Annotated in this window: 100 protein-coding genes, 1 tRNA gene, 1 pseudogene and 1 riboswitch; of the genes and pseudogenes, 44 read left to right on the forward strand and 58 right to left on the reverse strand. The window is 64.0% G+C overall.

What is annotated here, in order from left to right; all coding sequences use genetic code 11:
• The first annotated feature begins 951 nt into the window (after nt 1–951).
• Complete coding sequence (locus tag ACTXGA_RS19240; protein ID WP_443396236.1) at nt 952–1,401, forward strand: site-specific integrase; 450 nt, start codon at nt 952–954, stop codon at nt 1,399–1,401.
• 552 nt (nt 1,402–1,953) lie between these two features.
• Here ACTXGA_RS19240 and ACTXGA_RS19245 read toward each other — a convergent pair.
• The 5 genes from ACTXGA_RS19245 to ACTXGA_RS19265 all read right to left on the reverse strand — a co-directional run bounded on the left by ACTXGA_RS19245 (nt 1,954) and on the right by ACTXGA_RS19265 (nt 5,692).
• Nucleotides 1,954–2,030: transfer RNA gene (locus ACTXGA_RS19245), tRNA-Pro, on the reverse strand.
• A gap of 44 nt (nt 2,031–2,074) precedes the next feature.
• The gene (locus tag ACTXGA_RS19250) at nt 2,075–3,049 is read right to left on the reverse strand and encodes a DMT family transporter (protein ID WP_443396237.1); all 975 of its coding nucleotides are present in this window, start codon (nt 3,047–3,049) and stop codon (nt 2,075–2,077) included.
• 116 nt (nt 3,050–3,165) lie between these two features.
• Nucleotides 3,166–3,447: a hypothetical protein gene (locus ACTXGA_RS19255; protein ID WP_443396238.1), complete on the reverse strand. Its 282-nt coding sequence runs from the start codon at nt 3,445–3,447 to the stop codon at nt 3,166–3,168.
• Nucleotides 3,448–3,613: 166 nt separating this feature from the next.
• A complete protein-coding gene (gene leuB, locus ACTXGA_RS19260) occupies nt 3,614–4,717 on the reverse strand; it encodes a 3-isopropylmalate dehydrogenase (RefSeq protein ID WP_443396239.1) in 1,104 nt (367 codons plus the stop codon).
• 78 nt (nt 4,718–4,795) lie between these two features.
• The gene (locus tag ACTXGA_RS19265; RefSeq protein WP_443396240.1) at nt 4,796–5,692 is read right to left on the reverse strand and encodes a LysR family transcriptional regulator; all 897 of its coding nucleotides are present in this window, start codon (nt 5,690–5,692) and stop codon (nt 4,796–4,798) included.
• A 94-nt stretch (nt 5,693–5,786) separates the two neighbouring features.
• On the opposite strand from ACTXGA_RS19265, the gene ACTXGA_RS19270 reads away from it, so the two are divergent.
• A complete protein-coding gene (locus ACTXGA_RS19270; protein ID WP_443396241.1) occupies nt 5,787–6,710 on the forward strand; it encodes a Rossmann-fold NAD(P)-binding domain-containing protein in 924 nt (307 codons plus the stop codon).
• Here the strand turns inward: ACTXGA_RS19270 and ACTXGA_RS19275 are convergent.
• The 3 genes from ACTXGA_RS19275 to leuD all read right to left on the reverse strand — a co-directional run bounded on the left by ACTXGA_RS19275 (nt 6,646) and on the right by leuD (nt 9,400).
• Nucleotides 6,646–7,563 (reverse strand): endonuclease/exonuclease/phosphatase family protein, encoded by a 918-nt coding sequence (locus ACTXGA_RS19275; protein ID WP_443396335.1) that lies wholly within the window; start codon nt 7,561–7,563, stop codon nt 6,646–6,648. The genes ACTXGA_RS19270 and ACTXGA_RS19275 overlap by 65 nt on opposite strands.
• A gap of 26 nt (nt 7,564–7,589) precedes the next feature.
• Nucleotides 7,590–8,396 (reverse strand): hypothetical protein, encoded by an 807-nt coding sequence (locus ACTXGA_RS19280; protein WP_443396242.1) that lies wholly within the window; start codon nt 8,394–8,396, stop codon nt 7,590–7,592.
• Between the two features lie 398 nt (nt 8,397–8,794).
• Nucleotides 8,795–9,400, reverse strand: a complete 606-nt coding sequence (leuD, locus tag ACTXGA_RS19285) for a 3-isopropylmalate dehydratase small subunit (RefSeq protein WP_443396243.1) — start codon at nt 9,398–9,400, stop codon at nt 8,795–8,797.
• An 83-nt stretch (nt 9,401–9,483) separates the two neighbouring features.
• On the opposite strand from leuD, the gene ACTXGA_RS19290 reads away from it, so the two are divergent.
• Nucleotides 9,484–10,098 (forward strand): isopropylmalate isomerase, encoded by a 615-nt coding sequence (locus tag ACTXGA_RS19290; protein WP_443396244.1) that lies wholly within the window; start codon nt 9,484–9,486, stop codon nt 10,096–10,098.
• Nucleotides 10,099–10,151: 53 nt separating this feature from the next.
• On the opposite strand, the gene leuC is transcribed toward ACTXGA_RS19290, so the two are convergent.
• Complete coding sequence (gene leuC / locus ACTXGA_RS19295; RefSeq protein WP_443396245.1) at nt 10,152–11,558, reverse strand: 3-isopropylmalate dehydratase large subunit; 1,407 nt, start codon at nt 11,556–11,558, stop codon at nt 10,152–10,154.
• A 382-nt stretch (nt 11,559–11,940) separates the two neighbouring features.
• Here leuC and ACTXGA_RS19300 point away from each other — a divergent pair, with 382 nt between their 5' ends.
• On the forward strand, nt 11,941–12,063 hold the full coding sequence (locus tag ACTXGA_RS19300; protein WP_443396246.1) for a hypothetical protein: 123 nt from the start codon (nt 11,941–11,943) through the stop codon (nt 12,061–12,063).
• 138 nt (nt 12,064–12,201) lie between these two features.
• Here ACTXGA_RS19300 and ACTXGA_RS19305 read toward each other — a convergent pair whose 3' ends face one another.
• Nucleotides 12,202–13,167 carry a PLP-dependent cysteine synthase family protein gene (locus tag ACTXGA_RS19305; protein WP_443396247.1) on the reverse strand — a complete coding sequence of 322 codons (966 nt, stop codon included), beginning with the start codon at nt 13,165–13,167 and terminating at the stop codon, nt 12,202–12,204.
• Nucleotides 13,168–13,320: 153 nt separating this feature from the next.
• On the opposite strand from ACTXGA_RS19305, the gene ACTXGA_RS19310 reads away from it, so the two are divergent.
• Nucleotides 13,321–14,673: a mechanosensitive ion channel family protein gene (locus ACTXGA_RS19310; RefSeq protein ID WP_443396248.1), complete on the forward strand. Its 1,353-nt coding sequence runs from the start codon at nt 13,321–13,323 to the stop codon at nt 14,671–14,673.
• A 24-nt stretch (nt 14,674–14,697) separates the two neighbouring features.
• Here ACTXGA_RS19310 and ACTXGA_RS19315 read toward each other — a convergent pair whose 3' ends face one another.
• Nucleotides 14,698–15,006 carry an EthD family reductase gene (locus tag ACTXGA_RS19315; RefSeq protein ID WP_443396249.1) on the reverse strand — a complete coding sequence of 103 codons (309 nt, stop codon included), beginning with the start codon at nt 15,004–15,006 and terminating at the stop codon, nt 14,698–14,700.
• Nucleotides 15,007–15,141: 135 nt separating this feature from the next.
• Between ACTXGA_RS19315 and ACTXGA_RS19320 the strand changes: the two genes are divergently transcribed.
• The gene (locus ACTXGA_RS19320; RefSeq protein WP_443396250.1) at nt 15,142–16,320 is read left to right on the forward strand and encodes an acetyl-CoA C-acyltransferase family protein; all 1,179 of its coding nucleotides are present in this window, start codon (nt 15,142–15,144) and stop codon (nt 16,318–16,320) included.
• A gap of 69 nt (nt 16,321–16,389) precedes the next feature.
• Here the strand turns inward: ACTXGA_RS19320 and hemA are convergent, their stop codons facing one another.
• Complete coding sequence (gene hemA, locus ACTXGA_RS19325) at nt 16,390–17,604, reverse strand: 5-aminolevulinate synthase (RefSeq protein WP_443396251.1); 1,215 nt, start codon at nt 17,602–17,604, stop codon at nt 16,390–16,392.
• Nucleotides 17,594–17,815, reverse strand: coding sequence for a hypothetical protein (locus ACTXGA_RS19330; RefSeq protein ID WP_443396252.1), 222 nt, complete (start codon nt 17,813–17,815; stop codon nt 17,594–17,596). Before ACTXGA_RS19330 ends, hemA begins: the two co-directional genes overlap by 11 nt.
• A 207-nt stretch (nt 17,816–18,022) precedes the next feature.
• Here ACTXGA_RS19330 and idi point away from each other — a divergent pair, with 207 nt between their 5' ends.
• Complete coding sequence (gene idi, locus ACTXGA_RS19335) at nt 18,023–18,553, forward strand: isopentenyl-diphosphate Delta-isomerase (protein ID WP_443396253.1); 531 nt, start codon at nt 18,023–18,025, stop codon at nt 18,551–18,553.
• A 90-nt stretch (nt 18,554–18,643) separates the two neighbouring features.
• Here the strand turns inward: idi and ACTXGA_RS19340 are convergent, their stop codons facing one another.
• The 7 genes from ACTXGA_RS19340 to ACTXGA_RS19370 form a co-directional block, all read right to left on the reverse strand.
• Nucleotides 18,644–19,480: a hypothetical protein gene (locus ACTXGA_RS19340; protein ID WP_443396254.1), complete on the reverse strand. Its 837-nt coding sequence runs from the start codon at nt 19,478–19,480 to the stop codon at nt 18,644–18,646.
• 203 nt (nt 19,481–19,683) lie between these two features.
• Nucleotides 19,684–20,334 (reverse strand): M15 family metallopeptidase, encoded by a 651-nt coding sequence (locus ACTXGA_RS19345; RefSeq protein WP_443396255.1) that lies wholly within the window; start codon nt 20,332–20,334, stop codon nt 19,684–19,686.
• A 79-nt stretch (nt 20,335–20,413) separates the two neighbouring features.
• Complete coding sequence (locus tag ACTXGA_RS19350) at nt 20,414–21,844, reverse strand: SH3 domain-containing protein (RefSeq protein WP_443396256.1); 1,431 nt, start codon at nt 21,842–21,844, stop codon at nt 20,414–20,416.
• Nucleotides 21,845–22,018: 174 nt separating this feature from the next.
• Entirely contained in the window at nt 22,019–23,449 is a 1,431-nt protein-coding gene (locus tag ACTXGA_RS19355) for a hypothetical protein (protein WP_443396257.1), read from the reverse strand.
• 113 nt (nt 23,450–23,562) lie between these two features.
• Nucleotides 23,563–25,587, reverse strand: coding sequence for a penicillin-binding protein 1C (gene pbpC, locus ACTXGA_RS19360; protein WP_443396258.1), 2,025 nt, complete (start codon nt 25,585–25,587; stop codon nt 23,563–23,565).
• On the reverse strand, nt 25,584–26,141 hold the full coding sequence (locus ACTXGA_RS19365) for a putative glycolipid-binding domain-containing protein (protein ID WP_443396259.1): 558 nt from the start codon (nt 26,139–26,141) through the stop codon (nt 25,584–25,586). Before ACTXGA_RS19365 ends, pbpC begins: the two co-directional genes overlap by 4 nt.
• Complete coding sequence (locus tag ACTXGA_RS19370) at nt 26,138–31,564, reverse strand: alpha-2-macroglobulin family protein (protein WP_443396260.1); 5,427 nt, start codon at nt 31,562–31,564, stop codon at nt 26,138–26,140. Before ACTXGA_RS19370 ends, ACTXGA_RS19365 begins: the two co-directional genes overlap by 4 nt.
• 170 nt (nt 31,565–31,734) lie before the next feature.
• Here ACTXGA_RS19370 and ACTXGA_RS19375 point away from each other — a divergent pair, with 170 nt between their 5' ends.
• Nucleotides 31,735–34,263 (forward strand): response regulator, encoded by a 2,529-nt coding sequence (locus ACTXGA_RS19375; RefSeq protein ID WP_443396261.1) that lies wholly within the window; start codon nt 31,735–31,737, stop codon nt 34,261–34,263.
• Here the strand turns inward: ACTXGA_RS19375 and yaaA are convergent.
• The 3 genes from yaaA to ACTXGA_RS19390 all read right to left on the reverse strand — a co-directional run bounded on the left by yaaA (nt 34,260) and on the right by ACTXGA_RS19390 (nt 37,647).
• Nucleotides 34,260–35,045, reverse strand: a complete 786-nt coding sequence (yaaA, locus tag ACTXGA_RS19380) for a peroxide stress protein YaaA (RefSeq protein WP_443396262.1) — start codon at nt 35,043–35,045, stop codon at nt 34,260–34,262. The two genes, ACTXGA_RS19375 and yaaA, sit on opposite strands and share 4 nt — an antisense overlap.
• Before the next feature lie 110 nt (nt 35,046–35,155).
• On the reverse strand, nt 35,156–37,213 hold the full coding sequence (recQ, locus tag ACTXGA_RS19385) for a DNA helicase RecQ (protein WP_443396263.1): 2,058 nt from the start codon (nt 37,211–37,213) through the stop codon (nt 35,156–35,158).
• A 140-nt stretch (nt 37,214–37,353) separates the two neighbouring features.
• On the reverse strand, nt 37,354–37,647 hold the full coding sequence (locus tag ACTXGA_RS19390; RefSeq protein ID WP_443396264.1) for a YggT family protein: 294 nt from the start codon (nt 37,645–37,647) through the stop codon (nt 37,354–37,356).
• A 129-nt stretch (nt 37,648–37,776) separates the two neighbouring features.
• Here ACTXGA_RS19390 and ACTXGA_RS19395 point away from each other — a divergent pair, with 129 nt between their 5' ends.
• From ACTXGA_RS19395 to arfB, 6 genes are all read left to right on the forward strand, one after another.
• Nucleotides 37,777–38,316 carry an acyl-CoA thioesterase gene (locus ACTXGA_RS19395; protein ID WP_443396265.1) on the forward strand — a complete coding sequence of 180 codons (540 nt, stop codon included), beginning with the start codon at nt 37,777–37,779 and terminating at the stop codon, nt 38,314–38,316.
• Entirely contained in the window at nt 38,222–39,766 is a 1,545-nt protein-coding gene (locus ACTXGA_RS19400) for an MFS transporter (RefSeq protein WP_443396266.1), read from the forward strand. The genes ACTXGA_RS19395 and ACTXGA_RS19400 overlap by 95 nt, the downstream gene beginning before the upstream one ends.
• On the forward strand, nt 39,763–40,686 hold the full coding sequence (gene mepA / locus ACTXGA_RS19405) for a penicillin-insensitive murein endopeptidase (RefSeq protein WP_443396267.1): 924 nt from the start codon (nt 39,763–39,765) through the stop codon (nt 40,684–40,686). Before ACTXGA_RS19400 ends, mepA begins: the two co-directional genes overlap by 4 nt.
• Nucleotides 40,687–40,696: 10 nt before the next feature.
• A complete protein-coding gene (locus ACTXGA_RS19410) occupies nt 40,697–41,593 on the forward strand; it encodes an esterase-like activity of phytase family protein (RefSeq protein ID WP_443396268.1) in 897 nt (298 codons plus the stop codon).
• 99 nt (nt 41,594–41,692) lie between these two features.
• Complete coding sequence (locus ACTXGA_RS19415) at nt 41,693–42,334, forward strand: queuosine precursor transporter (RefSeq protein ID WP_443396269.1); 642 nt, start codon at nt 41,693–41,695, stop codon at nt 42,332–42,334.
• A 270-nt stretch (nt 42,335–42,604) separates the two neighbouring features.
• Nucleotides 42,605–43,027 (forward strand): alternative ribosome rescue aminoacyl-tRNA hydrolase ArfB, encoded by a 423-nt coding sequence (gene arfB / locus ACTXGA_RS19420; protein WP_443396270.1) that lies wholly within the window; start codon nt 42,605–42,607, stop codon nt 43,025–43,027.
• A 110-nt stretch (nt 43,028–43,137) separates the two neighbouring features.
• Here the strand turns inward: arfB and ACTXGA_RS19425 are convergent, their stop codons facing one another.
• The 5 genes from ACTXGA_RS19425 to hisC all read right to left on the reverse strand — a co-directional run bounded on the left by ACTXGA_RS19425 (nt 43,138) and on the right by hisC (nt 49,850).
• Nucleotides 43,138–45,681 (reverse strand): DUF4175 domain-containing protein, encoded by a 2,544-nt coding sequence (locus tag ACTXGA_RS19425; RefSeq protein WP_443396271.1) that lies wholly within the window; start codon nt 45,679–45,681, stop codon nt 43,138–43,140.
• A gap of 37 nt (nt 45,682–45,718) precedes the next feature.
• A complete protein-coding gene (gene lysA, locus ACTXGA_RS19430; RefSeq protein WP_443396272.1) occupies nt 45,719–46,984 on the reverse strand; it encodes a diaminopimelate decarboxylase in 1,266 nt (421 codons plus the stop codon).
• A 213-nt stretch (nt 46,985–47,197) separates the two neighbouring features.
• Nucleotides 47,198–47,851, reverse strand: coding sequence for an extensin-like domain-containing protein (locus ACTXGA_RS19435; protein ID WP_443396273.1), 654 nt, complete (start codon nt 47,849–47,851; stop codon nt 47,198–47,200).
• Nucleotides 47,848–48,768 (reverse strand): prephenate/arogenate dehydrogenase family protein, encoded by a 921-nt coding sequence (locus tag ACTXGA_RS19440; protein WP_443396274.1) that lies wholly within the window; start codon nt 48,766–48,768, stop codon nt 47,848–47,850. Before ACTXGA_RS19440 ends, ACTXGA_RS19435 begins: the two co-directional genes overlap by 4 nt.
• On the reverse strand, nt 48,765–49,850 hold the full coding sequence (gene hisC / locus ACTXGA_RS19445) for a histidinol-phosphate transaminase (protein WP_443396275.1): 1,086 nt from the start codon (nt 49,848–49,850) through the stop codon (nt 48,765–48,767). The genes ACTXGA_RS19440 and hisC overlap by 4 nt, the downstream gene beginning before the upstream one ends.
• A gap of 121 nt (nt 49,851–49,971) precedes the next feature.
• Here hisC and ACTXGA_RS19450 point away from each other — a divergent pair, with 121 nt between their 5' ends.
• Nucleotides 49,972–51,582 (forward strand): substrate-binding domain-containing protein, encoded by a 1,611-nt coding sequence (locus ACTXGA_RS19450; protein ID WP_443396276.1) that lies wholly within the window; start codon nt 49,972–49,974, stop codon nt 51,580–51,582.
• A gap of 179 nt (nt 51,583–51,761) precedes the next feature.
• Here the strand turns inward: ACTXGA_RS19450 and pncB are convergent, their stop codons facing one another.
• From pncB to pncA, 3 genes are read right to left on the reverse strand one after another with little or no spacing between them, the layout of a single operon-like run.
• On the reverse strand, nt 51,762–53,054 hold the full coding sequence (gene pncB, locus ACTXGA_RS19455) for a nicotinate phosphoribosyltransferase (RefSeq protein WP_443396277.1): 1,293 nt from the start codon (nt 53,052–53,054) through the stop codon (nt 51,762–51,764).
• Nucleotides 53,047–53,640, reverse strand: coding sequence for a hypothetical protein (locus ACTXGA_RS19460; protein ID WP_443396278.1), 594 nt, complete (start codon nt 53,638–53,640; stop codon nt 53,047–53,049). Before ACTXGA_RS19460 ends, pncB begins: the two co-directional genes overlap by 8 nt.
• Nucleotides 53,637–54,230, reverse strand: a complete 594-nt coding sequence (gene pncA, locus ACTXGA_RS19465) for a bifunctional nicotinamidase/pyrazinamidase (protein WP_443396279.1) — start codon at nt 54,228–54,230, stop codon at nt 53,637–53,639. The genes ACTXGA_RS19460 and pncA overlap by 4 nt, the downstream gene beginning before the upstream one ends.
• A gap of 108 nt (nt 54,231–54,338) precedes the next feature.
• Between pncA and ACTXGA_RS19470 the strand changes: the two genes are divergently transcribed.
• The 3 genes from ACTXGA_RS19470 (at nt 54,339) to ACTXGA_RS19480 (ending at nt 57,534) form a co-directional block, all read left to right on the forward strand.
• Nucleotides 54,339–55,556: an Hsp70 family protein gene (locus ACTXGA_RS19470; RefSeq protein ID WP_443396280.1), complete on the forward strand. Its 1,218-nt coding sequence runs from the start codon at nt 54,339–54,341 to the stop codon at nt 55,554–55,556.
• Nucleotides 55,557–55,595: 39 nt separating this feature from the next.
• Complete coding sequence (gene trhO / locus ACTXGA_RS19475) at nt 55,596–56,516, forward strand: oxygen-dependent tRNA uridine(34) hydroxylase TrhO (protein WP_443396281.1); 921 nt, start codon at nt 55,596–55,598, stop codon at nt 56,514–56,516.
• 61 nt (nt 56,517–56,577) lie between these two features.
• Nucleotides 56,578–57,534, forward strand: a complete 957-nt coding sequence (locus ACTXGA_RS19480; protein WP_443396282.1) for an aldose epimerase family protein — start codon at nt 56,578–56,580, stop codon at nt 57,532–57,534.
• A 77-nt stretch (nt 57,535–57,611) separates the two neighbouring features.
• Here ACTXGA_RS19480 and fliP read toward each other — a convergent pair whose 3' ends face one another.
• From fliP to fliF, 4 genes are read right to left on the reverse strand one after another with little or no spacing between them, the layout of a single operon-like run.
• Entirely contained in the window at nt 57,612–58,337 is a 726-nt protein-coding gene (gene fliP, locus ACTXGA_RS19485) for a flagellar type III secretion system pore protein FliP (RefSeq protein WP_443396283.1), read from the reverse strand.
• A 3-nt stretch (nt 58,338–58,340) separates the two neighbouring features.
• The gene (locus ACTXGA_RS19490; protein WP_443396284.1) at nt 58,341–58,628 is read right to left on the reverse strand and encodes a FliM/FliN family flagellar motor switch protein; all 288 of its coding nucleotides are present in this window, start codon (nt 58,626–58,628) and stop codon (nt 58,341–58,343) included.
• Nucleotides 58,621–59,241 carry a FliH/SctL family protein gene (locus ACTXGA_RS19495; RefSeq protein WP_443396285.1) on the reverse strand — a complete coding sequence of 207 codons (621 nt, stop codon included), beginning with the start codon at nt 59,239–59,241 and terminating at the stop codon, nt 58,621–58,623. The genes ACTXGA_RS19490 and ACTXGA_RS19495 overlap by 8 nt, the downstream gene beginning before the upstream one ends.
• Complete coding sequence (gene fliF / locus ACTXGA_RS19500) at nt 59,238–60,818, reverse strand: flagellar basal-body MS-ring/collar protein FliF (protein WP_443396286.1); 1,581 nt, start codon at nt 60,816–60,818, stop codon at nt 59,238–59,240. Before fliF ends, ACTXGA_RS19495 begins: the two co-directional genes overlap by 4 nt.
• A 163-nt stretch (nt 60,819–60,981) precedes the next feature.
• Between fliF and ACTXGA_RS19505 the strand changes: the two genes are divergently transcribed.
• The 6 genes from ACTXGA_RS19505 (at nt 60,982) to ACTXGA_RS19530 (ending at nt 64,759) form a co-directional block, all read left to right on the forward strand.
• Nucleotides 60,982–61,500, forward strand: a complete 519-nt coding sequence (locus ACTXGA_RS19505) for a flagellar basal body-associated FliL family protein (protein ID WP_443396287.1) — start codon at nt 60,982–60,984, stop codon at nt 61,498–61,500.
• 11 nt (nt 61,501–61,511) lie between these two features.
• The gene (locus ACTXGA_RS19510) at nt 61,512–61,859 is read left to right on the forward strand and encodes a hypothetical protein (protein ID WP_443396288.1); all 348 of its coding nucleotides are present in this window, start codon (nt 61,512–61,514) and stop codon (nt 61,857–61,859) included.
• Nucleotides 61,860–61,903: 44 nt separating this feature from the next.
• Nucleotides 61,904–62,581, forward strand: a complete 678-nt coding sequence (locus ACTXGA_RS19515; RefSeq protein ID WP_443396289.1) for a MotE family protein — start codon at nt 61,904–61,906, stop codon at nt 62,579–62,581.
• Nucleotides 62,582–62,716: 135 nt separating this feature from the next.
• Nucleotides 62,717–63,280, forward strand: coding sequence for a L,D-transpeptidase (locus ACTXGA_RS19520; RefSeq protein WP_443396290.1), 564 nt, complete (start codon nt 62,717–62,719; stop codon nt 63,278–63,280).
• Nucleotides 63,277–64,443 (forward strand): geranylgeranyl reductase family protein, encoded by a 1,167-nt coding sequence (locus ACTXGA_RS19525; RefSeq protein WP_443396291.1) that lies wholly within the window; start codon nt 63,277–63,279, stop codon nt 64,441–64,443. Before ACTXGA_RS19520 ends, ACTXGA_RS19525 begins: the two co-directional genes overlap by 4 nt.
• 91 nt (nt 64,444–64,534) lie before the next feature.
• Nucleotides 64,535–64,759, forward strand: coding sequence for a hypothetical protein (locus tag ACTXGA_RS19530; protein ID WP_443396292.1), 225 nt, complete (start codon nt 64,535–64,537; stop codon nt 64,757–64,759).
• On the opposite strand, the gene ACTXGA_RS19535 is transcribed toward ACTXGA_RS19530, so the two are convergent.
• Nucleotides 64,722–65,393, reverse strand: a complete 672-nt coding sequence (locus ACTXGA_RS19535; protein WP_443396293.1) for an arylesterase — start codon at nt 65,391–65,393, stop codon at nt 64,722–64,724. The two genes, ACTXGA_RS19530 and ACTXGA_RS19535, sit on opposite strands and share 38 nt — an antisense overlap.
• On the opposite strand from ACTXGA_RS19535, the gene ACTXGA_RS19540 reads away from it, so the two are divergent.
• The 3 genes from ACTXGA_RS19540 to ACTXGA_RS19550 all read left to right on the forward strand — a co-directional run bounded on the left by ACTXGA_RS19540 (nt 65,385) and on the right by ACTXGA_RS19550 (nt 69,658).
• Entirely contained in the window at nt 65,385–66,101 is a 717-nt protein-coding gene (locus ACTXGA_RS19540; RefSeq protein ID WP_443396294.1) for an ABC transporter ATP-binding protein, read from the forward strand. The two genes, ACTXGA_RS19535 and ACTXGA_RS19540, sit on opposite strands and share 9 nt — an antisense overlap.
• The gene (locus ACTXGA_RS19545) at nt 66,098–68,614 is read left to right on the forward strand and encodes an ABC transporter permease (RefSeq protein WP_443396295.1); all 2,517 of its coding nucleotides are present in this window, start codon (nt 66,098–66,100) and stop codon (nt 68,612–68,614) included. The genes ACTXGA_RS19540 and ACTXGA_RS19545 overlap by 4 nt, the downstream gene beginning before the upstream one ends.
• 99 nt (nt 68,615–68,713) lie before the next feature.
• Nucleotides 68,714–69,658, forward strand: coding sequence for an inositol monophosphatase family protein (locus ACTXGA_RS19550; protein ID WP_443396296.1), 945 nt, complete (start codon nt 68,714–68,716; stop codon nt 69,656–69,658).
• Nucleotides 69,659–69,714: 56 nt separating this feature from the next.
• Here the strand turns inward: ACTXGA_RS19550 and ACTXGA_RS19555 are convergent, their stop codons facing one another.
• Nucleotides 69,715–71,271 (reverse strand): hypothetical protein, encoded by a 1,557-nt coding sequence (locus ACTXGA_RS19555; protein ID WP_443396297.1) that lies wholly within the window; start codon nt 71,269–71,271, stop codon nt 69,715–69,717.
• Nucleotides 71,272–71,558: 287 nt separating this feature from the next.
• Between ACTXGA_RS19555 and ACTXGA_RS19560 the strand changes: the two genes are divergently transcribed.
• Nucleotides 71,559–73,112, forward strand: coding sequence for a phytoene desaturase family protein (locus ACTXGA_RS19560; protein ID WP_443396298.1), 1,554 nt, complete (start codon nt 71,559–71,561; stop codon nt 73,110–73,112).
• Between the two features lie 43 nt (nt 73,113–73,155).
• Nucleotides 73,156–73,665, forward strand: coding sequence for a hypothetical protein (locus ACTXGA_RS19565; RefSeq protein ID WP_443396299.1), 510 nt, complete (start codon nt 73,156–73,158; stop codon nt 73,663–73,665).
• A 238-nt stretch (nt 73,666–73,903) separates the two neighbouring features.
• On the opposite strand, the gene gcvP is transcribed toward ACTXGA_RS19565, so the two are convergent.
• The 4 genes from gcvP to ACTXGA_RS19585 all read right to left on the reverse strand — a co-directional run bounded on the left by gcvP (nt 73,904) and on the right by ACTXGA_RS19585 (nt 79,149).
• Nucleotides 73,904–76,750 (reverse strand): aminomethyl-transferring glycine dehydrogenase, encoded by a 2,847-nt coding sequence (gcvP, locus tag ACTXGA_RS19570; protein WP_443396300.1) that lies wholly within the window; start codon nt 76,748–76,750, stop codon nt 73,904–73,906.
• A 158-nt stretch (nt 76,751–76,908) separates the two neighbouring features.
• Nucleotides 76,909–77,268 carry a glycine cleavage system protein GcvH gene (gcvH, locus tag ACTXGA_RS19575; protein ID WP_443396301.1) on the reverse strand — a complete coding sequence of 120 codons (360 nt, stop codon included), beginning with the start codon at nt 77,266–77,268 and terminating at the stop codon, nt 76,909–76,911.
• Between the two features lie 15 nt (nt 77,269–77,283).
• On the reverse strand, nt 77,284–78,414 hold the full coding sequence (gene gcvT / locus ACTXGA_RS19580) for a glycine cleavage system aminomethyltransferase GcvT (protein ID WP_443396302.1): 1,131 nt from the start codon (nt 78,412–78,414) through the stop codon (nt 77,284–77,286).
• 65 nt (nt 78,415–78,479) lie between these two features.
• Nucleotides 78,480–78,559, reverse strand: a riboswitch (glycine riboswitch).
• A gap of 101 nt (nt 78,560–78,660) precedes the next feature.
• Nucleotides 78,661–79,149 (reverse strand): RrF2 family transcriptional regulator, encoded by a 489-nt coding sequence (locus ACTXGA_RS19585; protein ID WP_443396303.1) that lies wholly within the window; start codon nt 79,147–79,149, stop codon nt 78,661–78,663.
• Nucleotides 79,150–79,244: 95 nt separating this feature from the next.
• On the opposite strand from ACTXGA_RS19585, the gene ACTXGA_RS19590 reads away from it, so the two are divergent.
• Nucleotides 79,245–79,814, forward strand: a complete 570-nt coding sequence (locus tag ACTXGA_RS19590; RefSeq protein ID WP_443396304.1) for a gamma-glutamylcyclotransferase — start codon at nt 79,245–79,247, stop codon at nt 79,812–79,814.
• Here the strand turns inward: ACTXGA_RS19590 and ACTXGA_RS19595 are convergent.
• Together ACTXGA_RS19595 and ACTXGA_RS19600 are read right to left on the reverse strand one after the other, a co-directional pair.
• Complete coding sequence (locus ACTXGA_RS19595; protein WP_443396305.1) at nt 79,798–81,183, reverse strand: MATE family efflux transporter; 1,386 nt, start codon at nt 81,181–81,183, stop codon at nt 79,798–79,800. The genes ACTXGA_RS19590 and ACTXGA_RS19595 overlap by 17 nt on opposite strands.
• 75 nt (nt 81,184–81,258) lie before the next feature.
• Nucleotides 81,259–82,149, reverse strand: coding sequence for a LysR family transcriptional regulator (locus tag ACTXGA_RS19600; protein WP_443396306.1), 891 nt, complete (start codon nt 82,147–82,149; stop codon nt 81,259–81,261).
• A 101-nt stretch (nt 82,150–82,250) separates the two neighbouring features.
• Between ACTXGA_RS19600 and ACTXGA_RS19605 the strand changes: the two genes are divergently transcribed.
• Nucleotides 82,251–82,748 (forward strand): lactoylglutathione lyase family protein, encoded by a 498-nt coding sequence (locus tag ACTXGA_RS19605; RefSeq protein ID WP_443396307.1) that lies wholly within the window; start codon nt 82,251–82,253, stop codon nt 82,746–82,748.
• A gap of 42 nt (nt 82,749–82,790) precedes the next feature.
• Here the strand turns inward: ACTXGA_RS19605 and gltX are convergent, their stop codons facing one another.
• Nucleotides 82,791–84,116, reverse strand: a complete 1,326-nt coding sequence (gene gltX / locus ACTXGA_RS19610; RefSeq protein ID WP_443396308.1) for a glutamate--tRNA ligase — start codon at nt 84,114–84,116, stop codon at nt 82,791–82,793.
• A gap of 149 nt (nt 84,117–84,265) precedes the next feature.
• On the opposite strand from gltX, the gene ACTXGA_RS19615 reads away from it, so the two are divergent.
• The 4 genes from ACTXGA_RS19615 to ACTXGA_RS19630 all read left to right on the forward strand — a co-directional run bounded on the left by ACTXGA_RS19615 (nt 84,266) and on the right by ACTXGA_RS19630 (nt 86,682).
• Nucleotides 84,266–85,207, forward strand: coding sequence for a 1-phosphofructokinase family hexose kinase (locus ACTXGA_RS19615; protein ID WP_443396309.1), 942 nt, complete (start codon nt 84,266–84,268; stop codon nt 85,205–85,207).
• Between the two features lie 6 nt (nt 85,208–85,213).
• A complete protein-coding gene (thpR, locus tag ACTXGA_RS19620; protein ID WP_443396310.1) occupies nt 85,214–85,744 on the forward strand; it encodes an RNA 2',3'-cyclic phosphodiesterase in 531 nt (176 codons plus the stop codon).
• The gene (locus tag ACTXGA_RS19625; protein ID WP_443396311.1) at nt 85,741–86,124 is read left to right on the forward strand and encodes a metallopeptidase family protein; all 384 of its coding nucleotides are present in this window, start codon (nt 85,741–85,743) and stop codon (nt 86,122–86,124) included. Before thpR ends, ACTXGA_RS19625 begins: the two co-directional genes overlap by 4 nt.
• A 123-nt stretch (nt 86,125–86,247) precedes the next feature.
• Entirely contained in the window at nt 86,248–86,682 is a 435-nt protein-coding gene (locus tag ACTXGA_RS19630; RefSeq protein ID WP_443396312.1) for a CBS domain-containing protein, read from the forward strand.
• Here the strand turns inward: ACTXGA_RS19630 and ACTXGA_RS19635 are convergent.
• The 3 genes from ACTXGA_RS19635 to ACTXGA_RS19645 all read right to left on the reverse strand — a co-directional run bounded on the left by ACTXGA_RS19635 (nt 86,670) and on the right by ACTXGA_RS19645 (nt 90,189).
• Nucleotides 86,670–87,152: a phage tail protein gene (locus ACTXGA_RS19635; RefSeq protein ID WP_443396313.1), complete on the reverse strand. Its 483-nt coding sequence runs from the start codon at nt 87,150–87,152 to the stop codon at nt 86,670–86,672. The genes ACTXGA_RS19630 and ACTXGA_RS19635 overlap by 13 nt on opposite strands.
• 70 nt (nt 87,153–87,222) lie before the next feature.
• Nucleotides 87,223–88,386, reverse strand: coding sequence for a mandelate racemase/muconate lactonizing enzyme family protein (locus ACTXGA_RS19640; RefSeq protein ID WP_443396314.1), 1,164 nt, complete (start codon nt 88,384–88,386; stop codon nt 87,223–87,225).
• Nucleotides 88,387–88,530: 144 nt separating this feature from the next.
• The gene (locus tag ACTXGA_RS19645) at nt 88,531–90,189 is read right to left on the reverse strand and encodes an NAD+ synthase (protein WP_443396315.1); all 1,659 of its coding nucleotides are present in this window, start codon (nt 90,187–90,189) and stop codon (nt 88,531–88,533) included.
• Between the two features lie 194 nt (nt 90,190–90,383).
• On the opposite strand from ACTXGA_RS19645, the gene ACTXGA_RS19650 reads away from it, so the two are divergent.
• The 3 genes from ACTXGA_RS19650 (at nt 90,384) to ACTXGA_RS19660 (ending at nt 93,715) form a co-directional block, all read left to right on the forward strand.
• Complete coding sequence (locus tag ACTXGA_RS19650) at nt 90,384–91,826, forward strand: MORN repeat-containing protein (protein WP_443396316.1); 1,443 nt, start codon at nt 90,384–90,386, stop codon at nt 91,824–91,826.
• Nucleotides 91,823–93,130: a PhnD/SsuA/transferrin family substrate-binding protein gene (locus tag ACTXGA_RS19655; RefSeq protein WP_443396317.1), complete on the forward strand. Its 1,308-nt coding sequence runs from the start codon at nt 91,823–91,825 to the stop codon at nt 93,128–93,130. Before ACTXGA_RS19650 ends, ACTXGA_RS19655 begins: the two co-directional genes overlap by 4 nt.
• Nucleotides 93,131–93,256: 126 nt before the next feature.
• Nucleotides 93,257–93,715: a DsrE family protein gene (locus ACTXGA_RS19660; protein ID WP_443396318.1), complete on the forward strand. Its 459-nt coding sequence runs from the start codon at nt 93,257–93,259 to the stop codon at nt 93,713–93,715.
• A gap of 54 nt (nt 93,716–93,769) precedes the next feature.
• Here the strand turns inward: ACTXGA_RS19660 and ACTXGA_RS19665 are convergent, their stop codons facing one another.
• The 8 genes from ACTXGA_RS19665 to ACTXGA_RS19700 all read right to left on the reverse strand — a co-directional run bounded on the left by ACTXGA_RS19665 (nt 93,770) and on the right by ACTXGA_RS19700 (nt 101,242).
• A complete protein-coding gene (locus ACTXGA_RS19665) occupies nt 93,770–95,296 on the reverse strand; it encodes a cryptochrome/photolyase family protein (RefSeq protein ID WP_443396319.1) in 1,527 nt (508 codons plus the stop codon).
• Complete coding sequence (locus tag ACTXGA_RS19670; RefSeq protein ID WP_443396320.1) at nt 95,290–95,955, reverse strand: SDR family NAD(P)-dependent oxidoreductase; 666 nt, start codon at nt 95,953–95,955, stop codon at nt 95,290–95,292. The genes ACTXGA_RS19665 and ACTXGA_RS19670 overlap by 7 nt, the downstream gene beginning before the upstream one ends.
• A gap of 31 nt (nt 95,956–95,986) precedes the next feature.
• Complete coding sequence (modC, locus tag ACTXGA_RS19675) at nt 95,987–97,063, reverse strand: molybdenum ABC transporter ATP-binding protein (protein ID WP_443396321.1); 1,077 nt, start codon at nt 97,061–97,063, stop codon at nt 95,987–95,989.
• Entirely contained in the window at nt 97,063–97,755 is a 693-nt protein-coding gene (gene modB, locus ACTXGA_RS19680; RefSeq protein WP_443396322.1) for a molybdate ABC transporter permease subunit, read from the reverse strand. The genes modC and modB overlap by 1 nt, the downstream gene beginning before the upstream one ends.
• Nucleotides 97,756–97,759: 4 nt before the next feature.
• Nucleotides 97,760–98,509: a molybdate ABC transporter substrate-binding protein gene (gene modA, locus ACTXGA_RS19685; protein ID WP_443396323.1), complete on the reverse strand. Its 750-nt coding sequence runs from the start codon at nt 98,507–98,509 to the stop codon at nt 97,760–97,762.
• Nucleotides 98,510–98,664: 155 nt separating this feature from the next.
• On the reverse strand, nt 98,665–99,528 hold the full coding sequence (locus ACTXGA_RS19690) for a sugar phosphate isomerase/epimerase family protein (protein WP_443396324.1): 864 nt from the start codon (nt 99,526–99,528) through the stop codon (nt 98,665–98,667).
• Complete coding sequence (locus tag ACTXGA_RS19695; protein ID WP_443396325.1) at nt 99,525–100,424, reverse strand: NAD(P)-dependent oxidoreductase; 900 nt, start codon at nt 100,422–100,424, stop codon at nt 99,525–99,527. The genes ACTXGA_RS19690 and ACTXGA_RS19695 overlap by 4 nt, the downstream gene beginning before the upstream one ends.
• Nucleotides 100,425–100,495: 71 nt before the next feature.
• Complete coding sequence (locus ACTXGA_RS19700) at nt 100,496–101,242, reverse strand: HpcH/HpaI aldolase family protein (protein WP_443396326.1); 747 nt, start codon at nt 101,240–101,242, stop codon at nt 100,496–100,498.
• 464 nt (nt 101,243–101,706) lie between these two features.
• Here ACTXGA_RS19700 and ACTXGA_RS19705 point away from each other — a divergent pair, with 464 nt between their 5' ends.
• From ACTXGA_RS19705 to ACTXGA_RS19730, 6 genes are read left to right on the forward strand one after another with little or no spacing between them, the layout of a single operon-like run.
• Nucleotides 101,707–104,571: a monovalent cation/H+ antiporter subunit A gene (locus tag ACTXGA_RS19705; RefSeq protein ID WP_443396327.1), complete on the forward strand. Its 2,865-nt coding sequence runs from the start codon at nt 101,707–101,709 to the stop codon at nt 104,569–104,571.
• 1 nt (nt 104,572) lies between these two features.
• Nucleotides 104,573–104,923, forward strand: a complete 351-nt coding sequence (locus tag ACTXGA_RS19710) for a Na+/H+ antiporter subunit C (RefSeq protein ID WP_443396328.1) — start codon at nt 104,573–104,575, stop codon at nt 104,921–104,923.
• Nucleotides 104,920–106,533, forward strand: a complete 1,614-nt coding sequence (locus ACTXGA_RS19715) for a monovalent cation/H+ antiporter subunit D (protein WP_443396329.1) — start codon at nt 104,920–104,922, stop codon at nt 106,531–106,533. Before ACTXGA_RS19710 ends, ACTXGA_RS19715 begins: the two co-directional genes overlap by 4 nt.
• 3 nt (nt 106,534–106,536) lie before the next feature.
• Nucleotides 106,537–107,028 carry a Na+/H+ antiporter subunit E gene (locus ACTXGA_RS19720; RefSeq protein ID WP_443396330.1) on the forward strand — a complete coding sequence of 164 codons (492 nt, stop codon included), beginning with the start codon at nt 106,537–106,539 and terminating at the stop codon, nt 107,026–107,028.
• The gene (locus tag ACTXGA_RS19725) at nt 107,025–107,294 is read left to right on the forward strand and encodes a K+/H+ antiporter subunit F (protein ID WP_443396331.1); all 270 of its coding nucleotides are present in this window, start codon (nt 107,025–107,027) and stop codon (nt 107,292–107,294) included. The genes ACTXGA_RS19720 and ACTXGA_RS19725 overlap by 4 nt, the downstream gene beginning before the upstream one ends.
• Nucleotides 107,295–107,305: 11 nt before the next feature.
• Complete coding sequence (locus tag ACTXGA_RS19730) at nt 107,306–107,689, forward strand: Na+/H+ antiporter subunit G (protein WP_443396332.1); 384 nt, start codon at nt 107,306–107,308, stop codon at nt 107,687–107,689.
• Nucleotides 107,690–107,755: 66 nt separating this feature from the next.
• On the opposite strand, the gene ACTXGA_RS19735 is transcribed toward ACTXGA_RS19730, so the two are convergent.
• From ACTXGA_RS19735 to ACTXGA_RS19745, 3 genes and pseudogenes are all read right to left on the reverse strand, one after another.
• Nucleotides 107,756–109,957, reverse strand: a complete 2,202-nt coding sequence (locus tag ACTXGA_RS19735) for an NADP-dependent isocitrate dehydrogenase (protein WP_443396333.1) — start codon at nt 109,955–109,957, stop codon at nt 107,756–107,758.
• A gap of 378 nt (nt 109,958–110,335) precedes the next feature.
• Nucleotides 110,336–112,654: an EcoAI/FtnUII family type I restriction enzme subunit R gene (hsdR, locus tag ACTXGA_RS19740; RefSeq protein ID WP_443396334.1), complete on the reverse strand. Its 2,319-nt coding sequence runs from the start codon at nt 112,652–112,654 to the stop codon at nt 110,336–110,338.
• A 107-nt stretch (nt 112,655–112,761) separates the two neighbouring features.
• Nucleotides 112,762–112,875: pseudogene (locus ACTXGA_RS19745) on the reverse strand (IS5/IS1182 family transposase); the annotation flags it as partial.

The raw sequence follows: 112,875 nt of genomic DNA on the forward strand, positions 1-112,875 counted from the left end.
CTCAAAAATCCCATGTCGATCACTCCATATCTCCCCGACCAAATCCGTCGGGGCAACGTGTTCACATGGGTCAGTTCTCAGTGAAAATCTGGGGGGCTACCGGGTCACTTCTCAGCGGAAATCAACACCTAAACCCGGACCAAGGCTCTCAATGATCTCGCTTCTGAAAATAAAAGACGCCGCAAAAATGCTCGGCATTCCTAGCACCGATCTTGAAGCCGCCGCAGATGAACACGGGCTTATCGTTCGCTTCAGAAAAACTAAACGCATCGAAGAAGACTCGTTGAAGGAGCTAATTAGACTATGCCGCGTCGAAGCAAAGGAGCCCGCCTTTACTGGAGAAAACCGAAGGGGTCGCGCAAGGGCGTCTACGTCATCCGAGATGGTCAAGACGAGTACTCAACGCGTACGGCGGACCGCGGAGCGGCTGAAGCAGCACTCCGCCGGTACCTGATCGACAAAGACGCCCCGCCACGGAGTGCCGACAATAATCTGCTCGTGACCGACGTTCTCGCTTATTACGGCGACAAGCACGCCATCGAGACATCGTCTCCCGAACGCATCGGCTATGCAATCGACGCACTGAGCGCTTGGTGGGAGGGCCAGACGGTCGCCGAGATCAACGCAGACACCTGCAAGGAGTATACTGCAGCGCGAAGACGGGGTTACCTTCCAAGGAATTCGGAGTAACCAACACGGCCGGTGCAGAATGGGACGATCAGGCGTGAGCTCGGCTGCATGAGATCCGCACTGAACTATTGTCGGAGTGCAGGTGTCATTCTTTCGGTTCCAGTTGTTTGGCTTCCCCAGGCCCCGGCCCCAAAGGACCGTTGGTTGACTCGAAACGAGGTAGCTGCGTTGATCGTTTCTGCACGATCAGACAAGCGGACAAAATACTTGGCACGATTTATACTGGTCGCCCTTTATACGGGTTCACGAAAGGAGGTCGTCTTGCGGTCCCGCTTCCTCTCAAGCGCTTTCGGCGGCTTCGTAGATCTTGTCAACGGACTCTTCCATCGAAAAGGCAAAGGCCAACAGAATACAAAAAAGCAGGCACCGACCATCTCACTTCCGCCACGGCTTCTCGGCCATCTGATGCGGTGGCGTGAGAATGGGGCGACTTGGCTGGTCGAAATCGACGGCGCTGGAGTTGCGAACATCAAGAACGACTGGGAAGCCATACGTGAGCGCCCCGGGCTTCCGGAAGTCACACCTCACACCCTCCGCCACACTGCAATCACTTGGGCCATGCAAGGGGGAGCGAACATCTGGCATATCTCAGGGTATTTCGGCGTCTCTCTTGACACCCTGGAAAAGACTTACGCGCACCACCACCCTGATCACATGAAAACTGCAGTAGAAGCGGCCAACAAGTTGGGTAAACACCAACGGTTGAGTTAGTTCTCGCGGACATTCAACCGAGCGATTAAATGGTAGCATCCCAGAGCAACCCATGCCCCAGAGATCGGTCGCTACTTTCTGACTCCAGCGCCCAAATTGTGATCATAGTCTTGACCGCGCTTCATGCGTCATAGTCGGCTTGAAGCGTCATCAACCACCCTTCCTTTACTTTCGTGACCAATGGCGACTCCGCCATTCCGGAACGTAGCACACAGGAGAAGATTGGTCTTAACGGCTACGCTACATGAATGACATCGTCACGCGTTTTCCTGGAGAAGCAACTCTGACACGCGAAAATACCAATTTCAGATCTTTTCTCGCCGACCGCATCGCGCTGCAGAAGCGGTTGCGTCGCGCGCTCTCAAGTCTCGCGCCTTCGGATCGTTACTCTTGGAAACAAGTGCCTCCGGACCATCACGTCGGCGTTTTTGCAACCCGGCGCACAGGTAATTTGGATGCGATCAACACCCGCAGATTCGACCATTTCTGGGACGAGCCCCAAAAACCGCCCTGCTCAAAATGGAAAAGGACCCCTCAGGGTCCTTGTTTTATTGGTCGGAGTGAGAGGATTCGAACCTCCGGCCCCTGCCTCCCGAAGACAGTGCTCTACCAGGCTGAGCTACACTCCGACCGTGCGGGGCGGCATAGCCCTTCGGTCACGCTTTGGCAAGGCTCAATCTGCAGCCGTTTTCGCATCTTCACCCTTGGTCCGGGTGGTCTTGCCAAAGAAGCGAATCCGCGGGATCGCACCGGTTTCGAACCTTGACCGCGTGCGCAGGACGGGACGCATCGTCCCGGACTTGCCGCCCTCGCGCAGCACGATGTAGATGCCGCTGGCGATGATGATCGCGGCCCCTGCCGCGGTCCATGCATCCGGGTATTCGTCAAAGAAGATCGCCCCGGTGAACGCCGCCCAGACAATCTGCGAATACTGCATCGGGGCCACCACCACGGCCTCTCCGGCCCGATAGGCCATGATGATCAGCGCAGAGGCGGCGAAAGCCATCGCCGACATCAGCGCCATACCACCCAGATCCACGGTCGGCATGGGAACGTAGACAAACGGCAGCATGGCCCCCATCACCACGAAGTTTGCCAGAATCGGGTACAGCAGCAGGACCACGCTGCGCTCTTCCTTGCCGATCTTGCGCACGATGATCGAGGCGAGCGAACTGCCAAAGGCCGCGACAAGCGCCGCCAGATGGCCAAGGCTCAACTCCGTTCCCCCCGGACGCAGCACCACCATGACGCCGCACAGCCCGACAGCTACGGCAAGGCCGCGCCGCAGGCCCACCTGTTCGCCCAGAATGGGAATGGCCAGAACGGTGATCAGCAGAGGGGCGGCAAAGAGAATCGCATAGGTCTGCGCCAGCGGCAGAACGGAAAACGCATAGAAGGCAGAGAAGCCAGTGACCACGGTCGCCAGGGTCCGCAACAGCGTCCACCACGGATGCACCGGGCGCAGCGTGCCCGGCTCTGACTCTCGGATCAGAATGAGAGAGACCAGTGGAAAGGCAAACAGGCCGGAGAAAAAGACGATCTGCACCGGGCTGTAATGACTGCCCAGGTATTTCACGATGACGTCGTGCAGGGAAAACGTGGCAAAGGCGAGCAGCGCCAACAGGGCGCCTTGGGCGTTGGATGTCATCGCGGAACCATATTGGCTGAAACGGCGCGGAGCCTCTTTATCCCGCTAGCACGCCTGCCGCGCGCAACGAAAGCACCACGGGCCTCCAGTTTGCATTTCCGATCATTTTTGAGAGATCACGGGCAGGGTTTCGGCGTCCAGTCATCAGAGCCGCTGCGGTAACATTTCTGGCGAAACCCATAGGCCATCACCGCCCAGCGCCAATCCTCGACCTGAATGAACTCTATCCGCCGCTGCACGGCGCTGACCGAATCGTCGCCGCCGCCAGCAAGCGTCAGCACCATCACCAGACGGTCACCTTCGAAACTGGCTGAAAAGTCCAGTGAGGGGGCCCCCTCGCCACTTTCCGGAAAACCGGACATCCAGTCATCGAACAGGCTGATCGGACGGTCGACCACGCGGGTCTCCGGCTGACGAAAATCAGAATGTCCGGGGAGGATTTCAACCTCCTGCGCCGCGACAGGGCCGGCGAGGAGGCAGACGAAGGGTAAGAGACGCAGCATGTCAGGAGCCTTTTTGGTTGGACAGGATCAACCTGTCCAACCCAATGCCCCCTGTCCAGCGTTACAGAGAGGCGTCCAGCGCGGCGACAATCGCATCGCCCATCTGGGCGGTCGACACGGGGTCAACGCCTTCTTCGCCCAACAGATCCGCGGTGCGGTACCCGTCGGCCAGGACTTTTTCCACCGCCTGTTCCAGACGCGTCGCCTCTTCACCCTGGTCAAAGCTGTAGCGCAGCGCCATCGCGAACGACAGGATGCAGGCGATGGGGTTCGCCTTGCCCTGCCCGGCGATGTCCGGCGCGGACCCGTGTACCGGCTCGTACAGCGCCTTGGGACGGCCGTTTGCCATCGGTGCGCCCAGCGATGCGGAGGGCAGCATCCCGAGGCTGCCGGTCAGCATGGCGGCCGCGTCGGACAAGAGGTCACCGAACAGGTTGTCGGTCACGATCACGTCGAACTGCTTGGGCCAGCGGCACAGCTGCATGGCGCCTGCGTCGGCATACATGTGGCTCAGCTCGACTTCGGGGTAATCCTTGGCCACCTCGGTCACCACTTCGCGCCAGAGCACGCCGGATTCCATGACGTTGGCCTTTTCCATCGAACACAGCTTCTTGCCGCGCTTCATCGCCAGTTCAAAGGCGCTGCGGGCCACCCGGTCAATCTCCGACTCGGTGTAGCGCTGGGTGTTGATGCCGACGCGCTCATTGCCCTCTTCGATGATGCCGCGCGGCTCACCGAAGTAGATGCCGGAGGTCAGTTCGCGCACGATCATGATGTCCAGTCCGGCAACCACGTCCTTTTTCAGCGAAGAGAAATCCGCCAGCGCGTCGAAACACTGCGCGGGGCGCAGGTTGGCGAACAGGTCCATTTCCTTGCGCAGACGCAGCAGTCCGCGCTCCGGCTTAACCGAGAAATCCAGCACATCGTATTTCGGGCCGCCCACGGCGCCCAGCAGAACCGCATCGACCTCTTGCGCCTTGGCCATCGTGTCATCGTGCAGCGGTGTGCCGTGCGCATCATAGGCCGCGCCGCCAACCAGATCCTCGGAAACGTCGAAGGTCATGTCGCGCTTTGCGCCGTACCAATCGATGACCTTGCGGACCTCGGCCATGACCTCGGGGCCGATGCCGTCTCCGGGCAGGATGAGAAGCGAAGGGTTGGTCATGGGCAGGCTCTCCTATGCGTGACGAAAGGGGCCTATCGCGCGGGTGCGCAAGGGTCAATATCAGCCGCCGTCGCTGCGTCACCGAACATAGGGTTTCAGCCCCTCGGCCAGCGCCTCCCAGACCCGGCGGATGCGTGGCGTATGCCGCACCGCCTCATGCGCGGCCAGCCACAGCGGCAAACTTGGCAAGGGCATGTCCGGCAGGATGCGCTCGACCAAGGGTTCCGCCTCGCCCACGCTCAATTGCGCAAAGCCGATGCCACAGCCCGCGCGGATGAGTTCCCAGTAGACGGTCTGGTGATCCGTGCGGGTGACAAACCAATCACGCCGCGCCTCGACCCCCATGTCGCGCATGCCGCGCAGGATCAGGTCCGAGCGATCGTAACCGACAAGATCATGGTCGAAGAATTCGGCGAAACTCTCCGGCTTGCCGCGTCTTTCGATATAGCTCTTGGCCGCAAACAGGCCCAGGTCCAGCTCCCCCAGATGCCGGGTGACGATGTCCAGCTGTTCGCTGCGGTACATCCGCACGGCGATATCCGCCTCACGGTACAACAGGTTCTCGGAGCGGTCCGTCGGCACGAGGTCGATGCTGATCTCCGGTTCTTCCTCCCGCAACCGGGCAATGATCGGCGGCAAGTGGTGCTGAGCGGTAAAGACGCTGGCCGTGATGCGGACGGGACCGGACAGTTTCTCGGACCGGCCCGCCGCGGCAAGGTTGAAGCCATGCATGGCCTCGGCCATCTGCCGTGCGTGGGGTAGTAGCGCCTGCCCCGCCTCTGTCAGGGACAACCCGCGCGGCTGGCGGTGAAACAGGTCCAGATCCAGCGCGCTTTCGATTTGCCGGATCTGCCGCCCGGCGGTGGGCTGCGAGATGTTCAGCTGGCGCGCGGCCTGTGACAGCGATCCTCTGTCAGCCACGGCAAGAAAGGTCTGCACCAGCGCCCAATCGACTTTGGAAAAGCTCTTATCCATTCACAGATGAATACACGGCCAACGATTCTTGGCAATTTCTCGAATCTTCTGAATGGCGCATTGTGTGTTCAGCACAGAGTTGGAGGACTTGGTTATGACGGGAACGGTCTTGATCCTTGGCGCCAGCGGGCGATTTGGCCGCAACGCGGCAGAGGCGTTCTGGAACGCGGGCTGGCGTGTTCGACTGTTTGACCGGGCTACGGACGATCTGGCGCAGGCCGCATCCGGGGCGGATGTGATCGTGAACGGCTGGAACCCCGCCTATACCGATTGGGCCACGCAGGTGCCCGGATTGACCCGGCAGGTGATCGAGGCGGCGGAGGTATCGGGCGCCACGGTGGTTCTGCCGGGCAACGTCTACGTCTTTGGCAAGGATGCACCCGAGGCGTTTGGCCCCGGCGTTCCGCACGCGGCGCAAAACCCGCTGGGGCGGGTCCGGATCGAGATGGAGCAGGCCTATCGCGATTCCGGTGTAAAGGTGATCCTGCTGCGGGCCGGTGATTTTCTGGATACCGAAGCCTCGGGCAACTGGTTCGATCTGCAAATGGCGCCCTCTCTGAAACGGGGCGTGCTGACCTATCCCGGCGATCCCGACGTGCCGCACGCCTGGGCCTTTCTGCCGGATATGGCGCGGGCCGTGGTGGCCCTGGCCGAGCGGCGCGACAGCCTGCCCCGGTATTCCGATATCGCCTTTCCGGGCTACACTCTGACGGGGCGCGAATTAGCGTCTCTGTGCGGGCAGGCCCTTGGCCGTGATGTGACGGTAAAACGGATGTCCTGGTTGCCGCTGCAGGTCGCCCGTCCGTTCTGGGGCATGGCGCGCCGGTTGCTGGAGATGCGGTATCTCTGGACCAAGCCGCATTTCCTGACAGGGGAGAGTTTCCGCGCGGCCCTGCCTGAATTCGCGGCAACACCTGCCGATCAGGCGCTGGCTGCGGCGATTGCCCCGGTGCTCAAGGCAGGGACAGGTCAACCCAGACCAGACCGTGCGGCCCAAGGTCGGGCGCGGGCGGCGTGACCCCGGCCCGGCTTACCTGCAGCAGGGCATCGGGCAAGACATAGCTGACCCGCATCGGCCCGGTGCTGTCCCAGCTGACGGTTGGAACCTTGGGAAGGGGATCCTGCAACCGGGGATGCGCCAGAACGGATTGCGCGGCATCGCGCAGACCATCGCCGCGCTCCGGGTCCAGATTGAGATTGCCGATCAGCACGACAGGCGCCTGCACCGGATCACCCAGCCTGCCGTCCAGAACATGCGTCCAGAGCAGCACCTCATCCCTGTTTCGGCGGCCATTGCGATCCTCCGGCCCGTCAAAGACAGGCGGTGTCGCGGCCAGTGTCAGCAGGGTCAGGGGCCCACCCGGGGCGTCCACCCGGACAGCCCAGTGCGCGGAACTGGACAATTGCTGCAGGTCCATCCCCGGATCGTCGGGGGCCATGGCGCTGTCCGGCACGTCCTGCCACAGAAGCCCCGAGTGATCCACCAGCGGCGTTACCGGATAGCGTGACAACAGCGCCAAGCCGCCCTGCCCCGGGAACCAGCCAAAGCCCTGCGCATCCCTTGGGCCGCCGCGCCTGCCGTCCTTGTCCAGATCAAGACCCGTCGCCATGCCGGTATTGGGTCGCGCGGCATAAAGATGCGGATAATCTGCGCCCTTTTCGGACAGACCGTCACGCAGCGCCGCCAATGCGGCCAGTCCGGCATCGAAATCGAAATCGGTCAGCAACAGGATATCGGGAGAGGTGTCGATGATGGGCGTCAGGTCAGGCGGGGCCTTGCCAAACTCCACCAGCATCAAACCCGGTCCCTTGCGGCTGAAATCTCCATGCCAGGTCGCCACCCGCACGGGTTCGGCGACGGCCGCAGCCACCAGCAACAGGTAGCTGCACAGAAGGATCAGGCTGTCTGCATATCGGCCTGCGCGTAGGCGCGGCGCCGTTTTTCTTGGATCAGATCGGCAATTCTCATCAGGGCCACGCCCCGCATGATCAGGCTTACCGGTAAAAAGGCCCATGCGCTCATCATCCAGATCAGGGTCTGCGGATCGGTCAGCGACAGGGGTGTGCCATAGACCGAAGCGACCTTCAGCGCCGCCGGGATCAAGAATGGCAGGAGGAATCCTAAGGCCACGTTAACATGGCTGTCCCGCTTCAGACGGCGCAGGATATCGCCTCCGGCGGTGGGGTCGAAGAGCGGCAGGTTGATCCAGAAATTGAACGCCCCGCGGCGGATCGGCCAGTCAAGAAGACGCACGAGAACAACGAAGAACAGGAGCGTGACCAAGGAGATCAGGTAGGCGATGCCCGCCAGGGCACGGGCCAGCGGTTCCGGCACGGTATCGGTGGCCAAAAGCATCAGGCGAACCGGAGAAAAGGGGAAGTCCGTCGCGCTGCCGATCCCCATACCGAAACGTGTCAGCGCCTCTGTCAGCGGTGTCGGGACGCTCTGCCCCCGACAGACAAGGGTCAGCAGGAACACCGTCAAGGTCAGAGAGAAGAACCGCGTCCTGTTGAACGGCGGCGCGGCGCGGAATTCGATCAGCGAGGGAGAGTCAGAGACATATTCGACAAAGGTAAGAGTCGCAGCGACCAGCGCCAGCAATGCGATGACCTGCGTGGTCTCGATCCGCATGTGTGGCAGCAGCAATGCCGGTGTTGCCACCAAAAACGCCACAAGGAAGGCCCGCGCAGTCGCGGCCACCATTCTCGGTATCACAGTTCTGCCCTTTCGTTCCGGACGACCGCGATACGATGCCGCGCCCTTGTTCCATCCCGATCCCGCACTTTGTGACGGGTTGCCTCAATCTTGCCCAAGTTTTGCCTCTTTTCCGACTTGGCCTCAACCATCGTGACAAAGCTGGAGCGGATTCGAGGCGTTTTCGGGATGGCACTGGTGCGGGAATGCATCATTTCCCGGGCAAGAAAATGGCGCCTTAAGTGTGACTCGCAATATCTTGTGAAAGAAAGGTTTTTGCCCACAATCGTTAAAGAGGCTTTGCTAACCCATCTTTAACGCAAAAGGCGAATCTGCAGTTACTGAGTCGCGCTAAACCCTCCCCCAGCGGACAGGGGAAGGGCAGGTTTTACGGTCGGCTGCCGCGATCAGACCCAGGGGCGCGCCTGCGCGGCCTGCGTCTCGAACGCGTCGATCGCCGGCGCTTTCTCCATGCTGAGGCCGATGTCGTCGAGCCCCTCGAGCAGGCAGTGCTTCTTGAACGGATCGACCTCGAAGGAGAAGGCTTCGCCGTCCGAGGTGGTGACGGTCTGGGTTTCCAGATCGACGATCATCCGCGCGTTCGATCCCTTTTCGGCGTCCTTCATCAGCACGTCGACCGCCTCTTGCGGCAGGACAATGGGCAGGATGCCGTTCTTGAAGCAGTTGTTGTAGAAGATGTCGGCAAAGCTGGTCGAAATGACCGACTTGATGCCGAAATCCTTCAATGCCCAGGGCGCGTGTTCGCGCGACGAGCCGCAGCCAAAGTTGTCACCCGCGACAAGAATCTCCGCCTCGCGGTACTGCGGCTTGTTCAGCACGAAATCGGGGATCTCGTTGCCCTGCCGGTCATAGCGCATCTCGTCAAACAGATTCACGCCAAGGCCGGACCGCTTGATGGTCTTCAGAAAGACCTTGGGGATGATCATGTCGGTGTCGATGTTGACCAACGGCATGGGCGCCGCGATCCCGGTAAGTTTTTCGAACTTTTCCATTGTCACTTTCCTGATACTTCTGTGGTGCGCCGGGTGGCCATCCGGCGCACGGGATATGTGTTGCTGACGCGCGAGACGCCGGTTTGGAAACGATCAACCTTGCAGAAGTGATGGCCTGCGTGGGGCTGCGCTGGTCGCCGCAGATCGGCGACCCTTCCGTGATGGGCTGGGCGACGGTCGTGGCCTATGGCACCGCCAGCGGTCTGTGCCTCTGGGCCGCGATCCTGCGTCGAACCGACAGGCGGTTCTGGCTGGTGATGTCGCTGATCCTCGCCTTCCTCTGCGTGAACAAGCAGCTGGACCTGCAATCCGCCCTGACCGCAACCGGGCGCTGCATCGCACAGATGCAGGGCTGGTACGAAAATCGGCGCACAGTTCAGATGGCCTTCATTGCGGGCCTTGTATTGATCGGCCTGAGCACATTCCTGCTGGCCGCCATCCGCCTTGCCCCTGCCCTGCACCGCGTCGGGATTGCCTTGCTGGGCTTTGGCGTGCTGATCGTCTTCGTCGCGGTGCGGGCCGTGGGCATGCACCACGTCGATCAGATCATCAACCTGAGGTTGGGCGGCGCCAGAATGAACTGGATCCTCGAACTGTCGGGGATCATCCTGATCATTCTCAACGCCACCGCGGCAGTTATTGGCGCAAAAGGCCGCAGACACCGCACCGACCGGGCCAAAGCCCAGCTCGGCGAATAGGGAACCCCAATTCGCCGGTTTCACTGACGGTCGTCGGCCCGTAGCGCAGAACATCACATCAGGTCACGCACGTCGGTCAGATGACCGGTGAGCGCGGCGGCAGCAGCCATTCCGGGCGACACAAGGTGCGTACGCCCCTTGTAACCCTGACGACCCTCGAAGTTCCGGTTCGAGGTCGAGGCACAACGCTCTCCCTCGGCCAGCTGGTCGGGGTTCATGGCAAGGCACATGGAACAGCCCGCCATGCGCCACTCGAAACCGGCCTCCTTGAAGATGTCGGCCAGCCCTTCTTCCTCGGCCTGGGCGCGGACAAGACCAGAGCCGGGCACGACCATGGCGCGCATCCCGTCCTTGATCTTCTTGCCTTTGACGATCTCTGCGGCGGCGCGCAGGTCTTCGATCCGGCCGTTGGTGCAGGAGCCGATGAACACTGTGTCGATCTCGATGTCGGTCAGTTTCTGACCGGGTGTCAGACCCATGTATTCAAGCGAACGGCGCGCCGCATCGACCTTGCCACCCTTGAAGCTTTCCGGCGCCGGGACCACGGCCGAAATCGGCAGAACGTCCTCGGGCGAGGTGCCCCATGTCACGACCGGTTCGATCTCTTCGCCCTTGAGCGTCACGACCTTGTCGAAATGCGCGCATTCGTCGGTGAACAGCGTCTTCCACCAGTTCAGGGCGGCCTCGAACTGCGCACCCTTCGGTGCGTGCGGGCGGCCCTTGACGTATTCAAAGGTCTTTTCGTCGGGCGCAATCAGCCCGGCGCGCGCGCCGCCTTCGATCGCCATGTTGCAGACGGTCATGCGGCCTTCCATCGACAGATCGCGGATCGCTTCGCCGCAGTACTCGATGACATAGCCGGTGCCGCCGGCGGTGCCGGTCGCGCCGATGACGGCAAGGGTGATGTCCTTGGCGGTCACACCGGGGCGCAGCTTGCCGGTGATCTCGACCTTCATGTTCTTGGACTTCTTCTGGATCAGCGTCTGGGTGGCCAGAACGTGCTCCACCTCTGACGTGCCGATCCCGTGGGCCAGCGCCCCGAATGCGCCATGCGTCGCGGTGTGGCTGTCACCGCAGACCACGGTCATGCCCGGAAGTGTCCAGCCCTGCTCGGGGCCAACGATGTGGACGATGCCCTGACGGACGTCGGTCACCGGGTAATAGTGAATGCCGAAGTCCTTGGCGTTCTTGTCCAGAGCGGCCACCTGAATGCGGCTGTCCTCGGGCATCTGGTCCGGGTTTTCGCGGCCCAGCGTTGTGGGTACGTTGTGATCCGGCACAGCGATGGTCTTGTCCGGCGCGCGCACACTGCGCCCGGCCAAGCGCAGACCTTCGAAGGCCTGCGGGCTGGTCACCTCGTGAACGAGGTGGCGGTCGATATACAGAAGGCAGGTGCCGTCTTCGTCCTCATGGACGACGTGGGCATCCCAGATCTTGTCATAGAGCGTCTTGGGGGACATGGGTCCTCTCCCGTTGATTGGCTGAATTGGCTGTCAATAAGGGGCGCGCAGGCGCGCAAGGGTTCAGGCGCGCGCCTGTAGCCGGGCCAGCACGGTGTGCGTGGCGCCGTAGAAACGTTCGCGCAGGCGGGCGCGGTCAGTCCGGTCGACATGAGGTTTCATGATCAGTGCTGATACAGATTCGGCAGCGCCGGGGCAAGAGAACGCTTGCAGCGCGAACCCCCGCCCATCCCTGTGGACAAACTGCCGCGCCCCCCTTGCCCGTATGGCTTGGGATCCGTATTTGCCCGTGATCCGCGGCGTCCGTCGTGGGACTCTCCGAACTTTTGTGATCCAGTGTCCGATACCGCGCGTATCGGTTTTGTCTATCTTGAGGAATGAAATGCGCAGCGGCTTGAATATCGTCAATCTCGTACTGATCGTCGTGCTGGTCGCGGCGGCACTGAGCGTGCACGAAGAGGCCGAGGCCAGTGGCATCACACCGATCACCTCTCTTGTGCAATAATCCCATCCGTCGTTAACCGAATGTTCAGGGATGCTGTCGCAAGATGAGGGTGTTCATGGTGCCTAATCTTGGCAGGTTCTCTCTCTGGTGTTCAGAAACGGCCCGTTGTGCGTCACCGCATACGGGCCGTTTCCCATTTCACGGTTGCGGCGTGTCTGGCCAAAGGTCGGTCGACAGGTATTTCAGCCCGCTGTCGCACAGAACGATTCCCACGGTGCGTCCCCGCTCTGCCCCCGACAGAAGCTGCGCCGCAGCAGCAAGATTCGCGCCCGAGGAATAACCCGCGAACAGCCCCTCTGTCCTGGCCAGAAGACGGGCGTGATTTCGGGCCTCCTCTCCACTGACGGCGATCATGCCGCAAAGGGGGGTATCCTCCAGATGCGTCAGGTCACGCATGGAATAGCCGCCGCCCTGTATCGGATGGTCCGGTTGATCGGTGCGCCCCCCGGCCAGAGCCTCGGCCCCTTTGGGTTCCACGCCGTAGCACCGCACCCCTTTGGGTGCGAGGTATCGCGCCGTTCCCGCCAATGTGCCACCGGACCCGACAAAATCCGCAAAGACCTCGATCCTGCCGCCGGACTGCTGCCAGAACTCTGGCCCGGTGCCGGTTTCATGCGCTGACGGATTGCCGGGATGGCCGAACTGATCGGCGCGAAAGGCGCCGCGTTCCGTGGTCAGCCGCTGCGCCGCCTCTTCGACCAGCGCCAGGTCAGCACCCGACACCTGCCCGGGCAAGCTGCCGGGCGCCTGATCGATCAGCACCACCTCTGCCCCCAGCGCCGCCATCATGCGCGCCCTCTCGACCGAGTTGCCCCGGCTCATGACCGCGATGAACGGATGCCCCAGAAGACCGCAGACAATCGCAAGCCCCGTCCCCATGTTGCCCGAGGTCAGCTCTACTACCGGCTGTCCCTCTGACAGGCTGCCATCTGTGCGAGCCGCTTCGATGATGGCGCGTGCTGCCCGGTCCTTTTTCGAAAACCCGGGCAGCAGGAAATCCAGCTTGGCAAGGATACGCCCCTCCAGCCCCAGCGCGGCGGTCGCGCGGGACAGATCGACAAGGGGCGTATCGCCGATGGCATCTATGGCGGAACTCAGGATCATGGCGCGAGGCTGCGGCCACGCCCGCGTGCTGTCAACCGCAGACCTGACCCGCCGCCCAGTCCGGCGACAAGGGCGCGATAACAGGGGCTTGTTCGGTGCCCGCAATACAATAGACTTCATCGTCACGGATGCCCCGAGAGGACGGAAGCTGCCATGGAGCCACAGGACCCGCTACCGCTTGACCCCGAAGCGCTCATTGGCATCTGGGAGTTTTTGGTGGCCGAGGGACAGATCCTTTGGCGGCGGGCGATGCGACCGTGGACCCTGTACCAGATCGGCATCATCGCAGGCCTGTTCGTTCTGGCCTGGGGCCTGCGGGCCCTGATTCAGCCCCGCTATTCCGAATGGCTGCGCAGCCGGGAAAACTGGCCCAAGTGGCGTCTTCGGATCGGGCTGATCGTGCAACGCCGATTGCGGATGATCTTTTTCGTGGCGATGATCTGGGTTGCCTACCTTGTCATGCAGGAAATGACATGGGCCCACCGCAGCCTGCTGTTGCGAGTGGTGGCGAACCTGTCTACCGCATGGCTGTTCATCGCCTTTGCGACCCGCCTGATCGCCAACCGGGCCATCGGGGTCGTGGTGCGCTACGGCGCGTGGACATGGGCCACGCTGTCGATCCTCGGCTGGACCGACGAGACGCAAATCTCGCTGGAATCCATTGCGATCACGATGGGCGATACTCGCCTGTCCCTGTGGCTGATCATAAAGGCCGTGGTGGTCATGGCGACGCTTCTGGCGCTGGCGCGCCTGACGGCGGGCGCCTCTGCCGCGTCGATCCAACGCAACACCGACATCAGCCCCTCGATGCAGGTTCTGGCGGTCAAAGTGCTGCAGATGGTGCTGTTCGGCTCTGCCTTTTTCATCGCGCTGAAATCGGTGGGCGTGGACCTGACCGGGCTTGCGGTGCTGTCCGGCGCCATTGGCGTGGGCCTTGGGTTTGGTCTGCAAAAGGTGGTGTCGAACCTCGTTTCAGGCATCATCATCCTGCTCGACAAATCGATCAAGCCGGGAGACGTGATCAGCCTTGGCGACACCTTTGGCTGGATCGAGTCGCTGGGCGCGCGCTATGTCAGCGTGGTCACGCGGAACGGCATGGAATTCCTGATCCCGAATGAGGATCTGATCACCGGACAGGTGGTGAACTGGTCTCACTCCAACGACTTTGTGCGGCTGGATATCCATTTCGGCACCTCGTACCACGACGACCCGCATGAGGTGCGCCGCATCGCCATCGCGGCGGCAAAGGGCGTCACCCGGGTGCTCAGCCACAAGCCGCCGGTTTGCCACATCACCGGATTCGGCGATTCATCGGTGGATTACATCCTGCGCTTCTGGATCACCGACCCAACCGGCGGCCTGACCAATATCCGCGGCAACGTCTTCCTTGCGCTCTGGGATGCGTTCCAGGAGCACGGCATTTCCATCCCCTTCCCGCAACGCGAGGTGCGGGTTTTAAAGGACGCGGATCAAGCGGCGCAGGCCCCCCTGTCGGGTATCGACTGACATTCCGGCGGCGCGGTCCTAGTCTCAGCCGACCGGCTCGCCGATCAGCATCTGCGGCTGCGTGTCGGTGAAATTTGGTATGTCTTCCAACAGCGGACCGGCCTTTTCCATCGCCGCCCCCATCGCCGCCTTGTCGGCAAAGACAAAACTTGCGATGGCGTGATATCCCGGCGGCGTGTCCGGCCCACCGGCCAGCCCCCTGGTCACAAGCTGGCTGGAAATATGCGCGCCCCAGGCGCTGGCCACCATCGGCATATGGGTCGCCGCGTAATAGTCGTGGTCGAAATGAGTGCCTTCGGTGGCCGGATAGATCACCTGAACCGTGACGGGCATGAAACTCTCCTCTCCTGTCGCAGATCGCTTTTACCACAAAGCCCGCGCCGTTACGTCTCAATTTGCAAACCCCGGTTTGCTGCTGACAAAATCATGCTGCATGTGCATAGTCGCCAGCGATCATAGGAGGGGACCATGAACCAAGATATCGTCATCCTGAGCGGCGCCCGGACCGCCATCGGCACCTTCGGCGGCAGCCTTGCGGGCACTCCACCGATCGACCTTGCCACTGCAGCCAGCAAGGCCGCGCTGGAACGTGGCGGGGTCGAGGGCGGCCAGATCGGCCATGTGGTCTTTGGCCATGTCATCAACACCGAACCGCGCGACATGTACCTCAGCCGCGTCGCGGCGATGCAGGCGGGCATTCCGGACAGCACCCCGGCGATGAACGTCAACCGGCTCTGTGGTTCCGGTGCGCAGGCGGTGGTGTCCGCGGTGCAATCTCTGATGCTGGGCGATGCGGATTTCGCGCTGGCCGGCGGGGCCGAGGCCATGTCACGCTCGCCCTTCGCGATCACCGATCAGCGCTGGGGCGCCAAGATGGGCGATATCAAGACGCTGGACATGATGCTGGGCGCGTTGAACTGCCCCTTTGGCACCGGCCACATGGGTGTCACGGCGGAAAACGTCGCCGCAGAGCATGACATCAGCCGCGAGGCGCAGGACGCCTTTGCGCTGGAAAGCCAGAACCGCGCCGCTGCGGCCATCACAGAGGGCCGTTTTGCCGAGCAGATCACGCCGGTTCAGATCCGGGTCAAGCGCGACATGGTGGAATTCGCCATCGATGAGCACCCCAAGGCCACAACGGCAGAGGCGCTGGCCGGTCTGCGCACCGTGTTCCAGAAGGACGGCTCGGTGACGGCAGGCAACGCCTCTGGCATCAACGACGGCGCGGCGGCGGTTGTGCTGGCCCGTGGCGAGGCGGCGGACAAGGCTGGGTTGAAACCGCGCGCCCGCGTGCTGGGCTACGCCCACGCCGGTGTCCGCCCCGAGGTCATGGGCATCGGGCCGGTCCCGGCGGTAGAGAACCTGCTGAAGCGCACTGGCCTGTCTGTGGATGATTTCGACGTGATCGAATCGAACGAGGCCTTCGCCGCGCAGGCCCTTGCGGTGAACAAGGGGCTGGGGCTGGACCCCGCAAAGGTGAACCCGAACGGCGGCGCAATCGCACTGGGCCACCCGGTGGGCGCCACCGGCGCGATCCTCGTGGTCAAGGCGCTTTATGAACTGGAGCGCATCGGCGGGTCCAAGGCGCTGATCACCATGTGCATCGGTGGCGGTCAGGGCATCGCACTGGCCATCAAGCGGGTCTGAGACATCAAGACCCCGGTCCTGTCGGGCCGGGGCCACTATAGGCGGGGTTCACCCCCCGCATTCCCATCCTTAGGCCACTTCATGCGCCAACGCGCATTGCTTCCAGAGCACGGTCAGCGCCGTGACCAATTGGTCAATATCAGCGTCCGTATGCAGCGGCCCCGGGGTAAACCGCAGCCGCTCCGTGCCCTTGGGCACGGTCGGATAATTGATCGGCTGGACGTAGATCCCGTAGTCACGCATCAAGATATCGGCCAACATCCGGCATTTTACCGGGTCCTTGATCATCACCGGCACGATGTGGCTGGCGTTGTCCAGATGCGGAATACCCCGCTTGTCCAGTTCCGCGCGCAGCCGGGCGACCTGTCGCCGCTGCTGCTGTCGCTCCACATCCGACAATTTGAGATGCGCAACAGAACATTGTGCTGCGGCCGCCACGGCAGGCGGCAATGCGGTGGTGAAAATGAACCCTGACGCAAAGCTGCGGATGAAATCGCAAAGCGCGGCAGAGCCGGTGACATAGCCGCCCATGCAACCATAGGCCTTACCCAGCGTGCCCTCTATCAGGGTAATCCGATGCGCCAGACCACGTTCCTCGGAAATGCCACCCCCGCGCGCGCCGTAAAGGCCGACGGCGTGAACCTCATCCAGATAGGTCATAGCCCCGTGCTTTTCGGCCACCTCGACGATCTCTTCCATCGGGCAGATGTCGCCGTCCATCGAATAGACCGATTCAAAGGCAACGATCTTGGGCGCATTGGCCGGCAGCGCCGCCAACCTGCGGTCCAGGTCCTCGGGGTCGTTGTGACGCCAGATCACCTTTTTTGCGTGCGAATGGCGGATGCCTTCGATCATGCTGGCGTGGTTCTTCTCATCGGACAGGATCACGCAGTCCGGCAAACGCGCGCCCAGCGTCGACAGCGCCGCCCAGTTCGACACATAGCCAGAGGTGAAAAGCAGCGCCGCTTCCTTGCCATGCAGATCGGCCAGTTCCGCCTCCAGCTCCACGTGATGGCGGGCATTGCCGGAAATGTTGCGCGTGCCCCCCGCGCCGGTGCCACAGCTGTCCACGACCTCTTTCATCCGGGCGCACACCTCTGCGTTCTGCCCCATGCCAAGGTAGTCGTTGGAACACCAGACGGTGACCCGCTCCGGCGCCTCCCGGTCATGGCTGCGCGCGCGCGGAAAATCCGAACAGTCGCGTTCCAGCTCGGCGAAGATGCGATAATTGCCCTCGTTCCGGAGCGTATCGAGTTGCGCGGTGAACATGGCGTCAAAATCCATGGAGATCCTCCGGGGTCGCGGGCGCGGGCAGGATCCAGCGCAGCGCGTTGATGTTGGGCGGCGGCAGCATCAGGCGCTGGCCGTTCAGGGCAAATTCGGGAAGGGACAGGACCAGCGTCAGCGCGGCCAGCAGGCAGATCAGCCCGGCGGTCAGAAAGCGCGGTACCGGCAGGAAGCGTGCAATAATGAATGTCCTGCGAACTGCAATCAATGATCCTGATCCCTTGACGAATATCCGGACGGCAACACACCCGCCCGGTCAATAATCTGAATACTACTGGCCCCAAGCTTACCGGCCCGCCCTGGCGGGACACAGTCGGGTTTTCCACCGCTGCGCTGATCCCCGTCGAAACATGCTGGCCTTACCGGTCTGCGGTCTTTAAGACCCTGCGCCAAACCTGACGGCAAAGATGTACCGATGACCACGATGATCCCCGCATGGGTGGACGGCACCCTGCAGCCGGTGGAAAAACTGGACGCGCATCTGCGCGGTCTGCGTCACAAGGCCGTGTCGGTCTTTGTCACGCGCGGCGACGAAATCCTGATCCAGCGGCGCGCCCTTGGAAAATACCACACGCCGGGGCTCTGGGCGAACACCTGCTGCACCCATCCCGACTGGGACGAACCGGCAGAGGCCTGCGCCCTGCGGCGGCTTGAACAGGAACTGGGGATCACCGGCCTGACACCGCGCCACATGGGGCAGGTGGAATATCGGGCAGACGTCGGCGGCGGCATGATCGAACATGAGGTGGTGGAGATTTTCCGCGCCAAGGCGGAGCCCGACATGCCCCTGGCCCCCAACCCGGATGAGGTCATGGACACGCGCTGGATCCCCCGCGCCCAGCTGGAGGCCGAGGTCATCGCTGATCCGGACCGCTTCACGCCTTGGCTGCGGATCTACCTCGCAGATCACGCCGGTATCGTCTTTGCCGACTCGTCAGAGGGCTGAAACACCCCCTTCTTTGGGTTTTCAAATACCTTGGGGGTCCGGGGGCAAAGCCCCCGGCGGGTCGCCGCGCACCGCGCGGCGAAACCCCTGTCACTTGGTCCAGATCGCCGCGTAACGGGCTTTGCCACCGGCCTCGTAGCCGGAAATGTCGATCAGCCGATAGCCCTGCCCGGCCCATTTGCTGAACTCGGCCTGATACTGAGAGGAGGACATGTTGTGCCGCGCCACCCATGCGCCTCCACCTGTCTTTTCCCAGATCGCAGCGAAATAGGGTGTGCCGTTCACCGTGTATCCATCCACATGCACCGGGCGATACCCCTTGGCCTTGTAGCTGTCGAAGGTCTGCTGGTATCCGGCGCTGGTCATGCCATGATGCGCGGCCCATGCCCCGCCCCCCTGCTTTTTCCAGATCGCCGCATAGCGCGCCTGACCGTTGACCGCATAGCCGGATACATCGGTGATGCGGTAACCCTGCGCCGTCCATTTGTTGAACTCGGCCTGGTAGCCCTGCGAGGTCATGCCATGCCGCGCCACCCAGGCGCCGCCGGATTTGTCCCAGAACCCGGCAAATAGACCAGAGTTCCAGCTCATCGCGTCGATGAATTGCGGCGCATAGCCCTTTGACGTCAGGGTATCGAATGCCTGCTGATAGGCAGGCGCTTTCAGCCCGTGCCGGGCCACCCAGGCCTTGCCGCCTTTCTTCTGCCAGATGGCCGCGTAATAGCCCGTGCCCGAAACGCTGTAGGCATCCACATCCACAAGGCGGTAGCCCTGCGCGTTGTAGCTATCGAACCACTGCTGGTATTGCGCCGAGGACATGCCGTGGCGCGACACCCATTGCTGAGCCTCGGCGGCGGTCGAAGCCGTCAGGGCCAGGATCCCGGCAAAAGCTGCGGCAGTGAAACGCTTGAAAGCAGGAAATGTCATTTTCTCTATCCTTTGGTCGACGGGCTTTGCGCCCGGTTGAAAAAGCTTGAGACGAAACACCGTGTCTCGGGGGGCAACTTGGCCAACCCCGCGCCCTGTCAGGCAATGACCAATCATGGCCCTGACAGCCTGCGAGACCGGCTATCGGAAAACGCGCCCGGACTGGCCTGTGCGACAGGGCAGGCAATACGGAGCAGGCGGCCTCAGTTCCCGTTCTGCGAAAAGTGCTGATAATCCTTCAGCGAGGACCAATCCCCGCCCCAGCCCCAGCCACGTTTCTTGAAGGCGGTCACAACCGCGTCGCCCGCGGTGATGACACCTTTGACCTGCGGTTTGCGTTCTTTCCGCTCATCGAAATCCACCCCCGCCGAAGGCGAGGTGCGCCCGCCGTTCACATAGGGGTTCTGCACCGGATTGATGTCGATGGCGCGGCCCAGCGCGTGCTGCGACAGGCGGCTGCTTCCGGCCACCACGCGGCAGTTGAAAGCGCTGGTGTTGTTGGCAGCCATCGAAAACCCGTCATCGCCGCGGAACTGATGCACCAGCTTCATGCTCTGGATCGGAAACCCGGCGGCGTGGATGTCGGCAAAGATGTCCAGCATCTCTCCCGCCACCTTTCTGTCGACGATCAATTGCCCGGTCCGCGTCTTGCCGTTGAAATCGATGAAGGGCACGCGCAACAACCGCAGGTCTTCACGCTTGGGGCACGGCAGGTTGGCGTGCCAGCTGACCCCCTGCATCTTGGTCCAGATGCCGTCCGGGATCGGCCCTTCGGTTCCTCGTTTGCCCGCGGCATGAGAGGCGCTGGCAGCAATAGCGGCGCAGAGCGCGCCCGCGAGTATCCGTTTCCACATTGTCGATCGCTCCGGATTGGGTCGGGTCATTGCAGGAAACCCTGACGCGGCCAGCGCTGCAAGTCAGGCAATCCTGACGTCACTCTAGGAAATGACGGCTGACATATCCCGTGGTCCCGTCCTGACCGACCACCTGATACCACAGCATGTTCGCGGCGATGCAGGACTTGGCGGAATCGACGAAATTGGGATCGCCGGGGCTCTGCTCCAGCCCGTTGCACATCCGTTCGCAGAAGGCGGCATCGTTGTTGCCGCGCAGGGGCAGCAGATTGCCGGGATCGGGCACCTGCACGGTTGCGGCCCGTTGCAGCTGGCCGACGATGGGGGCGCGCAGACCGGGGGCGGACCGCAGGTTGACGAAATTGTTGACGTTCACGACCTGCGCCGAGGTTCGGGACAGGCGGCAGGAATTGAATGCCGTCACCGCACCGCCCCCCGCGGCGGGGTTGCGGACCGCGCGGAAAAAGCCATCCGCATGCGCAGTATCGCCCTTGCGCCAGACCGGCAGGCTGTTGATGGGCGTTTCCTTGGGGTAGAGCATGTAGGGAAAGACGCTGCCGCTGATGTCCTGATCCGTCGCCCCCCCGGTATAAAAGGCCGCGCCGATGTAATTGGTGGGCTCGCCGTCCCCGAAGCCGGTCTTGCCATAGAGACGCAATTCGCAGCGGGCGGAGCCTTCGTAGCGGAATTCGCGGGTGCTGAGGGCGTAGAGAGAGTCTGCGGTGATCTCTTCGAAGGTGAACTCCAGCGGCCCGCCCCCGTAGTCCAGCCCGTAGTCCTGCAGCCCGGAATCGACGTGCCAGCAGGCGTTTGTCAGCGCGTCGCGCGCGTTTCCGGACGGAAAGGCAACCGGCGCGATGGCCACTTCCCAGCGCGCCGCTTTGCCGACCGTGTCCACATAGGTCATCTGGAACGGCGGCGTGCCCAAGAGGTCAAGGAAGAGGGAGTCGGGGATCGAGGTTCCGGCCTCGGCGCGGTGGCGCAGGATTTCGGCCATGCTGTCCAGCGCGATGGCATAGGCCTTGTCGACCTCGTCGCGGGTATAGGCCCGTTCACCCAGTTGCAGCGAGGGCGCGTGAAAGCCGAGCTGGCCCAGGGGGTGCAGGACGCGGTCGGGGGAAAAGGCGCCGCCGGCTTCGGGGTTGCCATAGCGGCCCGCCATGAAGAGCACGGCGCAGGCGCTTTCGCAGGTGGCCCCGGCGGGGATGGCGGTGCCGACGCGCCATTCGGCGATCAGGTTGGCCATGGCGATGCCTTCGAGAAGGAAACCGCCCGGGGAGTTCAGGCAGATGCGGCGGCCGACGGGGGTGTATTCATTGGTGTAGCCGATCTCTTCGAGGACGGCGCGGAGGGTCTCGGCGTCGCCTTGGCGGATGGGGCCCTGGACGGAGATGCGGCAGCCCATGGTTTCGTCCACGGCGCGGGTGATATTGGCGGCCCCGGCGATCTGGGGCGCGAGGAAAAGGGCAAGGAAAAGCGCCGCAAAGGCGGTTCGAAAAAGAAAGGTCATATCGCGTCCCGTGCTGAAAAAGCTGGCGTGAGGCTAGCACGGGCGGGGCAATGGACAAAGCTCCATCGAAAAGGGTGTCCACGCGTGGACAGGTTAGGGGGAATGCCAGATCAATGGGTTACAGGGCCGTTTTTACCATTCCTTAGGATCTGGCCACCAAACGGAGGCCCCGGATCACTCTCCCAGGTACTTGCGGCTGATGAAGCCGGCGGTGTTCGCCCCGTCGCGAATTTCGTACCAGAAGACGTTGTCCGAGATGCAGCGATCCACGCGCGCGCGCAGGTCGGCGTCGTCAGAGCCGAGTGCCAGATCGTTGCAGGCCTTGAGGCAGCTTTGCGCCCGGTCGCCGCCTTCGGGGGCGCGCAGGTCCTGCGTGGCGATGACCCGCACACGTTCGCCCAGCGGCACCTGTCGCAGCACTTCGGCCTCGAACCCCGGGCCTGCGCGCAGGTTGACGTATTCGTTGACGTTGACGATGCGCGCCTCGGGGCTGGTCAGCCAGCAGGACAGAAAATCGACCGAGGAGAGTTCACTGCGGGCCGCCGCACGGATGGCCTGAAAAAAGGCGTCTTCGCCGGTTTCGGCAGCGGTCGAGGCGACGGGCAGATGGTCGATGCCCAGACGCGGGTCGTGGAACATGTAGGCGTAGACCTCTCGCCCGGTGTCTTCGGGCGTGTTGACGCCGGTGATGGTCAGATAGCCGATCCGGTCCAGCGGCTCTCCGCGCGCGTCGAGGTCGATCCGGCAGCCCGATGTGGAGCGGTCGCGGAACCCCTCTTTCGTCGAGACCTGTGCCGAGCTGTCGCCCAGATTTCCGTAGTTGAACGGCAGGTTTGCCGATCCGTAGAGATAGCTGTCGGAGGGCAGTTCATCCAGCATCCCGCCATCGGCATTGAGGCAGGCAAAGCGCATCGATTCCTCGATATCGGCGGCGGTGAGCGAGACGGGTGCCACCTCTATCTGCCAGCGCGCGGCCTGTTCCACGGTCTCGACATAGGTCATGTCGTTGACGGGTGTGTTGAGGATGGTCAGGAACAGCGAATCCGGGATGCCCGCGCCGTTTTTCGACCGCAGGCGCAGGATTTCCCCCATGCTGGACAGGGCCGAGGAATAGGCGCGGTTGACCTCATCCTTTTGATAGCTGCGGTCCTCGACCAGCAGCGGCGGCGCGTGAAAGCCAAGACGCCCGCGTGGATGCAGGATGCGGTCAGGGACAAAGCCTGCGTCCGCACCGGAGGGCGCGTATCGACCGGCCAGAAACATCAGCGCGCAGGCGCTTTCGCAGGTGGCCGCGTCAGGAACGGCGGTGCCCATGAAGCGCGCGGCGATCATGTCGCCCATGTGCACGGATTCCGCCAGATCGCCGCCTGTGCTGTTGAGACAGACCCGCCGACCGACACGCGATGGCGTTTCCGGCGTCGGTTCCGGCACTTCGGCCAGCAGAGCGGCAAGGCTGTCCGCGTCCCCGGCGGAAATGGGCCCGTCGATGCGGATCAGGCACCCCATGCCCTGCCCGTCCGACGCGCCGATGGTGGCGGCCTGCGCCATGCCCGCCGTTACAGTCAGACACGCGACCCACGTCAGCCGTTTGAGCACCTTCACCAAGCCTGTCCCCTGTCTGCACGATCCTTGGGCGAATCGTAGCACGGGACCGGAAATTTGGGAGCGGGGATTTGCCGGTGATTCGCAACCGGCGAGCCCTTGCCGAAGCTATGCTGTCAGCGCAGTTCGATGGACACCCGGCCAGAGGCACCCTGCGCGTCGATCACCGACAGGGTGGTAAAGCCCGGCCCGGTGAGCGGGGCAAGGAATTCCGGGCGGCGCAATCCGGTGGCGACCACATCGCCATCGGCCAGCAGCGTGTAGGGCGGCACGCCGCCGCGCAGCTTTATCGGGATGCCATCGGGGGTGATGGCCAGCCGCGCGCCTTCGGGTGGAAAGGTCAGTTGCAGGGCGGGCACATCCGCGCGCGGTCCAAAGCTTTGCAGGCTTTCAGGCAGCTGTGCGCGGCTGACCAGCAGGGTTTCCGGTGGCGGCGCGGGCAGCGGAACGGGGCGCGCCTCTGCCCGGCCCAGCGCCTCGAACAACAGGGGTGCGGCAAGGTCCCCGCCAAAGGCGCCGGGGACGGGCGTGCCATCGGGCCGCCCGATCCAGACGCCTGCCACATGCTGCCCGGTCCAGCCCAGCGCCCATGCATCGCGGTGGCCGTAGGAGGTGCCGGTCTTGTAGGCGACGCGCCCCGGCGGCCCGGCAGAGGGCGGCGGCGTCAGGCCGGACAGGACATTGCCCACCATCCACGCGCTGGCGGGGCTGAGGATGCGGTGGGTGCGGGCCGCGCCATTGTCGTCGCGGCCCATAAGCCATTGCAGGGGGATCGGGTCGCCGCCGCGGGCAAGGGCGCCGTAGACCTGCACCATCTCCTCCAGCGTCAGGCCGACCCCGCCCAGCGCCAGCGCAAGGCCAGGCACGCCGCCCTGAATGCCGGGTTTGACGCCCGCCGATTGCAGCGCGGCCATCAGGTGCGCGGGGCCAAGCGCCTCTGTCAGGCGGATGACAGGGATGTTGAGCGAGAGTTGCAGCGCGCGGCGCACGGTGATTTCGCCCCGGTACTGGCCGTCGAAATTCTGCGGCGCGTAGGTGCCGAACTGCACCGGCGTATCAAGGATCAGGGTTTCGGGATGCGCAAGGCCGCGGTCAAAGGCAAGGCCGTAGACGATGGGTTTCAGCGTCGATCCCGGCGAGCGTTGCGCCCGCGTCATATCGACGAAGCCCTGCCCGGCGGTGTTGGTGTAATCGGGCGAGCCGACCGAGGCGAGGATTTCGCCGGTCTGGTGATCGGCCAGCACCACGGCGACCGACAGCCGTTTGTCGCGCCCGTTCATGTAGCGCGCGGCCAGCCGTTCAAGGCTGCGCTGCAGGTCACGGTCCAGCGTCAGGTCATGCCGTCCGGGGCCAAGCGCCACGGCGCGGTCGGACATATGTGGGGCGATCTGCGGCATCGGCTGACGGCCCAGCGGCGCCGGGTCCAGCTGATCGGTATGGGCGGCCTGCATCGGGATCACCCCGGCGTCGGCCATGCGCTGCAGCACGCGGTTGCGGGCGATGCGCGCGGGTTCGGGATAGCGGTCGGGGCGGCGGCTTTCGGGGGCCTGGGGCAGCGCGACCAGCAGCGCGGCCTCTGCCGGGGTCAGGCGGGCGGGTTCCTTGCCCAGCCAGATCAGCGAGGCGGCGCGCAGCCCCTCGACGTTGCCGCCATAGGGGGCGAGCCGCAGGTAGAGCCCGAGGATCTGCTGCTTGGTCAGTTGCCGTTCCAGCGCCAGCGCCAGCCGCATCTGCCGCAGCTTGCCGCGCCACTGGCCGGTGGTGCCGTCCTCCAGCAGGCGGGCGACCTGCATGGTCAGCGTCGAGGAGCCGGAGACGATATGGCCATAGCGCACCGCCTGCGCCAGCGCGCGCAGGGTGGCGATGACGTCGACGCCGGGGTGGCTGTGGAAACGCTTGTCCTCGTAGGCGATCAGCATGTCGAAGAACAGCGGATCGACCTGATCGAGCGAAAGCTCCATCCGCCAGATGCCGTCCTCGATCGTGTAGGCGCGCAGCAGGTGGCCGTTGCGGTCGCGCACCTCGGGCGAGGTGGCATGCACGAGGACGGGAATTTCGGTGGCGTCGATGAAGATGTCGAACCTGTCGCGTGCAAAGGCGGCGGACCACAGGACCACCACCAGAAGCAACAGCCGTTTCATGGCACGACCGCCTCCCACAGACCGGGGTAGGAGGTGACAAAGCCGCGCGCATCCACCGCCAGATGGGTTTCGAACCCGGTTTCCTGCGCGGCGTAGCGGACCAGCCCGCCGCGTTCGCGGGTGTAGGTCTGCGTCAGCGGGGTGATCTGGGGACCGGGAAAGCGCAGCCAGGCGGCGGTGGTTTCCAGCCGCCCGACCTCTGGCACGCGGTTCAGCGGCATGAGGTTGCTGGCGGGGGTAAAGCTGAGGTCGATATCCTCGGCCTCGGCCAGATCGGGGCGCGGTTCGCCGTTGACGGTCCAGCCGTCGTCGCCGCGCGTCAGTTTCATCGCAACGGCACCGCCGCCGTGTTCGCCGGTCACATCCGCAGAGGTGGTGCGCCAGTCGTCATCGGTGCGGATGACGTAATCCAGCGCGGCCCAGCCCGTGGCGTCGCGGAACCGCGCGTGTCCAACCAGCATCCAGCCGTGATCGAGACGGGCAAGGCGGCACTTGTCCTCGCCGTCCCGGTCAAGCGCGCGCCAGTGGATCGTTCCCAGTGTTTCTCCTGTCATGGCAGGATCGTAACACTGCCCGAAGCTGTCGTCGCGCGGTATTCCGCGCGGTACATATCCTCAACCAGCGCGGCGGGGTGGTGGAACGCCCCGGGAGAGACCGCGCGCACCACATAGGCCAGCCGGATCGGCTTTTCGTTGCGCTGATCGACGGCGGCAAGGAACCGGTCCGAGCGGAATTCGCTGTGTTCGGCATCCGCCGTTTTCAGCCAGTCCAGCGCCCGCACATCGCCAGAGCGCAGCAGGCTGGGATTGTCGATCTCGAACCCGGCGGGCAGCGCGTCGTCGATCATCAGCCGGGCGCGGGTCTTTTCGGCGGGCTGCACGGTCAGCACCGTCACCAGACGATCCCCGGCGCGGATTTCCCCCACCGGTTCGCCGTCCAGCGTGTAATAGGCACGTTCGATGCTGTAGCCATAGCCGGTCTGTTCGGTCGGACCAGAGAGCTTGCCCAGTGTGGTCAGGGTGATGTCGGTCGGCTGGTCAGAGGTGTTGGTCAGCGTGACCGGCTGCAGGTCCTGTGCCTCTATCCGGCGGACAAAGGGACCGGCCAGCGGCTGCCCATCCAGCGCGAGGCCGGAAACCGTCGGATCCTGCACCATGGCGTGCGCCGCCAACAGCGCCCATGCCTGTTCCTGCGTCGACAGGGGCCGGTCAACCGAGGATATGCGCGTGGTCAGCGCGTTGCGGTCAACCCGGTCAGAGCGCGCCTCGACCGCCAGCGACAACAGGCCCGCCGCATCGCGCAGCGCGGTGCCGTAATCGGCGCGGTAGGTCTGATTGCGTCCGGGTTTGATCTTGGCCAGCCGGTCGGCGGCCCGGCCAAACATGGCGTCGGCGCGCGGTTGGTCGCCGTAGCTGGCCAAGGCCGCGCCCAGTTGCGCCAGCGCCAGCGGTGTGGCGAACGCCTCTGCCTGTTCGTCGGCATAGTAGCGCAAGTCGCCCATGGCGGCCTCACCCTCACGCGCCAGCACCATCAGCGCATAGGCAATGTCTTCGCCTCCGTTGTCGAAATCGGGCGCATAGGCGATCCGGTTCTTGAGGTTGTCGAGCGCATTGCGCCACGCGACTTCCGGCACCTCATGCCCCGCGGATTTGGCCCGGCTGAGGAAGTCGGTCACATAGGCGTCCAGCCAGAAATCGCCCGAATAGGCGCCCCAGAGGCCAAAGGCCCCGTTCGACGCCTGACGGGTCAGGATGCGGGTGATGGACTGATCAATGCGCAGGGCGATGCGCTCCTTGTTGCCAAGGCCCAACTGCTCTGTGATCGAGGACATGTAGAGCAGCGGCAGCGCCTGCGAGGTCACCTGTTCGGTGCAGCCATAGGGGTAACGGTCGAGCGAGGCCAAGAGGCCGGGCGCATCGAAGCGCGCCAGCGGACCGGCGGAGATCAGCGCCGAGGCGCTGGCGGGCCGCAGATTGGCAAAGACCTCTGTATCGAGGGTAAAGGTCTGGCCGGCGGCCAGCTGAAAGCGGCGCGTCTGACCCACATCCGGGTCATTGGCGCGCACGCCAAGGGTCAGTTCCTTGGTCAGGCGCTGGCCATCGGGCGTGGTCAGGGCGATCCTGATCTTGTGATCGCCCAAGGCACCGGCGGTCATCGGCAGGGTCAGCGCCTGCTTGCCGTCCTTTTCCAGCGTCAGCGCCGCGGGCACATCGGCCATATCAAGGGTCAGACCCTCTGTGGTGATCTCCAGCGGCATCTCACCACCCGCGCCCTTGGCATGGGTGAATTCCAGCAGCAGGCGGCTTTGATCGCCGGGGGCAAGGAAGCGCGGAAGGGCTGCCGAGATCACAACCGGATCGCGCACTAGCACGTCCTGTTCCGCCGAGCCGACGCCGGAGGGCGTCCAGGCCATGGCCATCAGGCGCACGGTGCCATTGAAATCGGGAATGTCAAAGGTGACTTCGGCGCTACCATCGGCCCCCACGGGCACAAGGCCAGAGAAGAAGGCGACGGTGGCCTCTGTCGGCGGCGGGCTTTGCGTCCGCGCGCCAGCCGCGCCGTCGCCGCCAGAGCGGATGGTGCCCATCGCGCCGTTCATACCGTCGATCAGGCGACCATAGATGTCGCGGATTTCCACGCCCAGACGACGCTGGCCAAAGTAATAGCCCGCCGGATCCGGAGTATCGAAGCCGGTCATGTTGAGGATGCCCAGATCGACGGCGGCGACGGTGACATAGGCGGTTTCGCCCTCGGCCAGATTGTCGATCTTCAGCCCGGCGGTCAGCGGGCCGCGCGGGGCGGATTCCCGGAGGCTGTCAAAGCTGACGTTCAGCTTTTTGTCGCCGGGATCGACGGCGGCATGGGTCAGGCCCAGCGCGCGCGCCGGGGTCTGCCCGGCGGTCACATCCATCGGGCGGATGACCTGCGCGGTGACGTAGACGCCCGCGCCCCAATCCTCTGTCACCGGCAGGGTGATGGTGTTTTCGCCTTCTGCGACCTCGACCGCCTGCATAGCGATGACACGGTCGGCCAGAACGGTGATCAGCGCCTTGCCCGCGTAACGGGGCACCATGCGCAGGGTCGCGGTTTCGCCCGGCTGATAGGCCGGTTTGTCCAGCGACATTTCCAGCATATCGGGCGCTTCGGAGGCGTCTGCGGGCGCGTACCAGCCCGCCGAGAAGGCCATGGAGGAGGCAAGATAGGCGCCGTCCTTGCGTTCGACGACAACCTCATAGCTGCCCCAGTCGACCTCTGCCTCTATTTGCAGGGGGTCGATGCCCAGCGTGCCCTCTCCCTTGGCGACGGTTTCGCGGGTTGTGATCGGCTCCCAGTACCAGCTGCCGTAGTTCTGATACCATTGATAGCGGGTGCGGACGCGGTTGACCTGCCAGGTCACCTCCATGTCCTGGGCCTTGAGGTCGGGGCCGACGGCCATCACCTGAAAGCGCGCGGTCGCGCCTTCGGCGAATTCCTCTGCGGCGGGTTTGATGCCGATCATCGGTGTGGGCGAGGCGACGGGACGGGTGATGCTGCGTTCGACCGGACGTCCCGAGGATTCGGACAGGCGCAGGGTGGCGCGGGCCTGCATCGGGCGGCCGTTGGCGTCGATTTCCGCCAGCGGCAGGGTCAGCGCGGCCTTGCCGGTCTCATCGGTGCGCAGGTCGGCGTCAAAGCTGCGGACGCGCGAATCCGCCCCGTCATCGTGGCGGCCAAAGCGGTAGCCGGGGAAGGCGTCGATGCGGGTCATGGTGGTCAGCTGCACCTCACCCTCGATCGCCAGATCCGCACCGGGCGCGCCAAAGAGATAGCGCGCATCGACGCTCAGCAGCGGCGGCGAGAGCGGGTTGATCGGGCCGGCGGGCAGGCCAAGGGTGAAATCGATCCGTTCGGGCACGAAATCCTCAACCAGCACGGTCTGCGAGGTGAGCGCCGCGCCTTTGGGATCGGCAAAGACGGCGATGCGCCATGTGCCGCGCGGAACCGAAGGGGCCAGCGGCAGGGTGTAGACATGGCCGCCCGCCTCTCCGCCGTCCGAGATATGGCGCGAATGTTCGACACCATCGGGGCGGGTCAGCACGGCGGTCAGGGGCACGTCGCTGACCGATTGCGCCTGCGGATCGCGCAGGAGGGCGGTCACATGGATATCCTCCCCGGCGCGATAGATGCCGCGGTCGGTGGCGATGAAGGCATCCAGCGGCCCTGCGGGCGCGCGGCCCGCAACGCCCCGGTCAGCAAGGTCAAAAGCCGGGTCGGTGAGCGAGAGAAAGGCCAGATCCTCTTCTCCGCGCTTGGCCATGACCAGCGCCGGAGCAGAGCCGCCGTCGCCGCGCAACAGGCCGGGCGCAAAGCGCGCGATGCCCTGCGCGTCGGTGGTGACGGTGTCCAGAACGCGGTTGGCGGAGGCCAGGAGCGACACTTCCAGCCCCGCCATCGCGGTGGCGTCGCCAAGGTCGCGGGCAAAGACGGTCAGCCCGTCGTCACCCTGCATGGTGGTCAGGCCGATGTCGGACAGGATGAACCATTGCGTCGCGCGGCGGTCATTGCCCTTTTTCGGGTCCGGCACGGCGGCGGTCAGCGCGTAGACCCCGGCGGGCAGATCGCCCAGAACCTCTCCCATCGGCAGGCGGGTGGTCATATCGGCATTCAGCCGGTTCTCGACCATGCCGGTGCCGGTCCAGATCTCCTCGGCGATGTCGCGGGCGAAATATTCCTCATCGTAGCGGCCCAACGGGCGGCCGAAATAGTTGTCCTGAATGGAGCGGATCAGGTTGCGGTCCGACACCCGGCGCAGCACCAGATCGATTTCATCGAGGTTCACCGTCTCGATCGGCAGGCCCGCATCGGCGGTGCGCGGCAGCACGTAGGCACGGCCCGGAAAGCTGAGCGTCGGGGTGCGATCGCGCACGTAGGCTGTGATCGGCACGTCCCGCACCAGTTTCTCACCCGATTGCGCGGGCAGGCCCGAGCGGAAGGTGATCGTGTAGCGCCCGCCGTGTTCGACACCGGTCACGCAGATACGCTGATCGTCCTGCACCACGGCCAGACGCTGATCCGGCAGCTTGACGTAGGTGGAGTAATCCTGCCCGGCGCGGATCAGCGGCTCATTGAAGCTGGCGCAGATGCGGGGGCTGGCGGTGTCGGCCTCGACCACGTGATCGTCGACCCGAAAGCCGTATTTGCCGATGGCGTCATCCAGCAGTTGGGTGATGTCGGCGCGGGTGCCAAGGCTTTCGGCCAGCCGCAGCGCCGGGATCATCTGCCGCCCGCGCCCGTCGGTTTCCAGTGCCAGCGCAAGTTCATGCAGGGCAGTGATGCGCAGCGCATCCTCCTCTGCGCGCAGGTAGGCGTTGATGAAGGCCAGCAGCGCGCGGCCTTCATACTTGCGCTTGTCCGCGCCCTGCACGGTTTCGGTGTAGTTCACCGACCATTCGCCGTATTGCATCCACAGCGCCGGATCGTCGGTCTGGGCCAGCGCCGCGCCGGTCCAGTGGATGGCGTCGCGCAGGTTGTTCGTATCGTGCGCCTCTGTCGCGGCGTCCAGCAGGGCGGTCACGGTCCATTGCCCGCCACCATGGCGCACGGCAAGGTCCAGCGCTTCCTTGTGGGCGCGGGTCAGATCGGACTCGCGCAGGAAATCGAGATCGTCGCGGCGGGTGTTGGCCAGCGCCAGCGCCTCTGCTTCGACGTCGATCACCCGGCCCGATGTTGCGCCTTCGTAATCCGCCCGGTCGCTGACGGCGGATTTGGGAAAACAGGCATTGGAGCGGCTGTTGAAGGTAAAGGCCATGCAGTCCGGCGTGGTCAGGCAGACCCGCTGACAGGCATCCAGCGTCGTATCGAAGAGGTTTTGCAGATCCGTCCCGACGTAATCAATGTCCCGGGTGACCACGAAACGTCTGTCTGGAATGGCATCCTGAGCTTGAGCTGCGGACACCCCGACAAGGGCCAATACAAGGCCCATAGCAAAACGACGCATCAAAAGCTCCTTTCAGATCAATACCTCCAGAGTGCCATGCGCATGGAGACAAAACAACGATTCGGCAGGTCCGGGATACCTGACCCCAACGCAGTCTTGCCGAGGGAAACTTAAACATTTGTTCACCTTGGGCGGGCATGACTCGAAGCGTCCCGAAGGGAGGTAACCGCATGACCCTGGCCGATCGCCTGGCAGAGGAACGCCGCGCACGTCTGGCCGCGGAACGGCTATTGGAACAGAAGCAGGCAGAGCTGCACGAGGCCAACAGGCAGCTGGGCCGCCACGCTCTGCAACTGCGCAACGAGATTCAGGAGACCCGGACAGAGGTCAAGGTCGTCCGGGACGAGAACCAGCGCGTCATGCACCAGCTGGGCGAAGCCACGCAAAAGATCGAGGTGGTGACCGAACAGCTGTGGAGCGCGCTTGAGACGATCCGCGACGGCTTTGCCATGTATGACGAAGACTTTCGGATGGAGCTGGCCAATCCCGCCTATCTGCAGGTCTTCGAGGGGCTGGAAAGCATCGCCCCCGGCGTTCCGTTCAGCCATGTGCTGGAGGTCATGGCGGGCGAGGGGATCGTCGATCTGCAGGGGGAACCCAAGGACGTCTGGATCGACCGGATGCTGAACCGCTGGCATCAGGACCCGATCCCGAACGAAACCCTGCGTCTGTGGAACAACCGCTTTGTCAAACTGCGTGACCGGCGGCTGCCGGATGGCGGCATCGTCAGTCTGGGCGTGGATATCACCGACCTGATGCGCATGTGGGCCGCGGTCGAGGAAATGCCCGACGGTTTTGTCATGTATGACGCCGATGACCGGCTGGTGATGTGCAACAAGCAGTACCGGAATATCTACGCCACCAGCGCGCCGGCCATGGTCCCGGGCACAACCTTTGAAAAGATCCTGCGCTTTGGGCTGGACCGGGGTCAGTATGTCGAGGCAGCCGGCCGTGAAGAAGACTGGCTGGAAGAACGGCTGGACGCCCATCGCAAGACCGACACCGAACTGGAGCAGCAACTGGCCAGCGGACGCTGGCTGCGGGTCTACGAACGGCAAACCCGCGATGGCGGCCGCGTCGGGCTGCGGGTGGACATCACCCAGATCAAGGAAGACCAGAAGCGTCTGAAAGAAGCGACCAACCGCGCCGAGGCCGCCAACCGTGCCAAATCCGCCTTCCTTGCCAACATGAGCCACGAAATCCGCACACCCATGAACGGGGTCGTGGGGATGGCCGATCTGTTGATGGATTCCGACCTGTCAGAGGAACAACAGCTTTACGCCGATACGATCCGCAGTTCCGGTGAGGCGCTGCTGGTGATCATCAACGACATCCTCGACTATTCCAAGATCGAGGCCGAAAAGCTGCAGCTGCATCCCGAACCCTTTGACCTTGAACGCGCGGTGCACGAGGTGGTCATGCTGTTGCAGCCCACCGCGCGCGACAAGGACATCGCGCTGCTGCTGGACTATGACATGTTCCTGCCCACGCGGTTCATCGGCGACGCGGGCCGCGTGCGGCAAATCCTGACCAACCTGTTGGGCAACGCGGTCAAATTCACCGTGCAGGGCCATGTGCTGGTGCGGGTGGTCGGGGTGCCGGACCCGGATGCGAATTCGGCGATTCACATCACGATCGAGGACACCGGCATCGGCATCCCGGCGGACAAGGTCGACCACATCTTTGGTGAATTCAACCAGGTCGAGGATGAGCGCAACCGCAAGTTCGAGGGCACCGGTCTGGGTCTTGCGATCACCCGGCGGCTGGTCGAACTGATGGGCGGAGAGGTCTGGGTCGAAAGTGAAGAGGGCAAGGGCAGCTGTTTCGGCATGCGCATCCTTTTGCCGACAGAGGAACCCGTGGTGTTCGAGACCGCGAACCTGCCGCCCTATCTCAAGCGCGTGCTTGTCGTCGACGATCACGGGGTGAACCGCGAAATCCTGTCGAAACAGCTGGCGATCCTTGGACTGGAAACCCAGTTCTGCAAGACCGGGGCAGAGGCGATCGACAACATGAAGATCCGGCCCGATTTGCTGTTGCTGGAACACGATCTGCCCGACATGTCGGGTGAGGAACTGGCCGCGCATGTCTGCCAGCAGGGAAAGAACATCCCGGTGATCCTGATGGCCGACACCCCGACACAGGTGACGCAGACGCCCGGGGTCGAGGTGGCGGCGGTGCTGCAAAAGCCGGTCGCCCGCCGCGCGCTGTTCTCGGCGCTGGAAAAGATCGGCGAGGCGCAGCATCCCACTCAGGAGGATGCGACGGGCTCTGTCCCGGACAAGGCCCCGCCGACGGGCGATGCGCCGCTGGACGTGCTGGTGGCCGAGGACAACAAGACCAATCAACTGGTCATTCGCAAGATGGCCAAGAGTTTCAACGTGGCGCTGCGTTTTGCCAACAACGGGCTGGAGGCGGTGGCCGAATACCGCAAGAAGGTGCCGGACCTGATCCTGATGGATATCTCGATGCCGCAGATGGATGGCAAGCAGGCCACGCGAGAGATCCGCACGCTTGAAGGGGACGGCCCGAAAGTGCCGATCATCGCGGTCACCGCCCATGCCATGTCGGGCGACCGCGAAGCCATCCTTGAGGCAGGTCTGACCGATTACCTGACCAAACCCCTGCGCAAGGCGGCGCTGGGTGACATGATCGAGCTTTACTCCCCAAGGCCAGTGGAGGCGCGGGCCGCCGGTTAGGCCGACAGCGCCTGCGCTTCGGCGGGCCGCAGGAACACCGGGCGGTCCGGTTCGGACATGTCGTGCTGATAGCGATAGCCGCCAAGGTCGAAGTCCCGCAGCCCCTCCGGATCGGTCAGGCGGCGCTGGATGATGTAGCGCGCCATGGCCCCGCGCGCCCGCTTGGCGAAGAAGCTGACGATCTTGGGGCCGCCCGGCTTGTCCTCCATGAACTGCGGAGTGATGACGCGCAGCTTCAGCGCCTTCAGTGGCACCGCGCCGAAATATTCCTGGCTGGCGCAGTTCACCAGCACCCCGGTGTCCAGCTTTTCGGCCTTTGCGTTCAGTGCCTTGGCGATCTGGTCACGCCAGTAGTCATACAGGTTTGCCCCGCGCCGCGTTTTCAGCCGAGAGCCCATTTCCAGCCGGTAGGCCTGAATGCCGTCGCGCGGGCGCAGCAGACCGTAAAGCCCGGAGAGGATGCGCAGGTGATCCTGCGCCCAGTCCATTTCATCGGCGTCCAGCGAGCCTGCCTCCAGCCCGATGTAAGTGTCCCCGGCAAAGGCCAGCGCGGCGGGGCGCAGGTCCTCTGGCCCCGGCGTATCGGTGAAGGCGCGGAACCGGTCGCGGTTCAGCCGCGCCAGATCGTCGGAGAGGTCCATCAGCCCCTTGAGATCGCGCAGCGTCAGGTTCCGGGCCGTGCGGGCCAGACTTTGCGCATCTGTCTCGAACTCGGGCGCGGTCATCGCGGTCCCGTGGTCGGTCCAGTCCAGCCGCTTGGCCGGCGAAATCACAACGAGCATGGTCAGCCCCCTCTGCCTTGATCCCTTCCGATGTGTGGACTTAGGTCAGCCTGCCGCCGCGGTCCAGCCACAACAGCCCCAAAGACAGGGCGAATTGCCCGCACAGGACCCTATTCCGCCGCGTCCTGAAACACCCGGTAAAAGGCCGCGCCGAACCTTTCAGCCCGCTTTTCCCCAAGAACGCGGCCAATGTCCTCTTCACAGGACGGGCGCGTTTCGGTCAGCTTGGCCAACAGGGAGGCCGAGCAACTCAGCGGTTTCTCGGTGCCATCCGGGCCGCGCATCAACTCTGCCTGCACCGCCATCAGCGCATCGTAAAGCGCCCCGGTGCCGGAGGCGGCCAGCTTGCGGCGGCGCGGGTGCATTTCTTCGGCCTCGCCGTTCAGCACCTCGAGAAAGGTTTTGCCATAGCTTTCCAGCTTCTTGGCCCCGATGCCGGATATGCGCGCCATTTCGTCCAGCGAGCGCGGCCGCACCTCGGCCATTTCGATCAGCGTCTTGTCGTTGAAGATCATGTAGGGCGGTACCCGCGCCTCGCGCGCCAGCGCGGTGCGCTGCGCCTTGAGGGCCGAAAACATCGGCGCGTGTTCCTCGCTGACCAGCGCCTTGACCGCCGGTCGCCGCTCTGCCGCTTGTGCGACCACGTCGCGGCGCAGTTGAATGGAGTCCTCACCGCGCAGGATCGGGCGGGCGCGGTCGGTCATGACCAATGCGCCATGCCGTTCCGCATCCGGGCGCATCAGGTCATGGCCCATCATCTGACGGAACACCGCCTGCCATTGCCCGCGCTTCAGATCCTTGCCCACGCCGAAGGTGGGCAGGCTGTCATGGCCGCGCTGGCGGATCTTGTCGGTTTCCAAACCCAGCAGAATGTCGATCAGGTGCCCGGCGCCAAAGCTTTCGCCAGTGCGCAGCGCGGCGGACAGCGCCTTGCGCACCGCCTCTGTCCCGTCGAAGAGCTCTGGCGGGCTATCGCAGAGATCGCAGTTTCCGCAAGGCTCAGCCTCTTCGCCGAAATAGCCCAGCAGGGTCTGTCGCCGGCATACCTGCGCCTCTGCCAAACCCAGAAGCGCGTTCAGCCGCCCGTGATCGGCGGCGCGGCGTTCGGGCGGGGCAAGGCCCTCATCGATCTGGCTGCGGCGCAGGCGAATATCCTCTGGTCCGTACAGGGTCAGCGTCTCTGCCGGGGCGCCGTCCCGGCCCCCGCGACCGATTTCCTGATAATAGGCCTCGATCGACTTGGGCAGGTCCGCGTGGGCGACCCAGCGGATGTCGGGTTTGTCCACGCCCATGCCAAAGGCCACGGTGGCGACGACGATCAGCCCGTCTTCGGTGGCAAAGCGTTCCTCGACATGGCGGCGGTCATCCGCCTCCATCCCGCCGTGATAGTGGCAGGCGGAATGCCCGTCTTCGCGCAGGGCGCGGGCGATGCCCTCTGTCTTGGCCCGGGTGCCGCAGTAGACGATGCCCGATTGCCCCTGCCGCGCCTTGGCAAAGCGCAGGATCTGGGCGCGCGGGCCGTCCTTGGGTGAAAAGGCAAGGTGGATGTTTGGCCGGTCAAAGCCCCGCAGAAAGGTGCGCGGCGGGTGATCGTCGAACAGCCGCGTGACCATTTCCTGACGGGTTTCGACGTCCGCCGTGGCGGTGAAGGCGGCCAGCGGCACATCCAGCGCGCGGCGCAATTCGCCGATGCGCAGGTAATCGGGGCGGAAATCATGGCCCCATTGGCTGACGCAATGCGCCTCATCCACGGCGATCAGGGAGACCCCAGCCTGCGACAGCATCCGCTGCGTGCCCGCATTGGCCAGCCGTTCGGGCGCGAGGTACAGCAGTTTCAGCGCACCCGCGTGCAGCATGTCCCAGACGGCGTCAGTCTCTTCGGGGGTGTTGCCCGAGGTCAGCGCGCCTGCGGCAACACCCGCCTCGCGTAACCCGCGGACCTGATCGCGCATCAGGGCGATCAGCGGCGAAATCACCACTGTCACCCCGTCGCGCATCAGCGCAGGCAGTTGGAAACACAGGGATTTGCCGCCGCCCGTGGGCATGATGGCCAGCACGTTTTCACCGGCCGCGACGGCGTCGACAATCTCTCCCTGACCGGGACGGAACGCCCCGAATCCAAAGATATCCTGAAGAAGCGCCTCGGCGGTCCCGGTGTCGCGCGGCATGAAGTGACCTGTCGGATTTTGCGTGATCTGCTCTTAGCCCGACAGTCTCATACTAAGATTCGGTGAATCAAGCCCCGGAGACGCAAAATCTGCCCCTGAGACCGCTGTGCCGCGCCCCGTCTGCGCAACGTCACCGTGGTTCAGAAGCTGTAGAAGAACGCCGCGTTGTTCGCGAGGATGATCTGCAGCGCGTAGACCGCGATCAGCGCGATCAGCGGCGCAAGGTCCAGCCCGCCCATCGGCGGCAGGATGCGCCGGATGCGCGAGTAGAGCGGTTCCAGCAGGCGGTTCAGCCCGTCCCAGATCTGCGCAACGATGGGCTGGCGCAGGTTGAGGATCTGGAAGTTGATCAGCCAGCTCATGATCACATGGGCGACGATCACGAAGACCACGATGCTCAGGATCATGTTCAGGATCTGAAAAAGCGATGCCATTCCCGGGCCTCTCCTTTGCGTTTGCTGGGTCAGACCTAAGCGCAGAAGGCGTCAAGGACAAGTGTGCCGCGAGGTCGTGATTGACGCGGGTTGCTGCAGCGCGGCATCTGGGCCGCAAAGGAGCCTGCCATGTACCCCTTCATTCGTCTTGCCCGAAACCTCTGGCTTGCCCGTCGCGCGCCGAAGCTGGGGGTGTTCGACACCCAGATCACCGAACATGTCTGCCTGCCTTGGGATCTGGACCCCTGGGTCGAGCTGAACAACGGCCGGACGCTGACGATCTATGACCTCGGGCGGATCCCGCTGGCGGTGCGCACCGGTCTGGTGGAGGTGCTGCGGCGCGAACGCTGGGGCCTGACCATCGCCGGATCGGTGGTGCGCTATCGGCGCCGGGTGCGGATGTGGGACCGGGTGACGATGCATTCGCGGGTTCTGGGCTGGGACAACCGGTTTCTCTATATCGATCAGTCGATGTGGCGCACGGACGGCGAATGCGCCAGCCATGCGGTGTTTCGCTCCGCCATCACCGACAAGGCCGGCATCGTCGCCACCGACCGGATTGCAGCCGCGCTGAATGTCGCGCCCGAAAGCCCGCCGCTGCCGGACTGGGTGCAGGACTGGATCGCGGCAGAGGCGGCGCGCCCCTGGCCACCGGCCAAATCGGGCTGACGGTGCGCCGCGTCCTATAGCCCCTTGCCACCCCCCTGCCCGGTCTGTTCTATCGCAGCATTCCGCGAAGGGGCCGGGCATGAAAGAACCGACAAGAAAGCAGCGCATCTGGGGCTGGATGTTCTTTGACTGGGCCCAACAGCCCTATGCCACCCTCGGCCTGACTTTCATCTTCGCCCCCTATTTCGCCGCTGTTGCCGCCGGGTATTTCACCGGGCAGGGCCACGATCCCGACAATGCAAAGGCCATCGCGCAAAGCCTGTGGTCCTCGGCCCAGACTGTAGCCGGGCTGTGCATCGCGTTTTCCGCGCCGCTCCTTGGGGCGTGGGCCGATGCGACCGGGCGCAAGCGTCCGTGGTTCTGGCTGTTCACGGTGATTGCCATTCTTTGCGCCGCCGCGATGTGGATCCTGGAGCCGGATGGCACCGGGCTATTGTTGGCGCTGGGGCTATTCTGGATCGGATTTGTCGCCAGCGAGTCCGCCTTCAACCTGAACAACGCCATCTTGCCCAGCCTTGGCACACCCGAGGAAGTCGGGCGCATCTCCGGTACGGCCACGGCTTTTGGCTATTGGGGCGGCGTGCTGTCGCTCTTCATCATGCTGCTGTTCTTTGCCGAGAACGAGACCGGCAAAACGCTGCTCGGCCTGTCGCCGCCGCTTGGCCTTGACCCCGAGGCGCGGGAGGGCACGCGGTTTGTCGGGCCTTTCATCGCGCTGTGGTTCGGGATCTTCCTGATCCCCTTCTTCCTGTGGAACCGGGACGATCCGCTGGCGCGGGCCAAGCCCGAAAGCGTGCGCCACGTGCTGGCTGATCTCTGGGCCTCAATCGTGGCGGTATCGCGACGCAAATCCTGCCGCAGCTTTCTGCTGTCCTCTCTGTTCTATCGCGACGCGCTGACGGCGCTTTATGCCTATGGCGGGGTCTATGCGACGCTGGTGCTGGACTGGAAGGTGACGCAGGTTGGCGTTTTCGGGATCATCGCGGCCATCGCGGCGGCGGTTCTCAGCTGGGTTGGGGGCATCGCGGACCACAAGTTCGGGCCGAAACCGGTGATCCGCATCTGTATCTGGGTTCTGATCCTTGTCGGCACGGTCATCGTGGGCATGTCGCGCGAAAGCCTGTTCGGGTTCCCGCTGGCCGAAGGGTCAAACCTGCCGGACATCATCTTTTACATCTGCGGCGCCACCATCGGCGGCGCGGGCGGCGCGCTGTATTCCGCATCCCGGTCCATGATGGTGCGTCATTGCAACCCCCTGCGCCCGGCGGAGGGATTTGGCCTCTTTGCTTTGGCAGGCAAGGCCACCGCCTTTCTGGCGCCCGCGCTGATCACCGTTTTCACCATTGCAACACAGTCGAACCAGCTGGGCTTTCTCCCGGTGATCGGGCTTTTCCTGCTGGGGCTGGTTCTGCTAATCTGGGTGCAACCATTGGGAGAAAGACCCGAATGATCCGCTTCCTTTTTGCCTTTACCCTCGCCCTGTCCCTGTCCGCCTGCGGCACCGGGGGAGGCCGTGATATTTCCGGAACCCGCAGCTATTCCGGCCCGCCACTGGACCCGGTGCTGTCCTCGAAAGAGGCCAAGCAGTTGTTCGGGGCCAAGCGTGACGGGACCGCACAATCCGCGCAGCCCCTTGGCGGCTATGCCAAGGGCTGTCTGGCCGGGGGTGTGCAACTGGCCGAAACCGGGCCCACGTGGCAAGCGATGCGGCTCAGCCGCAACCGCAACTGGGGCCACCCGGAACTGATCGACTACGTTCAGAAACTCAGCCGCAAGGCCGCGCAGCAACCGGGGTGGAACGGGCTATACCTTGGCGATTTCAGCCAGCCGCGCGGCGGGCCGATGCTGACCGGGCACCGCAGCCATCAGATCGGTCTGGACGCGGATATCTGGCTGCGCCCCGCCGATGACCTGAACCTGTCGGTCAAGGCGCGTGAGAATATCTCTTCGATCTCCCTGCGCCGCGCCTCTGGTGCCTATGTGAACGGCAAGTGGACGAAACAGCACCACGAGATCCTGAAGGCCGCCGCCAGCGATCCGCGCGTCGCCCGCATCTTTATCTTTCCCGGCGCCAAGGTGCAGATGTGCAAGGATGAAACAGGTGACCGCAGCTGGCTGCGCAAGGTGCGCCCATGGTGGGGCCACCACTATCATTTCCACGTGCGGCTGAACTGCCCCAGTGGCGCTGCGGGCTGTGTCAATCAGGCCGCCCCCCCGCCCGGAGACGGCTGCAAGGAGGCCGAGGAATGGGTGGATCGCATCCTGAACCCGCCGCCGCCGGACCCCAACGCCAAGCCCTCGCCGCCCCGGCGCGAGCTGACGCTGGGCGATCTGCCGCGGCAATGCGCTGACGTGCTCGCCGCGAACTGACAGCCAACTGATGTCGGTCTTTCCTATCCGCCTGCGGGCGCTGCTGGCATGCTGTGCCGCGCTGGTCGCTTGCGGACCGGAGGCAACGGACCCCGGTCCGCAAGCGGTGCAGGTCAGCCGCCTTGACTGGGTGTCCGATGTTCCGCATTTCGGCGGGTTTTCGGGGCTGGAACTGTCTCATGATGGCCGTGCCTTCATGGCGCTGGCGGATGACGGCGCGTTTATCCGGGGCATTCTGATCCGGACCGATGGCAAGCTGACCGCCATCGAACAGTCCCCGCGCGTCCCCTTGGTGGATGACGGCGGGGCCGGATTGCTCCATCCGCACACCGATGCCGAAGGTCTGGCGCTGGCGCGGGACGGCAGTTTCTACGTCTCTTTCGAGGCGTGGCACCGCGTCTGGCACTATCCGACACCGCAAAAAGCCGTGCCTTTGTCGACGCCCGGGGCCTTTAACAGCCTTGGCAGTAATTCGGGTCTGGAGGCCTTGGCGATCGACGCCGAGGGCAGGCTCTATACGCTCCCCGAAAGGTCCGGCCGACTGACGCAGCCCTTTCCGGTCTGGCGGCACGAGAACGGGCGCTGGCGCGAGGTATTCAGTATCTCGCGCAGCGGCGGGTTCAGCCCCGTCGGCGCGGATTTCGGCCCGGACGGGCGGCTATATCTGCTGGAGCGCAGCTTTTCCGGCTTCGCCTTTCGCTCTCGGGTGCGGCGGTTCACTCTGAGTGAAGACCGCGTCATCCGCGAAGAGACCCTGTTCCGCAGCCCCGCGCATCAGCACGGCAACCTCGAAGGTCTTTCTGTCTGGCGCGACGATGGCGGCGCGATCCGGCTGACGATGATCGCCGACAACAACTTCATCGGCATTCAGCGCAACGAAATCGTCGAATACCGCGTGATCGAGTGACCGGGGCCGGGCTTGACGGCCCCGCATCTGTTCCTGTAAGCGCGCCCAATCCGCTTCGGCGGGTCAAGTCCCCGCAACCTTGAAAAAACGGGTCACATCATGACACGCGCACATCTGCCCGGCATTCTTGCCATGGCGGCCATCGTTCTGGCCTCCAACATCCTCGTCCAGTTTCTGTTCGGCCAATGGCTGACCTGGGGGGCGTTCACCTATCCCTTGGCCTTTCTGGTCACCGACCTGATGAACCGCATCTACGGTCCGGCGGCCGCCCGCAAGGTGGTCTTTGCCGGTTTCGTCGTCGGCGTTGTCTGCTCTTTGATCGGGACGCAGATCATGCTGCAGGGGGATGGCTATACCTACCCGGCGGTGACGCTGCGCATTGCCATCGGCTCTGGCCTTGCCTTCTTGACCGCGCAACTGATGGATGTCGCGATCTTTGACCGCCTGCGGCAGGGGCGCTGGTGGCGCGCGCCGCTGGCCTCCACGCTGGTGGGTTCGACGCTGGACACCGCGATCTTTTTCACCATCGCCTTCTCGGCGCAGCTCATCTGGCTGGAACCGGGCAACGACGTCGGCTGGGCCAATGAAATCCTGCCGCTTCTGGGCGCAGGCCCCGAGGCCCCGCTGTGGATGTCGCTTGCCGTTGCGGACTGGATGGTCAAGCTGGGCCTCGCCCTGATCGCGCTGATCCCGTTCCGGATGATCGTTTCCTGGGCAAATCTGCAACGCACCCCGGCCTGAGACGCAAAAAAGACTTTGTGGTTGGCACGACCCGTGCCACCATCATCTTGCGTTTTCAACAGCTGAAAGGAGGTGATCCAGTGTCGAGAGAAGCATTGGAGAGAGGTGTCGGAACAGTTCGGGAGATGACGCCCTAGGGCAGCCCCTGGGCGCGTACAGCCCCCGAATTGGCGAGCCTAACCGGCCCCGCCTCCGTATTCTCGAAGGGCCGCTGATCTGGCGGCCCTTTTTAGTGCCTGACATTTGCCGAAACAGCCTACATTACGCCCCATGCTGCGGATCAACGATCACATCACCATCGAGGACTGGGAGCTGACCGAACAGTTCATCCGGGCCTCCGGTCCCGGCGGGCAGAACGTCAACAAGGTCTCTACTGCCGTCGAACTGCGGTTCGAGGCCGAGCGGTCCCCCAATCTGCCCGGTGCCGTCAAGACCCGCCTGCGCAAGCTGGCCGGACGGCGCTGGACCAAGGACGGCGCGGTGATCCTGCAGGTGGACGAGACCCGCAGCCAGGCCCGTAACCGTGAGATCGCGCGCCAGCGCCTTGCCGAACTGGTGCAGAAAGCCACGGAAAAGCCCAAGCGCCGCATTCCCACCAAGCCGACGCTGGGCTCCAAACGCCGCCGTCTGGAAACCAAGAAACAGCGCGGCGAGGTCAAGGCCCTGCGCGGCAAGATCGATCCCAAAGACTGAGGCGCACCCCGCCATTTTCAGCGTAACGCCCGCCTCAGACGGCCCGAGGACCCGGCCAAAGGCCGGGCCCGAGACACCCTGCGCGCGCAGCGCACATCTGGATTACGGGATCAGAAGCGTTCCAGCAGACGGTCGAGGTAATTGCGTTCTTCCTCGGGGCGGTTCAATTCGCCCGAGCGGCGGCGCAACTCGCCCAGCAGTTCCTCGGCCCGGCGATAGACATCCTTGCCCTGCAACAGCCCCTCATCGGTGCCGACACGGCCGGTGTTGCCCGTGTTTCGGCCCAGCGGATCGCGCTGTTCGCGCGGATCGCCGCCATCGGCAAAGCCCTGCTCTCCGGAGCGCTGCTGCTGTTGCTGCGCCAGCGCCTCGCCCAGATTGCGCATGCCTTCCCGCAGCGATTCCAGCGCGCGTGACTGTTCGTCGATCGCCTCGGCCAGATCTCCGTCCCGCAGCGCCCGTTCCGCCCCATCCATGGACCGTTCGGCATCGCGCAGAGCCTCGGCGGCGCGCTCACCCGGTTCTGTCCCCTGCCCCGGCAGGGCCTGACGCTGGCGGTTCAATTCGTCGCGCAGGGCGCGCTGACGTTCGGCAAGGCTGTCGGCCAGATCGCCGTCGCCATCCCCGCCCTGCCCCTGACCGGGCTCACGCCCGTCCTGACCCTGACCCTGTCCCGGATCACGCTGTCCGTCCTGTCCCTGCCCCGGCTGGCGCTGCCCCTGGTTCAGATCGCGGAACGCCTCGTCCGACAGGTCCTGCTGTTCGCGCAGGGTATCGGCCAGACCTTCCATCGCCTGTTCGCCGGGCGATTGCCCGCCGCCGCCCTGGCCTTGGGTGATCTGCATGTTCTCCAGCATTTCCTGCAGCTGGCGCATGGCCTCCGCGGCCTCGGCCATCCGGCCCTGCTCCATCAACTCCTGAATGCGGTCCATCATGCGCTGGATGTCGTCCTGCGACATCTGGATCATGTTCTGCGGATCGATGGGTTCCCCATCTTGCTGACCCTCACGGGCCTGCTGCTGCGCCAGTTGCCGCATGTAATCCTGCGTCGCCTCGCGCAATTCCTGCATCAGTTCGGCGATTTCCTGATCCGAGGCGCCATTCTTCATGGCCTCTTCCAGACGCTCCTGCGCGCGCTGCAAACGTTCCAGCGCGTCCTGCAGATCGCCTTCTTCCATCTCCAGCGCCAGATCCCACATCGCTTGCGCGATCTCGTCCTGCTTCTCGTCCGTGATGGCATCATAAGTCGCCAACACCTCGATCCGCTTCACCAGCTTGAGCAAGCGCATGTGTTGCACGTTCTTGCGGAACAGGTCGTCCGGCTCATTCATGACCGCCTTGAGCACCTGCACGATCATCGCGCCGTTGTCCCGGTTCCACAGCAGGGATTGCCGTTGTTCGATCAGCGCCGCCGCCACGGGGTCAAAGAACCGCCGTCCCGGCAGGTCCAGCGCCTGAGGCTCTGACAGGGCCCGCTGGCCGCGCGCATCCTCGACCTCCAGTTCCAGCCGCACCGGAAGGTTCGCCCAGGGGTGCAAAGAGAAATTGCCAACCAGGGATTCGGTGAAATCGCTGCGATCACCCGCCACCGGCATCGGCAACGGAACCTCGATCACCTGTCGTGGTTCGGGATCGATCACCCGGCCATATCGGCGGTCAACGGCGGCAAGGTCCAGCGAGAACCGCGCCTTGCCCATGACAACGCCGTGGTCATCCGTTGCGGTAAAGGGGATCTGCGTCTCGCCTTCGTAACTGGTCTCGATCTCGCCGTCGCGCTTGACGGTCGGTCCGCCGTCGGGGATCAGCGCAATCTGCCAGATCCGCCCGCCGGGACCATCCACCGCCAGTTCACCGGATTTCAGAACGGCGAAATCCTGCGCCGTGTCCTGCGCCGCCTCGGGCGTCAGATCGCGGCCCGACACGCTCTCGCGCACGCTCAGCGCGCCCACTTCGCCATACATGCGCAGGGTGATCTCCGCGCCTTCCGGCACATCCAGCGATGCGGCGGTGATGTCATTGAGATAGACAGAAGGCAGGCGCGTGTAGGCGGGCGGCTGCATCCAGCCCTCCCATGCCGGCCCCTGCGCAAGATCCGGACCACCGGCGCCCATGCCGGTCACCGATTGCACCCGCACGATGGACCCGAACAGAATCGCCACCGACAGCGCCAGCAGCGCCACGTAACGCAGCGCCAGCGGATCATTGCGCGATACCCGCAGATCCGGCTCCACCGCGCGCGCCTGCGCAAGCCGGGTTCGCATGCGTTTCTGATGCGCAACCCAGACCGCATGAGAGGCCTCGTCCCCTGCGCCGATGGCCTGCGTGTCCAGCGCCGCCTGTATAGGGTTGCCCCGCATCGTGCCGTCCAGCCGCAGGATCGCGGCCTCCCGGCTGGGCCAGCGGAACCGCCGCACCCCGTAGACCAGGGCCCAGACAGCGCCTGCGGCCAGAACGGCGCCCGCAGCCCAGACCCATTCCACCGCCACCTCGTCCTGAACGCCCAGCATCAACAGGGCCAGCGCAAAGATCGCGATGGACCACAACGGCCAGAAGGCGCGCGCCGCGCGCTCTGCCCCCATGCCCAGCCGGGTCAGCGCCAGCGGCCAGCGCAGGGTGCGAAAGATCTCGGGGATGTCGGTCCGGTTCGGGGCCATATCGCTCCTCGCAGGGTCGGTCTGCGAGGAGGATACCTCACAACCATTCAGGGATGGTATCGCGATTTATCATGTCGTCAAAGGACGGCCGTGCGCGGATAACCGCGAATTGATCACCCTGCACCAGCACTTCGGGGATCAGCGGGCGGCTGTTGTATTCGCTGGACATGACGGCACCATAGGCCCCGGCAGAGCGAAAAGCCACCAGATCACCGGCGTTCAGGGGCGGCATCAGCCGTCCCTTGGCAAAGGTGTCGCCGCTTTCGCAGACCGGCCCGACGATGTCATAGGGCATCAGTTCGGCTGCCGCCTCTGCCTCCTGAACGGGCACAATTTCGTGATGTGCCTCATACATGGCCGGTCGGATGAGGTCATTCATGGCGGCATCCAGAATCAGGAAATCGCGCCCCTCGCCGTTCTTGAGGTAGATGACCTCGCTCACCAGCAGTCCGGCATTGCCGATGATCAGCCGCCCCGGCTCGATCTCGACCTCGCAGCCCAGATGCCCGACCGTACGCTGGATCAGCGCGCCATAGTCCATCGGCAGCGGCGGCGCCTCGTTCGAGCGGGCATAGGGAATGCCCAGCCCGCCGCCCAGATCCAGCCGCGTGATCTCATGCCCATCGGCGCGCAGCGCCTCGGTCAGTTCGGCCACCTTGAGATAGGCCTGCTCGAACGGCTCCAGCTGCGTCAGCTGAGAGCCGATGTGCACGTCGATACCGACCACCTTCAGCCCCGGCAGGCGGGCCGCCTCGGCATAGACTTCGCGGGCGCGCGCAATCGGAATGCCGAACTTGTTCTCGCTCTTGCCGGTGGCGATCTTGGCATGGGTCTTGGCGTCCACGTCCGGGTTCACCCGCACGGTGATCGGCGCGACGGCCCCCATGGACGAGGCCACCTCAGAGATCACCCGCATCTCGGGCTCGCTCTCGACGTTGAACTGGCGGATGCCCCCCTCAAGAGCCCTGCGGATCTCTCCCCGCGTCTTGCCGACGCCGGAAAACACGATCCGTTCGCCCGGCACGCCCGCCGCCTTGGCCCGCGCGTATTCACCACCCGAGACCACGTCCATGCCCGCGCCTTCGGCCGCCAGCGTCTTCAGGATCGCCTGGTTCGAGGCCGCCTTCATCGCGTAGCAGACCAGATGCGGACCCCAGCTCAACGCCTCGTCGAACAGGCGGAAATGCCGGATCAGCGTGGCGCTGGAATAGACATAGAACGGCGTGCCCACGGCGGCCGCAATCTCGGCCACCGGCACATCTTCGGCAAAGAGCTGCCCGTCACGATAAAGAAAATGATCCATGACCGCGGCTTTAGCCGAGCCCATGCATTTGGGCCAGCCCCCAGTTGCGCCTTGCTGGCCGATCCGTGCGCACCCTCGGGCTTCTTCTCTTTGAAAATACCGCCGGGGGTGAATTGGCCGCAGGCCAAGAGGGGGCAGAGCCCCCTTTCACCATCTCTCACCCACGCGATGCCGATACGAACCGTAGGGCGGGGTTTACCCCGCCGCCCCGCCTTACCGGCAATAGGATCCGCCGCGATGGCGGCGCGTGTCGAAATGGAAATGATCCCGGTGATAGCCGTCAGACCCGGGGCCCAGAACGGTGCCAAAGACCTTGCAGGCCGCCTTGCGCATCTTGCTCAGCGCCGTACCGTTCTTGCCGCGGCCCCAGTCCTGCAGGACGGTGATCTCGGATCCGTCGGCCAGAAGGAACCCGGAAATATCGATCGCCTTGCCGCGCCCGTGTTCGGAAATCGGCGCGCCCGGCTGGTTGTTGCGCGTACGGCAGGAATAATGCGCCGCAACCCGCAGCCCGTCCAGCCCGCCACCGCGCCGGCCAACGGCCGGTTTAGCGGATTTGTTCACCCAACTCTTCAGCGCCTTGGCTGTCGGGCAGTCGATCATCGCGCCCTGCGTCAGCCGCACGCCCGATACCGATTGCAACCGCACCGCGTTCTCGATCCCGCAGCCATTCAGCTTGCCCGGCACGCGCCCCACGACCTCACCGGCCAGCGCCGGATCGCCACATAGCCCGCCGTCGTCGCTGGAACTGGCAAAGGCATTGCCAAGGTATCCCCGCACCCCGTCCAGACTGTCCGCTGCGCGCTCTCGCGCGCCGCAGGAGCCCAGGATCAGAAAACAGCAGACACCCAGAGCAAGCTTTTTCACCGATGTACCTTCACGCGGCCAAAGTCCGGTTCATTGGTATCCTGACCGGCCTCCAGAATGCCACGCCGGATGGCCCGGGTATGGGTGAAATAGGCATGAAGCTGCTCACCATCGCCGGTGCGGATGGCGCGTTGCAGCGCAAACAGCTCTTCCGTGAACCGGCCAAGGATTTCCAGCGTCGCGTCCTTGTTGGTCAGGAAGACGTCGCGCCACATGGTCGGATCGCTGGCGGCAATCCGGGTGAAATCCCGGAAACCGGCGGCGGAAAACTTGATGACTTCCTGATCGGAGACACGGCGCAAATCGTCGGCCACACCCACCATCGTATAGGCGATCAGGTGTGGCACATGGCTGACCACCGCACACACAAGGTCATGGTGCTCGGGCTCCATCACCTCTGTATTCGCGCCCAGCGCCTGCCAGTAGTCCTGCATCCGCGCCACGGCTTCTGGGTCGCTGCCCTCAACCGGGACGATCAGGCACCAGCGGTTGTCATAGAGCGAGTCGAACCCCGCCTCCGGTCCGGAATGCTCTGTCCCGGCCATCGGGTGACAGGGAACGAAATGCACACCTTCGGGGATATGCGGGCCAACCTCTTCGATCACCGTGCGCTTGACCGATCCGACGTCGATCACCGTGGCCCCCGGTTTCAGATGCGGCGCAATCTCCGCGGCGATGCGGCCCATGACCCCCACGGGCGTCGCCAGAACCACCAGATCCGCGTCCTTCACCGCCTCGATGGCGCTGTCGCAGACCTCATCGCACATGCCGATCCGCCGCGCCGTGTCGCGTGTTGCATCGGAACGCGCATAGCCCGAAACATGCCCGGCGACGTTGCCGCGTTTCATCGCCCAGTACATCGATGAGGCGATCAGACCCAGCCCGATCAGGGCAACCTTTTCGTAGATCACGCTCATCGCGCGCCCGCCTTGAACAGCCCGATGTTATGCGCCACCTGACGGCAGGACGGTTCATCCCCCACGGTGATCCGCAGGCAGTTCGGCAGGTTGTAGCCCGCCACCCGCCGCACGATCAGCCCCTGGCTTTGCAGGTACAGGTCACAGGCCTCGGCCTCGGCCTGATCGGCAAAACGCGCCAGAACAAAGTTCGCGGTCGAGGTGTCGCAAGGCACGCCATGTTCGGCCAGCGCCTCGCACAGCCAGTGCCGCATCCGCGCATTTTCGGTACGGCACTTTTCGATATAGGCACTGTCGCGCACCGCCGCCTCTGCCGCGGCCAGCGCAACATTGGACAGGTTGAACGGCCCACGCACCCGGTTCAGCACGTCGATGACCTCCTTGGGGGCATAGCCCCAGCCGACGCGCATCCCGCCCAACCCATAGATCTTTGAGAACGTCCGGGTCATCACCACGTTGTCGCGATGTTCGACCAGCTTGGCGCCGCCATCGTAACCGTCGACATACTCGGCATAGGCCCCGTCCAGCACCAGCAGGCATTCCTTGGGCAGCCCCTCGGCCAGCCGCTCGATCTCGGCCAGTCCGATCATCGTGCCGGTGGGGTTGTTGGGATTGGCGATGAACACCAGCCGCGTGCGATCCGTACAGCCGGCCAGCAGCGCATCCACATCCGTCACCCGTTCCCGCTCTTTCACCTCGACCGGGGTGGCCCCGGCGGCCAGCGCGCTGATCCGGTACATGGAAAACCCGTGTTCGGTGAACAGCACCTCCGTCCCCGGCCCGGCATAGGCCTGACAGAGAAAGGTGATGATCTCATCCGAGCCGACGCCGCAGATGATCCGCTCCATGTCCAGATCATAGACCTCGGCAATCGCGCCACGCAGACCGGCGTGATCCGTCGAAGGATAGCGATGCAGCCCGTGTATGGTGCGCTTCACCGCTTCCTGCGCGGCAGGGCTCGGCCCGAACGGGTTCTCGTTCGAGCTCAGCTTGACCACATTGGTCACGCCCTCCACATGCGCCTTGCCGCCCACGTAGAGCGCAATATCCATGATACCCGGCTGTGGCTTGATCGCTGTCATTCGGTCCTCCTGACGACACCTGTGCATAGCGCTGCACCCGCCTGTAGAAAAGGCACAAACGGGTTCCAATCCACGTCGTTCAAGTTACGCTTGCACCAATAGGTTTTTCCGGAGTCGATTTATGAGAACGCTGTTTGCCATATTCGTCGCCCTCAATCTTCTTCTGGTTTTTCTTCTGATGATCCATTTCGGGGTCTTTGCCCCGCGCGTCGCCCTGCATATCGCCGCCGCCCCGCAACATCGCGCAGTGGCGCCGCTGATCACCGAATGGGCCGAGGACAACAAGGCCGATATCCGGATCACATGGCTGTCCCCGCCCGAGATTTCGCAGGCGCTGACCAAGGGACCGGAGACAGAGTTTGACGCGGTCTGGCCGGACAGTTCCCTGTGGATCGCGCTTGGCGATAGCGATGAGGTCGTGCAGCATCAAGCCTCCGTCTACCGCTCTCCCGTGATCCTTGGTCTGCGCATGTCCACCGTGATCGGGCAGGGCTGGATCGGGCGGAGTGACTTCACCCTGTCGGAAATCGCCGAGGCGGCAAAGGAGGACAAGTTCCGCCTGACGATGCCCGCGCCCACCCAATCCGGGGCGGGGGCGATGGCCTACCTCAGCCTGCTGCGCGCCTTTTCAGAAGACCCCGAACCGCTGACGCCAGAGCACCTGACAAGGGCCAAAACGCTGGACGAGACGCGCGCCCTGCTGGCGCAGATGGACCGCGCGCCTGCAAGTGACGCGGCCTTGGCAGAGGCCCTTGTGGCGAATTACAGCGCCTATGACGGGCTGTTCACGACCGAGGCGCAGGTGATCCAGACCAGTCAGCGATTGGCCGCGCAGGGCGATGAACCCCTCTATGCGCTCTACCCCTCGGGCGGCATGTCCGTCACCGACAGCCCCCTGGGATTCATACCCAAGGGGGATGAGGCCAGGGAGGCCAAGTTCCTGGACCTGCAAGCCTTTCTCGCCTCGGATGAGATGCAGGAACACCTCGTGGCATTGGGCTATCGGGCCGGGCCGGACGGACCGGATGCGGAAACCGTGGATGTCACCGTCTGGAACCCGACCTGGGGCCTAGATGCTGCCGCCCGTTTCGCAGCCACAGCCCCGCCCCCTTCCCCAGTGATCCAAGAGGCCCTGCGTCTGTACCAGACCGAGTTGCGCAAACCTGCGCTGACCGTCTGGGTCATGGATGTGTCAAACGCGATGGACGGCACGCCGATGCAGGCGCTCAAGGCCTCTGCCGACGCCCTTTTCGATCCCCCCGCTGCCCATGAGACCCTGCCGCAACCGGATAGCCGGGATGTGACCATCCTGCTGCCGTTCAACCACAACATCCGTGATCCCATCATTATCGAAGGCGGCAACCCGACCGCCACGGACCGCGCCAGACGCCTGATCGCCGCGCTGGACGCGGACGGCGGAACGGACGTCTACTACGCCCTCTATGAGGCGTTCGAAGCGCTCCGCCCCTATGTCCAGGACGGAACCCTGACCGACTACCGGCCCGCGATCATCGTCCTGACGGCCGGGCCTTCGGACAGCGAAAACCGCATTCCCCTGCTCGCGCATATCGCGGAAACGCCCTACACAAAGGACATCCCCATCCACACAATCGCCCTTGGCGCGGCGGATCAAGACCAGTTGTCGGAACTCGGCAAATTGTCCTCCGGACAGGTGTTTCGGGCCGGGGATGACCTGTCCCGCACCCTGCAGATGGCAAAAGGCGGCAACTGACGGCGGGATTTCAGATCATCCCCGCGGCTCCCAGCGTCTGCCCCTGTTGCGGGGCGTCGCCGCCGACAATCCCGCCGTGCTGAAGATGCGGGCGGCGCTGGAACGCTTTGCCGGGTTTGCCACAGGTCAGTGACCGCGCCATGCTCAAACGGCGCGGACAAATCCCCTGTCCGCGCCGGTCAGACGACGACTTCCAGCGCTTCCTGATCGCCGACGCCAAAGACCCGCTTGTAGCGCGTGATCTGGTCCTCAGGACCCATCGCCTTGTTCGGGTTGTCCGACAGTTTGACGGTGGGTTTTCCATCGGCGCTGACCGCCTTGCAGACCAGTGAAAACGGTGCCAGCCGGTCATCCGGGGTCAGCCCGCGGAAATCATTGGTCAACAAGGTGCCCCAGCCAAAGGAAACCCGCACGCGACCGGCAAACTGTTGATACAGCTCCACGATCTTGGTCTCATCCAGCCCGTCGGAAAAGATCACCAACTTGTCGCGCGGATCCTCGCCACGGCTTTTCCACCAGTTGATGGCCACCTCTGCCCCGGTCGCGGGATCGCCGGAATCGATGCGGATGCCGGTCCATCCCGCCAGCCAATCCGGCGCGCGTTTCAGGAAACCCTCGGTGCCATAGGTGTCGGGCAGGATGATCCGCAGGTTGCCTTCGTGCTCTTCCTGCCAGTCGGCCAGCACGTCATAGGGGGCCCGCGCCAGCGCCTCATCCCCCTCGGCCAGGGCCGCGTAGACCATCGGCAGTTCATGCGCATTGGTGCCGATCGCCTCCAGATCGCGGTTCTTGGCGATCAGGCAATTCGACGTCCCGACAAAACTGCCGCCCAGCCCCTCCAGCATGGCCTGCACGCACCAGTCCTGCCAAAGGAAAGAGTGCCGCCGCCGGGTGCCGAAATCCGCGATCCGCAATTCGGGGATCTGGCGCAGATGCTCGACCTTCTGCCACAGCTTGGTCATCGCGCGCGCATAGAGCACCTGCAATTCGAACCGCCCCATGTCGTGCAGCACCGCGCGCCCGCGCAGTTCCATCAGCACGGCCAAAGCCGGGATTTCCCACAGCATCACCTCGGGCCAGTTGCCCTCGAAGGTCAGTTCGTACTGATCGCCGACCCGCTCAAGATGATAGGGCGGCAGTCGCAGGTTCTCGAACCACTGCATGAAGTCAGAGCGGAACATCTGCCGTTTGCCGTAAAACGTGTTGCCGCGCAGCCAAGTGCTTTCACCGCGCGCAAGCGACAGGGACCGGATGTGATCCAACTGCTCGCGCAACTCGCCTTCGTCGATCAGCTTGGCCAGCGGCACATGCTTGGACCGGTTGATCAGCGAGAACGTCACCTGCGTGTCCCGCTTGTTGCGGAAAACCGACTGGCACATCAGCAGCTTGTAGAAATCGGTGTCGATCAGGGACCGAACGATCGGGTCGATCTTCCACTTGTGGTTCCAGACCCGGGTCGCAATATCAACCATGGAAGTTTGCTCCTTCTGGACCGAGAAGTGCTTCGCGCAGTTCGGGGTACATGACCCAGACGAAAAAACCGGTGTCAGGTCGCGGTTCGCCTCCTTCTGCAAGCACAGCCGTCGGTGCGTCCTTGTCTCCCGATCGCCTTGGCGGCGGCGTGACCCCGATGGCCTCGGCTATGATCCGGCCAGCTTTGCCATATATGGCGTTCGCGGTCTCGAAATTCGCATACCCACCGATGTCTGCAATCTCACCTGCCGTAAGACCCCGTTCCCCCGCCTTGGCATGTGCCACCAGCATGGCCTCTTGCACGCTGCTTAGCTTCGCGACCACCAAAGCTTCCTGAAATTCTTCCACCGTCGGCACGAGGAAGTCAGCATCAAGAGATTCCCTTCGCTTTGCCCGGCGATTGGCCGTCAGATCGTCCACGGTCACCTTCAAGCGTTTCAACGCGGCCTCGGGATCGGATCCGTCCACCTCCACGATCACGCCGGGACGCCGGGCGTCCCTCAGAAACGCGCGGGCCACTGCCTTGCCTTCGACGATTCCAGCTTTGAGCGTATACTTGCCATAATCCACGACAATCGGCTTCATGTCAGCGTCACCCCCGCGGAAGCCATCCCGTTCAGCGCCGCCTTCAGCGATCCGTCAAGGTCGATGGCGCGGCACAGATCCTGCCGGACCGTCACCTTGAACCCCAGTTTCGCCGCATCCACCGCCGAGAAATTCACGCAAAAATCCGTCGCCAGACCAACCAGTGTCACCTCATCGACGCCGCGCGTGCGCAGATAGCCCTCCAGCCCGGTCGGCGTCTTGTGGTCATTCTCGAAAAAGGCGGAATAGCTGTCGATGGCCGGGTTGTACCCCTTGCGGATGATCAGGTCCGCGCGGTCGGCCTCCAGTTCCATGTGGAAATGCGCACCGGGAGAGCCCTGAATGCAGTGGTCCGGCCACAGCACCTGCGGGCCGTAGGGCATCTCGATCAGGTCGAACGGGTTTTTCCCCTCATGCGAAGAGGCAAAGGACGAATGCCCCGCCGGGTGCCAGTCCTGCGTCAGCACCACCGCGTCAAACTCGGTCATCAGCGCGTTGATCGGCTGGACGATCTCATCGCCCTGCGCCACCGCCAGCGCGCCGCCGGGGCAGAAGTCATTCTGAACGTCGATCACGATTAGCGCGTGCATGAGGTCATCTCCCTGTCGTCGAGGCCGAGCATAGTGGCCGCATTTCGGAATTGAAATGCCGCGCAGGCCCTGTTAGGTCGCCGCCCTTCCAGACAGGAGTTTCGCGATATGGCACGGCTAGGCGTGGATTTCGGCACGTCCAACACGGGTGCGGCGGTAATGGCCGGCGGGCGGCCCTATGCGATCCCGCTGGAACCGGGGATGCAGACGCTACCCACGGCGGTTTTCGTCGATTTCGCCGACCGCCGTTACGTCTATGGCAGCGCCGCCGCCCGCGCGATGATGGACGGGGCCGAGGGCCGGTTCATGCGCGCGCTCAAGAGCATCCTTGGCACCCCGCTTGCGCGCGAACCGCGCCGCCTGCTGAATGAGCGGGTCAGCCTGATCGAGGTCATCGCCCGCTTCCTGACTGAAATCCGCACCCGGGCAGAGGCGCACACCGGCCTGACCTTTGACACTGCGCTGTCGGGCCGCCCGGTGCGGTTTCACTCGGCCTCTGCCGAGCGCAATGCACAGGCATTGGAGGATCTGACAGAGGCCTACCGCCTTGCCGGGTTCCGCTCCGTCGATTTCCTGCCAGAGCCAGAGGCCGCCGCGCTGGCCGTGGACGGACAGGGGCGGATGCTGATCGTCGACATCGGCGGCGGCACTTCGGACTTTACCCTCTGTGACCGCAAGGACGGGCGGACGCAGGTTCTGGCCAGTGGCGGCATCCGTCTGGGCGGCACCGATTTCGACAAGGTGCTCAGCCTTGCGCACGCCATGCCCCTTTTGGGCTACGGCGCGCAGATCGGTGCCGAAATGGGGGCCAAGACCCACGCCGCGCCGCGCGCGCTGTTTCACGACCTTGCCAGCTGGGAAAAGATCCCCTTCGTCTATGACGGCGCGATGCTGCGCGAGGTGCAGCGCTGGATCCGCCTGTCGCCGCAGCCAGAGCTGTTCGAACGGCTGGCCGATGTGCTGGAATCGCATCTCGGCCATGACATCGCCTACGCGGTCGAGGCCGGAAAGATCGCCGCCAACGGGGCGGAGGCCGGAACCATCTCATTGGGCGTGATCGAACGCGGGCTGGACGTGACCCTGCCGCGCACCGCGCTGATGGCCGCCCTGCAGACGCATGGCGAAGAGATCGCCGCCTGTGCTTTGGACACGATCCGGGACGCCGGTTGCACGCCCGACAGCGTCGATCAGGTGGTCTATGTCGGCGGGTCCAGCCTGCTGGCGGCCGTCCGTCAGGCGATGACCCGCGCTCTGCCCGATGCGCAACCCGTGGACAGCGAGGTCTTCACCGCCGTTGTGCACGGCCTTGCCATTGCGGCAGAATAGCCGCTGGACGCCCGCAAACCGCATCCGTATCGAAAGCCCATGTTCACCGTCTGCGCCCTTTACCACTTCACCCGCTTCGACGACCCCGCCGCCCTGCAGGGGCCGCTGCAGGATCTCTGCCGCGCTGAAAAGGTCACCGGCACGCTGCTGCTGGCGCAGGAGGGGATCAACGGCACCGTGGCCGGACCCGCCGCCGGGATCGAGACGGTTCTGGCCCATATCCGCGCCCTGCCCGGCTGCGCCGATCTGGAATGGAAACTGTCCACCGCCACGGAACGCCCTTTTGCCCGCATGAAAGTGCGACTGAAGAAAGAGATCGTCACTATGGGCCAGCCGGACGTAGACCCGCGCGCCCGCGTTGGCCACTACGTCGAGCCCGCCGAGTGGAATGACCTGATCAGCGCGCCCGACGTTGCGGTGATCGACACGCGCAACGATTATGAGGTCGCCATCGGCACCTTTGACGGCGCGGTCGACCCGCAGACCGATACGTTCCGCGATTTCCCCGCATGGTGGGAGGCGAACAAGGACCGCTTTCACAACAAGCGCATCGCCATGTTCTGCACCGGCGGCATCCGCTGCGAAAAATCCACCAACTACCTGATCAGCCAAGGTGTCGAGGACGTCTATCACCTCAAGGGCGGCATCCTGAAATACCTCGAAGAGGTGCCCGAAGAGGACAGCACATGGCAGGGATCCTGCTTTGTCTTCGACGGGCGGGTGTCTGTGGAACACGGGCTGCGCGAGGGCCCGCATGAATTGTGCCACGCCTGCCGCCGCCCGATCCTGCCCGCCGACCGTGACCGCCCCGAATACGAACACGGCGTGTCCTGCCACCTCTGCATCGGTGAGACCTCGGATGCGGACAAGGCGCGCTTTCGCGAGCGGCAGAAACAGATGGCCCTTGCCCGCGCACGGGGGGAACGGCACCTGCACGCGGATGTCGCGGACGACGATTAACGATCTGGGCGGGTCGCGCCCGGTTTGCTAGGTCTTGGGCGCAGCAATTGGAGGCCGCGCCATGACCGACCCGATTTCCTCTCACGTTCTGCGCGACGGCGACACCCGGATCACCGTACTGTCCATGGGCTGCGCGGTGCAGGATTGGCAGGTTGCCGGTCGGCGAGTGGTGCTGGGCTATGACGATCCAGAGGCTTATCGACTGAACCCGAAATCCATGGGCATCGTTGTTGGCCGCGTCGTCAACCGCATCGGCTATGGGCGCTTCACGCTGGACGGGCAGGAATGGCACCTGCCGCTGGCTCCCGGCGCGCAGCACCACCTGCACGGCGGCCCGGCAGGACTGGGCAAGCGCAACTGGCAGATTACGCCCGTCGGCGACCGCGCTGTGGTGCTACGCCTGCACTCTCCGCATCTGGATCAGGGCTATCCCGGCGCGGTGGATTTTCAGGTTCGGATCTCCTTGGACGGGGCCGCGCTGACATGGGACTTGACCGCCCGACCTGACCGCGAAACACCCGTGAACCTTGCGCAGCACCTTTACTTCAACCTCGCCGGGGCGGGGACGGTGCGCGACCATGCTTTGCAATTGCGGGCGGCGCATGTGACGCCCACCGGACCGGACCTGATCCCCACCGGGGCGCTGATGCCCGTCGCGGGGACGCGATTCGATTTCCGTGTCGCGCGCGCAATCGCCCAGGCAGATCCGGAGTCGGCGGGCTATGACCTGAACTATGCGCTGGACGATGGCGACGGCCCCGTTGCAGAGGTGACGGCGCCGGACGGGATGCGCCTGCGGCTCTGGACCGATCAACCGGGGTTGCAGGTCTACACCTCCAATTCGCTGACGGAATACGCCGCGCCCTGGCCCGGTCCGCATCACGGGCCGTTCGGCGGCATCTGCCTGGAGGCGCAGGTTTTTCCGAACGCGCTGAACACGCCCGAATTTCCGTCGATACTGGTCTCCCCCGACACGCCTTACCGGCAGGTCACAACCATCGAGATAGCGCCAAGCTGACATCGGACGGGGCGCGACCGGACAGCTGACCAGCGGCCAAGGGCCAGCCACCGGCAGGCAATTAACCATGTTGCCCGCTAAAAATAGCCGCGCACAAGGCTCCCGGCGAGCAGCGCCCAGCCATCGGCCAGCACGAAGAATGCCAGCTTGAAGGGCAGCGACACGATGGCCGGGGGGACCATCATCATGCCCATCGACATCAGTACCGCAGCCACCACAAGGTCGATGATCAGGAACGGCAGAAAGATCAGAAAGCCGACCTGAAAGGCCCGCGCGATTTCCGACAGCATGAAGCTGGGCACCAGTATCGACAGCGGCGCCTCCGGCGACAGCACCGTATCTGCCGCGTCCGGGCGCAGATCCGCCATTGCCCGGAAAGTGTCTGGATCGACCCGCCCCGCCATGAACCCCCGAAAGGGTTCGATCGTCAGCCGCGCGGCTTCTTCGACCTCGATCTGCTCATCTAGCAGCGGCTGCACGCCCGTGGCCCAGGCCTCGGAAAAGACGGGTTCCATCACGAAATAGGTCAGGAACAGCGCAAGGCTGACAATCAGCATGTTGGGGGGCGACTGCTGCAGGCCCACGGCCTGCCGCAGGATCCCCAGAACCGTCACCATGAAGGGGAAACAGGTCACCATGATCGCGATGCCGGGCGCAAGGCTCAGCAGCGTGATCATCAGGATCAACTGGATCGAGGTGGCGGAAATCGATCCGCCCTCGCCCAGGTCGAGCGCGATGGACTGCGCCGCTGCCGCACCCGGCAACAGCAGGCACAGACCAAGGACGGTCAGGAACTGCCGCATGCGTCAGGCCGGAGACTGCAGGTCGACCACCTCGGTGATGCGCACGGCAAGCTGACCGGGCCCCTCGCCTTCGACCACCTCCAGCACGCCGATCCCGATCAGCTTGTCGCCGACATACAGCTCCACCGGATCGTCCAGCTGCTTGTCCAGCGTCAGTACCGACCCCTCGTTCAGCTGCAACAGTTCCCGGACCAGCGGACGCGCGCGCCCGACGGAAACCGTAATCTCGATCGGGACCGAGGTGAAAGGGGTTCCCGCCTCGCTGCGGCCCGCGGTTTGCGCACTATCCATTGTTCATCTTCCTTCGATTGTCGTGGGCAAAGCCCTGCACGGCCTCGCTGACGGCGGCGATCAGGTCGCCCAGGTCGATCTGGCGTTCTGTCTGGCCAAAGCGGAGGTCGGCCTGTTCCTCGGACAGGGTGTCATCCGCAACCAGCTGGATCGGAAATCCGAAATCCGCTTCCAGCAAGGGCGTGACCGCCTCGATCTTGCCCGGGGCGACGGCAACGACGACCTCCATGTGACCGATTTCGCGGCTCAGGGTCTGCAACTGTTCGACAATGTGATGCCCCAGCGTCGCCCGCGCCATTTCCGGCAGCAGAGAGGCCACCATTTCGTCCAGCAGAGGCGTCACCGCGTTCATCACCTGCGTATAAGCCTCATGATACGTGAAACTCAGGTCCTGCAGATGCTGGCCGAAGGCGCTGGAAATCCGGGTCCGGTCATCGGACTGCGCCTTGACCGCATCGTCCCAACCGGCGCGATACCCCTTTTCGAAGGCTTCCAGTTTCTTGCCTTCCAGTTCCGCCTCGCTGAACGCGGGTTCGGCGGGTTGCGATGGTCCGGCAGTCCCCACCAGAGAGACCGAGCCGAAATCCTCGAGAAGATCGGCAAGCATCGTCATGTGACGTCCTCCTTGTCTTCCTCAAGCCAGCTGCGCAGGATTTCCACGGTCTCCGTCTTGCGCTCCGCGATCAGGTTGCGCAGGCGGTCCACCGGATCTTCCTCGACCGGACTGTCGAAATCGACCATGCCCATGCCGCCGAAATCGGGGCCGTCGGCGAGAACGGGCAGGTTGTCAAAGCCGCCCGCCGGTTCGATCTCGCCGTCCAGCGCGACCGCCGCCGCGCCACCCGACGCCGCCGCAGGCGCGGGCAGGGCCCCGGCGCTGACCGCGCCCGCCTCGCCCCGCGACAGAATCGGGCGCAGAACAAACAGGCCAAGGATCAGGGCGACAACCGCCAGAACCCCCATCTGGATCAGCCGCATCGTGTCGATGGACCCGGTGAACAGCCCCGGTTCGATCGGCCCAGTGCCCAGCCCCTCGGGCCGTTCAAAGGGCATCGACCGCAGGGTGATCTGATCCCCGCGCGCCTCATCAAAGCCGACGGCCGAGGCAACCAGATCGCGCAGCGCCTCCAGTTCCGTGTCGGCCAGGGGCACGAATTGTTGCGTCCCATCGGCGGCGGTCTCGAAGGTTCCGTTGACCAGAACCGCGACGGTCAGCCGCTTGATCGCACCGGGCTGACGGGTGATTTCCCGCGTGGTTTCAGAGACTTCAAAGTTCACACGCTCACGCGATTCGGCCTTGGAGGTCGACGATTGGTCGGGTCCGCCTCCGGCCGCGCCGTCCGGCAGGTTCGACGCCACGGTGACATCGCCGCCACCGCCAAGGTTCTCCGACTTGTCGGTGCGCTCCTCGGTATCGGTCGAGATGATCACCCGGCCTTCGGGATCGAAGCTGCGTTCGCGAATCAACTCGCTTTCGGTGATGGTGTCGACGCTGACCTCGACCACCGCGTTGCCAGACCCCACGCGCGCTTCCATCAGCCGTTGCACCCGGTCGCGCAGCATCAGCGCCTTGTCATCCGCGGTCAGCCCGCTGCCCGGATCCTCTTCAGCACCGATCAGCCCGCCCTTGCCGTCAATCACCGCGACATTTTCCGCGACCAGACCAGGAACCGCCGAGGCCACAAGGAATTTCAGCGCCCGCGCCTGGCTGGCGTTGATCACGGCACCCGTCGTGGTGACGGAAATAGAGGCCGAGGGCGTCACATCCCGCTGAAAGGGATTTGCGCTGGAATTGGCGATATGCACCCGCGCGCTGGTGATCAGGGGATTCGAGATGATCGTGCGCGCCAGCTCGCCCTCTTTCGCGCGCCAGTAGGCGGCGTCGAACATCTGGCTTGTGGTGCCGAATCCAGACAGCCCGTCCAGCAGTTCGTATCCCTGCCCACCGTTGGCGGGCAGCCCCTCGCTGGCGAGGGTGAGTCGCAGCGCGTCGCGGTCCGCCTCGGGGACAAAAATCGCCCCGCCGCGCACCTCATAAGGCACGCCGCGCGCCTCCAGCGCCTTGACCACATCGCCCGCGGCGCCGTTTTCAAGACCCGCGTACAGCAGGGCCAGATTGGGGGCCGACGCCAGTCGCGTCAGGCCGAGTACAGCCATCATGACCACCAACGTGGCCCCGATGACAATCATGCGTTGTCGCCCACCCAGGGCGTTCCAACTGGAAAGAACTTGGCTCAAGACCGACCTCCGCTCCAAACATTCTGTTCGGTTGTCCTGAGGTTGACCCATTCGCCTTAACAATCAGTTAGCCCATTTTTCTTATAACGAGGCCACGTCAACGAAGAGGTTACGAATGTCTGACGCCACCGTCGATGACGAAGAGGTCGAAGTTAAGAAACCGTCAAAGCTGCCCCTGATCATCGGGGTCGTACTGGCGCTGGCTGGCGGCGGCGGCGGGTTCTACGCCGTCCAGTCCGGTCTATTGGGCATTGGGGGCAGCAAGGAGGCCGACTATGGCGAACACGCCGTGGCGGATTCGGGCGACCCTCATGTGGAGACCAAGGCCCTGCCGGATGTCGCCTTTGTCGAGGTGCCGCCGGTGGTGATCTCACTTGGCCCCAACGCACAGTCCAAACACCTGCAATTCCGCGCCAGTCTCGAGGTGCCCTCGGAATACCGGGCCGAGGTCGAGGGCATCCTGCCGCGCGTGCAGGACGTGTTGAACAGCTACCTCCGCGCGCTCGAAGCGCGCGATCTGGAAGCACAGGGCGCGCTGGTGAAACTGCGCGGTCAAATGCTGCGCCGGGTCAGGCTCGTGGCCGGAGAGGGCCGCGTGCGCGACCTTCTCGTGCTTGAATTCGTACTGAACTGAGGGAGACGGGTATGGAAGTGATTGCAGATATCCTGTTGGTGGCCGGGGCGCTGGGCGCCGGGTTTTATTGTTTCATTCTGGCACGCCGCCTGTCGCGGTTCACGGACCTGGAAAACGGTGTGGGCGGGGCGGTGGCCGTGCTGTCGGCGCAGGTCGATGACCTGACGCGCACCCTGAACGGCGCCCAGAAAAGCGCCGGCGAATCGAACAAGTCGCTGTCAGAGCTGACCGACCGGGCAGAGGACGTGGCCCGCAGGCTGGAACTGCTGGTCGCCTCTATGCACGACCTGCCGCAGAACAGCGCCCCGCCACAGCCCGAGAATCGCGAGACCGTGTTCGTGCGGCATCCGCGCAACTGACCGTATGCCTCGGCACGACTCCTGACTGAAAGTGAGGAATGACAATGGGTAAGCCAACCGTCCAGCCGTCAGCCAAGGCCGCGAAACCGGCCCGACGCAAACCCCGGCGCAAGTCGCGCGGGGCTCTTGCGGCGATCTGCGCGCTGCTCGTGACCTCGGGTCTGCTGCGCCTTGCGGTGGGCGCCAGCGAGGCCATCGCCAGAGAGGGGCCGCTGGACGAGGTCGCACCGGACCCCGCCGCCAAGCAGATTGCCGCCAAGGCAACACCGGACCCGGCATCCGGCGCGGGGCCAGAGCCCATCCTTGTGGCTGAGGCGGACCTTGCGCCGCTGGTCGCCGCACTGAACGCCCGTGAGGCGCGAATCAGGGAACGCGAAACCGCCATTGATGTCCGGATGCAGGCGCTTGCCGTGGCCGAGGAAGAGATTTCGCGCAAGCTGAAGGCACTGGAAGAGGCCGAGGACAGCCTGAGGTCGACGCTGGCGCTGGCCCGGACCGCCGCCGAGGACGACATCGCAAAGCTGACCGATGTCTACGCCAACATGAAGCCAAAGCAGGCCGCCGCGCTGTTCGAGGAAATGGACCCCGAATTTGCCGCCGGTTTCCTTGGCCGTATGCGTCCGGACGCGGCGGCGGCCATCATGGCCGGGATGACCCCGCAGGCCGCCTATCTGACCTCGGTGATTCTCGCCGGGCGCAACGCCAATGTGCCAAAGGAGTGACCTTGGGGCCACAATTGCCCTGCGCCAGTGCGCCAAACACGCCAAGTTGACGCAGAGGTCAGGTATGCCGCCATTGATTTTTGGCCGGTCATGGCCGACATGAAAAGCCGCACTATCGAGTCTGAGGGGTCTGCCATGATCAACCGCCGTACATTCGTTGCCAGCGCTGCCGCCGCCGCAACTGCTTCCGCTTTGCCTGCGCCCGCGCTCGCTTTCACGATTGACCCCATCTACCGGCCGCAGAGCGTCCGGATGAAAAAGGATCTGGCCCCGGGTCAGATCCTCATCCTGCCTCGCGCACATTTCCTCTATTTCGTCGATGGCCCCGGTCAGGCGCGCCGATACGGCGTTGGCGTGGGCCGCGCCGGTCTGGAATTCACCGGCAGCGCCAGCATCGACGTCAAGAAAGAGTGGCCCACATGGCGCCCGACCAACGAGATGATCGAGCGGGAGCCGAACACCTACTCCAAGTTCGTCGACAATGACTATGTTCAGCCGGGTGGCCCGTCCAACCCGCTGGGCGCCCGCGCGCTCTACCTGTTCCAGAACGGGCGGGACACGTTCTTCCGCATTCATGGCACCACCGCGCCGCGGTCCATCGGGCGGTCGGTCTCTAACGGCTGCATCCGGATGATCAATGACCACGTGATCGACCTCTATGATCGCGTGCCGATCGGCACCAAAGTCACCGTTCTGTGACGGCAGGCACGGCGCGCAAGACAGAGCGCCTTGACCTCATCGTCCTTGGCGCCGGTCCTGCCGGCGCCGCGGCGGCCATGACGGCGGCACAGGCTGGTCTGCGCGTCGCCCTGGTCGACAAGGAACGTTTTCCGCGCAACAAACTCTGTGGCGGCGGCATTACGGGCCGCGCCCTTGGGCACTATCGCCGTATCTTTGGCGGCGATCTGCCGGATGTCCCGCTGGAACGGCGCGACAGCTTTTCCTTTTATGCCTTTGGCCGCGACCTTGGCACGACGCAGGACGCGCCGCCGCTGCACCTGGGCATGCGCTATCAGCTGGACGATGCGCTGGTCCGCGCGGCGATTTCGGCGGGGGCGCTGGATTTCACCGGCCAGACCGGCGCTCTGGACCCCGGACACCCGGCGCTCGACCTTGCCGACGTGCGGCTCGAAGCGCCCCTCTTGATCGCCGCCGACGGCGTGAACAGCCCGACCGCCCGCGCGCTCTTTGGACAGGCCTTTGACCGGCAGACCATCGGCTTTGCGCTGGAGGTCGAATTGCCCGGACCCGCGCCGGACCGCCCGCTGCGGATCGATTTCGGCGCGGCGGACTGGGGCTATGGCTGGCAATTCCCGAAACCGCAGGGCACCACCATCGGCCTTGGCGGGGTCCAGTCCCGCAACACCGACATGAAGGCCGCGCTGCGCCGCTACCTGATGGTGCTGGACGTGGCCGAACCGCTGAAGGTGAAGGGACAGTTCCTGCCCTTCGGTGATTTTCGCCGCACACCCGGCAAGGGCAATATCCTGCTGGCCGGGGATGCCGCCGGGCTGGTCGACCCGATCACCGGTGAGGGCATCGCCCATGCGCTCGACAGTGGCGCGCGCGCCGCCCAGGCAGCCATAAGGGCGCTGCGCTCCGGCAGGCCGCACACCGCCCTGGCCGACTATACCCGCGCGCTGACGCCGATCCACCGGGGCCTTCGCCACGCCGGATTGCTGCGCAACCTGATGTTCCGCGAAACCCTGCGGCCCGCCTTCATCCGCAGTTTTCAGTCCTCGCGCAGCCTGCGCGGAGACTACCTTAGGTTGATTGCCGGTGAGACCGATTACGGCCCGTTGATGCGCAAGATGACTGCCCGCCTGCCCGGCTTCGCCTGGCGCGCGATGAGCGGATCGTGACAATGTTAAACATTTGCCAATCTCCCCCCGCTCAGACCTTAAGCCTTTGTTAGGAAATAAGGCGCTACCTTCCCCGTAGATGGAGGGCGCAATGGCCGTATTTTCGTATCTGGTGTCCAGCCTGTTCGGCCTTGTCAGCGCCCTGATCTGCTGGCTGTTCTTCGGGTTTTCCGCACTCGCCGCGCTTGGCCTCTACCTATCGTTGAGCGTTGTGGTCGGCACGGCCTTTGTCTTTGCCGGTATGCTGACGCTGCAATCGCGGGACAATCGCACGTCCTTTACCCCCCGATCCGCGCCACCAACGCCTCGACCTTAGGGCCCACCGCCTCGACGATCCGGGCAACCCCTTCGGCGTTTGGATGAATGCCATCCGACTGCATGAAGGCGCCCAGGGACTCCGGCATTTCCCCATCCTGCATCAGCCCGGCAAAAAAGCTGTCCAGATAGAGCGTGCCATAGGTATCCGCCAATTCGGGATAGAGCGCGTCGAAATCCGCCTTGTACTCTGGCCCGTAGTTGCCGGGCGCCTGCATCCCGATCAGCAGAACCTCTAGCCCGCGCGCCTGAGCCGCCTTCAGGATCCCTTCCACATTCGCGCGCGACACCGCCGGATCGACCCCGCGCAACAGGTCATTGCCGCCCAGCGTGACGATCATGCCCTGGATTTCCGGCGTCAGCGACCAGTCGACCCGCGCCAGACCGCCCGCCGTGGTATCCCCCGACACCCCCGCATTCACGATCCGCACATCATACCCGCGCTCCGCCAGCCATGACCGCAGCTGCGGCACGAAACCGTCCTGTTCCAGCAGCCCGTACCCCTGTGTCAGACTGTCGCCCAGCGCCAGCAGATGCACCCGATCCGCCTGTGCAACAGTGGCACACAGCAAAAGCAGCACCGCCAGCGCCTTGCTGCGCAGCGACCAAAGCCCATATCTGACCCAATGTCCCATTGCCGGAGAATCCTTTTGCCTGATGCCGTCCTGTCTCTCCAAAATGTCACCCTCAGCCTCAGGGGCAATGCCGGTCCGGTGGAAATCCTGCATGGAATCACCCTCGACGTCACCAAGGGGGAGACCCTTGGCCTTGTCGGGCCCTCGGGGTCCGGCAAATCCTCGCTCCTGATGATCATGGGTGGGCTGGAACGCGCCACCGCTGGCCGCGTCAACGCGCTGGGCCATGACCTGACGGCGATGGATGAGGATGCGCTGGCGCGGTTTCGGCGCGATCACATGGGCGTCGTCTTTCAGTCCTTTCACCTGATCCCCACCATGACGGCGCTGGAAAACGTCGCCACCCCGCTGGAACTCGCCGGAGAGCGCAAGGCGTTCGACCGCGCGCGCGCCATGCTGGCCAAGGTCGGCCTCGATCACCGGGGGGACCACTATCCGGCTCAACTGTCGGGCGGTGAACAGCAACGCGTGGCGCTGGCCCGCGCGCTGGTGCAGGAACCGGATATCCTGCTGGCGGACGAACCCACCGGCAACCTCGATGGCGTCAACGGTGCCGCCATCGTCGATCTGCTGTTCGGCCTGTCGCGCGAACATGGCGCGACGCTGGTGCTTGTCACCCACGCGCCGGACCTTGCCGCGCGCTGCGACCGGGTGATCCGCCTGAACGATGGAGATATTGCCGCGACCGAGCTGAGGGCCGCGGAATGAGCCTGTCGACTTCGGCGCGTTTCGCGCGCCGCGAATTGCGCGGCGGCCTGCGCGGCTTTCGCATCTTTCTGGCCTGTCTGGCGCTTGGCGTGGCCGCCATCGCGGGCGTCGGCTCTGTCCGCTCGGCCATTCAGGCGGGGTTGCAGGATCAGGGCGCGGTGCTGCTGGGCGGCGATGCGCAGGCGGAATTCACCTACCGCTTTGCCACCGGGGAAGAGCGCGCATGGATGGACAGCGTCTCGACTCAGGTTTCCGAGGTGACGGATTTCCGCTCCATGGCCACCGTCACCCGGGATGGAGAGTCAGAGCGCGGACTGACGCAGGTGAAATCCGTCGATGCAGCCTATCCGCTGCTGGGCGAGATGGTGCTGAACCCGCCGTTGCCGCTGTCAGAGGCGCTGCAGGACACCGGCGCGGTCATGGCCCCGGTGCTTGCGGATCGTCTGGGCTTGCAACCGGGCGACAGCTTTCGCCTTGGCACGCAGGATTTCACCCTGCGCGCCACGATCCTGACCGAACCGGATGACGCCGGCGACGGTTTCGGCCTTGGCCCCCGCACCATTGTCCGCACCGAGGATCTGCGGGACTCGGGCCTGCTGGGGCAGGGCTCGCTGTTCGAAACCGAATACCGCCTGCTCCTGCCTGAAAACTCCGATCTCGACACACTGCGCGAGGAGGCCCTGACCCGGTATCAGGATCACGGCCTCAGCTGGCGCGACAGCCGCAACGGCGCCCCCGGCATCGCGCGTTTCGTGGAACGGCTGGGCAGCTTTCTTGTCCTTGTCGGCCTGTCCGGTCTGGCGGTGGGCGGCATCGGTGTGTCCGCCGCGGTGCGCGCCTATCTCGCGCGCAAGACCAGCGTTATCGCCACACTGCGCACGCTGGGCGCCACCCGCGCCACGATTTTCCAGACCTATTTCATCCAGATCGGCGTGCTCAGCCTGATCGGGATCACCCTTGGCCTGATCCTTGGCGCCTTTGTGCCGATGCTCTTTGCCCCGCTGATCGCCGATGCCCTGCCCGTGCCTGCCTTGTTCACGCTGCACCCCGGACCACTGGCCGAGGCCGCGCTATACGGCACGCTGACCGCGCTGCTTTTCACCCTCTGGCCGCTGGCCCGGGCAGAGGAGGTGCGCGCCGCGACCCTGTTCCGTGATGCCTTGGACAGCGCCCGCCTGCTGCCCGGCTGGCGCTACATAATCGCAACCCTGGTCCTGACCGGCCTGTTGACCGGCGCGGCCATGCTGTTTTCCGGGCAGGCCATGCTGACGCTGTCGATCGCGGGCGGCATCGCCGGGGCGCTGCTGACCCTGCTGGCGGCCGCTTGGATGCTGCGCTGGATCGCGCGGCACGGCACCCGCGCCGCCCGGGGCCGCCCGGCCCTGCGCTGGGCGCTGGGGGCGATCGGCGGCCCGCGTGAAAGTGCCGGATCCGTGGTGCTGTCACTGGGCCTTGGCCTCACCGTCCTGTCCGCCATCGGCCAGATCGACGGCAACCTGCAGACCGCGATCCAGCGCGATCTGCCAGAGGTCGCGCCCTCCTATTTCTTTGTCGACATCCAGAAGGACCAGATGCCCGGCTACCTTGAGCGGCTGGAAAACGACCCCGCCGTCAGCCGCATCGACAGCGCGCCCATGCTGCGCGGCATCATCACCCGGATCAACGACTTGCCCGCGACAGAGGTGGTGGGCGAACACTGGGTCCTGCGCGGCGACCGGGGCGTGACCTATGCCGCGCAACCGGACGAACGCACCACCGTCACGGCAGGCGAATGGTGGCCAGAGGGCTACAGCGGCCCGCCGCAGGTCAGCTTTGCCGCCGAAGAGGCCGAGGAAATGGGCCTGCGGCTGGGCGATACCGTCACCGTCAACATCCTTGGCCGCGACATCACCGCCACGATCACCTCGTTCCGTGCGGTGGATTTCTCGACTGCCGGGATCGGCTTTGTCATGACGATGAACCCCGCCGCCCTCTCCGGCGCGCCGCATACCTTCATCTCGACCGTCTATGCAGAGGAACAGGCAGAGGCGCAGATCCTGCGCGATCTGGCCAATGCCTACCCCAATATCACCGCGATCCGCGTCCGCGACGCCATCGACCGGGTGTCAGAACTGCTGGATGGCATCGGAGCGGCGATCCGCTGGGGCGCGGCGGCTACCCTGCTGACCGGTTTCCTTGTGCTGATCGGCGCGGCGGCAGCGGGCGAAGGCGCGCGCACCTATGAGGCGGCGGTGCTCAAAACCCTGGGCGCCAGCCGCCGCCGCATCCTGCACAGCTTTGCGCTGCGCTCGGGCCTTCTGGGCGCGGCGGCGGGGGCCATCGCGCTGGGCGCGAGCATCGCGGGCGCATGGGCCGTCATGACCTACGTGATGGAGGCCGATTTCGCGGTGATCTGGCCCAACGCGCTGGCCATCGTGACGGGCGGCATCCTGGCCACCCTTCTGGCCGGGCTTGCCTTTGCATGGCGTCCCCTCGCCTCTCGCCCCGCCGGCATTCTGCGCGCCCGAGAGTGACCGCGTGAGTGAGAAAAGCGGACAGGCTGTCACCTTGCACCCCGGCCCCCGGGCAAACTACACCCTTGGTCAACCAACAGCCAAAAGCGAGTATGCTTCATGACTGATTCCCTGCCGATGCCGGTGACGGCGCCCCTGACCTCGGCCCAGCGCACACAACTGTTCAACCTCGTCCGCCGCGCCGCCAAGGCCGAGATCATGCCGAGGTTCCGCAAACTGGGGACCCATCAGATCGGCGAAAAGACCGGCCCGCAGGACATCGTCACAGAGGCGGACACCGCCGCAGAGGCGATGATCACCCGCGGCCTGCAGCGGTTCTTTCCCTCCGCCGTGATCATCGGCGAAGAGGCGGCATCCTCCAATCCCAAGCTGCTGGACAAAATCGCCGATGCGGAACTGTGTTTCACCATCGACCCGATCGACGGCACATGGAACTACGCCAAGGGGCTTGCGGTGTTTGGCGTCATGGTCTCTGTCCTGCGCTTTGGCCGCCCGGTCTTTGGCCTGCTCTATGACCCGGTGCTGAATGACATCGTCTGGGCCGATGCGGAACACCCCGCGCAGATGCAATTGCCGCGCCGCGACCGTCGTTTCGTCACCACAGACCATGATCAGCACAGGCCGCTGGATCAAATGAACGGCTTTGTCCCGCTCTTCTTGCTGCCAGAGGACAAGCGCCCGCAGGCCGCGCAGGCGATGCTGAAATTCGGCCGCATCTGGTCCTTGCGCTGTGCCTGCCATGAATTCCGCACGCTGGCGCAGGGTGAGGTGGATTTTGTCCTCTTTGGCAAGCTGACCGCCTGGGATCATCCCGCCGGTGTCATCGTCGCGCGTCAGGCCGGTGGCCATGTCGCCATGCTGGACGGAACGGAATATCGCGGCGACGCCACCTCGGGCATCCTGCTGGCGGCCAGCGACAAGGACACATGGGACCGCGTCGCGCAGGTGTTCGATTTCCTCGTCGATACACCCCCGGTGGAACAGACCCCGCCGCCAGAGAAAAACGCCTTTCCCGGCGAACTGGCCGTCGACAGCGACGCCTGATCCCGGCACCGGGCCCACGGACAGGCGGGGAACACCCCCCGCCGGTCTGCCAACCGCTACTTCACCTGCTCCAGAACGACGCCCCCGCCCCGCTCGATCAGCTGATAGTCCTCGGCGTTGGCAAACAGCGGCACCACAGCCTCTCCCCGCGCCTCATCGGCATAGACCCGACGCCACCCCGACAGCCTGCCCCCATCGTCGTAGATGGCATGATCCGTCCAGTCCGCCGACCAATACAGCACCGGATCGGCGACCTCCTCCGTGTCACCCGCCCTGTAATCGATGCTTTCCAGCCGCAGCTCCCCGTCGGGGTCCCGGAAATAGACCCGCGTCTGATGCGCCGGAAAGGCGATGGACACGATGGACGGCGCGCTCAACTCTCGCCCGTTGTCGGCAAAAACCGCGATATCCACCCGAGAGGTCCGGCGCGTTCCCGATTTCGCGTTCAGCCCCCGTGGAATGTCAAAGGGATCGTGCCAGTCCACCGTGACCCGCGCGGTCCGGCCATGGGGCGACTGGGGCGTGATCGTGACGCGCTCCGGATCGCCCTGCAACAGATGCCATGAATACGAAACCGGCATGCCCATGGGCACCTCGGTGTCCTCGACCGAAACCACCATCTCGCGGCGCCCCTCGAACCCGCGCCAGATCCGCGCCACGGCTGCGGGGGTATCGAACAGCACCTCATCGCGTTGCGCCAGCCCGGCAGCGCGTTGAAAACCCTCCTCGACCACGCGGAGACGCACCAGCGGCAGGACATATTCCGGACGCAGAGAGGCCGCATGGGACACCATCCTCACCGGCCGCAGTTCCTCTTTGGTCAGGACCGGCCGCTGCGGCACGAAGCCGAAATAATCCTCTCTCGATTGGACCGAGGTCAGGTTTCGCCGCAGGATGTACTGCAGGGTCGGCGCCACCAGACCCCGCTCTTTCAGCGCGGCCAGCGTATCCGGGGGAAAGGCGGCCAGCGTCGCGGCGATCGCCTTCAGAAACGGCTGGTCGGAACCGGACGACCCCTGGCTGACAACGTGATAGGGCCAATGCGCCGGATAGCGGTCGATATGGTCGTAATCGCGGTGCTCGGGGTACACATAGATATGGTTGTTCAGATACAGCCGCGCGCTGGCCGCCGCCCCCGAGGGAGAGGTCATCGCCATGCGCGTCAGACTGCGCTTGTAGAGCCCCGCCGTCACAGCGGTGGAGGAATTGCCAAAGACAACCGCCGGATAGAGGATCATGCCCGCCAATCCGTAATCGCTGCTCTTGAGCCGCATCTCCGACCCATAGGCAATGTGGCGCAATCGCGGGAACAGCTCCGGGGCCAACAGCGAATGTTTCCGGTCGCGGTTGTCGTAGAGGATCCCCTGAAACCCGTTGGCGATCCCGCGCGCCCCAAGGCTGCGCAACAGCCTCAGCGCCGGGTCTTTCCCATCGTCCTGCACCAGCGGCAGGGACATGTCGGGCGGCGGCACCTCTAGGCCCGAGGCGGTGAATCCCCCCTCCGGCAAAGGCTTCAGATCCCACATGCGGACGGTCAGGTTCTCGGACCACAGGCAGGTGGGCAACAGGGCAAGGCAGACTGGCAAAAGAAGCCGCGCGAACTGGTCTCTCATGACGGGCCGTCTTGCTCCTTTTCCCCGGGGCAGCAACATCCTCTGCCCTTGGTACAACACTTGGCCCCGGCTGCATACGGGGGGTCGCCGCGATCCCTCCCGCGTCTGGTGTCCTTGGCAAAGGCATGCATCCCCACGGCTCCGTCCGGCACCCCCGACCACGGCACAGGCCGTGATGACGCCACCGTTCGATTGATTGCGATCAAGGCGCCTGTCGCGACCAAGTGTTACCAAAAACCAATTTAACAGCATTTCTTTCACCGCAATCAATGCGAAGGAGATCCGTTATGGCTGACGCCAACAGGACTGACTGGGACGCAATTGTCATCGGTTCCGGCATGGGCGGCATGGCCGCCGCCGCCGCGCTGTCGAAGGCCGGGCACAAGGTGCTTCTGCTTGAGCAATACCAGACCCTTGGCGGCCTGAGTCACAGCTTCACCATCGAGGGATTCACTTGGGACGCGGGCATCCACTACCTCAATCATGTCGCCCCGGAAGATCGCGAGCGCCACATCCTTGACTGGCTGTCGGAGTCGCCGATCGAGTATGCCTCGATGGGCACCATCTTTGACAACCTGCATATCGGTGACGCGCCCCCCCTGTCCTTGTCCCGCCCCTACGAGGCGCAGGCGCGCGATCTCAAGGACCGGTTTCCGGACGAGGCAGAGGCGATCGACGCGTGGACCGCCGCGTTGAAGGAGGGCCGGGAAGCGGTCAGGAAAGTCTCCCTGACACGCGCGCTGCCCGAAATAGTCGGCACCGCGCTGAAATGGTGGCACAGCAATGCCATCGAGCGTTGGTGCAAGCGGACAACGCAAGAGGTGATCGACGAGATCACCGACAACCCCGACTTGGCGGCCGCCTTCGCCGCGCAATGGTTCGACCATGGCGGCAGGCCCGGCAAGGCAAGCTTTGCGATGCACGCGCTGATCACGGGGGGCTATCTGGAAAGCGGCGCCTGGTATCCCAAGGGCGGCGGCGCAACCATTGCCGAGCATATCCTGCCGACGATCACAAAAGCGGGCGGCGAAGCGAGGGCGAACACCAAGGTCGAAACCCTTCTGATGGAGGACGACCGGGTCGTCGGCGTGCGCACCGCGCAGGGCGAGGAAATCCGGGCCGATGCGGTGATTTCGGATATCGGGGCGCGCGAGACGGTGAACCATCTGCTACCCGCCGATTGCGGACATCAGGACTGGATCGACGAAATCCGCAGCCTGCCGCATTCAGTCGCCCATTTCAGCCTGTTCGTGGGATTTGAGGGCGATATCGAACGCGTCGGGGCGACCCGCTCGAACCATTGGATTTTCCCGGGCGGGGCGGTCGACGTCGTCTGGACCGATGCGCCTGACACCCCGCCGCCCGGCATGTTCGTCTCCTTCGCCTCGCTGAAGGATCCCGCCCATGACCCCGGCCCTTCAAAGAAATACGCAGGGGAAATCGTCGCCTGGGCCGACTGGTCGGTGGTGGAAAAATGGGCCGATTTGGCGCCGGGCGCGCGGGGCAAAGACTACCAGTCGTTCAAGTCAAAGGTCGAAGACGCGCTCTTTGAACAGTTCAAGGCGTACTTCCCGGAACTGGCTGAGCTTGTCGTGTTCCGCAATCTGTCGACGCCGCTGACGACCCGGGCCATCACCGGGCATCACAAGGGCGCATTCTACGGAATAGACACGACGCCCGAACGATTGATGAGCGACGCGCTGCAAATCCGGACGCCTGTTCCGGGTCTCTTCCTCGCCGGTCAGGATGTCCTGACCCCCGGTATCCCCGGGGCACTCTGGGGCGGTGTGCTGGCTGCGGCGACCATCGATCCAAAGCTGTTCCGGCACTTGCCGGGTTAGGCCGGGCGACTGCCATGTAACGGGATTTAGGGGGGAGCTCATCATGCGGCCGATATTCTGGGCCTGTCTCGCCGCCACGCTTGCGGCTTGGCTGATCATGACTCTCTGGACGGTTCCAAGAATCGAGGAGATATCCGGCGGGTTGCGCCTGCTGGATATGCGGTTCACCGGGTATTCCGTCGACGAAGCGCGAAACTTCGTCGCCGCGATCGGTGCCGAGGGCACGGCGCTCTATCTCGGTGCGCAATATTGGCTCGACATGGTTTTCCCGCCGCTTCTGGGTGCGGTCCTTTTCCTGTTCTATCGCTGGCTCTTCCCCGGCTGGCCGGGTCTGTTTGTCGGCTTGGTATCGTTGACCTACGTCGCGGCGGATATCCTCGAAAACTTGGCAATCGCCGCGATGCTGCGCGCCGGGGCCGATGGCATAACGCCCCAGATGGCGGCCACGGCCAACCAATGGACCACGACAAAGTGGAGCCTGGCGCTTGTCGGCTTGGCAATGCTGATCATCGGCATCGCCCTGCGCCTGCGCCGGCGCTGGCTTGCGGCCTAGGATGCGCCACCTTCAGGAAGGGTGAACCCCGCTATGCGGGCATTTGCAAAACCAGAAACGCCCCCCGAAAGGTTCTTCGGAAGGCGTCTGTTCAACGTGGCATCACGACCTGCAAAGGGCTGGGGCAAGGCCCCGTCTCCCGCCGCGCTTTTCCGCATCAGGTCTTAACGATTGGTAAAATCGCCCTTGTAACCCCTTGATTCTGCATTCCCCCTAAGCTGTCCACGCGTGGACAGCCCTATTCGGCGGCCTCCGCATAATCGCTCATCGGCGGGCAGGTGCAGACCAGATGCCGGTCCCCATAGACGTTGTCCACGCGGTTGACCGGCGGCCAATATTTATCCACCCGGAACGCCCCCGGCGGGAAACACCCCTGCTCGCGGCTGTAGGGCCGGTCCCAATCCCGGACCAGATCCTCCATCGTGTGCGGGGCCAGTTTCAGCGGGTTCACCTCGTGGTCCATCTCACCGTTCTCGATCGCGCGGATCTCCTCGCGGATCGCCAGCATCGCGTCGCAGAAGCGGTCCAGTTCGGCCTTGGTCTCGCTCTCGGTCGGCTCCACCATCAGGGTGCCCGCCACAGGCCAGCTCATCGTCGGCGCGTGGAAACCCGCATCCATCAGCCGCTTTGCGATATCCTCGACCGTCACCCCCGCCGATTTCTCAAACGGGCGGGTATCAAGGATGCATTCATGCGCGACCCAGCCCTTGCCGCCGCGATAGAGCACGTCATAGGCGCCCTCCAGCCGCTTGGCGATATAGTTGGCGTTCAGGATCGCCACCCGCGTCGCCTGCGTCAGCCCGCCGCCGCCCATCATCAGGCAGTAAGACCAGCTGATCGGCAACAGCGAAGGCGACCCGAACGACGCCGCGCTGACCGCGCCGCCCTCTTCGTCCAGCGGATTGCCCGGCAGATGCTCCACCAGGTGCTGCTTGACCCCGATCGGCCCCATGCCGGGACCGCCGCCGCCATGTGGAATGCAAAAGGTCTTGTGCAGGTTCAGGTGGCTGACGTCCCCGCCCAGATCGCCGGGGCGGCTCAGACCCACCATGGCGTTCATGTTGGCCCCGTCGATATAGACCTGCCCGCCATGCTCATGGGTGATCGCGCAGACCTCCTTCACGGTCTCCTCGAACACGCCATGAGTGGACGGATAGGTGATCATGCAGGCGGCCAGCGCATCGGAATGCTTTTCCGCCTTGGCGCGGAAATCCTCGATGTCGATGGATCCCAGTTCGTCACATTTCACCGCGACCACTTTCCAGCCGACCATCTGCGCCGAGGCCGGGTTGGTGCCATGCGCGTTGACCGGGATCAGGCAGACATTCCGCCCCCCCTGCCCGCGCGCCACCTGCCAGCGCCTGATCGTCAAGAGCCCGGCGTATTCGCCCTGCGCGCCAGAATTCGGCTGCATGGAAATCGCGTCATAGCCGGTGATCTGGCACAGCTTGTCGCTGAGGTCGGCGATCATCTTGGTGTACCCCTGCGCCTGATCTTTCGGCACATAGGGGTGGATCATCGAAAACTCGCGCCAACTGACCGGCATCATCTCTGCCGCCGCGTTCAGCTTCATCGTGCAGGAGCCCAGCGGGATCATCGCCCGGTCCAGCGCCAGATCGCGGTCGGCCAGACGCCGCATGTAGCGCATCATCTCGGTCTCGGCGCGGTTCATGTGGAACACGTCGTGCTGCAGATAGGCGCTCTGCCGGATCAAACCCTCGGGCAGGCGGTATTCCGACTCTGCCGGATCATCCTTTTTCACCAGCCCAAAGGCGCGCCAGACCGCCTCGATGGTCGAGGGGCGCGTGCGTTCGTCCAGCGTGATGCCGACGCGGGTCTTGCCCACCCGGCGCAGGTTCAGCCCCTGCTGCACGGCGGCCTGAAGGACCCCGCGCTGCAACAGCCCCACATCCACGGTGAGCGTGTCGAAATAGGCCGACGGTTCCACCTTGAAGCCCGCCGCCTCCAGCCCCTTGGCCAGCCGCACGGTCTTGCGGTGGATGCGCTGCGCGATGGCGCGCAGCCCCTTGGGTCCGTGGAAAACCGCGTAGAACCCGGCCATGACCGCCAGCAAGGCCTGCGCGGTACAGACGTTCGATGTCGCCTTTTCGCGGCGAATATGCTGTTCACGCGTCTGCAGGGAGAGGCGATAGGCGCGGTTGCCGTGGCTGTCGATGGAAATGCCCACGATCCGCCCCGGCATCGCCCGCTTCATTTCATCCCGGCAGGCCATGTAAGCGGCGTGTGGCCCGCCATAACCGACCGGCACGCCAAACCGCTGGGTGGATCCGACGGCGATATCCGCCCCCATCGCGCCCGGCTCCTTCAGCAGGCACAGCGCCATGGGATCAGCGCTGACGATCCCGATCGCCTTGGCGGCGTGCAGCGCCTCCATCTCGGCGGTAAAATCCCGCAGGTGCCCGTGGGTGCCGGGATACTGGAAGATCGCCCCAAAAACCGTTTCCGGGTCCAGATCGTCGGGCGAGGCGACGATCACCTCGATCCCCAGCGGCTCTGCCCGCGTCTTCATCACCGCGATGTTCTGCGGGTGGCAGTTCTCATCAACGAAAAACGCCTTGGCCTTCGATTTGGCCACGCGCTGCGCCATGGTCATCGCCTCGGCACAGGCGGTCGCCTCATCCAGCAAAGAGGCGTTGGCAATCTCCAGCCCGGTCAGGTCGCAAACCATGGTCTGAAAGTTCAACAGCGCCTCTAGCCGGCCCTGCGAAATCTCGGGCTGATAAGGCGTATAGGCCGTGTACCACGCCGGGTTTTCAAGGATGTTGCGCTGGATCGCGGGCGGCGTGACGGTGCCGTGATAGCCCTGCCCGATCAGAGAGGTCAGCACCTTGTTGCGGTCCGCCACCTCGCGCAGTCGATAGATCAGCTCACGCTCGGACAAGGGCTTGCCGAAATCCAGCGGCGTCTCCTGACGGATCGCCTTGGGGACCGTCTCGTCGATCAGCTGATCCAACCCGGACACACCAAGGGTGCGGAACATTTCCGACATTTCCTCGGGCGAAGGGCCGATATGCCGGCGGTTGGCGAAATCATAAGGCAGATAGTCGATCGGTTCGTAGCTCATCGCACACCTCTTCCGAACACCGCGTCAGGGCTTCTTCTCTTTCCAAATACTGCCGGGGGAGTCCGCCAGCGGCGGACGGGGGCAGCGCCCCCTCCCCAACCGGAAACCCGCGCCAACCCCGGCGCGGGCACAGGGCGGGGTTGCCCCCGCCGTCCGGATCACGAGATGAAGTTCTTGTAGGCCTTCTCGTCCATCATGTCGTCCAGCGCCGACAGGTCCTCGACCTTCATCTTGAAGAACCACGCATCCCCTTCGGGATCCTCGTTGATCTTGCCCGGCTCCTCGACGATGGCCCCGTTCACCTCGACGATTTCTCCGTCCAGCGGGGCAAGGATGTCCGACGCGGCCTTGACCGATTCGATCACCACGACCTCGTCATCCTTGGTCACTTCGCGGCCTTCCTCGGGCAGTTCGACAAAGACGATGTCGCCCAATTGTTCCGCCGCATGTGCGGTGATGCCCACAACAACCAGATCGTCTTCGATTTCCAGCCATTCATGCTCTTCGGTGAATTTCATCGTGTACTCCCTGTTTCACCGTTTGAATCCTGCCGGGACAAAGGGCAGTTTGGCCACCCTTACCGGCACGCGCTTGCCGCGCAATTCGCCCCAGAGGGCCGTGCGGTCCCCGGCGCAGCCCGCTGCCACATATCCCATGGATACCGGCCCGTTGACAGAGGGACCAAAGCCGCCCGATGTCACATGGCCCACCTCTGTTCCGCCTTCTTCGGCGTCAAACAGGACCACACCCGCCCGCAAGGGCGCGCGTCCCTCCGGCTGCAGGCCCACTCGCTTGCGCGCGGCCCCATTTGCCATCTGCTCCAAGATGCGGGCGTCGCCGGGAAACCCGCCCGCCCGCGCGCCATCCGCGCGGCGCGCCTTGGAAATGGCCCAGCCCAGACCACCCTCGATCGGGGTGGTGCCGCTGTCGAGGTCCTGACCATAAAGGCACAGCCCCGCCTCCAGCCGCAGGCTGTCCCGCGCGCCAAGGCCAATCGCTTCGACCCGCGCATCTGACAGCAGCGATTTGACCAGATCGACGGCAGCGGCATTGGGCATCGAAATTTCGAACCCGTCCTCGCCGGTATAGCCGGAACGCGAAACCCAGCATTCCGCCCCGGCAATCGGCAGCGTCTCCACGTCCATGAATTTCATGTCACGCACCGCAGGGCAGTGTTCGGCCAGAACGGCCTCGGCCTCTGGACCCTGCAGGGCCACAAGGGCGCGGTTTTCCAACAGTTTGACGGTGATTCCCTTGGGCTCCAGCGTCGCGCGCATCCGCGCCACGTCGGCGTCTTTGCAAGCGGCGTTGACGACAAGGAACAGGTGATCGCCCCGGTTGGCGATCATCAAGTCGTCCTCGATCCCGCCTTCGTCATTGGTGAACAGGGCATAGCGCTGCCGCCCCTCGGCCAGACCAACCACATCCACCGGCACCAGCGTTTCCAGCGCAGCAGCCACATCCGGCCCGCGCAGGATCACCTGCCCCATGTGGCTGACGTCGAAAAGGCCCGCAGAGGCGCGGCAATGCAGATGTTCCTTCAGCACGCCCAGCTTGTACTGCACCGGCATTTCGTACCCGGCGAATCCCACCATTTTTGCGCCAAGCGCATGGTGCACTTCGTTCAGCACGGTTGTCTTCAGTTCGGTTGCGTCGTCCGCCATGCGCTCCCTTTCCCCGAAGCACGCGGCGTTCGGGCAGTCCCGGCGCGGACCTCTTCCGCGCCTCCACTGCCCCCTCTGTCCTTTCGCCTGAGATCGTTATCCCTTCGGCGGACGCACATCGGCGCCTCTCTCCAGAGTCCGTTCCCTTCGGGGTCCTTTGGCCTGAGCGTTTCCGGGGCGGTTGCGCCTTCGGCACCGAAGCGACCTGTGCGGCCTCCCGGTTCTCCCGTCGAAGTTGGCGAGACGCTAGTCGATCACTTCAGCCTTGGCAAGCGTACCCTTGCGCGGATTTTCGGTGCAACCCTCGGGTGCCATGATATTCAGCAAAAGGGGGTTGTCACAGACAAGCGCATCCAGCGTGATCGGGTCCAGCGTTTCGTAAAACGCATTGGCGGCCCTGGTCAGGGCGGACCGCAGGCGACAGGCCTCGGTCAGCGGGCAGGTGTTGTCCACATCGCCGAAACATTCGACGATCGGCACCGGCTGTTCGAGCGCCCGAAACACATCGCCGATGACGATATCTTCGGCAGGACGGCCCAGTTGCAAGCCACCGTTGCGCCCGCGCTGCGTGTGCAGAAAGCCGAGCTGCGCCAGTTGATTGATGATCTGCGCAAGGTGATTTTCCGACGCATTGCACCGCTCTGCGATCTCATGCTTCGTGACCAGCCGTCCGGGATGCGCCGCGCAATACATCAGCACCCGCATTGCAATGTTGGTTCGCTTCGTGACTCGCATGACGACCTCCCAATGGCACCAAAGTCCCCTTGTTTTTTCGCACGAATCCCAAATCAGGGGTTTGACTTGCATCAATCGCGGCAAATATTCGACATATGTTGCATACCTATTTCTTCGGCTACGGCTCGCTGGTGAATCGCGCGACCCACGGCCACGCCCCCGTCCACCCCGCCACCCTCCGCGGCTGGCATCGTGCATGGCGCGCCGTCCCGGAACGCGCGCTGTGCTACCTGACCGCTGTCCGCGACCCGAACGGGTCTATCGACGGGTTGATCGCCCCGGTCCCCGGTGACAGCTGGGCCGAACTGGATCGCCGCGAAGGGGCCTATGAGCGTCACGCCGCGACACACGCAATCGACCACGAATCCGACGCCCAGGAGGTCGTTGTCTATGCCGTCGATCCGGCCCGCCACAGCCCGCCGGGGCCGGACAACCCGATCCTGCTCAGCTATCTGGACGTGGTGGTCGCGGGCTATCTGGCGGAATACGGACCCTCCGGCCCGCAGCGGTTTTTCGAGACGACCCTGGGCTGGCAGGCGCCCATTCTGGATGATCGCAACGCGCCGCGATATGCCCGCGCCCGCCCCCTGACCGATGAAATCCGCACCCTGACCGATGCCGGTCTGGATGCGCTTGGCAGCCGGATCATCAGCGCCGCAGATTGAACAGCGCGTGCTGGCGGCCCTGCCTGCTGAACGGATCGCGCTCTGCCCGTTCCGGTTTGCGGATCACGCGTTCGGCCATGGTCCAAGCCACCGCGCCAAAGACCACGCCGCCCGCCGCCTGTCCGATCAGCACCCCCTGGGCACCAAGAACAGAGGCCCCGAAGATGATGAAAGGCACGGTGCCCAGCGTGTGCCGCCCCCAGTTCACCCAAGTGGAGTAGAACGGATGGCCAAGGTTGTTGAAGGCCGCGTTGCAAACAAAAATCACCCCGTTGAACGCCCAGGCCAGTGCCAGCGGTCCGCAGAACAGGAACACCAGTTCCCGCGCCAGCCCATCCAACCCGAACAGCCCGGCAATCGGCCCCCGCAGCACAAACAGCACAACCGCCACCCCGACCACGTAGAGCGCCACGAAGATCAGCGCGGCCTGAAAGGCCCCGCGCACCCGGTCGTTCCGACCCGCCCCGAAATTCTGGCCGATGATCGGCCCCACCGCCCCTGACAGCGCAAAGATCACCGCAAAGGCCAGGGGCGTCAGCCGCCCGACGATGGCCATGCCCGCCACGGCGTCTTCGCCGTATTCCGCCATTGCGCGGGTGACAAAGGCCTGTCCCACCGGTGTCGCCAGCTGGGTCAGGATGGCGGGCAAGGCAATGCCCAGGATCGGCGGGAAGTCCACCTTGAACTCGTCCCGCGTCGGCCGGTCGAATCCTCCGTACAGCCGCACCACGGGAGCCAGCGAAAACCACGCGATTGCCAGCCGCGCCGCGACACTGGCCAGTGCCGCACCGGTCAGCTCCAGATCCAGACCAAAGATCAGGATCGGGTCCAGCACCGCATTCACCACTCCGCCCGCGATGGTCGCCAGCATCGACCGCCGCGCATCGCCATGCGCCCGCAGGATCGCCCCGCCAATCATCCCCGCCACCAGCACGGGCAGCGTGGGCACGATGATCCGCAGGTATCCCACGGCCAGCGATGCCGTTTCTCCACCCGCGCCCAAGAGCGCCACCAGTTGCGGCGTGAACACCCAGACAACGGCGGCGAACCCGGCGCCAAAGATCGTGCCGTAAAAAAGCGCCGTCGCCGCCCGGCGAGAGGCCATATGCGCCTCTCCACTGCCCAGAGCGCGCGCCACCAAGGCCCCCGCCGCAATCGCCATGCCAATGCTGAAGGAGGTGGTGAAGAACAGGATCGACCCGGCATAGCCGATCGCCGCCGCCAGCTCGGCCTTGCCCAGCATGGCGATAAAGATCATGTCGATGAAATCGACGGCGAAGACCGCCATCAGCCCCAGAGAGGCGGTCAGCGACATCACCGTCACATGCCGGAACAGGCTGCCGTCCAGAAATACCGCTTTGTCTGCCATGGCCTGACTCCTTGTCATGGGCTCAATGCCGCAGCGCGCGCCCCTTGCCCACCCTCGTCCACCCAGATCGGGCGATCATTGCAACTCCCGGGCGACATCGGCCACGATTTCCGCAACGCGGTGCAGGCGCGCGCTCAAAGGGCGGCCCTTGCGAACCACCTGCCACAGGCCAAGATACCGGCGGTGCGGCAGGTCGGCGATGCTCAGGGCGTCGCGTCGCGGAAAGGCATCGACCCCGCTGCGCGGCAAGAGGGTATAGCCGATCCCCCGCGCGACCGGTTCCGGGATCTGGCCGATCTGGTTGATCGTGGTGCGCAGGCGCAGCCGGTCGGCCCCCTGAAACGCCTTTGGGAAATTCTGCGAAAACAGATCGTCGGCATAGGCGTATCCATCAGGGTGCGCGACGAAGCCCAGCGCATCCAGCCGCGCAAGGCTCAGATCCTGCGCAGACATGTCCTTGGGCAGCAGAAGGCACAGCTCCTCCTGGCCAAGGTGGGTCGCCTCCAGCCTGGGGTGCGCCGGGTCCTGCCCGACGATGCCAAGATCGAACCGGTTGTCCAACACACCTGAAAGCACCCGCGCCTGCGGCGCCGCCTCAAGGTGAAGATTGAGCGCAGGTGCCTCGGCCATCAGGGCCAAAAGGCGGGGATATAGCAGCAGCGCGAAACTGCCCGAACAAGCCAGCCGCACCTCGCCCGCCTCTGGATCATCCGTGGCGATCCGGTCCAGCAGGTGCCGCTCTTCCTCGCGCCGTTTCTGACCCAAGGCAAAGATCGCCTCACCTGCCTCAGTCAGGGAAAACCGCTTGCCCTCTTGTGCGATCAGCGCCTTTCCCACCTGCCCTTCCAGCTTGCGCAGGTGTTGCGAGACGCCGGGTTGCGTCATGTTCAACCGCTGCGCTGCGCGGGTGAAATGCCCGGTTTCCGCAAGCACGGTGAAGGTTTCCAGCCAAGTGGCGTTCAGCACAATTCATTCCATTTCATTATGAAAATGATGCAAAACGATAATTTCACAAACGGGGGCGCGCCGTCCATCTGTTTCGGGAACAGACAGGACAGGAGTCCCACATGACCACGACCCCCCGCACCTTTTCCCACATCGGCCTGTCGGTGTCCGATCTGGACGCCGCCGTGACATTCTACTCAGAGGTGTTCGGATTTTACGTGCTGATGCCGCCCAGCGAAGTGACCGAAGATGACAGTGCCATCGGTCAGATGTGCACCGATGTTTTCGGCCACGGCTGGACCCGTTTGCGCATCGCGCATCTGTCCACAGCGGATGGCACAGGTATCGAACTGTTCGAATTCAACGGAAACGAACCGCCGGAGGACAATTTCAAATTCCGCCGCCACGGTACGTTTCACTTTGCGATTCAGGATCCCGATGTCGAAGCTCTGCTGAAAAAGATAGTGGATGCGGGCGGCAAACAGCGAATGCCCGTGCGCGAATACTTTCCCGGAGAAAAGCCCTATCGCATGGTCTATGTCGAGGATCCGTTCGGCATCATTTTCGAACTCTACAGCCACAGCTATGAGCTGACATATTCGGCGGGTGCCTACGCCTGAAAAAAGGCCCTGCATCCGAGGGGGATGCAGGGCCAGATCTTATCAGAGGCTGCCGGGCTTCTTCTGCAACAGCGGCATCACATCGGCCATCTCTGGCCCACGCTCGCGGCCCGTGACCGCCTTGCGCAGGGGCATGAACAGCTTCTTGCCCTTGCGGCCCGTCGCCTCTTTGACTGCTGAGGTCCAGTTGCCCCATGTCTCACCGGTATAGGGCGGCTCGCCCAGCATGCCGAAGGCCTGCGTGACGAATTCGGTATCCTCTTCCTCCACCAGCGGCGCGGCCCCGTCGCGGAACAGCGTCCACCAGTCGCCGATGTCCTTGCGGGTGGTGATGTTCTCACGCACCACGGTCCAGAACGGCCCGGCCAGATCGTCCGGCACGCCCAGCGCACGCAATTCCTCGGCCACGACGGACAGGTCCAGCCCGTGCAGCTTTTTCGCGGTTAGCGGATACAGGTCCTCGACGTCAAATTTCGTCGGGGCCGATCCGAACTGCGACAGCTCAAAGCCCTCGGCGATCTCATCCAGTGTCAGGCGCAGTTCCACCGGCTGCGACGATCCCAGCCGCGCCATCAGCGACAACAGCGCCTCGGGCTCGACGCCAGCCGCGCGCAGATCACGCAGCGACAGGGTGCCCAGACGTTTGGACAGCGATTCCCCCTGCGGCCCGGTCAGAAGCGAATGGTGGGCGAAGTCCGGCACATGGCCGCCCAGCGCGCGGATGATCTGGATCTGCGTGGCGGTGTTGGTGACGTGGTCATTGCCGCGCACCACATGGGTCACGCCCATCTCAGTGTCATCGACGACAGAGGCCAGCGTATACAGGAACTGACCGTCCGCCCGGATCAGAACCGGGTCGGAAATCGAGGCCGCGTCAATCGACACATCCCCCAGAATGCCATCGGCCCATGTGATCCGTTCCTGATCCAGCTTGAACCGCCATACGCCATCGCCACGTTCGGCGCGCATCTTGGCCTTGTCCTCATCCGACAGGGCCAGCGCGGCGCGGTCATAGACCGGCGGCTTGCCCATGTTCAGCTGTTTCTTGCGCTTGAGGTCCAGTTCCGTGGGTGTTTCCCACGCCTCGTAGAACCGTCCCATGTCGCGCAACTGCTGCGCCGCCGCCTCGTAGCGGTCCAGCCGCAGCGACTGCCGTTCGATCCGGTCCCACGTCAGGCCAAGCCATTCGAGATCCTGCTTGATCGCGTCGACGTATTCTTCTTTCGACCGCTCCGGGTCGGTGTCGTCGATGCGCAGGATGAACTCGCCGCCGGTCTTGCGGGCGATCAGGTAGTTGAACAGCGCGGTGCGCAGGTTACCGACGTGAATATAGCCGGTGGGCGAGGGCGCGAAACGGGTGACGGTCATCTGGGGGCCTCCAGTCGGGCTGACAGGGCGCGGTGTTTTCACAAGGCGGCTGATTTGTCCAGTTCTCGCGCGGGGAACACTGGTCCGGGGATCGGCCCGGTGCTACGCAAGGCACATCAGCGGTCCATTTCACCGCCAAGGAAGCGCCCATGTCCGAGATTCTCACTGTTACCCTGAACCCGGCCCTTGATCACGCCACCCATTGCCCGGAAGTCATTGCCGGGCCAAAGCTGCGCTGCGGCCCGGAAACCGCCGAACCGGGGGGTGGCGGCGTCAACGTAGCCCGCGCGGTGGTGCAGCTGGGCGGTCATGCCCGCGCGCTGGTGGCGCTGGGTGGCCCCAACGGTGAGGCGCTGGGGAATATGCTTGAGGAACGCGGGCTGGACCTGATCCGCTATCCCGCCCCCGGCCCCACCCGGCAGAGCTTTTCCGTCACCGACGATTCCACAGGACAGCAATACCGCTTTGTCCTCACCGGCCCGGAATGGACCGACGGACAGCTTGACGCAATGCTGGACGCGCTGGCCGCACAGGCGTCCGAGGGCGCGCTGATCGTTCTGTCGGGCAGCATGCCGCCCGGCTGTGCCCCCGGCTGGATCCCCCGCGCCTGCGCCCGTCTACAAGGGCGGCGCGTGGTCATCGACACCTCTGGTGCGCATCTGCATTATCAGGCCGCAGCCCCTCAGCCCGCGCCCTATGTCCTGCGCATGGACAGCGCCGAGGCCCGCGACCTGTCTGGCCACGATTTGTCCAGCCGCGCCGACAGCGCCGCCTTTGCCGAGGACCTGCGCAGCCGGGGCGCGGCAGAGATCGTCATCATTGCGCGCGGCGCGGATGGCTCTGTCATGGCCACGCCCGAGGGCAAATGGTTCGCCTCTGCGGCCAATGAAACCGTGGTCTCTGCCATCGGCGCGGGCGACAGTTTCGTCGGCGGCTTTGTCCGTGCGCTGGCTGCGGGCGAACCGGCGCCCAAGGCATTGCGCCAAGGTGCGGCAGCGGCTGCAGCGGCGGTGCTCAGCCCCGGAACGCAGCTTTGCCTGCCTGACGACTATGCAACCATGCTGAAACAGACCGAACTGGCACAGATCTGATCCGAAATGCGGCTCTTTATTGCTCTGCCCCTGCCGGAAGAGGCGCGCGATGCGCTCGACGCCTTGCAAACGCGCTTTTCCGCAGGCCGCCCCACCCCCTACGACAACCTGCACCTGACACTGGCCTTTCTTGGCGAGCAGTCCGAAGAGACCGCCGAGGCGGTTCATGATGCCCTTGAAAGCCTGCGAGCCCCGGCGCCCGTGCTGACCTTTTCCCACGGCGCGGTCTATGGTGGCCGTCACGGTCAGGCCGTCGCCATCGAGGCCGAGGGCGGTGCCGCCCTTGCCGACCTGCAAAGCCGCATCCTGTCCCGGCTGCGTTCCGTCGGCGTCACACCGGACCGCCGCAGGTTCCGGCCCCATGTCACGCTGTCCCGGATAAAGGGCCAGACCGATGCGTCGCCGCTACTGAACACGCTGACCGGCGTCACGCTTGGCCCCTACACCTGTCCCGCTTTTGCGCTGTTCGCGTCGCACCTGTTTCGCGACGGGGCCGTACATGACGAACTGGCCCGCTACCCCCTGGACACCGCATGAGCGATACGCAGCGTTTCTACGATGTTGCGGCCCGCACCATCGAGGGCTTTCCGGCCCCGTTCCGCAACCTCGCGCGGGAGGTGGTCCTGCAGGTGGTCGACTGGCCGCCGCAGGACATCCTGCAAGAGATGCAGATTGACGATCCTCTGGATCTGACGGGACTGTATGACGGTGTGCCGATGACCGAAAAGAGTCCCTCTTACCCGTCGCCCTACCCGGACACGGTCTGGCTGTTCCGCAGGCCGATCCTTGCTGAGCATGACAGCCGGGGCGATATCGATCTCGATGATCTGATCGCCCATGTGACGGTGCATGAATTCGCCCATCACTTTGGCTGGTCCGACGCGGATATCGCAACAATCGACAAATGGTGGGAGTAGGCTGACCCGCCGCGGTCGCTGCAAACGGTCCCGGCGCACCACCCGATCACTGGCTGTTGCCAGCTTGAAGGCCGCACCGCCAGCACCTACGGTAAGGGACAAATACGTTACCGAGGGCCGGCCATGACCACGACCACCATTCGCCAAATCATCGGCGACCGCCCGCTGCATGCCATTGCACCGGACAGCACCCTGCGCGCCGCCGCCCACCTGATGGCCGAAAGAGGCGTCGGTGCGGTTGTCGTCCTGTCGGATGATCGCCTGCTGGGCATCCTGTCGGAACGGGACATTGTCTTTCGCGCCGCGGCTCAGGGTCTTTCGCTGGAAGACACCACTGCCGCCGACGCGATGACACCGGATCCTGTGACCGTCGACATCGACGCTGACCTTGCGGCCACGTTGAGGGCACATCTGGGCACCGAGTTCCGCCATATGCCCGTGATGGAACAGGGCCGCACCGTCGGTCTGCTGTCCTATCGGGACGTTCCTTCGGAATACGTGATGCTCTACGAACGCTTTGTCGAAATGTCCGGCGCGCGCGCCGATCAGTCGGGCTGAACAGGCGGTACGACCGTTTCGACGACGCGGGACATGGTTTGATAGGCGAATTCCAGTGCCTCGACCGCCAGCGCATCGGTCGCGGCATCAAAGGACGCGACTTCCCATTTCACCGGCCACGCCCCTGCGATGGTCCAGGCGGCCATGTTCTTTCCATCGGCACCGACAAGCGTCAGTTTCATATCCTTCGGGGTAATCGGCTGGGCCAGCCCGCCCTCCAGCGTGGTCTTGATCCACTGGACCAAGGTCCCTTTGGTGGAGCCGAACAACCCGCGCTTGCAGACCAGATTGCCATGTTTCACCCGTCCGGGCAGCTTGTGCACAAACCGGTTTTCGCCCCCTTCCGTCAAGGTTTCGACCGCTGGTTGCGCCTCAAGGCCAGAAACCTCCCGAAAGCTGGCCTGGACCGCGTCGGACCCGGCCAGACGCAATTCGAACGAAAAGGCCGCCGGTGGGTAATAGTCGTTCATCTGCGCCTCCCTTGTCTGTCAGCTTAGGGTCAGGCCATCCGTCCCGCAACAAATGTCGCGTGGTGGCGCTCTATGCTGCCCAGGCCTTCAGGAATGCGCGATCCGGTGTCACACCCAGTCCGGGACCATCCGGCACCCGGACAAACCCGTCCTGTGTCGCCACTTGATCCATCAGGTTCAGAGGCTCTTCCAGCAGCTCGTCGCGAAACCGGTTATGGGTGGTATCGCATTCCAGCCAGGGCTCCCACGGATGCAGCCCGCCCGGCAAAGGCGGCATGGCGGCCAGCAAATGCAGGTTGGTGGCCACTGCCACCGCCGAACCCCACACATGGTTGATCACCGGCGTGAAATGCGCATGGCACAGCGCCAGAACCCGCAGGTATTCCGAAATACCCCCCAGCGCGCAGACCTCGGGTTGGGCAATGTCCAAACCGCGGTTTTCAAGGATGGCACGCCAGCCCCACCGCCCGAATTCGGCCTCACCGCCGGATATGTTCACCTTCAGCCCCGCACGCAATTCGCGGTAGCCGTCATGATCCTCTGGCGCGACCGGCTCTTCGAACCAGTAGGCGCCCAATTCCTCCAGCGCGCGCCCGACATGAAAGGCGTCCGACGTCGTGTAGCAATGGTTGGCATCCACCATGAACGGAAAATCGTCACCGATGCCGCGCCGCACAGCCTCGGCCAGCCTGACGTCGGCCTGCACACCCAGACCGACCTTCATCTTGGTGGCGGCAAAGCCCATGTCCCGGATCGCCGCGGCCTCGTCGCTGAACCGCGCAACATGGTCGGCCACGCTTTCGCGTTTCAGCATCATGCCATAACCATAGGCGCGGACCCGGTCACGATGCGCCCCGCCGATCAGCTTGTGCAACGGCAGGCCGGCCACCTTGCCGGCAATGTCCCACAAGGCAATGTCGACCCCGGAAAGCGCCTGCATCGGCATGCCTTTCTGCCCGTGATCGCGCAGCAGGTTGTAAACCCTGTGCCACAGCACGTCCCGGTCCAGCGGATCAGAGCCGAGCAACATGGGCTGGATCACCCCTTCGACGATGCCCTTGTTGGCGATTGCCACAAGCCCCGGACCGAAACATTCACCCCAGCCGGTCACCCCTTCATCAGTTGAAACCTCGACGATATGGGCGCTGCGCTTGGCATAATATTGCTGCGAATAGCCCAGTTCCTCGGGCAGGTCATAACTCAGCACATGGCTGCGAATGGCGGTGATTTTCATGGTGGCGTCCTCCCGAGGGGACCAGACACCAAGGCGGCCGAATGGGCAAGCGGCAGCCGCCCGGCGATGCGGGACGGTGGGCGGGGCGCCTTTGCGCGGCACGCGCAAACAGCGTCCGCCCCCGTCCCGCTCCGGTTCTGATTGTCAGCTGGGATCGCGCCAGCGGTTCACGATGGGATAGCGCCGATCCAGCCAGAACGCCTTTTTGGTCAGGCGCACGCCGGGCGCGGACTGAAACCGCTTGTACTCGCTGATATACAGCAGGTGCTCCACCTTCTTGGCATCCGCCCGGTCATAGCCCGCCGCCACGCAATCGGCGATGCTGCCATCACGGTCGACAAGGATTTCCAAAATCGCGTCCAGCACCGGGTAATCGGGCAGGCTGTCGCTGTCCTTCTGATCCTCGCGCAGTTCCGCGCTGGGCGGTTTGGTGATGATCCGGTCGGGAATAACCTCACCCTCCGGCCCCATCATCCACGGTCGGTGATTGGCGTTGCGCCAGCGGCAGGTCTGAAACACCCGCGTCTTGTAGAGGTCCTTGATCGGGTTATAGCCGCCCGCCATGTCGCCGTAGATCGTCGCATAGCCGACCGAAACCTCGGACTTGTTGCCGGTGGTCAGCAGCATCTCGCCAAACTTGTTCGACAGCGCCATCAGCAAGAGCCCGCGCAGGCGGCTCTGGATGTTTTCCTCGGTCAGCCCCGGCTCTGTCCCCGCGAACAGCGGCGCCAGCGCCTCCGTCACCGCCGCGCGCGGCCCGGCGATCGGCACAAAGTCGTAACGACATCCCAGCGCCTTTGCGCAGGCCTCGGCATCCTCCAGCGAATGCGAGGAGGTGTATTCCGACGGCAGCATCACGCAGCGCACGTTTTCAGGGCCCAGCGCGTCCGCCGCGATGGCCGCCACCAGCGCGGAATCGACCCCGCCCGACAGACCCAACAAGACCTTGGAAAACCCGGTTTTGCGCAGGTAGTCACGCACCGATTCCACCATTACGCGGTAATCCTGCTCCCATTCGTCGGGATGCACCTCGAACACGCCTTCCTCACAGTGCCAGCCCTCGGGCCCGCGCACCATGTCCACCGGCACCACGCATTCCTCGAAGACCGGCAGCTGCACCGCGATCTTGCCGCCGGGGTTCAGCACAAAGGATCCACCGTCAAAAACCTGATCGTCCTGACCACCCACCATGTTCAGGTAGATCAGCGGCAACCCGGTTTCGACCACCCGCGCGACCATGTGGTTCAGGCGCGTTTCCATCTTGTTGCGGTAGTAGGGCGAGCCATTGGGCACCAACAGGAACTCCGCCCCCGTCTCCGCCAGCGTCTCGGCCACGTCCTCGTGCCAGGCATCCTCGCAGATGGGCGATCCGATGCGCGTGTTGCCCACCGCGTAAGGGCCGCCGATGGGGCCGCTGTCAAAGATGCGCACCTCATCGAAAACCGTTTCATTCGGGAGATGGTGTTTCAGCACCCGCGTCACAACCCGGCCGCCACGGCAGATGAAATAGGCGTTGAACAGCTCCGTGCCCTCGACATAGGGGCCGCCGATGGCCAGCGCGGGCCCTTCGGCACACTCCGCCGCCAATTCGTCGATCTTGTTCATCGCGGCGGTGTAGAAGGCCGGCTTCATCACCAGATCCTGCGCGTTGTAACCGGTGATGAACATTTCCGGCAGCGCGACCATGTCGGCGCCCTGTTCGACCCCCTGCTGCCACGCGTGGCGCGCCTTTTCGGCATTGCCGTCCAGATCGCCCACAGTGGGATTCAACTGCGCCAGTGTCACGCGGAAACGATCGCTCATCGCGCTGCCCTTTCGATAACCTTGGCCCCCACATAGCAGACCCACGCCGGAGTAAAAGCCGCCAGCCCGGGCGGCGGGGCTTTGCCGTCTCCTCGGGCCTCCGGTGCCCTAGGGGCAAAATGCATTGCCCCCGGCCCCTACCTCCTCTAATTTCCGCCAAGGACACGACGCCTTAGACAAAAAACGGGATCCGAATGAACGCCGCAGCCCGCCTATTCCTCGCCGTCCCCTTCGCTCTTGCCGGTGCCGCCCTGGCGCAGGACGACGAGGTGGTGACCAAGCAGTACGATGACGGCGGCGTTTATGAGGGGACGTTCCTGAACGGATTACAGCACGGCACCGGCACCTACCGCCTGCCGAACGGCTATGAATATACCGGCGCATGGGTCGAGGGCGAGATCAAGGGTCAGGGCGTCGCGCGTTTTCCCAACGGATCGGTCTACGAAGGCCAGTTCGCCAAGGGCAAACCCGAAGGCAAGGGCAAGATCGTCTTTGCCGACGGCGGCACCTATGAGGGTCAGTGGCTGGACGGCAAGATCACCGGCACCGGCACCGCGATCTACGCAAACGGCGTCCGCTATGAGGGATCGTTCCGCAACGCCCTGCATCACGGCAAGGGCGTGATGACCGCGCCCAACGGCTATGTCTACGACGGCCAGTGGGTGAACGGGGTCAAGGAAGGCAACGCCAAGATCACCTATCCGGACAAGTCGATCTATGAGGGCCGCGTCGCCGATGGCGAACGCGACGGCAGCGGCAAGCTGACGATGCCGGACGGGCTGATCTACGAAGGCACATGGCGCGAAGGCCAGATCGACGGCGAAGGCAAGCTGATCCAGCCCAATGGCGATGTCTATCAGGGCCAGTTGGTCGATGGCCGACGCGAAGGGCGCGGCAAGGTCATCTACGAAAACGGTGACATCTACGAAGGCCAGTTCAACAACGATCAGCGCCACGGCCAGGGCAGCTTTATCGGCAAGGACGGCTATCGCTACGATGGTAACTGGATCACCGGCCAGATCGAGGGCAAGGGCAAGGTCACCTATCCTGATGGCTCTGTCTATGAAGGCGATTTCAAGGGCGACCTCGCCAATGGCAAGGGCAAGATCGTCTACCCGGACGGCGCCACCTATGACGGCGACTGGGTCGATGGCGTCATTCAGGGCAAGGGCCGCGCCACATATCCCAACGGGCTGATCTACGAAGGCACCTTCGAAAACGCGCGCAACAGCGGCTTTGGGGTCATGACCTACCCTGACGGGTACAAGTACGAAGGCATGTGGCAGGACGGTCAGCGTCACGGCAAGGGCAAGGCCACTTATCCGGACGGCACCGTCTATGACGGCCAGTTCCGCGAGGGACAGCGCCACGGCAAGGGTGTGATCGTCATGTCCTCGGGCTTTCGCTACGAAGGCGACTGGGTCCGGGGTGAGATCAATGGCGAAGGTGTCGCCCGCTACGCCAACGGCGACATCTACGAAGGCACCTTCAAGGACGGCAAGCGGCAGGGTCAGGGCACCATGCGCTATGCCTCGGGCGAGCAGGCCTCGGGCGAATGGATCGGCGGCGCGCTGAAATCCACCCCGGCTCCGGCCCCTGCGCCCACGCCGGAACCCACCGAACCGGCGGACAATTGATCGCCCGGTCAGTCACGACTGACCGCCGTCCCGATCACCGCCTCTTTTTGCTGGCCCGGCGGGGTGTTGCCCCTGTCGCAAGGCTCTGCGCCTTTCTCATCCTGACGTTATTCGCGCCACTGGCCCGCGCCCAAGAGGGCGAGCAGGAGGTGGTGCGCATCGGTGTGCTCGCCCATCGCGGTTGGGCCGAACAGGAGGCCGCATGGGGCCCGCTGGCCGACTATCTTCAGCCCCATCTTGGCAATCGCATCGCCCGCCTCGTTCCGGTGACGCTGACCTCTGCCGGACCGTTGGTGAAGGCCGGCGGGCTGGATTTCCTGGTAACCAATCCGGGCCATTACATCACCCTCGCCGAAACCTATCCCATGAGCGTTCTGGCCACCCGCAAGCGGCGTCTTGCGGACGGATCGCACGCTACGCAATTCGGTTCGGCCGTTCTGGTGCGCGCCGACAGCGATCTGACCACGCTGGCGGACCTGCGCGACACCCGTCTAGGGGCGGTTGCGCCACAGGCTTTTGGCGGGTTTCAGATGGCGTGGTTCGAGGCACAAGAGCAGGGCGTGGACCTGCTGAGCGACCCGGCAGAGACCGTCTTCCTCGGCTTTCCGCAGGACGCCATTGCGCGGGCGGTTCTTGACGGGCGGTTGCAGGCGGGGATCGTGCGCAGCGGGCTGCTGGAACGGTTGGAGGCTGAGGAAGCTTTGCCCAAGGGCGCGCTGAAGGTCCTGAATGCCAATGTTACCTACACCTATCCGGAAGCCGTCAGTACCCGGCTTTATCCTGAATGGCCCTTTCTCGCGCTTGCCGGAACCTCTGAAGAGCTGCGCGACACTGTGGCGCTCGCCCTGCTGCAAAGCTCTGACAGCGGCATGGCCGACACATGGGGCGCGCCGGTCAGCTATCATGACGCGCGGTCGCTGGCGGCCGCATTCGCCTCCCGCCAATCGGCATCGGCATCGGTGCCCTCCGGTCTGCCAGTCACGGTCTGGGCGCTGATCGCCTTCGGGGTGGCAGGACTGATTTTGGCGGTGGGGTTTGTCCTGCGTCTGAACACTCGCAGCACGCAGGAAAACGCTGCGGATACGGTCGCCGACGAAGTGCCCCTGACCCGGCGAGAGAGCCAGGTTCTTGCCCAGATTGCAGCTGGCCATTCGACCAAGGAGATCGCCGCCACCCTGGGGATCAGCCCCAAGACGGTGGAATTTCATCGCACCAACCTGCTGCGCAAGTTCGATGCCCGCAGTTCGGCACAGTTGATCGCCCGCGCCGGACACCTGAATCCCACCCCGGAAACCGAAACCTAGGGTTTACCCCGGGTCGAAACCGGCAGGAATCACAGGAAATAGCCGGGTATCTGCCCGCCTGCCGCCTGCGTCATCCTGATAGGCACCACAGGGCATCGCATCCCGTGGATCAGGGAGGAGACACATATGACCCATTTCATCCGGCTCATCGCCACGCTCGCGCTTGCCGTTGCGCTCTTTGCCGCGCCCGATTCCGCCATGGCGGAAGGCTATGGCAAACAGAAGGTCGTCTATCACATCAACTATCCCGGTGGCGACGGCAGCAAGGCGTACAAGGGCGCCATGCGCAACGTCCAGAACCACATCAACGCGGTCGGGGCTGAGAACATGGAAATCAAGGTAGTCCTGCACGGCAACGGCCTTGGCCTGCTGCAATCGGCCAAGGGGGACGACGCGCTACAAACCGCCGTGGCCAGCCTCAAGGGTCAGAACGTGGCCTTTCACGTATGCAATAACACCCTTCGCGGTCGCAAGATCGACTACCAAAGCGATCTCTATGACGTTTGGGAGGATGACATCGTCCCGTCAGGCGTGGCCGAACTGTCCAAGCTGCAGCAGATGGGCTTTACCTACATCAAGCCCTGACGCTTTCATCATAGGGGCGGGTCTCTGGCCCGCCCCTTCCGTCGGTCCTCATGTTCAGACCGGTTCGCCCGCGTCCAGCCTTTCCAGAAACGCCTCCGCCTCTTTCAGCACGGTTTCGCGTTTGTCCGCATCCATACGGTCGAAGGTCCGGTACATCTGCGCCATGCGCGGATTGCCCTCGAACCGGTCACGATGACGCTCCATGAAATGCCAGTACAACAGGTTGAACGGACAGGCCCCCTCGCCTGTCTTTTTCGTCACCGCATAGTCGCAGGACTTGCAGTGATCCGACATCTTGTTGATGTAATTTCCCGAGGAAACATAAGGCTTTGAGGCGATGATGCCGCCATCGGCGAACTGGCTCATGCCCACCGTGTTTGGCGCCTCGACCCACTCGAATGCGTCGATGTAGACACTCAGATACCACTCGTGCAGCTGATGCGGACCGACGCCCGCCAGCAACGCGAAATTGCCCGTCACCATCAGCCGTTGGATATGGTGGGCATAGGCCTCGTCCCGGGTTTGCGCCACGGCCCGTTCCATGCAGCGCATCCCGGTTTTGCCACCCCAATAGAGCCAAGGCAAATCCCGCTTGTGTTTCAGGACGTTGCGCTCAGGATACTCTGGCCCTTCGCGGAAATAGATCCCACGGACGTACTCACGCCAGCCGATGATCTGACGGATATAGCCCTCGGCGGCATTGATCGGCACATCGCCGTTTTCATACGCCTTTTCAACGGCCTGACAGACCTCCAAAGGCTCCAGAAGGCCAATGTTCAGATAAGCGGACAACAGAGAGTGATAGAGGAATTTTTCCTCATCCAGCATCGCGTCCTGATAATCGCCAAAACAGGGCAGCGCCTCCGCCACGAAATGCTTCAGCGCCTCCAACGCCTGAGCCCTGTCAGTGGCAAACCGAAAAGGCCGCAACGCGCCGAAATTACCGTCGAACTTTGCTTCGACAAGATCCAGAACCTCCTCTGTCACGGCATCCGGTTCGAACCACTTCGGCGTGTAGGACACCCCGTCTTTTGCCGGTTTCCGGTTGTCATGGTCAAAGTTCCACTTGCCCCCGGCAGGCGCGTCGCCCTCCATCAGCAGTCCGGTTTTGCGCCGCATCTCGCGATAGAAATACTCCATCCGCAGCGCCTTGCGCCCTTCGGCCCAGTTGCCGAAATCCGCGTGGCTGGCGACAAAGCGATCGTCCTCCAGCATCCGCACCGTCAGCGGGCAATGCTGCAGGGCTTGGATCAGGCGCCACTCTCCAGGCTCCGTCGCGATCACTTCAGACGCACCGGTGTCCTCGGCCCGGCGCAGCAATTCGCCACAGATCGACCCGGCGTTTTCGCTGTCGTCCAGTTCCGCGTAGCGAACGTCCCATCCGTCATCGCGCAATTGCGCCGCGAATTTGCGCATGGCGGCAAAGATCAGCGCGATCTTCTTGGGATGGTGCGGGACGTATCCCGCCTCATCCGCCACCTCGGCCATGACCACCACGTCGCTGTCCTTGTCCGCCTCTTTCAGCGCAGACAGGCCCTCGCTCAACTGGTCGCCAAGGACCAGGACCAGGCGGCTCACCACGGGATCTCCTGCCCGGCGTAATCCAGAAATTTCCCCGTATCCTCGGCGCTTAGCCCCTGCACCACCGTAACCAGCCGTTCTGCCGCCACCTCCCGCGTCACCGTCGGGTGGCGATCCGCGTATTTCGCGGTGAAGGCGGTTTCCACCGTGCCCGGATGCAGGCAGACGCAGGCCAGTTTGCGATGCGTCCGCGCCAGTTCCACCGCCGCCGTATGCATCAACTGGTTCACCCCGGCCTTGGCCGCGCGATAGCTGTACCAGCCGCCCAAACGGTTATCGCCGATGGACCCAACCCGCGCAGATAGCACCGCAAAGACCGCCCGCCGGTCCCGAGGCAACAGCGGCAGGCTGTGTTTCAACACCATCATGGGGCCTATCGCATTCAGCAGGTATTGATCGGTCAGAGCCTTGACGTTCAGGGTTTTCAACGACTTCTCCGGCGCGGTCCCGTCGATTTCCAATGCCCCGGTGGCGACGAATACCGTATCGAACGGCCCCTCGATCCGGCGCAGGCAATCGCGGACGCTGCCCTCATCCGTGACGTCCAGCCCGTCGCGTGACCGCGATAGCCCGCTGACCGCGATACCCAAGCCCCGTAGATGCGCGGCCACCGCCCCGCCGATGCCGCCGCTGTCCCCGATGATCAATGCGTTTTCCATGACGGCGGACCTAGCGGCCCGGCGCGCGGCTTCAAGCGCCGCCGCCCACATCCTCGCGCGCGATGGCCACCGTCTTGACCACCGCGTGGCAATCGACACCGGGCGTAAGGCCCAGCGCCTCGGCTGACCGTTGCGTGACCCGCGCCAGAACCCGGCCCGCAGCCGTGTCGAGAGACACCAATGCCCCCGGCCCCTCCCCCGCCCGGATGGAATCCACTTTTCCCGGCAGGATGTTGAGCGCCGACAGACCCTCTGGCCGCGCACGCGACAGGATCACCTCCTGCGCCGCGATCCGCACCCGCAAATGCGCGCCGACCGGCTGTGGCACGCGCGGCAGGAACAGCGGGATTCCCCCGGCATTCACCTCTGTCAGCCCGTCGTCATGATGGGCAGTCACTCGTGCCTCCAGCACCGCGCCCACCGCGCGGATGCCCGCGGGCGTCACCTCGGGGTCACTCAGCACCTCGGATGCCGCGCCCTGCCGCACCACCTTGCCGTCCTGCAAGACAATGACCGTCGTCGCCAGCCGCGCCACCTCTGCCGCCGAATGGCTGACATAGAGGATCGGACAGCGCGCTTCATCCCTGAGGCGTTCGAAATAGGGCAGGATCTCCTGCTTGCGCGCTTCGTCCAGCGCCGCCAATGGCTCATCGGCCAGGATCAGACCCGGATCGGCCAACAGCGCGCGGCCGATGGCCACCCGCTGCTTTTCGCCCCCCGACAGTGCGCCGGGCCGCCGGTCCAGCAGCCCGCCCAGCCCCAGCATCTGGATCACCGGGTCCAGCCGCCGTTTGCTGCGCGAAAACCACCGTCCGTACAGCAAGTTCTGCCGCACCGTCAGATGCGGAAACAGGCGCGCCTCCTGAAAGACATAGCCAAGGTGGCGCTGATGCGGCGGCAACCACAGGCCCTGCGCGGTATCGCCCAACAGGCGCTCGTCGACCTTGACCCGCGCCGCATCGGGCCGCATCAACCCCGCCACGGCGTTGATGACGCTGGTCTTGCCCGACCCGGATCGGCCAAACAGCACGGTCAGCCCCGGCGGTGCGTCAAATGCGGCATCCAGCACAAAATCCCCCAGACGGTGACGGACAGACACCTCCAGCATCACGCGCCCCCCACCCGCGCCGCCACCCGGCGAGAGACCCATTCAGACAAAAGCAGCGCCAGCATCGCTACCACCACCGCCACAACGACAAGCCGCAGCGCCGCGCCTGCGCCACCGGGCACCTGCAGAAAGGCATAGATGGCCGAAGGCAACGTTTGCGTCCGACCGGGAATATTGGACACAAAGGTGATCGTCGCGCCGAACTCTCCCATCGCCTTGGCAAATCCCAGGATCGCGCCCGCAAGCACGCCGGGCAGCACCATGGGCAGCGTCACGGTGGCAAAGACCCAGATGCGTGAGGCCCCCAGCGTGGCCGCCGCCTGTTCCAGCTTGGGGTCCACCGCCTCGATCGACAGTCGCATGGCGCGCACCATCAGCGGAAACCCCATGATCCCCGCCGCCAGCGCCGCCCCGGTCCAGTTAAAGGCAAAGCGGATGCCCAACGCTTCCAGCGCCGCCCCAACCGGCGCGCGCGGAGAGAAGGTCAACAACAGCAGGTAACCGGTCACCACCGGCGGCAGGATCAGCGGCAGATGCACCAGCCCGTTGACCACCTGCTTGCCCGGAAACCGCCAGCGCGCCAGCGCATAAGCCACGAACAACCCAAACGGCAGCGCCACCACCGTCGCCCAGAACGACACCCGCAGGGACAATCGCACCGCCTGCCATTCCTCTGGGCCCAGCCAGTCCATCCCCTCAGTCACCCAGAACGGCAAAGCCGTGTTTCTCGAACACCGCCCGCGCCTCCGGGCCTTGCAGAAAGCTCAGGAACCCTGCCGCCACGGCCTCTCGCCCCGCCACGGCGGCCACCGGATAGCGGATCGGAGGATGGGACTCCTCTGGAAAGACGCCCAGCGCCGTGACTTTCGGATCGGCCAGCACGTCAGAGGCATAGACGATCCCCAAAGGCGCCTGCCCCAGCGACACCAGCGCCAGCGCCGCCCGTACGTTGTCCGTCTGCGCCACGCGCGGCGCGACATCCTCCCACAGGCCCAGCGACTCCAGCGCCGCTTTGCCATAAATCCCCGCCGGAACCGCATTCACCAGTGCCATCGCCAGCCGCCCGTCCCCCAGCAATCCGACAAGGTCCATCGTGGGCCCGATCTCCACCGGCGCGGACCCGACCGGACCCGCCAGAACCAACCGATTGCCCAATAGATCGACCCGCGTGCCCGGTGCGATCATCCCATCGCTCTCCAGCACCTCCATCCAGTCGGTATTGGCAAGGAATAAGACGTCCGCAGGCGCCCCCAACTGCACCTGCCGCGCCAGTGCAGACGACCCGGCATAGGACAATACCAGCCCGCCGTGTATCTGCGCCAATTCATCCAGGGCTGTCTTCAGGCTGGCGGCGGCAAAAACGGTCACCGGTTCGGCCAGGGCTGGCCGCGCCAGAAACACCAGCAAAAGCGCCAACCGCGCGAAATGTCTCGAAATCCGGATCATTGCACCGGAATATCTGGCACGCCGCGTCCCGCGTCACCAGTCCACATTTGAAAAAACCATGCGCCGACCGCCATCCAGCCCCGGGCATTCGTTTCTTTGGGCCGAAAAAAACCTTGGGGGGAATTGGCCGCAGGCCAAGGGGGGCAACGCCCCCGCTATCCGAACAACGCCTTGAACACCCCGACATTCTGGCGAAACCCGGCCTCGAAATCGCCGTTCCCCGGATGATAGACGCTCTCGAAAGAAACCACGCCATCATAGCTATCCGCCCGCAGGGCCTCCGCCAGCGGCGGGTACTGCCCGGCCAACTGCCCCTGCCCCATCGGGCGCACCTCCAGCGTGGCCTTGGGCGTGTCCACCTGAACATCCTTGATATGGATGTGACCAAGGTAGCCGCCCTTGGCCACGTCATATCCATCGGGAAAACAGGTCTCATGGCACCAACAATTGTTGGCCGGGTCCCAGAGGATCTTCAGCACATCCTTGGCATCCAGATCGTCGATCAGCCGCCGCGCGGTCCAGTTGGAGTTGACCATGGTGCCATTACCGGTTTCCACCACCAGCGTCACGCCCGCCTGCCGTGCCAGATCGACCGCAGGCGCAATCAGCGGCAGCATCGCGTCCCATGCCCCATGCGCCACGTTCCATCGTTCCGCGCCATGCGAACCCCAGAGGATCTGTTCCTTCTTCGGCGTCATGATGCGCACCAGCGGGCTGCCCACCACATGCGCCATGTCGATCACCCGCTTCAGCGCGTCCATGTGCGACACGTGCAGCGCGTCGCCCGGCACGTTTTCCTTTGTCATACCCGCAAAGATATGCCGCGACAGGCAACAGACCGGATGCCCCCGGTCGCGCAAAAGCGCATCCATCTCGCGCACCTGCTGCGGAGAATGGTCACCCACCTCGGCGTCCCAGACAAACTGCAACTCGGCGTATTCGATGCCGAATTCATCCATCACGTCGACCGTGTGGGCCAGATCTCGGCTGATCCCGTCACAGATCACGCCCAGTTTCATTTCGCCTCCGCGCGGTGCAGTTCCGCCCCCACGATATCCTCGATCACGCGGGTGCAGATCCAGTTGTCGCCGTTCGGGTATTTCGTCCTCCCGGCGGTAAAGATCTGCATGGCTGCGGCGGCGGTGTGCAGCGGCACACCCAGTTCCTCGCCCAGATCCATCGAAATGGTCAGATCCTTGTGCATGGTGTTGATATGGCTGCCGGTGCCTTCGAACTGGCGGTCTATGATCTTTTCCAGCGCGTTATTGATCAGCCCGCAACCCCCGGAGGAGGTCGAAAAGACGTCATAGATCACTTGTCCCGGCACACCCGCCTTGGCGGCCAGCGCCGCGGCCTCAAAGGTGGCAGAGAACATCGACCCCAGCAAAGATTGAAGGCAGGCCTTGACCGTCTGCCCGTCACCGGGGCGCGTGCCGACCCGATGGATATTGGCGCTGACCGCCTGCATGACCGGCGCATATTCATCCAGCAATGCGTCGGGTGCGGCGGCCATCATGGTCAGCGTTCCGCCCTGCGCGCCGGGATAACCACCCGACACCGGACTGTCGATCAGACGGATGCCGCTGCCCTCCAGCGCCGCACCGATGTCGCGGGCCTCGGCGGGTTTGATCGTCGCGGTCAGGATCACGCAACCGCCTTGGGGCAGCGTGTCGCGCAATCCGCCTTTGCCAAGGATCACTTCGCGGGTTTCGGCGCCGGTCATCACCATGACATAGACCGCGTCGCTGGCCCGGCCGACCTCGCCCACGTTGTTCAGGGGCGTACCGCCGCGCTCCGCCAGCGCCGCGTTGCGCTCTGGAATCAGGTCATATCCGCTGGTCTGGAACCCGGCCTTGACCAGGTTCCTTGCAAGACCAGAGCCCATGTCGCCCATGCCGATGACGCCAACGCGCATGTCATTTCCTCCCCGTGTTTTTCAGTGTTCTGCCCAGATTAACGGCAGTACATCACGAGGCGAGAAAAAACTCAGGTCAGCGACAGCCCGCGCTTCAGCGCCACAAGGTCCAGATCCTGCCCGATGAAGCTTGCGCCCGCGTCGATCGCCCGCTGGCCAAAGGCCGCATCCATCGTCAGCAGCCCCGCAGGCTTGCCTGCCGCGCGGATGCGTTTGATGCCGTCACAGACCGCCTTTTGCACCTCTTCGTGCGACGGCTGCCCGGGATATCCCATCGAAGCCGCAAGATCGGCAGGTCCGATGAACAACCCGTCGATGCCGGGCACATCTGCGATCGCCTCGATCTCTGCCAGCGCCTCGACGGTTTCCACCTGCACGATCAGGCAGATCTCATCGCGCGCCTTGGTGGCGTAATCCTTGACCGCCCCGAAATTGGTGGCCCGCGTGGTGCCCGCGACGCCGCGAATGCCCGCCGGAGGATAGGCCACAGCCGCCGCCGCCTGCGCGGCTTCTTCGGCGTTCTGGACATAGGGGATCACAAGGGTTTGAACGCCGATATCCAGCAGGCGCTTGATCTCTGGCGCGTTCAGCGAGGCCGGACGCGACAAGGCCGACACCGGGTAGGCCGACACCGCCTGCAACATCGGCAGCACGCGGATCGGATCCATCGGCGAATGTTCACAGTCGAACAGCATCCAGTCATAACCGCAGCCCGCCATCATCTCGGCGGCCAGCGGATCCGTCATGCTGCACCAGATTCCGCGTTGCAGTTGGCCCTGCAGGATCGCAGCCTTAAAGGCATTCTTTTTCAATTCCATCGTGGTCCTCTCCGTTCTGGCGCGACCCTAGCCGCGACAGGTCACCACACGCAAACGACAATTCCGGCGCTGCCCTGTGCGGTTGCGGAGCAAGTGGCGCGGCCTCTCTGCCGCTGTTGGCGCTAAACCGGACGAAAAAACGCGCCTTTGGCCTTGCAGGACACCGGTCTGTGGCCACAATAAGGGTCAGGGACGCGCATCAGGCGCAAAAAGGGGGACAGGGCCGCAGCGTGACGGATCAGAGGTTCACATCCAGACAGCACCCGATCCGCAGGGCGTTCGGCCTCTTCCGCTTTTGCCCCTGCGGCCTCCGCGATCCGTGGACCGGCGCTCCGAGGCGCTGAACCCTCGACCCGGCAACCCCTTTGCAGCCGCGGCACATCCCGCCCGGCGCGCATACCACGTTGCATTCCTGTCCGGCTTCCCGGACAAATCATTACCATCCCGATCCAGCGGAGACGCCAATGACCACGCAGAGCAGTCTTCTCCCCATCATCGCGCTGCTACCCTTTCTCGGCGCGCTTGTTCCCGGCGTGATGATCCGGGCGGGGCGGACCGCCACCGCCACATTCACCGCCGTTCCCACCGTCCTCGCCCTTATCATGCTGGGCACGCTTGCCCCCGGCGTGATGAACGGCACCGTCTACACCTGGTCCATGCCCTGGCTGCCACAGATGGGGCTGGAGGTGGCCTTTTTCCTGGACGGGCTGGGCCTGATGTTCGCCTGCATGATCCTTGGCGTCGGTCTGCTGATCACGCTTTATGCGCGCTACTACCTGTCCGGTGAGGATCCGGTCGGCCAGTTCTACACCTACCTGCTGCTGTTTCAGGGCGCGATGCTGGGCATCGTGATTTCAGACAACATCCTGCTTTTGCTGGTGTTCTGGGAGCTGACCTCGCTCTCCTCCTTCCTGTTGATCGGCTACTGGAAACACCTGCCCGAGGGCCGTCAGGGCGCGCGGATGGCGCTGACCGTGACCGGTGCGGGAGGCCTTGCGATGATCGGGGGGATGCTGATCCTTGGCAATATCGCGGGCAGCTACAACCTGACGGATATTCTGGCGGCGGGCGACGCGATCAAGGCGTCCGAGTGGTATCTGCCCGCGCTGATCCTGATCCTGCTGGGTGCCTTTACCAAGTCGGCGCAGTTCCCCTTCCACTTCTGGCTGCCGCACGCCATGGCCGCGCCGACCCCGGTTTCGGCCTACCTGCACTCGGCCACCATGGTGAAGGCGGGCGTCTTCCTGATGGCCCGCATGTGGCCCGCGCTGGCGGGGACAGAGGCGTGGTTCTACATCGTCGCCACTGTAGGCCTGATCACCATGGTCATGGCCGCCGTCATCGCGCTGTTCAAGGATGACCTGAAGGGGCTGCTGGCCTTCTCCACGGTCTCGCACCTTGGCCTTTTGACCATGCTTCTGGGCTTTGGGACAGAGGCGGCGGCCATTGCCGCCGTGTTCCACATTCTCAACCACCTGACCTTCAAGGCGGCGCTCTTCATGACCGCCGGAATTATCGACCACGAGGCGCACACCCGCGACATCAAACGTCTGGGCGGCCTTACCGCCCTGATGCCGATCACCGCAACCATCGGCGTGATCGCGGCGCTGTCTATGGCCGGGATTCCGCTGTTCAACGGTTTCCTGTCCAAGGAAATGATGCTGGAGGAAGCAAGCCACACCTACTGGTGGGAAAACCCGTGGATCGTGCCCGCGCTGGCCACCCTGGGTGCGCTGTTCTCGGTCGCTTACAGCTTTCGCTTCATCTTTCACGTCTTCGGCGGGCCGGTGCGCGACGACTATCCGCACAAGCCGCACGATCCGCCCGCAGGCATGTGGCTGTCGCCCGCATTCCTGTGCATCTTCGTGGTCCTGATCGGCATAGCGCCCTTCCTGGCCGAGGATGTGGTGAACATGGCCGCCAGCGCTGTCACCGGCCACACCACCCATGCCCACCTGAAGATCTGGCACGGCGTCACTCCGGCGCTCTACATGTCCATCATCGCCATCGTGGGCGGCGCGTTCGTTCTGCTGCTGCACAAGCCGCTGGACCGGTTCTGGATCGCTTCGGGCCCCTTCTATGCCAAGTCCGCCTTCGACGCGGTGATCGCGGGATGTGTCCGCCTCAGCCGCGGCATTTCGGAGACGCTGCATGACGGTTCGCTCAGCCGTTACCTTGCCATCTTTGTCGCAGCGACCGTTGTGGTGGGCTATATCGCCTTTTCCGGCGCGGATATCGCCCCAGCCACGCGGGACCTGTTGCCGGTGCCGCTGGTGGTTGCGGTTGGCTGGGTTCTGATGCTGGGGGCCACGGCGCTGGTCGTGACCCAGCACCACCAACGCTACCGCGCGCTGGTGGTGATCGGCGTCATCGGCCTGATGGTTTCCGCCGGGTTTGTCTACATGTCCGCGCCCGATCTTGCGCTGACGCAAATCTCGGTCGAGACGGTGACGATCATGCTGCTGCTGCTGGCGCTGCATTTCATCCCGAAAACCACACCGGCCGAAAGCTCGAACGGACGCCGCGCGCTGGACGGCACCATCGCCATCGCCGCCGGACTGGGGGTGGGCGCACTGTCCTATGCCTTCATGACGCGCGACTTCTCGACGATCTCGGAATACCACCTTGCGAATTCCTACAAGGGCGGCGGCGGCACCAACGTCGTCAACGTGATCCTCGTGGATTTCCGGGGCTATGACACCTACGGCGAAATCATCGTTCTGGGCATCGCCGGCCTTGCCATTTTTGCGCTGATGGAATCGCTGCTGTCCGGTCCCGCCGGGGCGCGGCTGCGCAATTCCGGCTACAACTTCGACCGCTCGCATGACCGCCATCCGCTGATGATGGTTGTCGCCACCCGTGTGATGATGCCCATCGCGCTGATGGTCGGCATCTACATCTTCCTGCGCGGTCACAACCAGCCGGGTGGCGGCTTTGTCGCCGGTCTCATCTTCTCCATCGCGCTGCTGATGCAATACATGGCCTCCGGCTTTGCCTGGACCATGCGGCGCCAGCAGCTGGAGTATCACGCGATGATCGGCTGGGGCGTGGTGATCGCCGGGTTGACCGGCGCGGGCGCATGGCTGTCCGGCACCAACTTCCTCACCTCGGCCTTCGGCTATGTTCACATTCCCCCCATCGAGGAATTCGAACTGGCCACCGCCGCGCTGTTTGACCTTGGGGTTTTCCTCACCGTGCTGGGGGCCGTGATGCTGATGCTCTACAGCTTCAGCCGCATGGCGCGCCATGCCGGTGAAACCGTGAACCCCGAACCCATGGACTATGACCCTTCGCGCCCCGTGAAGATGGTCGAGAAAGGAAAGGCTTGAGATGGAATTCATCGTCGCAAGCTCCATTGGCGCGCTGACCGCGGGCGGGGTCTACCTGCTGTTGCGTCTGCGCGCCTTCCCGGTCGTGCTTGGGCTGGCTCTGCTGTCCTATGCCGTGAACATCTTTCTGTTCTCGACCGGGCGGCTGACCATCGGCGCGCCGCCGATCCTGAACAAATATGCCGATGTGCCCTATACGGATCCGCTGCCTCAGGCGCTGGTCCTGACGGCCATCGTGATTTCCTTTGGCATGACCGCCGTTCTGGTCATGTTCGCGCTGGGGGCCTACCTGGAAGCCGGGCATGACAGGATCGACATGACCGAAGACGCTGAAAAGGATGACGCGGCATGAGTCACTGGATCATCGCTCCTGTCGTTCTGCCCGCCATGATGGCGCCGCTGATCGGCTACATCATGCGCCACGACATCACGCTGGCGCGGGTGGCCTCTGCCGCCTCGACCGTCGCGCTGTTCCTGATCGCGCTGGGCCTTGCGGTCTGGGCGGCGGACGGCGGCACCCACGTCTACCGCCTTGGCGACTGGCCTGCGCCCTTTGGCATCGTTCTGGTTCTGGACCGTCTGTCGGCCATGATGGTCCTTCTGACCACGGCGCTGGCGCTGATCGTGCTCTGGCATGCCATCGCCACCGGGTGGGACGCCAAGGGACGCCATTTCCATGCGCTCTACCAGTTTCAGCTGATGGGCATCTGTGGCGCCTTCCTGACCGGCGACGCCTTCAACCTGTTCGTCTTCTTCGAGGTCCTGCTGATCGCCTCCTATGGCCTGATGGTCCACGGAGGCGGTAAGGTTCGGTTGCAGGCGGGCCTGCAATACGTCGTTATGAACCTTGGCGGGTCGACGCTATTCCTGTTTGCGCTTGGCACGATGTATGCCGCGACCGGCACGCTGAACATGGCGGATCTGGCGGTCAAGGTGCCGCTGATTCCGCAAGAGGACGCCGCGATGGTGCGCCTTGCCGCGGTTCTGTTGCTGGTGGTCTTCATGATCAAGGCGGCGATGTTCCCGGTGCAGTTCTGGCTGCCCGGCACCTATGCCAACGCCCCCGCCCCCGTGGCGGCGCTGTTCGCGATCATGACCAAGGTCGGCGCCTATGCCATCATCCGGCTTCACACGGTTTCCTTTGGCCCCAGTGCCCCCGCGATCGAGGGGATGCTGGACCGCTGGCTGTTCCCGGCGGCGATGGTAACGCTGGTGCTGGGGGCGCTTGGCGTGCTGGCCGCGCGGCGGCTGATGCCCCTGCTGTCCTTTGCCGTGATCGGGTCGATGGGCACGCTGATGCTGGCCGTGGCTGCATCCGACCCCTATGCAACCGAAACCGCGCTCTATTACCTCGTGCACTCCACCTTCTCGGCAGCGGCGCTGTTCCTGCTGGCGGATCTGGTCATCACCCGGCGCGGCAACGACAGGCTGAACGTACAGCCGCCGCTGGCACAGAACGGCCTGTTCGCGGCGCTGTTCTTTGCCGCCGCCATCGCCATGGCCGGGATGCCGCCGCTGTCCGGCTTCCTAGGCAAGTTGCTGATCCTTGATGCACTACGCGACCCCGATCTGATGACATGGGCGTGGAGCGGGATCCTGATCACCTCGCTGATCACCATCGTGGGTTTTGCCCGCGCGGGCAGCATGCTGTTCTGGAAATCCACCTCCGTCGCCACGCCGGACGGCATGGGCCCCATCGACGCAGATCCCCTGCCTGACCCGGCGCGCGGTACCGAACTGGCGCCTGTCATGGCACTGATCGCGCTGCTGGCCCTGCTGGCGGCGCTGGCCGGGCCAGCCACCGGATATATGCGGGCAGCGGCAGAGCAACTGTACCAACCCCAAGGTTACATCGACAGCGTTCTGGCCCCGGTCGAAAAGCCGGAGCCGAAGGATCCCCAGAAGGCAGACAGCCATGACGCCAAGCCTGACGCCGATCCCCACGCGGAAGAGGAGCACTGAGCCATGTTCAAACGCATCTTCCCGCATCCGCTGCTCAGCCTCGCCCTCCTGATCGTCTGGCTGATGCTGGTGAACAAGGTCACGCCGGGCAACGTTCTTCTGGGCGCCTTCCTCGGCATCATCGTCCCAAAGATCACCGCGCCCTATTGGCCCGGACGACCGCAGCTAAAACGGCCCCTTCTGGCGATCCCCTATTTCTTCATTGTCCTCTGGGACATTGTCGTCGCCAGCATTCAGGTCGCCGCCATCGTGCTGTTCAAGCCGCGCAAGGACATCCACTCCAAGTGGATCGTCGTTCCGCTGGAACTGACCTCGGCAGAGGCCATCACCCTTCTGGCCGGGACGATCACCATGACGCCCGGCACCGTCACGGCGCTGGTCGCCGCCGACGGGACCAACCTGCTGGTGCATTGCCTGCACACCGATGACCCCGACGGGGTCCGCGACGACATCAAGTCCCGCTACGAGGCCCGCCTCATGGAGATTTTCGGATGATCACCTACGCGCTCTACTTTGCCTTCACCTGCTTCGGGCTGGGCCTGCTGTTCAACCTCTGGCGCATCATCAACGGCCCCGGTCAGGCGGACCGCGTGCTGGCACTGGATACCATGGTCATCAACGTGATCGCGCTCTTGGTGCTTTACGGCATCTTCCTTGGCACCGCCGTCTATTTCGAGGCCGCGATGCTGGTCGCCATGGTGGGTTTCGTTTCGACCGTCGCCTACTGCCGCTTCCTGCTGCGCGGCGACATCATCGAATAAGGGAGAAGACCATGATCGTTGAAATCCTCGTCTCTGCCTTTCTGGTCATCAGCGGCATCTTCGGCCTTGTCGGCTCTTTGGGGCTGCTGAAACTGACCGACACCCTGCAACGCCTGCACGCGCCCACCAAGGCGACGACGCTGGGTGTCGGCGGCGTGTTGATCGCCTCGATGCTGTATATGCTGCTGGTCAAGGATCACCTCTCGTTCCACGAGTTGATGATCACGCTGTTCCTGTTCCTGACTGCGCCGATCTCGACCCTGTTCATCGCCCACACGCATATCCTGACCCGGATGCGCAAATCGGACCTGCCCGAAACCGGCGGCGAACATGGCTGGACCATCTACGAGGATCCGCCGGAACAACTGGCAGAGCCCACCGAAGACACGGCGTAACCCAATCATAAAAAACCGCCCGCCAGGTTCCCCCGGCGGGCGGTTTTCTTTTACGTTCTCAGCTGATTAGCCGATGATCGCGTTCAGCGTGGCCGAGGGACGCATCACTGCCGCGGTCTTTGCCGGGTCGGTGTGATAGTATCCGCCCAGATCCGCCGCAGAACCCTGCGCCGCTGCCAGTTCGGAGACAATCGCCGCCTCGCCATCGGCCAGAGCCTTGGCAACGGGGGCGAAATGTGCGGCCATCTCGGCGTCGTCGGACTGCGCGGCCAGCGCCTCTGCCCAGTAACGCGCAAACCAGTAGTGGCTGTCACGGTTGTCCGGCTCACCGACCTTGCGCGACGGCGAACGGTCATTGTCGAGAATGCCCTGCGTGGCAACCTCGACCGCGTCGCCCAGAACACGCGCCTTGGCGTTGCCCTTCTGGTCAGCGAGGAACTTGAACGATTCCCCCAGCGCACAGAACTCACCCAGGCTGTCCCAGCGCAGGTGGTTTTCTGCCTGCAACTGCTGAACGTGCTTGGGAGCGGAACCGCCCGCGCCGGTCTCAAAGAGGCCGCCACCGTTCATCAGCTTGACGATGGACAGCATCTTTGCGCTCGTCGCCAGTTCAAGGATCGGGAACAGGTCGGTCAGGTAGTCACGCAGCACGTTGCCGGTGATGGCGATTGTGTTCTCACCCTTGGTGATGGTTTCCAGCGACGCGCGGGTAGCCTCACGCGGGGCCATGATCTCGAACATGTCGGCCACGCCTTTGGCCTCCAGGATCGGCTTGACCATCGAGATCAGCTGCGCATCGTGCGCCCGGGTTTCGTCCAGCCAGAAGATCGCGCGATAACCGGTGGCCTTCTGACGGTCGATGGCCAGGTTCACCCAGTCTTCGATCGGCGCCTTGCGGGCCGAGGCAGAGCGCCAGATGTCTCCGGCCTCAACCGCGTGCGAATGCAGCACAGTGCCATCGTCGAGGATCATCTTGACGGTGCCGTTTGCCGGGATCTCGAAGGTGGTCGGGTGGGACCCGTATTCCTCGGCCTTCTGCGCCATCAGGCCAAGGTTCTGAACGGTGCCGGCGGTGGCCGGGTTCAGTTTTCCGTTGGTTTTGAAGAACTCGATCGCCTCGTCGTAGACCGGCGCATAGCAGTTGTCGGGAATGACACAGGTGGTGTCATGCTCCTTGCCATCCGGGCCCCAGCCCTTACCGCCTGCGCGGATCAGAGCGGGCATGGACGCGTCGATGATGACGTCCGAAGGCACATGCAGGTTGGTGATGCCACGATCCGAATCGACCATATACATCGGCGGACGCTGTGCGGTGACCTCTTCGATCGCGGCAACGATGTCCGGTTCACCCTTCACCTTTTCCAGCAGGGTGCCAAGGCCAGCGTTGCCGGACACGCCCAGCTCGGCCAGCTTGTCGCCGTACTTTTCGAACACCGGCGCCAGCCATGCCTTGACCGCGTGGCCAAAGATGATCGGGTCGGACACCTTCATCATGGTGGCCTTCATGTGCAGCGAGAAAAGCGTACCGTCGGCCTTCACCTTCTCGATTTCCTCGGCAAGGAACTGATCCAGAACCTTGGCCGACATGAAAGTCGCGTCGACGACAGTGCCCGCCGGGTAGGACACGCCCTCTTTCAGGACGGTTTCGCCATCGGCGGTTTCCAGAACGATCTTGGCTGTGGCCGCTTTGTCCAGCGTGGCCGAAACCTCGTTGGCAAAGAAGTCATAGCCCGGCATCGACGCCACACGCGTCTTGCTGTCAGCGGTCCACTCACCCATGCGGTGCGGGTTGTTCTGGGCGAATTTCTTGACGGCGGCGGCGGCACGGCGGTCAGAGTTGCCCTCGCGCAGCACCGGGTTCACGGCAGAGCCCTTGAGCGTATCGTACTTGGCGCGAACGGCCTTTTCCTCATCGGTCTTCGGCTCTTCGGGGTAGTCCGGTAGCGCGTAGCCCTGGCTTTGCAGTTCCTTCACCGCGGCGACCAGCTGCGGGACCGAGGCCGAAATGTTCGGCAGCTTGATCACGTTCGCCTCGGGTGTCTTCACCAGCTCACCCAGCGCGGCAAGATCGTCCGACTGGCGCTGCTCTTCGGTCAGGGCCTCGGGGAAGGTGGAAATGATGCGGCCCGCAAGGCTGATGTCCTTGGTCCCGACGCTGACACCGGCGGCGGCGGCGAACTTCTGGATGATCGGCAACAGCGAAGCCGAGGCCAGCTCGGGCGCTTCGTCAACCGTGGTATAAATGATGTCGGGCGTGGAATCGGTCATATGTCCGGCCTTTCTGAACATGGATGGCGGGTTTGGCCCGTGCATAGGACAAACGGGGCGGCGCGTCTACTGTATGCCGATGTATACAGTGTCGCATTTGGCGGATTTCCGTCACCGGTCAAAAGGGGCGGCGCGGTGCAGCCGCCTCGTCGGACAAATCGACGAGAACAAGTCCGTGCGCCAGCCACACTAAGACCTGCGAACGGACTGCTTGTATGCCAAGCCGCCGCCCATGCTGCGAACAGCAAAAGAGGTTCTATGTTGGAGAGAAGTGGTGCGGTGAAGGGACTGGCATTTAGTAGATAAGCTCTTGAATTAATTCATATAGTTATACGGCAATGTTTCGCTTACCCCCAGATATACCCCCAAATCCGTCCGTCAGTGGCGATATAGCGCCTCTTGGACCCTCAGGAACGCTGCTCGGATGACTCCCAAATCACCGATCTTGCTCTTGGCCTCAGATACCCCGCCGAACCGCGCCGTCAGATATTCGCCGAGCTTGTCCATCTGGAGTTCTTCGAACCCCCGCTCTTCATAGGCTGACAAGACACTTGCCAGCAACTCTCGCAGATCACCGTTCTCTTGGCCATCAACATCCGGCTTTGCAGCTTCTACACGCTCTTCACGCGTTTTCTGTTCCGCTTGATACAGGATGTAAGCCAAAACGTCGAAGAGGTCGCTGTTCTCGGCGCTGGCCATGCGCCTGATCTCTTTCAGCTTCTCGGCGTCATAACCTCGATCAGAAAGCTGCTGGACCAAGGCAACCCGCGTCTTGGGGTTGCTCCACTTCTGGCGCAACTCGTCCTCGTCTTTGATCAGCCCGGAAAGATCTCCGAATAGCTGTTCAAGGAACTGTTGCGCCGTCATGGGCCGTCCGTCTGCGCTCCAATATGTCGTAGTTGCCAGATATCGAATGTCGCGCACCGACCCATCTGAAAGGCTGATCCTGATCTTGGCGGGCCTCTCGTCGTCTTCTGGCGCGTCGTCAGGCTTTGGGGAAGGATCGTCAGTATCGCTTGGCCCGGACGGCGGGCGCGGGGTTGGTGGTTCTGGATCGTCAGGCTCGCCATCCCACTCGGGATCTTGAAAGTTCAGATGTGCTTTCACGAAGTCCCAGATGGTGAAGTAATCCTTCCCCTGATAAGTCCGCGTTCCACGCCCGATGATCTGCTTGAACTCGATCATCGACTTCACGGGCCGCATCAGAACGATGTTGCGAATGTTCCGGGCATCTACGCCAGTTGAGAGCTTCTGAGAGGTGGTCAGGATCGTGGGAATGGTCTTTTTGTTGTCTTGAAACGTCCGCAACCACGCCTCGCCGACCGCGCCATCCTCTGCCGTGACCCGGTGGCAATAATCCGGGTGGTTGCTCACCTTCACCTGGTTGATCAGATCGCGCACCAGCGCCGCGTGGTCCTGCGTCGCACAGAACACCAACGTCTTTTCGCGCTGGTCGATCTGGCTCATGAACTCCTGAACTCGGCTCAACTCGCGTTCTTTGATGATCACCCGGGTATTGAAGTCGTTCTCAGAGAATTCTTCACCCTCTTCGACCTCGCCTTCGATCAACTCGTCGGAGCCATCCCAGACGTATTCGTCAATCGTGCTGGCCATCTGGCGCACCTTGAAGGGCGTCAGGAAACCGTCCTCGATCCCGTCGCGCAGGGCGTAGGTATAAACCGGCTCGCCGAAATAGGCGTAGGTATCCGCGTTGTGCTTGCGTTTGGGCGTGGCGGTCAGGCCAAGCTGATAGGCCGGTTCGAAATACTCCAGCACCTGCCGCCATTCGCTTTCGTCCTTCGCCCCGCCCCGGTGGCATTCGTCGATCACGATGAAGTCGAAAAACCCCGGGTCGTATTGCTTGTAGACCGGTTCACCTTCGCCGGTCATGAAGGTCTGGAAGATGGTGAAGAACAGGCTCGCGTTCTTCGGCACCGCGCCCTTGTTCTTGCGGATCGTCGCCGGGTCGATCCGCGTCACCGCATCGCTGGGGAAGGCGGAAAACGAGTTGAAGGCCTGATCGGCGAGGATGTTGCGGTCGGCAAGGAACAGGATGCGCGGGCGGCGCGCGGGTTCGCCGGACAGGTTCCATTTCGAGTGGAACAGCTTCCACGCGGTCTGAAAGGCGATAGCGGTCTTGCCCGTACCGGTGGCAAGCGTCAGCAGGATGCGGCGGTCGCCCTTGGCGATGGCCTCCAGCGCGGCGTTGATGGCGTTGTGCTGGTAGTAGCGCAGTTCCCACTTGCCGCCGCCGTCCTCGAAGGGCACCGCGCCGAAACGGTCGCGCCAGAGGTTCGCCGCGCCAAAGGTCATGTTCCATAGCTGGTCCGGCGTAGGGAAAGGCGGGGCGGTATCGCCCTCCTTGCCCTTCATGTCGATGTGATACCAGCCGATCCCGTTGGTGGCCCAGGCAAACCGACAGCCCAGCCGGGTGGCGTAATCCTTGGCCTGCCCAACCCCGTCGCGGTGGGATTTGCCCGCGCGCTTGGCCTCGATCACGCCGAGCTTCTGGCCCTTGTAGGTCAGAACGTAATCGGCAGAGAGGCCCCGGCCCCGCGTGCCGCCGGACTGTATGCGCCCGGGACAGATCACTTCACGACGCACCTTGGAGCCGTTCTGGCCCCAGCCCGACGCCGCAAGGACGGGGTCTACGCGCTCGGCTCGGGTATCGGCTTCGGTTTCGTCGTGAATGCTCATCAGGTTTACTCGGATCAGTTATTGTCTGTCCGCTTCGTCGGGACGATAGTCATATCGAGCTTCATTGCCGCCGACCTCGACAGGTTGTTCATTCCTAGGGTCAGGATTCATAACCAGTAGATGACGAGGGCGGCGAGGGCGATGGCCGAAAAGAAGACCTTCGGGCACCGGTCATATCGGGTGGCCACACGCCTCCAGTCCTTGAGTCTTCCGAACATGAT

The sequence above is a fragment of the Antarctobacter jejuensis genome, from assembly GCF_052266595.1.
Lineage (GTDB): Bacteria > Pseudomonadota > Alphaproteobacteria > Rhodobacterales > Rhodobacteraceae > Antarctobacter > Antarctobacter jejuensis.

Coding starts and splice junctions, on each gene's coding strand:
- ACTXGA_RS19555 (WP_443396297.1), bottom strand. CDS start 71,271: ATGAGAGACCAGTTCGCGCGGCTTCTTTTGCCAGTCTGCCTTGCCCTG.
- pncA (WP_443396279.1), bottom strand. CDS start 54,230: ATGCACGCGCTAATCGTGATCGACGTTCAGAATGACTTCTGCCCCGGC.
- ACTXGA_RS19545 (WP_443396295.1), top strand. CDS start 66,098: ATGAGCCTGTCGACTTCGGCGCGTTTCGCGCGCCGCGAATTGCGCGGC.
- ACTXGA_RS19315 (WP_443396249.1), bottom strand. CDS start 15,006: ATGCCCGTCACGGTTCAGGTGATCTATCCGGCCACCGAAGGCACTCAT.
- ACTXGA_RS19670 (WP_443396320.1), bottom strand. CDS start 95,955: ATGGAAAACGCATTGATCATCGGGGACAGCGGCGGCATCGGCGGGGCG.
- ACTXGA_RS19660 (WP_443396318.1), top strand. CDS start 93,257: ATGACCCATTTCATCCGGCTCATCGCCACGCTCGCGCTTGCCGTTGCG.
- ACTXGA_RS19450 (WP_443396276.1), top strand. CDS start 49,972: ATGAGAACGCTGTTTGCCATATTCGTCGCCCTCAATCTTCTTCTGGTT.
- ACTXGA_RS19645 (WP_443396315.1), bottom strand. CDS start 90,189: ATGAGCGATCGTTTCCGCGTGACACTGGCGCAGTTGAATCCCACTGTG.
- ACTXGA_RS19370 (WP_443396260.1), bottom strand. CDS start 31,564: ATGCGTCGTTTTGCTATGGGCCTTGTATTGGCCCTTGTCGGGGTGTCC.
- ACTXGA_RS19305 (WP_443396247.1), bottom strand. CDS start 13,167: ATGATCCTGAGTTCCGCCATAGATGCCATCGGCGATACGCCCCTTGTC.
- ACTXGA_RS19720 (WP_443396330.1), top strand. CDS start 106,537: ATGTTCAAACGCATCTTCCCGCATCCGCTGCTCAGCCTCGCCCTCCTG.
- trhO (WP_443396281.1), top strand. CDS start 55,596: ATGTTCACCGTCTGCGCCCTTTACCACTTCACCCGCTTCGACGACCCC.
- hemA (WP_443396251.1), bottom strand. CDS start 17,604: ATGGATTTTGACGCCATGTTCACCGCGCAACTCGATACGCTCCGGAAC.
- ACTXGA_RS19615 (WP_443396309.1), top strand. CDS start 84,266: ATGTCCGAGATTCTCACTGTTACCCTGAACCCGGCCCTTGATCACGCC.
- ACTXGA_RS19490 (WP_443396284.1), bottom strand. CDS start 58,628: ATGGATAGTGCGCAAACCGCGGGCCGCAGCGAGGCGGGAACCCCTTTC.
- ACTXGA_RS19735 (WP_443396333.1), bottom strand. CDS start 109,957: ATGACCGATTCCACGCCCGACATCATTTATACCACGGTTGACGAAGCG.
- ACTXGA_RS19495 (WP_443396285.1), bottom strand. CDS start 59,241: ATGACGATGCTTGCCGATCTTCTCGAGGATTTCGGCTCGGTCTCTCTG.
- ACTXGA_RS19460 (WP_443396278.1), bottom strand. CDS start 53,640: ATGAAGCCGATTGTCGTGGATTATGGCAAGTATACGCTCAAAGCTGGA.
- pbpC (WP_443396258.1), bottom strand. CDS start 25,587: ATGAAACGGCTGTTGCTTCTGGTGGTGGTCCTGTGGTCCGCCGCCTTT.
- ACTXGA_RS19715 (WP_443396329.1), top strand. CDS start 104,920: ATGAGTCACTGGATCATCGCTCCTGTCGTTCTGCCCGCCATGATGGCG.
- ACTXGA_RS19650 (WP_443396316.1), top strand. CDS start 90,384: ATGAACGCCGCAGCCCGCCTATTCCTCGCCGTCCCCTTCGCTCTTGCC.
- ACTXGA_RS19550 (WP_443396296.1), top strand. CDS start 68,714: ATGACTGATTCCCTGCCGATGCCGGTGACGGCGCCCCTGACCTCGGCC.
- ACTXGA_RS19520 (WP_443396290.1), top strand. CDS start 62,717: ATGATCAACCGCCGTACATTCGTTGCCAGCGCTGCCGCCGCCGCAACT.
- ACTXGA_RS19400 (WP_443396266.1), top strand. CDS start 38,222: ATGTCGCGCCCGAAAGCCCGCCGCTGCCGGACTGGGTGCAGGACTGGA.
- pncB (WP_443396277.1), bottom strand. CDS start 53,054: ATGGTTGATATTGCGACCCGGGTCTGGAACCACAAGTGGAAGATCGAC.
- yaaA (WP_443396262.1), bottom strand. CDS start 35,045: ATGCTCGTTGTGATTTCGCCGGCCAAGCGGCTGGACTGGACCGACCAC.
- ACTXGA_RS19635 (WP_443396313.1), bottom strand. CDS start 87,152: ATGAACGACTATTACCCACCGGCGGCCTTTTCGTTCGAATTGCGTCTG.
- ACTXGA_RS19585 (WP_443396303.1), bottom strand. CDS start 79,149: ATGCGAGTCACGAAGCGAACCAACATTGCAATGCGGGTGCTGATGTAT.
- ACTXGA_RS19560 (WP_443396298.1), top strand. CDS start 71,559: ATGGCTGACGCCAACAGGACTGACTGGGACGCAATTGTCATCGGTTCC.
- ACTXGA_RS19625 (WP_443396311.1), top strand. CDS start 85,741: ATGAGCGATACGCAGCGTTTCTACGATGTTGCGGCCCGCACCATCGAG.
- gcvH (WP_443396301.1), bottom strand. CDS start 77,268: ATGAAATTCACCGAAGAGCATGAATGGCTGGAAATCGAAGACGATCTG.
- ACTXGA_RS19270 (WP_443396241.1), top strand. CDS start 5,787: ATGACGGGAACGGTCTTGATCCTTGGCGCCAGCGGGCGATTTGGCCGC.
- ACTXGA_RS19530 (WP_443396292.1), top strand. CDS start 64,535: ATGGCCGTATTTTCGTATCTGGTGTCCAGCCTGTTCGGCCTTGTCAGC.
- ACTXGA_RS19730 (WP_443396332.1), top strand. CDS start 107,306: ATGATCGTTGAAATCCTCGTCTCTGCCTTTCTGGTCATCAGCGGCATC.
- ACTXGA_RS19515 (WP_443396289.1), top strand. CDS start 61,904: ATGGGTAAGCCAACCGTCCAGCCGTCAGCCAAGGCCGCGAAACCGGCC.
- ACTXGA_RS19605 (WP_443396307.1), top strand. CDS start 82,251: ATGACCACGACCCCCCGCACCTTTTCCCACATCGGCCTGTCGGTGTCC.
- ACTXGA_RS19280 (WP_443396242.1), bottom strand. CDS start 8,396: ATGGTGGCCGCGACTGCGCGGGCCTTCCTTGTGGCGTTTTTGGTGGCA.
- ACTXGA_RS19725 (WP_443396331.1), top strand. CDS start 107,025: ATGATCACCTACGCGCTCTACTTTGCCTTCACCTGCTTCGGGCTGGGC.
- ACTXGA_RS19700 (WP_443396326.1), bottom strand. CDS start 101,242: ATGGAATTGAAAAAGAATGCCTTTAAGGCTGCGATCCTGCAGGGCCAA.
- modC (WP_443396321.1), bottom strand. CDS start 97,063: ATGCTGGAGGTGTCTGTCCGTCACCGTCTGGGGGATTTTGTGCTGGAT.
- recQ (WP_443396263.1), bottom strand. CDS start 37,213: ATGCCGCGCGACACCGGGACCGCCGAGGCGCTTCTTCAGGATATCTTT.
- fliP (WP_443396283.1), bottom strand. CDS start 58,337: ATGCGGCAGTTCCTGACCGTCCTTGGTCTGTGCCTGCTGTTGCCGGGT.
- fliF (WP_443396286.1), bottom strand. CDS start 60,818: ATGATTGTCATCGGGGCCACGTTGGTGGTCATGATGGCTGTACTCGGC.
- gltX (WP_443396308.1), bottom strand. CDS start 84,116: ATGACCGTCACCCGTTTCGCGCCCTCGCCCACCGGCTATATTCACGTC.
- ACTXGA_RS19510 (WP_443396288.1), top strand. CDS start 61,512: ATGGAAGTGATTGCAGATATCCTGTTGGTGGCCGGGGCGCTGGGCGCC.
- ACTXGA_RS19540 (WP_443396294.1), top strand. CDS start 65,385: ATGTCCCATTGCCGGAGAATCCTTTTGCCTGATGCCGTCCTGTCTCTC.
- ACTXGA_RS19375 (WP_443396261.1), top strand. CDS start 31,735: ATGACCCTGGCCGATCGCCTGGCAGAGGAACGCCGCGCACGTCTGGCC.
- hisC (WP_443396275.1), bottom strand. CDS start 49,850: ATGACAGCGATCAAGCCACAGCCGGGTATCATGGATATTGCGCTCTAC.
- ACTXGA_RS19340 (WP_443396254.1), bottom strand. CDS start 19,480: ATGACATTTCCTGCTTTCAAGCGTTTCACTGCCGCAGCTTTTGCCGGG.
- ACTXGA_RS19415 (WP_443396269.1), top strand. CDS start 41,693: ATGACACGCGCACATCTGCCCGGCATTCTTGCCATGGCGGCCATCGTT.
- arfB (WP_443396270.1), top strand. CDS start 42,605: ATGCTGCGGATCAACGATCACATCACCATCGAGGACTGGGAGCTGACC.
- leuC (WP_443396245.1), bottom strand. CDS start 11,558: ATGTCCCCCAAGACGCTCTATGACAAGATCTGGGATGCCCACGTCGTC.
- thpR (WP_443396310.1), top strand. CDS start 85,214: ATGCGGCTCTTTATTGCTCTGCCCCTGCCGGAAGAGGCGCGCGATGCG.
- ACTXGA_RS19350 (WP_443396256.1), bottom strand. CDS start 21,844: ATGACCTTTCTTTTTCGAACCGCCTTTGCGGCGCTTTTCCTTGCCCTT.
- gcvT (WP_443396302.1), bottom strand. CDS start 78,414: ATGGCGGACGACGCAACCGAACTGAAGACAACCGTGCTGAACGAAGTG.
- ACTXGA_RS19705 (WP_443396327.1), top strand. CDS start 101,707: ATGACCACGCAGAGCAGTCTTCTCCCCATCATCGCGCTGCTACCCTTT.
- ACTXGA_RS19630 (WP_443396312.1), top strand. CDS start 86,248: ATGACCACGACCACCATTCGCCAAATCATCGGCGACCGCCCGCTGCAT.
- ACTXGA_RS19595 (WP_443396305.1), bottom strand. CDS start 81,183: ATGGCAGACAAAGCGGTATTTCTGGACGGCAGCCTGTTCCGGCATGTG.
- ACTXGA_RS19590 (WP_443396304.1), top strand. CDS start 79,245: ATGTTGCATACCTATTTCTTCGGCTACGGCTCGCTGGTGAATCGCGCG.
- ACTXGA_RS19480 (WP_443396282.1), top strand. CDS start 56,578: ATGACCGACCCGATTTCCTCTCACGTTCTGCGCGACGGCGACACCCGG.
- ACTXGA_RS19310 (WP_443396248.1), top strand. CDS start 13,321: ATGGAGCCACAGGACCCGCTACCGCTTGACCCCGAAGCGCTCATTGGC.
- ACTXGA_RS19710 (WP_443396328.1), top strand. CDS start 104,573: ATGGAATTCATCGTCGCAAGCTCCATTGGCGCGCTGACCGCGGGCGGG.
- ACTXGA_RS19640 (WP_443396314.1), bottom strand. CDS start 88,386: ATGAAAATCACCGCCATTCGCAGCCATGTGCTGAGTTATGACCTGCCC.
- ACTXGA_RS19300 (WP_443396246.1), top strand. CDS start 11,941: ATGCGCAGCGGCTTGAATATCGTCAATCTCGTACTGATCGTCGTGCTG.
- ACTXGA_RS19345 (WP_443396255.1), bottom strand. CDS start 20,334: ATGTGGAAACGGATACTCGCGGGCGCGCTCTGCGCCGCTATTGCTGCC.
- ACTXGA_RS19365 (WP_443396259.1), bottom strand. CDS start 26,141: ATGACAGGAGAAACACTGGGAACGATCCACTGGCGCGCGCTTGACCGG.
- ACTXGA_RS19565 (WP_443396299.1), top strand. CDS start 73,156: ATGCGGCCGATATTCTGGGCCTGTCTCGCCGCCACGCTTGCGGCTTGG.
- ACTXGA_RS19440 (WP_443396274.1), bottom strand. CDS start 48,768: ATGAGCGTGATCTACGAAAAGGTTGCCCTGATCGGGCTGGGTCTGATC.
- leuD (WP_443396243.1), bottom strand. CDS start 9,400: ATGGAAAAGTTCGAAAAACTTACCGGGATCGCGGCGCCCATGCCGTTG.
- gcvP (WP_443396300.1), bottom strand. CDS start 76,750: ATGAGCTACGAACCGATCGACTATCTGCCTTATGATTTCGCCAACCGC.
- lysA (WP_443396272.1), bottom strand. CDS start 46,984: ATGGATCATTTTCTTTATCGTGACGGGCAGCTCTTTGCCGAAGATGTG.
- ACTXGA_RS19265 (WP_443396240.1), bottom strand. CDS start 5,692: ATGGATAAGAGCTTTTCCAAAGTCGATTGGGCGCTGGTGCAGACCTTT.
- ACTXGA_RS19250 (WP_443396237.1), bottom strand. CDS start 3,049: ATGACATCCAACGCCCAAGGCGCCCTGTTGGCGCTGCTCGCCTTTGCC.
- ACTXGA_RS19535 (WP_443396293.1), bottom strand. CDS start 65,393: ATGGGACATTGGGTCAGATATGGGCTTTGGTCGCTGCGCAGCAAGGCG.
- ACTXGA_RS19690 (WP_443396324.1), bottom strand. CDS start 99,528: ATGAAACTGGGCGTGATCTGTGACGGGATCAGCCGAGATCTGGCCCAC.
- ACTXGA_RS19395 (WP_443396265.1), top strand. CDS start 37,777: ATGTACCCCTTCATTCGTCTTGCCCGAAACCTCTGGCTTGCCCGTCGC.
- mepA (WP_443396267.1), top strand. CDS start 39,763: ATGATCCGCTTCCTTTTTGCCTTTACCCTCGCCCTGTCCCTGTCCGCC.
- ACTXGA_RS19390 (WP_443396264.1), bottom strand. CDS start 37,647: ATGGCATCGCTTTTTCAGATCCTGAACATGATCCTGAGCATCGTGGTC.
- modA (WP_443396323.1), bottom strand. CDS start 98,509: ATGATCCGGATTTCGAGACATTTCGCGCGGTTGGCGCTTTTGCTGGTG.
- ACTXGA_RS19410 (WP_443396268.1), top strand. CDS start 40,697: ATGTCGGTCTTTCCTATCCGCCTGCGGGCGCTGCTGGCATGCTGTGCC.
- ACTXGA_RS19470 (WP_443396280.1), top strand. CDS start 54,339: ATGGCACGGCTAGGCGTGGATTTCGGCACGTCCAACACGGGTGCGGCG.
- ACTXGA_RS19320 (WP_443396250.1), top strand. CDS start 15,142: ATGAACCAAGATATCGTCATCCTGAGCGGCGCCCGGACCGCCATCGGC.
- modB (WP_443396322.1), bottom strand. CDS start 97,755: ATGGACTGGCTGGGCCCAGAGGAATGGCAGGCGGTGCGATTGTCCCTG.
- idi (WP_443396253.1), top strand. CDS start 18,023: ATGACCACGATGATCCCCGCATGGGTGGACGGCACCCTGCAGCCGGTG.
- leuB (WP_443396239.1), bottom strand. CDS start 4,717: ATGACCAACCCTTCGCTTCTCATCCTGCCCGGAGACGGCATCGGCCCC.
- hsdR (WP_443396334.1), bottom strand. CDS start 112,654: ATGAGCATTCACGACGAAACCGAAGCCGATACCCGAGCCGAGCGCGTA.
- ACTXGA_RS19425 (WP_443396271.1), bottom strand. CDS start 45,681: ATGGCCCCGAACCGGACCGACATCCCCGAGATCTTTCGCACCCTGCGC.
- ACTXGA_RS19695 (WP_443396325.1), bottom strand. CDS start 100,424: ATGCGCGTTGGCGTCATCGGCATGGGCGACATGGGCTCTGGTCTTGCA.
- ACTXGA_RS19505 (WP_443396287.1), top strand. CDS start 60,982: ATGTCTGACGCCACCGTCGATGACGAAGAGGTCGAAGTTAAGAAACCG.